The following is a 111,322-nucleotide window of genomic DNA, read 5'->3' as shown; positions in this document are numbered from 1 at the left end:
AGACGCCTGGATCGCTTCCATCGCCGCGATCGTCTCGCGCATGATCTGGCTGGAGCCGATCGTCTCCTTCTTGGCATCGCGGGCGATGCGCGCGGCCTGCTCGGCGCGTTCGATCTGTACGCGCACCGACTGGGTGATGGCGCTGATCGCGTTGGCCGTCTCCGTGATCGAGCTTGCCTGGCGCTCGGTGCGGCCGGCCAGTTCATCGGCACCCGTCCGCATCTCCTCGGAACCGGCCCGGACGGCCATGGAGTTGCCGCCGATCGCCGTCATCGTTTCGTTGAGCGTCGCCAGGGCCTCGTTGAAGTTCACACGCAGGCTTTCGAGCTCGCTCGGGAAGCGGGTTTCGATCTGGTAGGCCAGATCACCACTCGCCAGATGGTGAAGCCCCTCGTCGAGTGCCGCGACGACATCCTGCAGGCTGCGGGCCTCCGCCTCGCGCTGAGCCAGATTCTGCTGGCGCTCGCTTTCAGTCCGCATGCGCGTTTGCTCGCTCGCAGCTTCGAGCTCGCGGCCTTCGATCAGCGACTGCTTGAAGCGAGCAAGCGCTTTCGCCATCGTGCCGATCTCATCCTTGCGGTTCTGGCTGCCGATCTCAACGTCGAGCTTGCCGTCTGCGACTTCGCGGGTCACGCCGGCAAGACGGGCAAGCGGCGAGAACAGGAAGTTGGTGATAAGGCCTGTGGCAATCGCCATGACAACGAGAACGCCAATGCCGATCGAGGTCAGCAATGTGGCGACCTCGATAGAGCCGGCATTCAATTCGCTGAGCAGCACGCTTTCAACGACGAGGAAACGGTCACCGCGATAATCGATACCGCGGACGTAGGCGCGTGCCGCACCGTCGGCGCGATCGAAATCTGAAACCGTCATCGCAGAACTCGCAAGCGCGTCCTTGATGAAGGTGAACGGTGCAGCATCGAGCGTCGCAAGCTGGCCGGATGCATTGAGACCAACGGCCGAACCATCAGCCGAAATGATGGCCGTCTTTGCCGTGCTGCCGGACACGATACCCTTTGCCAGAATGCTGGTGACGACATCGTCGCGCACCTTGAACAGCATCAGCCCCTTCGCCTGGCCGAGCTTGACGATCGGCACGGCATAAAAGATCGCCGACTTGCCGCTGCCGGCATCGACACGCAAGCCGGAGAAGGCCGTCGGCGCGGAATCGTCCGTCGCCTTGGTGGTGTTTTCGATTGCCTTGGCATAGGCGATGCCCGCGCCGGTCGATTTCCAGGCGTCCGACTTCAGGTTTTCGGCGAAGTCGTCATTCTTCTTGTAGGAATAGAGCACGGTGCCGTCGAGATCGACGATCAAGAGGTCGTTGAAGGCGGTATCGGCGAGGTCACGCGCCACTTCGCCCTGCGTCTTCTCATGGCTCGAATAATAGAAACCGCTCGGACCCTCCGGCTTTGCGAGCTTCTCGCGCTGGTCGGCCGTGTTCGGATTGTTCGTGATGAAGACCTTCTTCAGCTCACCGCGAGCATCACCGGAGCTCTTCTCCATCGTCTTCCAACCGCTCTTCAGGTTGGTGATCGACATCTGCAGCGCTTCGATGCGCGCAATCGAGGTTGCCTGGTTCTCAAGCTGCTCGAGTTGGTCCTGCAGCATGTCGCCGCGGAAGATCAGCACGCTCTCCTTGGCCTTCAGCGCCTGTTCGTCGGAAACGCGGCTGCTGGCGAAATAGGCGAGGATATTGATCACCGCGACCGAAAGCGTGGTCAGCAGGATGAAGGTGGCTATCACCTTGAAGGACAGGGACTGAAATCTCTGAGCCATGAAAACGAACCCTTCCGGAACGGCGACGCCGGCGAGTGGCATCCTGGAGACATCACCCACCGGTTGAACTGCAAACAGAGCATCGGAAGCCTTAAGCTTTGCGAAAGCCGGCTCCTCTCACATTTGATGGATTAGAATTCAGGCATTCGGTTTAATTCGCGGTAAATGCGGTCCCGCAAAAACAAGGCATGTTTTTGTTTTGTTCACATATCGATGGCACTTATTTCACCATCGCTATAGGGTGAACCATGCAAAACACGATTCGCATCATCGGTATCGATCCCGGCCTTCGCCGCACGGGATGGGGCATCATCGATACGCTCGGCAATTCGCTGCGCTTTGTTGCCTCGGGGACAGTCACTTCGGATGGGGACATGGACCTGGCCTCGCGCCTATGCCAGCTGCATGATGGGCTTGCCGATGTGGTCCATTCCTACAAGCCGGAAGAGGCGGCCGTCGAACAGACCTTCGTCAACAAGGACGCCGTCGCAACCCTGAAGCTCGGCCAGGCGCGCGGTATCGCCATGCTGGTGCCGGCCCGTGCCGGTTTGCCCGTATCGGAATATGCGCCGAACGCCGTGAAGAAGACCGTCATCGGTGTCGGTCACGGCGAAAAGCAGCAGATCCACATGATGCTGAAGATCCTGATGCCGAAGGCCGAGTTCAAGGGCAACGACGCCGCCGACGCACTGGCGATTGCCATCTGTCACGCCCATCACCGCGGCGCAAACCGCATGCGCCAGGCGATTGCCGGCGCTTCCGCAACCCATCCCTGACGGAACAAGATCATGATCGGCAAGCTGAAAGGCACCATAGACGAGATCGGCGATGACTATGTGCTCGTCGATGTGCATGGCGTCTGCTACGTCGCCTATTGCTCGGGGCGCACGCTCTCGAAGCTCGGCTCTGTCGGAGAAGCCTGCATCCTCTTTATCGAGACCTATGTGCGCGAGGACCAGCTCAAGCTGTTCGGTTTTCAGACGCAGCTCGAGCGCGAATGGTTCAACCTGCTGCAGAGCGTGCAGGGTGTCGGCGCGAAAGTGGCGCTTGCCGTGCTCTCGACGCTGACGCCGTCGGAACTTGCCAACGCGATCGCCTTGCAGGACAAAACCGCCGTTTCGCGCGCTCAGGGCGTCGGCCCCAAGGTTGCTGTCCGCATCGTCACCGAACTGAAGAACAAGGCGCCCGCCTTTGCCGGCGAGGCGATCAATATCGGCCTCAAGCAGGAGATCGGCGAAGGCGTGGCCGCAGCCCCCGTTGCCGACGCCGTTTCGGCCTTGACCAATCTCGGCTATTCGCGTGATCAGGCGGCCAATGCGGTTGCCGCCGCCATGAAGACGGCCGGCGAAGATGCGGATAGCGCCAAGCTGATCCGCCTCGGCCTGCGGGAACTCTCACGCTGATGGCCCCACAGGGTGTCAATGCAGGCCGCTTGGTGTATGGACTTGAGCAAGCTTCTAACGGAAATACCCAATGACTGATGCCCGCCTGATAACGCCGGAAAAGCGTGGCGAAGACTTCGACACCACGCTGCGCCCGCAGTCTCTGGACGAGTTCACCGGCCAGGCGGAGGCGCGCGCCAATCTCAAGATCTTCATCGAAGCGGCCAAAAACCGCGGTGAGGCGCTGGACCACGTTCTCTTCGTCGGCCCGCCCGGCCTTGGCAAAACGACATTGGCGCAGATCATGGCAAAAGAGCTCGGCGTCAATTTCCGCTCGACCTCCGGCCCCGTCATCGCAAAGGCCGGCGATCTGGCCGCTCTGCTGACCAATCTCGAAGAGCGCGACGTTCTCTTCATCGACGAAATCCATCGCCTCAACCCGGCGGTCGAGGAAATCCTCTATCCAGCCATGGAGGATTTCCAGCTTGACCTCATCATCGGCGAAGGCCCTGCCGCCCGCTCGGTGAAGATCGACCTGTCGAAATTCACGCTCGTTGCCGCCACCACCCGCCTCGGCCTGCTGACGACACCGCTGCGCGACCGTTTCGGTATACCGGTGCGTCTCTCCTTTTATACGGTGGAGGAACTGGAGCTGATTGTCCGCCGCGGCGCCCGCCTGATGGGCCTTGGCATGACCGATGACGGCGCCCGCGAAATCGCGCGGCGCGCCCGCGGCACCCCGCGCATTGCCGGCCGCCTGCTGCGCCGCGTGCGCGACTTCGCCGAAGTCGCAAGGGCCGAAGCTGTCACCCGCGAGATCGCCGACGAGGCTCTCACTCGCCTGCTGGTCGACAATATGGGCCTCGACCAGCTCGACAAGCGCTACCTCAACATGATCGCCGTCAATTTCGGCGGCGGCCCGGTCGGCATCGAAACCATCGCCGCCGGCCTCTCCGAGCCGCGCGACGCGATCGAAGACATTATCGAGCCCTATATGATCCAGCAGGGTTTTATCCAGCGCACGCCGCGCGGCCGCGTTCTGACCGCAATCGCATGGAAACATCTCGGCATGCAGCCGCCGAAGGATATGGAGGCTGCTCAGTTCGGGTTGTTCCGGGAGGACGATTGATTGATCAGCCGGCGCAGCTTTTTCAAACTCATGGGCGGCAGCTTTGCCGGCCTCACGGCACTCGGCGGATATGCCTTCGCCTATGAACCACTCGCCCGGCCTGCGATTTCCCGTTACGCGCTGACTCCGCCAGGGTGGACGCCCGGCCTCAAGCTGCGGCTTGTCGCACTTGCTGATCTTCACGCCTGCGAACCCTGGATGTCCACAGCCCGCATCGCTTCGATCTGCGCCCACGCCAACGAACTGGGAGGTGATATCACGCTCCTGCTTGGCGATTACGCGGCCGGCATGAACATGGTGACGCGCTATGTCCATTCCAGTGAATGGTCGAAGGCGCTGGCAACGCTCAAGGCCCCGCTCGGCGTCCATGCTATCATGGGCAACCATGATTGGTGGGAGGACAGGACCGCACAGAAGATTGGCGGAGGCGATACTTTCGGGCACAGAGCCTTGGCCGAAGCGGGCATCTCCGTTTACAGCAACCGTGCCACCCGGTTGGAAAAGGACGGGAATGGCTTTTGGCTGGCGGGTCTGGAGGACCAGCTGGCGCTCCTGCCGGGCAGGAAATGGGGCCGCAGCCGGATGCAAGGCCTCGACGATCTCGGCGGAACGCTTGCGCAGGTTTCCGACGACGCGCCCGTTATCCTCCTTGCCCACGAGCCCGATATATTTCCACGCGTGCCCGAACGAGTATCGCTGACACTGTCCGGCCATACGCATGGAGGACAGATCCGCCTTTTCGGCTATTCGCCAGTCGTGCCCTCGCGCTATGGCGACCGTTATGCCTATGGCCATATCGTCGAAAACGGCCGTAATATTATCGTCTCCGGCGGGCTCGGCTGCTCCATGGCGCCTATCCGCTTCGGCGTTCCGCCGGAAATTGTTGTCATCGATCTCGGATAACGTCATGCCCAAGCGAACCGTCGTTCGTCTCAATGCAGGCAGTCAGCGCTTCAATTACCGCATCGCGGGGCTTGGCTTTCGTGACGGGCACCTGCTTGTCCATCGCGCGGTTCACGAACCTTTCTGGACCATCCCCGGCGGTCGGGCCGAGATTGGCGAGACCTCGGAGGAAACATTGAAGCGCGAGATGATGGAGGAGCTCGGTGTCGACGTGACCGTCGGCCGCCTGCTCTGGATTGTCGAGAACTTCTTCCACTATGAAGGCCGCGAGTGGCACGAACTCGGCTTCTACTATCTCATGGAAATACCCGAGAATTTCCCGTTCCGCACGCACGAGATCATTCATCGGGTGGAGGATGGCGACAACCATCTGGAATTCAAATGGGTACCCGCAACATTCCAGGCCCTGACCGCGCTCAACATTCCGCCCTATTTCCTTGCCGGCGAGATTGAAAACCTGCCTGCCTCGCCCCGTCATCTCGTGTGGCGCGACGGCGATCTCGACGACAAGGACTAATTCCATCAAGAGTGTGAAATCGGTTTTGCGCTCAGAGTTGCATGAAAACAAAGAGATAAAGTATTTCCGTGGTTCGGAGATAACCGGAAATGCTCCAAGGAGGAGGAGACGCGATGCCGAGTTTCGACCCCTGTCGCATGTTCCGAAAGCTCGCCTACAACAATGCCCTGGCGAACAACCGGCTTCTTGCCGCCTGCGCAACCCTCAAGCCCGGTGAATTCGAGGCCACGCGCACAAGCTTTTTCCCGTCGATCAAATCGACGCTGAACCACATCCTCACAGTCGACTGGTTCTATGTCGATGGGCTGGAAGGCGGTACGCTCGGCCTTAGCGCTTTCGACATCGAAGAACCCTTTGACGATATCCGATCGCTCTCCGCAGAACAGGCGAAGGTCGACCAGCGCCTTGTTGCAATCTGCGAAGGGCTGACACCCGAGAGACTTGCTTCGACCGTGGAGCTTCAGCGCGATGGCCGCACCCAGCGAGAGCGTATGGAGGATGTACTAAGCCACCTTTTCCAACATCAGACGCATCACCGCGGACAGGTGCATGCCATGCTGGCCGGCAGCAGCGTCGCTCCGCCGCAACTCGACGAATTCATCGTCGACGACGATGCGAGGTTTCGGGGCGGCGAGATCGCCGCCCTTGGCTGGAGTGAACAGATGCTGATGCGTTAAAGCAATTCCAGCAAAAGTGCGCAGCGGTTTTGCGTTCGGAATTGCTGAGCCAGAAATACTCAGCCTTTGAGGCGCGCCTTCAGGCCATTAATGATCGTCTTGGTCAGAAGATCGTAATTTTCGTCAAAGTGATGATCGCCCGGCAGCTCGATGACCTCGCCGCCAACATCCTTGACGGCGGGGCAAGCCACGTCGTCATCATCATCCTTGCCGTAAACGCATTGGACGAGCTTCGAATCGGCGCCCTTGAGATCCTTGATGGGATCGCCGCCTGCCCCATCCGTCTTCTGGCCGAGCCAGCCCATGACGGAAATGACGTAATCGACCTGGTGCGATAGCGACAAAAGCGAAATCTGCGCTACTGCCGCCTTTTCGGCAGGTTTCAGAAGCTGATAGGTAGCGGGCAGGATATCCGCGCCGAAGGAATAGCCGATCAGCAAGACGTGCTTAACCTTCCACTGTTTGCGGTAGAATTCGATGATACGGGAGAGATCGTCGGCCGTTTCCTGCGGCTTCCGCTCCGTCCAGAAATAGCGCAGCGAGTCGATGCCGACGACGGGAATGCCTTCCTTCTGCAGCATGCCGCCTACTTCCTTGTCGATATCGCGCCAGCCGCCGTCGCCGGAATAAATCACGGCCATCGTATCGAGGTTCGGCTTGGCGTCGAGAATGGCAAGCGGCAGCCCGAGCGGATTGTCGAAGGCGCCCGAAGCCGTCACCAGATCGTCGAGCGTATCGGCAAACACAGTCTGTGCATCATCGGACGAGTCGCGGATATCGATCGCCTCATGCGCCTTTTTCAGATCCTCCACGTGAGCGCGACCGTCCTTATCGGCAGCAGGCGTGAAGGTGGCGATAACAGGATCCGGCAGGGCGCCATCGGTGAGCCCATAAACACTGCGGTCGCCGACCACCTTCCTCGTGGCCGGGGTGCAGAGCTCCTTGCTCAACGGAATGCCGGCATGCGGATCGACGGCAAATGTCTGGCCGATCGTCGCATCGGGTGTCTGTGCGGCAATGGCAAGCGCCAGCGCACCGCCTTCGCCGATGCCGGCAACGATCGGCAGGTGATAGGGGCTGTTGCCGGCGGCGCGCTGCACCTGCTGGCTGAGCGACTCAATATCGGAAACCGTGTAGATGCAGCCGTCGTTGAGACTGACGTCATAGCGGTTCAGCGCTTCCATATAGGACGGAAAATCGACGCCGATGACGACGGAACCCTGCGAAACCAGACGGTCTGCTTCGGTCTTTTCATTGTCTCCCCAGCCGGCTGCATCCGAAATCAGAAAGACGGCGCCCTTCACCTCGCCCTGCGGCAGGAAGATATGCGGCGAAGGAATAAGGCCAGTCTCGAAGGTCTGGGTGGTTTCATCCGCAGCATAAGACGGCGCAGCCGCGAGCATGCTGACGCACGCAGCAGCAAACAGTAACTTTTTCATCATTTTCTCACTACCCCTTTCAATCCGCCGCCGATCAGTAATGTCGCATCCATCAATGCGATCATCGGATTGCCCCCTCCTGAAACCGCAAGATAGCGCGGTTGCCAGTGCGGATGAAACTTGGATTTGAAGGCGCGAAGCCCCTTGAAGTTGTAGAAGCGCTCGCCGTGTTCGAAGACGGTACCGCCGATACGGTCCCAAACGGGCGCCACCTCGCGTTTCGACATGCCGGAGAGGGGCGCCATGCCGAGGTTGAAATGCGTAAAACCCTGGGTGCGCAGATATTCCATGATCTGCACGAACAGGAAGTCCATAGACCCCTTCGGCGCATCAGGCGAGAAGCGCATCAGGTCGATCGTCCCCTCCTCTTTCGCCGCGGTGACAAGGATATTGGCAAAGGCAACGATCCGGCCGTCCTTCTTGAGAACACCGACCGGCTGCGACGCCACATAGTCCGGATCGAAGGCGCCGAGCGAGAAGCCCTTCTCCTTGGCATTGTGATGTTCGAGCCACGCGTTGGAAACGGCCGAGAGATCGTCGATGATTCCGGGGATATCGACGGGTTCGACAACACTGAATTCCAGACCGTCGCGCTGGGCGCGGCTTGCGGTCTGGCGCAAGTTCGCCCATTTGCCGCCCTTCATCTCGAAGGTACGCAGATCAGCCACTGCAAGTTCGCCGAGTTTGAAGGCGCGCAGGCCCGCGTCCGCACAATGCGAGAGCAGCGCCGGCGAGATCTGGTAAAAGACGGCACGGCAGCCGGCGGCGCGCGCCGCTTCCACGAAGCGCCAGACCAGTTCCTGCACGGCATGATCGTCGCCGATCGGATCGAACAGTGCGATCCACGAGCGGCCCTGCCGGCCATACATGATGAAGGCATCGCCTTTTTCCGAGAACATGATGGACTTGTCGCCCATGCGCACCAGATTGGCGTCCGCACTGTCCTGTTTCTCGACGATCTCCACAGCGCGGCGGACCGCCTCCTCATCCGCCGGTTCCGGCTTGAAGGTCGCCGGCCGCAACAGGCTGAAAATGGCGATCGCCGAGGAAATGATGGTGATGCCGAGTACGGCACGCAGTCCGCGCGGCGCTTCCGCCGCGAATTCAAACTGCCACCAGAGTTGGTTGCTGTATTCCACGTCGCGATAGACGAACAGCAGGATGACAACCGCGCCGACGATGATCACGGCAATCGCCATCAGCCACGATGCCGTCATCGCCTGGTTGAGAAGCGAAGCATGGCGGGTAAAGAGCCGGCGGCTGACGAATAGGCCGAAGACCAGAAAGGCGAGGAAGGCCGCCTCGACAAGGGCAATCGCCTTCAGCAGCGAGAGCGTCAGAGCGGCAACGGCAGAAAACACCGCCACCCACCAGGCACCGTCAAGCCGCTGGCCGAGGCCACGGGCGGCAACGACAAGTGCAAGGCCGAGCAGACTGGAGAGGAAATGCGCGCCTTCCACCATCGGCAGCGGCAGATAATTGGAGAGGAATTCGAGATTCTGATCGGGCGTCGGCGTCACGCTCGAAAAGATCAGCATGACGCCCAGGAGCAGCGCCAGCGCCGAAAGAAGCTGCGGCATCAGCCGCCCGCCGATGCGCCGAACGCTGGAAGCAGCCGGATGATCCACGAAGCGGCGTAGCTCCGTGGCGGAGACCGCAAGGATGGCGATCAAGAGCGGCAGCACATGATAGATCAGACGGTAGAGCACCAATGAGCCGAGAACGGCATCGATATTTACCGCGCTGCCGAGCGAAGCAATGATGACTGTTTCAAAAACGCCGAGGCCCGCCGGCACATGGCTCAGCACGCCAAGCCCGACGGCAATCGCATAAACCGCCAGGAACACCGGCCAGCCGATCGCCGTCTGCGGCAGGAGCACGTAAAGCACCGTGGCGGAAGCTGCGATATCGAAGGCAGTCACCAGGAACTGACGCGACCAGGTGCGCGAATCCGGCAGGCGAAGTGCGATCGACCCGATTTCGATCACCCGGCCCTCGCGGCCGAGCACCATGAGGGAGCCGAGAATCGCCAAGATGACAGCCGCGATGATACGAAGCCACAGGCTGCTGACACTGATCAGCGGCGCGATCTCATCGGCGATGATGAGAAGCGCGATCGCCGACACGGCAGCAAGGCCAAGGCCGAAGGACAGCGTCACGAAGGCGATGACGCGGCCGATATCTTCAGGCGAAAGCCCAAGCCGCGTATAGGCGCGGTAACGGATCGCTCCACCCGAAAGCGCGCCGAAACCAGCGGTGTTACCGACCGCATAGGCACTGAAGGCCGTGAGCGCGACATGCGGGAAAGGCAGCCGCTTGCCGATATACTCGATTGCGTTGAGATCGTAGAAGACGAGTGCCATAAAGCTCAGCGCGGTAAAGAACAAGGCGAGCAGGATCGAACTCAGCCGGGTTTCCGCCAGGGCCTCGACGACGTCGTCATAGCGCACTTCATCTGTCAGCTGCATGATCGCGTAGCCGACAAGGCAAAAAATGAGGAGCGTGGCAAGAGCCGTCAGCGGAGTGCGATAGCGCCGGAAAACTGCGCCAAAGGAAAAGCCCTCATCAGTCTCTGAATTCTCTTCCAACTTGCCGTGACCCGACATCTCGTACCTGCTGCAATTGCCAATCTGGCGGGAATCTCTTTCGAGAGACGTAACATAAGCAACATGCAAGCTCTATGAACCATGTTGCGGCTACCCACACCCGCGCACTTGCCGCCTCCTTCATCCTCAATTGGGGCAAATTTGCGCAGTGCACAGGCTTGATCGCATTGCAGTTTCGTAAGCTTTGTCTTGCGTTTGAAGATCAGGCCGCCGGTTCACCCCCGGCACGGGCCTGAGCCGCATAACGCGCTGCGGCAACGTTCGCCTCAACCTCGCGCTCGCCCGAAACCTGCACGGTCGGAACAGCGAATTCGATGCCGTTCTCCTTGAAGGCATTGCGGATCATCGCCAGCGCATTGCGGCGGATGACGAACTGCTCGCCCGGTTTGGTCATCATAGAAAGTCTGAGCTCGATTGCGAATTCGCCGAACTGCTCCACACCCTTCATCTTCAGCGTTTCGATAATATTCGGACCCCACTCGGGGTTTTCGAGAAGCTGCTGGCCGATCTGCTTGATGATCTTCTTCGTTTTCACGAGGTCGGTGTCGTAGGTCACGTTCAGGCTTATCTTGTCGATCGTCCAATCGCGGTTGAGGTTCTTGACGGCCCCAAGCTCCCCGAAAGGCACCGTCGTCAGCGGCCCGCGGTGATGGCGGAGTTTAACGGAACGCAGGCTGAAGGCTTCGACGACGCCCTTGTGGCTGCCGCTTTCGATATATTCGCCGACGCGGAAGGCATCGTCCCACAAATAGAACATGCCGCTGATAACATCCTTGACGATGGTCTGCGCGCCGAAGCCAACCGCAACGCCGACGACACCGGCGCCGGCAATCAGCGGTCCGATTTCGATACCGACGCCCGAGAGCACCATAAGGGCCGCGATCAGGGCGATAACGACCGCGATGATGTTGCGGAAGATCGGCAGTAACGTCTGCAGACGAGCGCGCTTGACTTTCTCCTCGTCGCCGATTGGGCCATCGACGGGAGAATCCAGTAGCTTGCCGTCGATATAGGCCTTGACGAGATGCCAGAGCAGGTCCGCCGCAAGCAGGATGACAATGCCGCCGATGATGCCGCGCACCACCCGGTCGATCATCGTTTCGTTCGACGTCATCATCATAGCAGTTTCGACGCCGAGCATGCGCCCAAGCCAGATCGCCGCAAAGGCGATGATCAGAGCCCGCACACCGCGATCAAGCAACACGGTCGCAATACGCCGCTGGGCAAGGAAGCCCGCTTCGGCATGGTGGAAGGATTTGACGGCGAGCGTCGATACGGCAAGCACTCGCGGCAGCAGCAGGAGATAGATCAAGACCCAGAGGAGCCAATCGAAGCTCAAGACCCAGATGCCCCAGAGCAGTACGAAATAAAGGGTCAGCAGCCAGGTGACGGCATGGCTGCGCCGCGTTTCATTTCCCGGTCGTGACCAGACTGCTTCGGTCGCGATCAGGAAAAGACCGATGCCCAGCACATAGCCGACCAGATATCGCGTGGCCATCGAATAGCCCAGCGGCTCCATCGCTTGGAGAACGACCCAGCCGAAAACGAAATAGATGACGAATAGCGTGCAGCGCCGAAACCAGAATTGCGCGACGGCCGGGTCAACCGCAACGGTCTCGCCCTCGCCACGCGGCAGGGTGACGAGATCGACGATGACACCACCGATGGAAACGGCGAAACGCTGCACGACGACAGCGATGGCGATGGCGATCGCGATATTCTGGCTGACCGGCGGCCAGTTGAAGCTGACCAACGCAAGCCCCGTTGCGAGGCCGAAGACGATGGCGGGAATAACGCGCGCGGCCAGCCGCGTGCCGGTCATCTGCGCTGCTCGCTCCCGCCTTTCACGCACGGCCCTCCGCACCAAGATTTCGACGATGAATCCGGTGACGAGGATGGCGAGGAATTGCGCCGCCATGCGAAGTGGACCGGCCGCTCTCAATTCGCCAAGAAAAAGCGATGAAGCCCGCGCGATTTCGGATGGCAGCGTCATGGCCGCACCAGACACCATGGCGATGTGTCGGCGGGCGTGCTGAAGGCGGTCGGACAATATCGACATTTCCTGATCATTGCCGTCAGAAGCTGCCGGCGCCGCCATCTGCGTCGCCATCCATTGCTTGACCTCCGGCGTCTGCATCAGCTCCATCATCTGCCGCACCTGGGCAGGCGGTGGCGCAACGTCGGTGGAAGCTGCCGGCGTCGTCTGTGCGGAAACAGCGCTGAAAAGAGAAAGCCACAGCATGATGCCGCAGATGCCGATCGCAGAAATTCGCCCCATGCCCGCCTCCGGTTTTACACGTCAGGCATTTATGCAAGTGCTGCAGCCGAAAAGCCAGACGAACAAACGGTCTAGGCCGCAGTGACGACCAAAAGAAAGCCGCCGAACCTCGCGGACCGGCGGCTGACATAAAACAATGCGCTTAGATTACTTGTGCGGCTTCTCGGCATGGCCGCCGAAGCCGGCACGCATGGCAGAAAGCACCTTGTTGGCGAACTCGTCCTGGTCGCGCGAGGAGAAACGACCGTGCAATGCGGCGCTGAGCACCGGGGTCGGCACGCTTTCGTCGATGGCAGCCATGATCGTCCAGCGGCCTTCGCCGGAGTCCGAAACACGACCTGCATATTGGTTAAGGGCCGGGTCCTTGTGCAGAGCATCGGCCGTCAGGTCGAGCAGCCAGGAGGTGATGACGCTTCCTCGGCGCCAGACTTCGGAAATTTCCGGCAGGTTGAAATCGTACTGGTAGTATTCCGGATGGGAGAGCGGCGCCGTCTCGGCATCGGCCTCATGCGTCAGGGCGCCGACATTGGCGTGCTTCAGGATATTGAGGCCTTCGGCATAGGCGGCCATCAGACCATATTCGATGCCGTTATGAACCATCTTCACGAAGTGGCCGGCACCATGCGGGCCGCAATGCAGGAAACCTTGCTCGGCGGTGCTGAGAGCTGCAGCTTCCGGCGTGCGGTTCGGCGAGGCTTCCGCGGTGCCGTTGCCCGGCGCCAGCGTTGCGAAGATCGGCGACAGATGCTGCACGATACCCTTCTCGCCGCCGATCATTAGGCAATAGCCGCGTTCAAGGCCGAAGACGCCGCCGCTGGTGCCGACGTCGACATAGTGGATGCCCTTGGTGATGAGTTCCGCGCCACGGCGGATGTCATCATGATAATAGGAGTTGCCGCCGTCGATGAGGATATCGCCGTCATGCAGCAGTGGAACGATCGAGGCGATGACCTTGTCGGTGATCGCAGCCGGCAGCATCAGCCAGACGGCGCGCGGACGCGCGAGCTTCGAGACGAATTCTTCGAGCGAGCTACTACCGTCGGCGCCGAGACCAACGAGCTCGGCGACGCTTTCCGGCTTGGCGTCATAGACCACGCATTCGTGGCCGCCCCGCATCAAGCGCTGGACCATGTAATTGCCCATACGGCCCAAACCTACCATGCCAAGCTGCATCTGAAATCTCCTGGGATTTAATCGATATGATTCCGGAAACTAACACCCGCATCGTGACAGGCAAGCGAAGTCTCTGTCACGAAAGCGAGTGCGTCTATTGCACCTTGCGCAGGGCTATGCCTTCCGCACTCAGCAATCTGCCGTCTTTAGAGCGTAATTCCAACCCTCCAACAGACATATAGCCGCCTCATCGGCGGCTATATGATCTTCTGGCTGCTCCGCACCGGTTCAGCTCGCCGCTAATTGCGGCTTGTCTCCCGTACCAGATGTACGATGCCAGTTGGGTTGAGTATCCAGCCCCCGCGAAGATTGGGTGGCAGTGGCTCGATGGGATCGCAGCGCGAAACACCGGCCTTCTCCAGGTACTCCGCGGCACGGTCGAAATCCGGCCTCATGAATTCCAGCCAGAGCTCAGCCTGGCTCATGGTCTCGACACGGTCGATCCAAAGCCGGATCGGCCCAAGCTCGAAGGAGATATCGTCCCCTTCGATTTCTTTCAGCTTCACAATGTCGCGATAGAAGGAAACGGTGGCTTCATACTGATGCGGCGGAACCTTCATCGCGACATCAACGCCGCCATAGATCAGGTCGTTCATGACGCTTCCCCTCAACCTTCCTGCGCTTTGGCCTGCTCACCCCGCATCTCGCTGAGGAACATGCCTTCGCGCAGATTGATGCCGTATTCGACGAAGGCTTTCATGCAGCAGAACATCTGCGTCCAGCCTTCGAGATTCTGGTAGGTTCCGCGGCGCCCCGGCTCATCCTCATGCCAGCCATCCTCGGCGATGGTCACCATGGTGCCACCGTCATCAAGCGGTTTGAAATTCATCTCTACGAGGGTTTTGTAAGGCTTCTTCTCCTCGTCCGTTGCGCCATCCCAGCGCAGTACGATCTTGCTGTCAGGCACGAGCTCGACCACCTCGACCGGCACATCTTTCCACCAGGTCACCGTCGTACCCTGCCCCAGCGGCGCGCTGGCACCGCCCACTGTGGTGAAATAGCCCGACAGTTTCTTCGGATTGACGACCGCATCGAAGACATCAGCCACCGGGCGGCCGATGCGGCCCGAGACGCGAATATTGAGGGACATGCGACTTCCTCCTCTTCTCCGTTGTATCCATCTCAATTATGTTATAAAAACATAACATGTCAAGCGAATCGGATCACGACCCCATTTTCAAGGCGCTGGCGCATCGCCGCCGCCGCGATATTCTCGATCTTCTGAAGGATGGGCCGCGCACGACCGGCGCGCTCTGCGAAGCATTCCCGGAGATGGATCGCTGCACTGTCATGCAGCATTTGAAGGTGCTGGAGGAAGCCGATCTGGTGATCGCCAGGAAAGAAGGCCGGGAGCGCTGGAACCATCTGAACAGCCTGCCGATCAAGCAGATTCACGACCGCTGGATCAGCGCCTACGCCGGCCACGCATTGTCCATTCTCGACCGGCTGAAGAGCGACCTCGACAGTCCTTCCTACTAGCTTGCGGAAGCAATCGTCGCGGTTCTATGATGAAAGGCGAGGGAGGAACCATGCCAATATCGGGAGCTGCCATCCGTCGCATGCGCCAGCTGCGCAATATGAAGCAGGAGCATCTGGCGGAATTGCTCGCCGTCAACCAGGCGACCGTCTCCCGCTGGGAGCGCGGCATCCTGCCAGTCACCGTCGCTCAGGCAATGCGGCTGGAAAGCATCTTTGCTTCCCCGTTATCCTCCGCCGATGCCGCATTGAAACGGCTGGTCGAACATTCCCTAAGCAAGGTTCATCTCATCTGCGACCGCACCCACAGGCTTCTTGCCGCTTCCAGTGCACGGCAGAGCGAATGGCGCCTGCCGCTCTCCGATTTTCTGGACAGGCCTCTGTTCTCCTATGCGTCGCAGGAGATCGTAAAGACGGAGGGCGAACTCGTCGGCCTCGGCTGGCATGAGGGCCAAATAAATTCGCTGACACTGGAGACAGGCGCTAACGGAAATCCGCACCTGCCTATTGCCGCCGGGCGTGTGCTCTGGGAGCGCATCTTCCTGGCCGATGGCAGCGCCGCAAGGCTGGTTACGACAGTCGGCTGAGCCTGCAGAATTCCTGTATCCTGCTGCATAAATTATGCGTTGCCCCGCCGAAGCGGCCTTTGTTAGCGTCCGTCGCCAACTGTCTGGAGACGCAGAATGACGATACTGGTGACGGGAAGCGCCGGCCATCTGGGCGAAGCGCTGATGCGGACGTTGAGGGATCAAGGCCGTCGGGTGCGCGGCATCGATATCAAACCCTCGCCTTTTACCGATATGACCGGATCGATCACCGATCCCGATTTCATCCGCCGCGCGATGACAGGCATCACCGCCGTTATCCACGCCGCCACGCTGCACAAGCCGCATGTCGGAACGCACACCAACAAGGATTTCATCCATACCAACGTCACGGGCACGATGGACCTGCTCGAACAGGCAGTCGTCGTTGGCGTAACAAGCTTCGTCTTCACCAGCACCACCAGCGCTTTCGGAGCAGCCCTGCGCCCAGCCGCAGGCGAACCGGCCGCCTGGGTCACCGAGGATGTTCTGCCCGTTGCCCGCAACATCTACGGCGTGACGAAGATCGCCGCCGAAGGCATCTGCGAACTCTTCGCGCGCAACATGTCGCTGCCTGTCGTCATTCTAAGGACTTCGCGTTTCTTCCCGGAAAATGACGACGACCTTGATAGCCGCAACCACTATTCCGCCGAAAATGCCCAGGCCAACGAGTTGCTTTATCGGCGCGTCGATATCGAGGATGTGGTCGACGCCCATCTGCTGGCACTGGAAAGAGCGCCGTCTATTGGCTACGGCCGGTACATCATCTCGGCAACGGCACCCTTCACCGAAGCCGATCTCGCCGACCTGCGCCGTGATGCGCTCGCGACCGTGGAGCGCCTTTTCCCCGGCATGGCCGCGCTTTACGCGGAGCGCGGCTGGACGATGTTTCCGCACTTCGACCGTGTCTATGTCAATGCGCTGGCCCGGCAGGAACTCGGCTGGCACCCGAAGTATGATTTTCGGCACGTGCTCGATTGCCTGCGCGACGGCAGGGAATGGAGAAGTCCGCTCGCTCTGGTCGTCGGCGCAAAGGGCTATCACGACCAGATTTTCGAGGATGGGCCTTACCCGCTCCAGCGCCGCTGATACGGACCGCGAGGCCGGCCGTCTGCGGCGGGGCGACCCGGTGATCGTCGCAGATATCGCCGAACTTGCCTGAGCTATTGCAAATAGGGAAACGGGCGCCGAAGCGCCCGTTCTCAAGCTGCCTTGTCCCAGGCCGGCGCCAACCCTTCCGGGCTGACGATACGGCCATCGGGTTTCGCCAACCCATGGATCGCCGCCACATCCTCGGAAGAGAGTTCGAAATCGAAGATCGCTGCATTCTCCTCAGCGCGTTGTTCCGAGACGGTCTTTGAAAGTGCGATCAGATCCTGCTGAATGATCCAGCGGAGCACGATCTGGGCAATCGACTTGCCATGTTTCGCGGCAATCGCCTTCAACACCGCATCCTCAAGCACCTTGCCGTCAGCCATGGCGTAGTAGGCCGTCACGGATATATCGAGCTGCTTTGCAGCGCGCAGCACCGGCGTTTGATCGATATAGGGATGATACTCCACCTGGTTCGTCACGATCGGCAGGCTGCTAAGCGCTACGGCCTGGCGCATCAGATCCGTGTTGAAGTTCGACACGCCGATATGGCGCACCTTGCCTGCCTTCGCGACTTCATTCAGCGCGCCGATCTGCTCGGCAAGCGGCACGGCCTCGTTTGGCCAGTGAAGCAGCAGCAGGTCCACATAATCTGTCTTCAGCTTCTTCAGGCTTTCGTCGACCGAAGCGATGAAGGCAGCACGCTTGTAGTTCTCGACCCAGACCTTGGTGGTCAGGAAGATATCGCCACGGGCGACGCCGGAGCGGCGGATACCCTCGCCAACCTCGGCCTCGTTGCCGTAGATCTGCGCGGTATCGATATGGCGATAACCGTTGGCGAGCACGTGCGAGACCATGCGTTCGGCATCCGGGCCCGGCACGCGGAACGTGCCAAAGCCGAGGGCGGGAATGGAGGCGCCGTTGGCGCTGACGAATTTCATGCTGTTTCCTTTCGAGTGAGGAGAGATCAGGCCGCGCTGCAGGCAACGGCTGCAGCCGGGCCGGAGCGGCGGTCGAGGGCGCCGCTGCGGATGGTAAGGCCAAGGGCAACGACGACGAGGCCTGCCGCAACGAAGGGCGTGGCGCCCAGTCCGAAACGAGACTCGACCACCAGGCCGCCGATCCAGGCGCCCATGGCAATGCCGAGATTAAAGGCGGCGATATTGAGCGCTGAGGCGACATCGACGGCATTCGGCTGCAGCTGGCGTGCAAGCTGCACGACATAGAGCTGCAGGCCGGGCACATTGGCGAAGGACAGGAAGCCAAGGATCGCAAGCGTCGGAATGGTCAACCAGGGCGAGACGGCCGTAAAGCCGAAGAGAACCAGCACAAGCGCTTGGGCGATGAACAGGAAGGTCAGTGCTTTGACGGGATCGCGGTTGGAGATTCGCCCGCCAACGACGTTGCCGACGGCAATCGCCACGCCATAGAGCATCAGGATCAGGCCGACGGCCGAGGAGGCAAAGCCGGTGATCTGCTCGAGGATCGGCGCAAGGAAGGTAAAGGCGACGAAGGTTCCGCCGTAGCCCAGCGCCGTCATCGCATAGACGAGCAACAGCCGGCCCGTGGCAAGCACGCGGATCTGTTCGCCGATACTGGCCGGCGCCGCCTTCTTGAGGTTCGAGGGCAGCAGGAAGGCGATGCCTGCGAAAGCGATCACACCGAGGCCGGCAACGGCAGCGAAGGTGGTGCGCCAGCCGAAAGTCTGGCCGATAAAGGTGCCGAGCGGAACGCCTGTGACGATTGCAACCGTCAGGCCCATGAACATCATAGCGATGGCCGATGCGCGGCGGTTTTCCGGCACCAGATCGGCAGCGATCGTGGAACCGACGGAGAAGAACACCCCGTGCGCGAAGGCCGAGACGACGCGGGCAATCAGCAGCACTTCATAACCGGGGCTGAGCGCCGCGATGATGTGGCCGATAATAAAGAGCGCCATCAACCCAAGCATGAGCGGCTTGCGCTCGATCCGTCCGGTGAGCGCGGTCAGGATGGGTGCGCCGAAGGTGACACCCAGCGCATAGACGCTGACGATGAGGCCGGCAAGCGGCAGAGTGATGTGAAGGTCGCTGGCAACCGTCGGCAGCAGGCCGACGATGACGAATTCCGTGGTCCCGATCGCATAGGCCGCGATCGTCAACGCAAAGAGAGCAAGTGGCATGAGAGTGACCCGATGGTTTGGTTCTTGTTCGGGTCGGAATATGGGCGTGGCGCACCTGTTCGATAATCGCCTATAATAGCTCAACAGTTGTGAATTCAATTCAAGATCGGAAGCAGATGGATAACCGCGTCGGCGAGATGGATGTCTTTGTACAGGTGGCCGGACTGCAGAGCTTCTCCGCGGCCGGCCGCAAGCTCAGGCTTTCGCCCTCTGCCGTCAGCAAGCTCGTCACGCGGCTGGAAGATCGCCTCGGCACACGTCTTCTCGTGCGCACCACCCGCGCCCTGCAGCTGACGCCGGAGGGTGAAATCTATCTTGAACGCTCCCGCCGCATCCTCTCCGACATCGAGGAGACGGAACGCGCCGTCTCAGCCGGCGGCACGACGGTCGCGCGCGGCCGCCTGCGCGTCAGCACTTCCGTCGCCTTTGGCGTTCGCTACATCGTCCCGCTGGTGCCCGATTTCCTCAAACTCTATCCCGAGGTCGATCTCGACCTCGCACTCAGCGATGGCATCATCGATATCGTCGGCGAACGCGCCGACATCGCCATTCGCTCGGGCGCCTTACGCGATTCCTCGCTGAAGGCGCGCAAGCTGCTCGAAAGCCGCCGCGTCATCGTCGCCTCACCTGCCTATCTGAAACGGGAAGGCATGCCGGAAAACCCCGACGATCTCGACCGCCACAATTGCCTGACCTTCAGCTTCCGCTCGACCTCAGAGGAATGGCAATTCCGCGATCCCAGCAACGGCGACCGCTTTTCAAGACCAGTCTTCGGCAACCTCGAAACCAATAACGGGCCAACTGCACGCAGCCTTTGCCTCGCCGGTCTCGGCCTCGCCCGCGTCGGTCAGTTCCATGTGCAGCCGGATATCGATGCTGGAGCTTTGGTGCCTGTGCTGGAAGCCTATAACGCCGAGGATATCGAACTCATCCACGCCGTCTATCCCGGTCACGAGCATCTCGCGGCACGCATCCGCGCCTTCATTGATTTTCTAGTTAAGAACATCCGATAGGCCGACTATAGCTGAAGACCACCGTCATCGCACTGTCACAGGGCAACGATAGCGAGCGCTCCATGCCGATAGAAATTCTTCCGCCACGACAAAGCTGGATCGACGACTTCGTAAGCCTGAAGCAGGCTCTCCTGCGCGCGGCACCATCAGGTGCAGCGATCCATCATATCGGTTCTACCGCTGTGCCGGGCCTTCCGGCGAAGGGCATCATCGATATTCAGGTGAGCGTCGATGCTCTTGATCTGGTCGACGATGCCGCATTCGAGAGGGAAGGTTTCAAGCGTCGCGCGTTCGCGACCGACCACTGCCCGCCGGGTCTCGATTTGGCGGAAGGCGAGTTGCGAAAGCTGTTCTTCAAAAGTACGGGCCGGCTTGCGAATATCCATATCCGTGAAAAAGGCCGCTTCAACCAGCGTTATCCGCTTCTCTGCCGGGATTTCCTGCGCGCCCATCCGACGGCCGCTGCCGCCTATGGGCTGATCAAGCAACGCCTCGCAGGCTATTTCCCCGACAATGTCGATGCCTATTACGACATCAAGGATCCGGTCTTCGATATCATCGTGGAAGGCGCCTACGACTGGGCGAAGCTCATCGGCTGGAGCGAGCCACCAGGCGATTAAAACTGGACTTGTCGGAAGATATCGGCGCGGCTCACGAAGAAGCCGCCGAAAAGAGAAGAGCGCGATCCACACAACCGGTGGAAACTATCGATCCTGGGCGCCTACGAAAGTAGGTGGGCGCCGTATGTCCAGACCCACGAGCCCGGACAGGGACAGCTCCCTAAGGATCGGGTATGGCCCCGAGGATTCATTGTTCCTGTCGAGAAGCACAGACCGCGTGAACGAATATAGGGACATTTGCAGCACCGCACCAGTGGGTCAGCACTGCTCTCCCAAATTAATTAAGCTCGGCTGGCGTACGGCCGTTCAGCTTGTCGGTAATGCCTTGAATACGGCTCGTGACTTCCGAAAGCGCCACTGCAATACCTTCTTCGGTGCGGGCGGTGGCGGCAATTACCGTGTCCCGATTGCTGCGAAGCGTCTCCAGCTCGGATTCCAGCCCGGCAACACGTCGCGTCAGCTCCGAGATCTCGTCCATGACCATGATTCCGGCCATGACGGTGATCCTGAGATCGCCGATTTCGCCGAACTGCCCCTTGAGATGGCCGACATAACGGTCGAAACGAACCGCGAGGTCAGTCAGATGATCTTCCTGCCCCTCTTCGCAGGCCATGCGATAGGCCTTGCCGTCGATCGTTACCGTTACCTGCGCCATGTTCTCAAGTCCTCTTAGCGGTCAAGAACCGCGCGGATCGTTTCCATCGCCGTCACCAGACGGCGCGAAACCTCGCGATTGACCTCTTCCAGCCGGTTCGCACGGAATTCGGCCTGGTCCAGCTCCTGGGCAAGACGCGAGCGATCGGCATGCACGCGGCGAACCTCGCCCTCGATCTCGCCTTGCTCGCGCTGGCGCTCGATACGCATGTCGACGGCGTTCTCGAGGCCCGAGATTGCCTGTTTCAGCTCCGTAAGCGCAGCTTCGATGGTTTTGCCGTTAGGCGTCATGTCTTTTCCGGTTCCCCGCACAAGACCCGCGAATCGGCCTCTGCCGCCGACCCTGTATTTTCAAGAGGATATGCAGCTAGGTTGGAGCGCGTCAATAAAGCCCCTCGGCTACCCCCTGCCCTATTCTGTGGATGAGCGATTTACACAAGCCTGCCACACAAGATTTGTCTTTTGTAAAACATAACGGTCAAATGTCAAAAATCGTCGCACCCGGCCGCCAAACGGCTTCCATTTTGTTGACTTGGCCGTTCCAACTGCTATGTCTCGACCGCTCTCATTGATGGTCTTGGCAGGCTCGAGGCCATCCTCAAACCCGGAACTAGCGGAAAAGCCATGACCTCACGCGAACAAAACGACCGGATGGCGAATGCGATCCGTTTCCTCTCCATGGACGCCGTCGAAAAGGCGAATTCCGGCCACCCGGGCATGCCGATGGGTATGGCGGATGTGGCAACGGTCCTCTTCACCAAATATCTCCGCTTCGATCCCCAGAAGCCGCACTGGCCGAACCGCGACCGCTTTGTTCTCTCTGCCGGCCACGGCTCGATGCTGCTCTACTCGCTGCTCTATTTGACCGGCTATCCGGACATGTCGGTCGAGGACCTGAAGCAGTTCCGCCAACTCGGCTCCAAGACCGCCGGCCATCCGGAATATGGCCACGCCACCGGCATCGAAACGACCACCGGCCCGCTTGGCCAGGGCATTGCCAATGCCGTCGGCATGGCGATCGCCGAGCGCAAGCTGCGCGACGAATTCGGTCCGGACCTGCAGGATCACTATACCTACGTCATCAATGGCGACGGTTGCCTGATGGAAGGTATCAGCCATGAGGCGATCGCGCTTGCCGGCCACCTGAAGCTCAACAAGCTGATCCTCTTCTGGGACAACAACTCGATCACCATCGACGGCGCCGTATCGCTGTCGGACTCGACCGACCAGGTTGCCCGCTTCAAGGCCGTTCACTGGAACACGATCGAGATCGACGGTCACGACCAGGCCGCCATCGCCGATGCGATCGAAGCCGCTCACAAGTCCGACCGCCCGACCTTCATCGCCTGCAAGACGGTCATCGGCTTTGGCGCTCCGAACAAGCAGGGCACTCACAAGGTGCACGGCAACCCGCTCGGCGCCGACGAAATCGCTGCCACCCGCAAGGCGCTGAATTGGGACTACGAGCCCTTCGTCGTTCCCTCCGACATCCTCGACGCATGGCGCGCTGCCGGCACCCGCTCCGACAATATCGTTAAGGCATGGGAAGAGACGCTTTCCAAGTCGCCGTCTAAGGCCGAGTTCACCCGTCGTTTTGCCGGCGACCTTCCAGAAGGCTTCGACAAGGCCATCGACGACTACAAGAAGAAGCTCGCCGAGACCAAGCCGACGATCGCCTCCCGCAAGGCATCCGAAGATGCGCTTGAAGTCATCAACGGCTTCGTGCCGGAAACGCTTGGCGGCTCTGCCGACCTCACTCCGTCGAACAATACCAAGACCAGCCAGATGCATTCGATCACGCCGACGGATTTTGCCGGACGCTACATGCACTGGGGCATCCGCGAGCACGGCATGGCGTCTGCCATGAACGGCATCTCGTTGCACGGTGGTCTTATCCCGTACGGCGGCGGCTTCATGATCTTCTCGGATTATTGCCGCCCGCCGATCCGCCTCGCCGCTCTCATGGGCATTCGTGTCATCCACGTGCTGACGCATGACTCGATCGGCGTCGGCGAAGACGGCCCGACCCATCAGCCGGTCGAACAGATTGCCAGCCTGCGCGCCGTTCCGAACCTGATGGTCTTCCGTCCGGCCGATGCCGTCGAAACGGCTGAATGCTGGCAGATTGCCATGAAGACGAAGAATCGTCCGTCCGGTCTGGCCCTTACCCGCCAGAACCTGACGACGGTCCGCACCGAGTATAATGAGAAGAACCTCTGCGAACTCGGCGCTTATACGCTCGCCGGCAATGCCGACGCCAAGGTCACGATCTTCGCTTCGGGGTCCGAAGTGGAACTCGCCGTTGCCGCCCGCGCAACGCTGGAAGCCAAGGGTATCAGCACCCGCGTCGTATCCGTTCCCTGCACCGAACTCTTCTTCGAGCAGCCGGATGCCTACCGCAAGGAAGTCATCGGCAACTCGCCGGTCAAGATCGCCGTCGAAGCTGCCGTTCGCGAGGGCTGGGATGCCTTTATCGGTCCGGAAGGCTCGTTCATCGGCATGAAGGGCTTCGGTGCATCCGGTCCGGCCAAGAAGGTTTTCGAGCACTTCGGCATCACGGCTGACGCCGTCGTCGCCGCTGCGGAAGCCAAGCTTTAACGGCCCAAGCATTAACGGGGGGTGCCTTCGGGCACTTCCTCATCTAGTATCAGCAAGCCCCACCTCTAGGGAGTGAATGCACATGACAGTCAAGGTTGCCATCAACGGTTTCGGACGTATCGGCCGCAACGTTCTTCGCGCCATCGTCGAATCTGGCCGCACCGATATCGAAGTCGTCGCCATCAACGACCTCGGCCCGGTCGAGACCAACGCCCACCTGCTCCGTTACAACTCCATCCATGGCCGCTTCCCGGCGACCGTGACGGTCGAAGGCGACACGATCACCGTCGGCAACGGCAAGCCGATCAAGGTTACCGCCATTAAGGACCCGGCTACCCTTCCCCATGGGGAATTGGGCGTCGATATCGCGATGGAATGCACGGGCATCTTCACCGCCCGCGACAAGGCTGCCGCTCACCTGACGGCTGGCGCCAAGCGCGTCATCGTTTCGGCTCCTGCCGATGGTGCTGACCTTACTGTCGTCTTCGGCGTCAACCATGACCAGCTCACCAAGGAGCATCTGGTCATCTCCAACGCTTCCTGCACCACGAACTGCCTCGTGCCGGTCGTGAAGGTTCTGGATGACGCCGTCGGCATCGACCACGGCTTCATGACGACCATCCACTCCTACACCGGCGACCAGCCGACGCTCGACACGATGCACAAGGATCTGTATCGCGCCCGCGCTGCTGCCCTCTCCATGATCCCGACCTCGACGGGCGCCGCAAAGGCCGTTGGCCTCGTGCTGCCGCACCTCAAGGGCAAGCTCGACGGCACTTCGATCCGCGTTCCGACGCCGAACGTTTCCGTCGTCGACTTCAAGTTCGTTGCCAAAAAGGCCACCTCCGTCGGCGAAATCAACGAAGCGATCAAGGCTGCTGCAAACGGCAAGCTGAAGGGCATCCTCGGCTACACCGATGAGCCGCTCGTTTCCCGCGACTTCAACCACGACAGCCACTCCTCGATCTTCGCAACCGATCAGACGAAGGTCATGGAAGGCAACTTCGTGCGCGTCCTGTCCTGGTACGACAACGAGTGGGGCTTCTCCAGCCGCATGTCCGACACGGCTGTCGCCTTCGCCAAGCTCATCTAAGCTTGACGGCAGAGAAATCAGGAAACGGCTCGGGAAACCGGGCCGTTTTCATTTCGGGTGATCGATCGGAGGCTGGAGGAGCATGGCGCAACTGATTATTCGCAAGGCGACTGTTGATGACGCGGAGGAGCTAAGCGAACTTATCAATGAAATCATCGAAGCCGGCGGCACGACCGCCCTCGAGGATCCCTTTTCGCCCGAACTGCTGGCCGACTGGTTCATAGCAGGAGAATTCCCCCTCGCATGCCATGTGGCGCAAGCGGAAGCCAGGCTTGCCGGCTTCCAGTTCCTCAGCAGTTACGGCGACTTGCCCAAGGGTTGGGCCGATATCGGAACCTTCGCGCGCCTGAACCCGAAGATACCGGGCGTTGGCACCGCATTGTTTGCGACAACGCTTTCTGCCGCCGAAGAGCGCAACATCAAAGTCATTCGTGCGACCATCCGCGCCGATAATACTGGCGGGCTGGCCTATTACGAGAAGATGGGTTTTCGCACCTATAATATGTTGGAGAAAGTGCCGCTGAACGACGGTACGCCGGTGGATCGAATTCAGAAGCAATATCAGGTGAGCAAAGATAAAAGCGGTCTCTGGCGGTCAGCTCAATAAAAAGTCCCTCACTCGGCCTATCCGCCCTCCTCTCGCCTGAATTGCTTCTACATTCTTTATACAGACTTTTTCCCGTAGCATTCTTCACTGGTCCTCACCCCAAGGGCTGTCCAGCAGCATGATGCAGCGATGCAGTAGAGGTTAAGCCGCAAGGCCTACCCTTCTGCTGTATTTTGCCGTTTACTAAAAGATCGCACTGGGCGCGGAGGGGCAAGGGACAGGCCGGGGGCGGCTTCGGGATGGCGTGATGAGGCGAAAGGGGTAGGGCATGGAAGCGTTTTACATAGTGGTGCTCGTTGCGACAGCGCTTGTGCTTCTTGCTGCCTTTTCGAGCCTTCTCGCCTTCCGCTTCGGCGCCCCCCTCCTTCTGCTGTTCCTGATGATCGGGCTTGCCGCCGGTGTCGATGGTCTCGGCATCGAATTCAGCAATAACTATCTGGCCTATGTTCTGGGCTCGATCGCCCTTGCGATCATCCTCTTCGATTCCGGTTTCGGCACGCCGATGCAGGCCTTCCGCATCGCCGCGGTGCCGTCGCTGACGCTGGCCTCGATCGGCGTGCTTCTGACCGCAGCACTCTTCGCCTTCGCCGCCCGCTGGCTGCTCAACTTCACTTGGCTGGAGGGCATGCTGCTCGGCTCGATCGTTGCCTCCACCGATGCCGCCGCCGTCTTCTTCCTGTTGCGCATCGGCGGCATCAATATCAGAGACAAGGTGCGTTCCACGCTAGAAGTTGAATCCGGCACCAACGACCCGATGGCGATTTTCCTGACTATCGCACTGGTCGAGGTTCTCGCGAGCGGCGAACGTTACGCCGGCATCAATATCGGCATGCTCGCCATGTTCATCCAGCAGATGGGCCTTGGCGTCATCCTCGGCCTGCTCGGCGGCATGATGATCGTGCTGATCGCCGGCCGGCTGGAAACGGATCGTGGCCTGACACCGATCTTCGTGCTGGCGCTCGCCTTGCTCGTCTTCTCCTTCACCGGTGCTGTCGGCGGCAGCGGTTTCCTTGCCGTCTATGTCGCCGGCATCTATGCAGGAAACCGCAAGATGCAGGCGATCGGTACCATCAGACGCTTTCAGGACGGCATGACCTGGCTTGCCCAGATCATCATGTTCCTCGTGCTCGGCCTGCTGGCGACGCCCTCACAGTTTCCTGTCATCATCGTGCCGGCGATCCTGCTGGCATTGTTTCTGATCTTCGTCGCCCGGCCGCTCGCCGTCTGGCTGTCTCTGCTGCCTTTCGATTATACGCAGCAGGAAATCGGTTTTGTCGCCTGGGTCGGCCTGCGCGGCGCCGTATCCATCCTGCTTGCCATCATGCCGATCCTCGGCGGGCTGCAGCATAGCCAGATCTATTTCAACACCGCCTTCATCATCGTGCTCGTCTCGCTGCTCGTACAGGGCTGGACGATCAAACCGGTTGCCAAGCGCCTCGGCCTAATCATCCCGCCGCGTATCGGCGCGGTCGACAAGGTTGAGGTCGACCTGCCGGGCGCCGCCAATCACGAGCTGCTTTCCTATCGCGTCGTCAAGGACAGCCCGGTTCTGCGCGGCGAGCGCATCCCACGCTGGGCAGCACCCTCGCTCGTGATCCGCGACGGCAAGTCGATGCGTTATCAATATGCCGGCCGCCTCCGGGAAAACGATCTCGTCTACCTTTTCATCGCACCCAGCTATTCGCGCCTGCTCGACCGGCTCTTCGCCAGCCGCGCACCCGTCGATGAGGACGATGCGGAATTCTTCGGCGCCTTTGCGCTGTCGCCGGCCCGTCCCGCAGCCGATCTCGATGCCGCCTATGGTCCAGGCCTGCTCAACGAATCCGAAAAGGGTCTGACGATCGCCGAACTGATGAAACAGCGTCTCGGCGGCAAGGCGGATTATGCCGATCGCGTCCGTCTCGGCTCGCTCATCCTCATCGTCCGCGACCTCGACGACCAGGATCACATCACCTCCGTCGGCATGTCGCTCGAGGCCGTGGAGCCAGCCATTACGCTGCCGATCTTCATCAATCTGCGCGAGATTATCCAGCGCACCCGCGAGCGTATGAAGGGCCGCAAAAAGCATGAGGCAACGGCTGCGGAAAGCGCCGCCGGACGTGACGAAAGCCCGCGCTAAAACGGCCCCCGACTGCCTTGCGTCTCCCCCGATCCTTGCTATGGTCGGCGCAATTTACGCCAACCACGAACGGATCCTCCCATGGCAGCTTTCAAGACCCTCGACGACCTCAACGATATCGCCGGCAAGCGCGTTCTCGTCCGCGTCGACCTCAACGTCCCGGTCAAGGATGGCACGGTTACGGACACGACCCGCATCGAACGCGTCGCACCGACGATCCTTGAACTGTCGAAAAAGGGCGCCAAGGTCATCCTGCTCGCCCATTTCGGCCGCCCGAAGGATGGCCCCTCGGCTGAATTCTCGCTTTCGTTGGTTGCCCCCTCCGTCGAGCAGGTGCTTGACCATGCCGTGTTGACAGCATCCGACTGCATCGGCGAGGCAGCCGCTTCCGCCGTCGCGAAGATGAACAATGGTGATATCCTGCTCCTGGAAAACACCCGCTTCCACAAGGGCGAGGAAAAGAACGATCCAGATTTCACCAAGGCGCTCGCCGCAAACGGCGATATCTATGTGAACGACGCCTTCTCGGCCGCGCACCGCGCCCACTCCTCCACCGAAGGTCTTGCCCATCATTTGCCGGCTTATGCGGGGCGCACCATGCAGGCTGAGCTCGAGGCACTGGAAAAGGGCCTCGGCAACCCGGTCCGTCCGGTCGTCGCAATCGTCGGCGGCGCCAAGGTCTCCTCCAAGATCGACCTCCTGATGAATCTCGTGAAGAAGGTCGACGCGCTCGTCATCGGCGGCGGCATGGCCAACACCTTCATCGCCGCCCGCGGCACCGATGTCGGCAAGTCGCTTTGCGAGCATGATCTCGCCGATACCGCCAAGCAGATTATGATCGAAGCCGCCACCGCCGGCTGCGCGATCGTCCTGCCGGAAGACGGCGTCGTTGCCCGTGAGTTCAAGGCAGGTGCTGCCAATGAGATCGTCTCCATCGAGGCGATTCCGGCCGATGCCATGGTCCTCGATGTCGGTCCGAAGTCGGTCGATGCCGTCAAGGCTTGGATCGAACGCGCCACTACGCTCGTCTGGAACGGTCCGCTCGGCGCCTTTGAAATCGAGCCCTTCGACGCAGCGACCGTCGCGGCCGCGAAATACGCCGCCGAACGCACCAAGGCCGGCAAGCTCACGTCAGTTGCAGGCGGTGGTGATACGGTCTCGGCGCTGAACCATGCCGGCGTTGCCGAAGAGTTTAGCTATGTTTCGACCGCGGGCGGCGCCTTCCTTGAATGGATGGAAGGCAAGGAGTTGCCGGGTGTGGCCGTTCTCTCCGCTAACCGATAAGCCGATTCGGCAGATATTCCAGCAGGATAGACCGCGGAGCAAACGCTTCCGCGGTCTTTTGCCCACAAAGAGAAAAAATTCCCGAACTTTCAAACGATTGAAATCATTTCAATCGTTTCAATGACTTAGCACTCCCTTTTTTCTCCCTATAAACTTCTGTTATCCGGGTTCTATATTATCAATTCTACCGGGTTTCATTGTGGAGAGAACGAGATGAGCGAACGATTGGAAGACATTGCAGTTAAGATGGTTGCTGGTGGTCGGGGCCTGCTTGCAGCCGATGAATCGACCGCTACCATCAAGAAGCGTTTCGACGCGATCAATCTTGAATCGACCGAAACCAGCCGGCGCGATTATCGCGAGATGCTCTTCCGCTCCGACGAAGCGATGAAGAAGTACATTTCCGGCGTCATCCTCTATGAGGAAACCCTGTATCAGAAGGCCGCCGACGGCACGCCCTTCGTCGACATCATCAAGGCTGCCGACAGCATCCCGGGCATTAAGGTCGACATCGGCGCCAAGCCGATGGCAAAATACCCGGGTGAAACCGTTACCGAAGGCCTCGACGGCCTCGCAGATCGCCTTGCCAAATATTATGAGGCAGGCGCCCGCTTCGCCAAGTGGCGCGGCGTCATCGCCATCTCCCAGACCCTGCCGAGCCGCGGTTCCGTCCGCGCCAATGCCCAGGCGCTGGCTCGCTATGCCGCGCTTTGCCAGGAAGCCAAGATCGTGCCGATCGTCGAGCCGGAATGCCTAATGGACGGCAAGCCGGGCGACCACAATATCGACCGCTGCGCCGAAGTGACTGAGGCCACGCTGCGCATCGTGTTGGAGGAACTGGCCGATGCCCGTGTCAGCCTCGAGGGCATGATCCTGAAGCCGAACATGGTCATCGACGGCAAGAATGCCCGCAAGGCCTCCGTCGCCGAAGTTGCAGAGCGCACTGTCCAGGTCCTGAAGCGCACGGTCCCTTCGTCCGTTCCAGGCATTGCCTTCCTCTCCGGCGGCCAAACCACGGAAGAGGCCACCGCCCATCTCTCCGCAATCAACTCCGGTTATGAGCTGCCCTGGTTTGTCACCTTCTCCTATGGCCGCGCCCTGCAAGACAGCGCGCTCAAGGCCTGGAACGGCAAGCAGGAAAACGTCGCCGCCGGCCAGCGCGAATTCTCTCATCGCGCCGAAATGAACAGCCTCGCCGCCAAGGGCAACTGGAAGGCCGAACTCGAAAAGGCTGCATGAGCTTTTGAAGCTTGAGAGAATGAGACAGGCGGCGAACATCTTCGCCGCCTGTTTTATTGTGCCTGCCTGTCGCGAAGGCGATTTGTCATGGCGACAAGATAATCCTTCGCCGCAATCGCTGGCCTCGCTAATCATGGCGCCTTAACCATTGGAGCCGCCATGAACAGCCTGCCCTACATCACCGTCGACGTCTTCACCTCCACCCGCTTCGAGGGAAATCCGCTCGCGGTCATGAGCGACGCCAGGGGCATCAGCGACGCGGCAATGCAGAAGATCGCCGCCGAATTCGGCTATTCAGAAGTCACCTTCGTGCTTCCTCCGGAAAACCTTCAAAACACGGCAAGGGTGCGCATCTTCACGCCGACGATGGAGATACCCTTTGCCGGTCATCCCAATGTCGGCACCGCCTATGTACTCGGTCAGCAGAGTGAAATCTTCGGCCGCCCCATCGGCGATACGTTGCGGTTCGAGGAGAAGGCCGGCCTCGTTGAGGTCGCCCTGCAGCGCAGCGAAGGTCGTGTCACCGCAGCGACGATCCGCGCTCCACGACCGCTTGAAGTAGAAGACACGATACCCGATGCGGTCATTGCCAGCTGCATCTCCATCGACCCGGCGTCGATCCGCAAGAACACGCATGCCCCGGTCGTCGTCTCCGTCGGCCTGAAATTTGCCGTTGCCGAACTCGAAAGCCTCGAGGCTCTGGCCGCGGCAAGCCCTAATATCAACGGCTTCCAGGCTGCGGCCAAGTCTATGACCGGCAGCCATGATTTCTCTCTGTTTCTCTACGTTCGCCCCTCCGCTACGCCATGGAAGATCCGCGCCCGCATGTTCGCGCCGCTGGACAACGTCATCGAAGATCCGGCGACCGGCAGCGCTTCGGCAGCCCTTTCCGCCTATCTCGTCTCACTCCTGCCGGAGGCGGACATCAGCCGGCACGTGACGATCGAACAGGGTGTGGAAATGGGCCGGCGCAGCATCATCGAACTTGATGTGGTCAAGAAGGCCGGCACAGTCACCGACGTGACGATCTCGGGAACCTGCGTGCCGGTCATGAAAGGCGAGATCATCCTGCAGGGCTGAACCTGCCTATTGCACCAGGAAATCGCGCGCCAGCAGCGCCACCGCCCAGATGGCAAAGGCAATCAGCGCGATCTTCCAGAAATCCATCCGGCGGCGCAGCCCCGGATAGCCGAGCGGCTTGATGATCTGGATTGCCATGGCAAGGATGAGCAGCAAAGCTATCAGCTTTGTCATGGCTTTATTTTTTCCATCTATCAGAATGTCACAGGACGGACATTTTTTCACGCGAACAGAGAATATCTACTCGCCGTAAAGGCATTCCGGGACACAATCAACATTCTTATGGACTGGGCAGATACAGGTCTCGCCTTATGTCCTTTTTCAAAGCGAACACGCCGAGTCTGGGGATATGACAAGAAATCTGCTGTCCGTCGCTGCGCTGCTCTTTGGCACGCTCTTCCTTTTCATGGGCAACGGACTGCAGGGCATTCTGCTTCCCGTACGCGGAAACCTGGAAGGTTATGCAACGACCACACTGGGCCTGCTCGGCACGTCCTGGGCGGCGGGCTTCGTCATCGGCTGCCTTGTCGCCCCGAAGATGGTGCGCCGCGTCGGCCATGTACGCGCCTTCTCCGGCTTCATCGCCATTATCGCCATCATCGCGCTGGTCAGCGGCATCATTATCGACCCGGTCTGGTGGGTCATCCTGCGCGCTGTCACCGGCTTCTCAACCGCTGGCACCTCGATGATCATCGAAAGCTGGCTGAACGAGCGGGCGAACAATGAAAGCCGCGGCGCGATCTTCTCGCTCTATATCGGCATCACCCTTCTGGGCGTCGTGGGCGGCCAGCTGATGATTCCGCTGGAAGACGTGCGCACACCGGTGCTCTTCATGATCTGCGGCATCTTCTACTGCATCGCCATGCTACCGACGACGCTCTCGACCGCCGCTTCGCCGCAGCCACTGAAAGCGGTGAAACTCGATCTGCCTGCGCTCTATCGCAATTCGCCCGTCTCCTGCCTTGGCATCCTGCTCGTCGGCATCGCCAACGGTGCCTACGGTACACTCGGCGCCGTCTTCGGCGCGGGTGCCGGCCTCTCCGACACCTCGATTGCGGTGATGATGAGTGCCACCATCTTTGCCGGTGCCATCATGCAGCTTCCGGCTGGGCGCCTCTCCGATCGCATCGACCGCCGTTATGTGCTGGCGGCCATGTCAGCCATCGCAGCGCTCGCCGGCCTCCTGATCTTCGTGCTGCACCCCTCATCCCCTGTCTTCCTGATCGGCCTTGTCATCCTCTACGGCGCCGTCGCCAATACGCTCTATCCGATCGCCGTCGCCCATGCGAACGACTTTGCCGCGTCGGAGGATTTCGTAAAGGTCTCGGGCGGCCTGCTGCTTCTTTACGGCATCGGCACCGTCATCGGTCCGACGATCGGCGGTCCGGTCATGTCGATCATCAGCCCGCATGCGCTCTTCCTGGTGACGGCGCTCGCCCATCTTCTGATTACCGGCTATGCCATCGTCAGGAGCCGCATTCGCGCAGCCATTCCGGCAAGCGACCGCGATGCCTATACGACGATCCCGACAGCAACATCTCCTACTCTCACGCCGCAAAGCATGTCGCTTGCCGATCGCGGCTCCAACAAGTCTCCCGAAACCGGCGATCCTGCTGTAAAGTTCGGCTGACGAACTGACGCATGTTGCGCAAAACTGTGCAGCGGTTTTGCTATAACGACATGCCGGAAACGGAGACTTAAAGCGTGGAGGCGAACCTGGAAGATCGCGACACGGTTAAAGGAGGAGCGACAATGAGCTTGATGGATGACGACAGGCCGCAGAAGAAGACCGCACACGAGATCGGCTCCGATCTCTCCCTGCTTTCGGTGGACGAGCTGAAGGCGCGCGTGGAACTCTTGAAAACCGAGATCGCGCGGCTCGAAGCCGAGGCAGCCAAGAAGGCTTCCGGCCGGCTTGCCGCCGAAAGCCTTTTCCGATCATAAGACTGTGAACGAGCAACTATTGCTTCGAAATTACTTTCACTAAGTCTTAAATTGGAACGACATTAATAAAAAATTAAGCTTTATAAGATATTACTCAAACTGTTCAGATCCTTCTGAACCTCAGACAGTTTTCCAAGCGGTGAATTGGTCTGATTTTTCTCCCTGTTTTACCTTGAGAGCCGCTTTTGCGGCTCTTCTTTTTCGCGCTGCCTTAGATCTTTCCACGAAACTGTGGAGATTAACCTTTTCTTAAGAAACGGCTTGCGCAATTAGGTTAAAGATACCATCTTGAAATCATAAAGACCGGCCTGGGAAACTTTTCCGCGGAAACCGGCGTTACCTGATAGTAGATGCGTGCAACAGGGATTCTTTAGATGTCGGAACTTGGATTGAATACAATCAGTTTTGCGGGCCGCGCTGCCGCATCCTCGCAGTTCAAGACGCTGTATGCAGAGGGCATGTCGCTGGTCGAAGAAACCGCATCCTACCTCGACGGCCAGGGCCGCGCAGCCTCCAAGGTGCTGCCGCGTATGGCCTCGGTCCTTTACGCGGCTGAATCGATGCGCCTGACCACCCGCCTCATGCAGATGGCTTCCTGGCTGCTCCTTCAACGCGCCGTCAACAATGGCGAGATGTCTCGCGATCAGGTTCTGGCCGAGAAGAACAAGGTTCGGCTCGACGGCTTTAATGTCGACCGCAACGCTCCGGGCTGGGGCGACCTGCCGGAATCCTTCCGCGATCTCGTAGAGCGCTCGCTTCGCCTGCAGAACCGCATCGCCTTGCTCGACCGCGAAATCTATCGCCCGTCAGAAGCTGCGATCGTCCCGGACAACCAGAACAGCGTCCAGGCTCAGCTTTCCCTGCTGCAGACGGCCTTCGGCAACAACTGATCTGGCATCCATCATAGAATTTCATGGAACCGGCTGCGGCAGCGCGGCCGGTTTTTTGTTTGCTCACCGGTACAGACCCGAAAAACAAAAAGCCCGGCACAAGACCGGGCTTTTGAATATTCCGCCAAGCGGATGCGAATTAGAGGCCGAGGCCGCCGAAACGCTTGTTGAACTTCGAAACACGGCCGCCGCGGTCCATCAGCTGCTGGTTACCGCCGGTCCAGGCCGGGTGCGACTTGGAGTCGATTTCGAGGTTCATGACAGCGCCTTCCGAACCCCAGGTCGAGCGGGTTTCGTACTCGGTGCCATCGGTCATGACTACCTTGATGACGTGGTAGTCGGGATGGATGCCTTCCTTCATGACAATCTTCCTGCGATGCCGGGGTTCAATTTGCCGCAGACAGTTGCGGGGAAAGAACCGATTGAATAAATGAAGCCGCAGTCGTGAAGGCTACGGCTTCCCATTAGGATGCGGTGCCTATACATGAAGGGCGCCGGGATAACAAGGGCCAAGGAGCCGCAATACGCGGTCTTTGAGGGCGATCGGAGACGATTTGGCAGAGCAGGCAGAGCTTGGGGAAAAGAAGTCGCGTTCGCTAAGGCCGCTCGGCAGGTTGACACCTTATGTGGCGCGTTATCGCGGCCTAGTCGCGGGCGCTCTGGTTTCGCTGGCGCTCGCCGCCGTCACATCGCTTGCTATACCGCTTGCCGTGCGCCGCATGATCGACCACGGCTTCACCCAGGCCGATGGTACCTTCATCAACAGCTACTTTGCCATGCTGATGATCATGGCCATCGTGCTCGCCGTCGCCAGCGCTCTTCGCTATTATTTCGTCATTACCATCGGCGAACGCATCGTTGCGGATCTGCGCCGTGACGTCTTTACTCATGTCACACGGCTCTCACCCTCGTTCTTCGACGTCAACCAGTCGGGCGAGATCGTCTCGCGGCTGACGGCCGACACCACGCAAATCAAATCGGCCGTCGGCGCCACGGCTTCCGTGGCGCTCCGCAACCTGATCCTCTGTATCGGTGCGCTCGGTATGATGATCGTGACCTCGCCGAAGCTCTCGAGCCTCGTCATCGTCGCGATCCCGGTCATCGTCTTTCCGCTGGTCGCCGGCGGGCGATCGGTGCGCAAGCGCTCCCGCGCGGCACAGGATACACTGGCAGAGGCTTCCGCCTTCGCCAATGAGACGATCGCTGCAACCCGCACCGTGCAGGCCTTCAACGCCGAAACCGCCGCAGCGGACCGTTACGGCTCGGCTGTCGAATCCGCCTATCAGGCCGCACGTTCCGCCGTCTCCTCCCGCGCCCTGCTGACGGGCATCGCCATCACCCTGATCTTCGGCAGCGTGGTCGCCGTTCTCTGGTTTGGCGCCCATAGTGTCCTCGCCGGCACGCTTTCGGCCGGCACGCTCGGGCAGTTTTTGCTCTATGCGGTCATCGCAGCCGGATCGCTCGGCGCACTCTCGGAAGTCTGGGGCGAGCTTTCGCAGGCAGCAGGTGCAGCTGACCGCCTGACTGAGCTTCTCGACGAAGTCTCGCCGATCACGGCCCCCGCAAATCCGCAGCCACTGCCCTCGCCTGCCCAGGGCCGCGTGGAATTCGACGGCGTGCACTTCGCCTATCCGTCTCGTCCAGGCAAGTCGGCCCTGCACGGACTGGATTTCACGGTGCTGCCCGGAGAAACGGTGGCAATCGTCGGTGCATCCGGCGCCGGCAAGAGCACGGTCTTCTCGCTGCTGCTGCGCTTCTACGATCCGCAACAGGGTAGCGTGAAGATCGACGGTATCGACGCCCGCCAGGCAGATCCGGACGCCTTGCGCCAGCGCATTGCTATCGTGCCGCAAGATGTGACCATCTTCGTCGCCTCGATCCACGACAACATTGCTTTCGGTGTTCAAGGCGCCACGCGCGAGCAGGTACGCACCGCCGCGATCGCGGCCCAGGCCGATGAGTTCATTAATCGGCTGGACAAAGGCTACGATACACAGGTCGGCGAACGCGGCATCACGCTGTCCGGTGGCCAGCGCCAGCGCATCGCCATCGCCCGCGCGATCCTGAAGAACACACCTATCCTGCTTCTGGACGAAGCGACCTCGGCCCTTGACGCCGAGAGCGAAACGCTTGTGCAGAGGGCGCTTGACGGGCTTATGCATGGCCGCACTACGATTGTCATCGCCCACCGTCTCGCCACTGTTCTCAAGGCCGACCGCATTCTCGTCATGGATCAGGGCCGTGTCGTCGAGGAAGGCACACATCAGAGCCTGATCCGGCACGGCGGCATCTATGCAAAGCTCGCCAGCCTGCAATTCGATGCAGCCAACGAGGATGTGCTGGCAGCCGCCAAATAGCTGCCTCATACGTCATCGCGACTAAAGTCTGATCGCATAGCTCCCCGGACGCGGTTGCCTTTGCGGCAACCTGCCCTAACCTCCCTATGCCCGAGGTAGGGGCCCTTGCTGTTGAAATCTGTGGGAGGAGATTCGAATGGCGCTTTCTGATATTACCCGTCGCATGAGCCTGGCGCTCGGCTTTGGCCTGCTCGCAGCGGCCACAGGAACGGCCGCATCGGCCCAGAGCTTTCCTGACCGATCCATAACCATGATCGTGCCTTTCGCGGCCGGAGGCTCGACCGATGTCGTCGCGCGTATCGTCGCGCAGAAAATGTCCGAAGATCTCGGCCAGCAGGTCATCGTGCAGAATGTTGCGGGAGCCGGCGGCAATCTCGGCGCTGACAACGTCGCGCGTGCTGCGCCGGACGGCTATACGATCCTGATGGGCACTGTCGCCACCCACGCGCTCAATCCGCTGATCCTGAAATCGACGCCTTATGATGCCGAGAAGGATTTCGCGCCGATCTCGTTGCTCGTGGTCGTTCCGAATGTGCTGGTCGTCAATCCGGAACTGCCCGCAAAGAACGTGCAGGAATTGATCGCGCTCCTGAAAGCCGATCCGGACAAATACAGTTACGCCTCATCCGGCAACGGCACACCGCTGCATCTTTCCGGCGAACTTTTTAAAAGTATGGCCGGCGTCGACATGCAGCATATTCCCTATAAGGGCGCTGGACCGGCACTGAACGACGTCATTGGCAACCAGGTGCCGATCATGTTCGACAACCTGCCCTCGTCGTCTAGCCACATCAAGGCCGGCACGTTGCGGGCACTCGCCGTAACGACCGCCGAACGCGCGTCATCCTTCCCCGATATTCCGACCATCGCCGAATCCGGTATTCCCGGATACGAGACCTATACGTGGAATGCGCTCTTTGCACCGGCCAATACGCCGGCCGATGTGATAACCCGCCTCAACGCCTCCGCCAAGAAGGCGTTGACCGATCCGGCCGTTGCCGAGCGGATGAAGGAATTCAGTGCAACGATCGTCGGTTCCACGCCGGAAGAACTCGGCGCTCACGTGAAGGCCGAGCTTGCGAAATGGAAACCGGTCGTGGACGGCGCCCATATCCAGATGGAATGAGCACAACGGAAGGGGACAGCGTGCCGTTAGCCCCTTTTCTCACGCCCGATCCAACCGGCGGCAATTGGACGCCATGCAATTGAATTCTAATTAAGGTAGTGGAAAAGCTCACAATTCTGAGCTAGCTTTCGGGAGGCTGATGCATGATTTCAGCTTACCAGGAGGGATCCATGTACAGATTTGAAGTTTACAAGGATAAGGCCGGTGAATTCCGCTTCCGCTTCAAGGCGTCGAACGGCGAGACCATGTTCTCGTCCGAAGGCTACAAGGCGAAGGCATCTGCAATGAACGCCATCGAATCCATCAAGAAGAATTCGCCTGGCGCTGACGTAGTGGATCAGACAAAGGCGGAAGCCTGACTGAAGCGGAGGCGGCATCAGTCGCCTCCAGCACTTTCCGCTCAGCGTATTTTTCGCGCACTTTTCCATGTGATCAATTTTTTCGACCGCAATGTCGAAATGAGGACGACTGAGACCTCATTGTTTCGGAACGGCTTGAGGCCGCGCCACCGAAGCATTGCAGCATGGGCGAATTCGGCTTTAGATGCTGCCTGCCCGGTCAAACGCCCCTAGAGGATCAGGAGTTTCCGATGCAATACGCACTTATCATCCGTGAATCCGCAGAAGACTTCATCCGCCGCAGCGACCCTGCCTACCGCGATGGTTGGACGGCCTACACCAAGGCACTGGTGCAAGCCGGAATCTTGACCGCCGGTGCCGGCTTGACCCCGCCTGAGACAGGCACGATCGTGCGTCGCAAGGGCGACGACCATGATGTACAGGATGGCCCGTACCCGGAAGGCAAGGAATCGCTTGGCGGCTTCTACGTGATCGACGTGCCCGATCTCGATACGGCGCTCGAATGGGCCACGCGCGTTCCCGTCTCCGAACAGGGCTCGGTGGAAATACGGCCCCGGCTGCAGGTCGCGTGAGGCCGTTGTGACATCAGATGCGGGCCGTGCTGCCGAGAAGGTGGCACGGCAATCCTACGGCAAGCTCATCGCCTTCCTTGCCGCTCGCTCCCGCGATGTTCCGGCGGCGGAGGACGCATTGTCTGATGCGCTGGCGGCCGCGTTGCGGGTCTGGCCCGAGCGGGGCATTCCCGACAATCCGGAGGGCTGGCTGCTCACCGCAGCCCGCCGCAACCTCATACAGGCTGCCCGCCATCGAACTGTCCGCGACAATGCCAGCGAAACGATTGCGCTGGCCGTCGAGGAGGCCGAGGAGCGTATGAACGATGCACGAAACGCCGACTTTTCCGATGAACGGCTGAAGCTTCTTTTTGCCTGCACGCACCCGGCAATTGACCGGTCCGTTCACACATCGCTGATGCTTCAGACCGTGCTCGGCATTGATGCGAAGACAATCGCACAGGCCTTCGTCGTCTTGCCGGATACCATGAGCCAGCGCCTGGTGCGGGCCAAGGTCAAGATCCGCGACGCCGGCATTCCCTTCGCCATCCCCGAGCGGCAGATCCTGACGGAACGGCTGGCGGGCGTACTCTCGGCAATCTATGCCGCCTATGGGCTCGGCTGGGATGGGCTCGATGGCGAAGGAGACAGTCGCACGGGCCTGACCGATGAGGCGATCTGGCTTGGCCGCGCACTCATGACCATGCTGCCCGAGCAGCCGGAGGTCATCGGGCTGCTCTCACTAATGCTTTATTGCGAGGCGAGAAGGCACGCACGGCGTGATGCCGATAGCGCTTACATACCGCTTGAGGAGCAGGATACCGGTCTCTGGAACGAAATCATGCTCGCAGAAGCCGACACGTTGCTGCGCAAGGCGGGCACCTTCGACCGCTTCGGTCCGTTCCAGTGCCAGGCGGCGATCCAGGCCGTCCACGCCACGCGCCGCCGGACGGGCACGACGGATTGGAAGGCGCTTATTACCCTCTACCGGGCACTCATCGCGATGAAACCGACACTCGGCTCAAAGGTCAGCCATGCCGCCGTCGTCGGCAGGGTCGATGGCGCAGCCCCGGCGATCGCCCTGCTGGACGGACTGGAGCGACGGGGCATCGCCAGCTACCAGCCTTACTGGGCGGTGCGGGCGCATCTGCTGGCAGACCTTGGCGAAAGCGATGCCGCAGTAGAAGCCTACAGGATAGCGATCGGCCTCAGCGACAGTCCCGCCGTCCGCACCTTCCTCACTGGCAAACTTCAGGCCGTTATTTCTCGGTCAGCTTGAGCTCGATACGGCGGTTGGTGGCGCGCGCTTCCGGCGTATCGCCGGGTGCGATCGGCTGGAATTCGCCAAAACCTGCCGCAACGAGCCGGTCTGCGGGCACACCCTGCGCGATTAGGAACTTCACGACCGAAATCGCGCGGGCGGATGAAAGCTCCCAGTTGTCGCGGTAGCGGCCTGAGCCCGACAGCGCGACATTGTCCGTATGCCCGTCAACACGCAGCACCCAGTTGATCTCAGGCGGAATTTCCTTGGCAAGGTCGAGCAAGGCGGCGGCAAGCTTTGCCATTTCCGTTTGGCCATCCGGATTGAGGTCGGCTCCGCCAGACGGGAACAGCACTTCCGACTGAAAGACGAAACGGTCGCCGACGACGCGAATGTTCTCGCGATCGGACAGGATTTCGCGCAAGCGGCCGAAGAAGTCCGAGCGGTAGCGATTGAGTTCCTGCACACGCGCAGCCAGCGCCACGTTCAGGCGGCGGCCGAGGTCGGCGATTTTCGTCTGCGAAGTCTGATCCTTCTCCTCGGAAGCCTGAAGTGCTGCCTCGACAGCAGCGATCTGGCTGCGCAGCGCCGCGATCTGCTGGTTGAGGAGCTCGACCTGGCTGAGGGCACGGTCGCTGACCTGCTTCTGCTCATCGAGCTGCTGCGTCAGCGTTCCGATCTGCTGCTTTGCCGCATTCTGGCCGCCCGTACCGGCGCTGAGAAGCGCCTGCAACCGCGTACGCTCGCCCTCGGCACTCGCAAGCGACGCCTGCAGATTGGCGACCGAATCCTGAAGATCCTGATTGCTGCCCTTCTCGAGCGCCAACAACTGCGTGAGCTCGTTGATCTGACCGTTCAGACGCGTCAGCACCTCGTCACGGCCGCTGATTTCGCGGCTGAGAATGAACTGGCCGACAACGAAAACCGTGAGGATGAACATGATGGCGATGAGCAGCGTCGATAGAGCATCGACGAAGCCCGGCCAGTAGTCCACCGCGCGTTGGCGGCGGTTGCGGCCAAGAGGCATGGCTTACTTGCCCTCGCTCTTTTCGACCTGGCCGGACCGTTCGCGCACTCTGTCGCTGCCGCGGTCTTGCACACCGATGCGTTCAGCCAGCCGATCGAGCGTGCGGCGCATCGCCTTTGCCTCGTCCTGCTGGACCTCGATCCAGTCGCGCAGCATCTGCTGCTCGTTGCGCATGTTCTTGACGAGACCCTGAATGCCTTCGGCAAGGCTTGCCATCGCGGCAACCGACCGCTGGCTGGACGCGCCGTCCCCTTCGGCGACCTTTCGCAGATATTCCGACAGGGCCTTCATATCTTCCGATGAGCCACCGGAAACGCCATCCAGCGCCGGCACCGGAATGTCGGAGCCGACATCGGTAACCGAGGAGAGCCAGTTTTCCAGCTCCGTATAGAAACGGTTCTGCGCACGTCCGGCCTGCAGATCGAGGAACCCGAGGATCAGCGAACCCGAAAGACCGAGCAGCGAAGACGAGAAAGCCTGGCCCATGCCGGAAAGCGGCATCGCAAGCCCTTCCTTCAGCGTCGAAAGCACATCGCCCGTGCCATTCGAGCCGGCATCGAGCGACTGGATGACAGAGCTGATCGAGCCGATCGTGCCGATAAGGCCCCAGAAGGTACCGAGCAGGCCGAGGAAGACGAGCAGGCCAATGAGATAGCGGGAAACGTCACGCGATTCGTCGAGGCGGTTGGCAATCGAATCCAGAATGGAGCGCAGCGCGGTGGTCGATAATGCAACCCCCGACCTGCTACGATTTCCGATCAGCGCCCGCATTGGCGCGAGCAGCCGCGGATTGCGGTTCACCTTGTCGGCACTGCCAGCAGCGCGGAAAGAATTGAACCAGCGTACTTCCGGGCGAAGCGACAGCACATGATTGAAAACGAGAATGATTCCAACGGCAAGAACGCCGACGATGAGACCATTCAGGCCCGGGTTATGCATGAAGGCAGTCTGTGTCTGCCGGAACAGGATCGCCGCTATGAAGCCCACGATGATGAGGAACAACACCATCGTCCAGAAGAACGACATGGGGCTGGAGAGTTTGTAAGCGTAGCCACCGGCCGTCTTCTCGGTCGAGCCGAACTCGGCCACATTCACATTTTCCATAGGTTCCTCGGCCTCCGGACTCATTACAGCCGAAGACTAGATCAACATTGTGCCAAATTGAAGTATGCGCGGGCGAAAAGCCGGACTTTACAACAGGCTGTTGCCCAGATCGTCACTTGGTCGGAACCGGTCGCTTGACCACTTCCGTGAGCGCTTTGTGGATGTGCTCGTTGCCGGCAATGATCGCACCGGTCTCCAGAATTGACGCCCCGCCGTCCCAGTCAGTCGCATAACCACCCGCTTCACGGATGAGCAGAATACCGGCCGCCATGTCCCAGGGCGACAGCGCCACTTCCCAGAAACCGTCGAAACGACCGGCGGCCACATAGGCAAGATCAAGCGAGACTGCGCCCATGCGGCGGATGCCGGCGACTTCGCCCATGACATGGCGCAGTTCGATCAGGAACTTGCCGTGATTGCCGCGGCCAAGATGCGGCACGCCGCAGCCGATGACGCTGTCGGAGAGCACCCGGCGCGAGGCGACGCGCAGGCGGCGATCGTTGAGGAACGCGCCGCCGCCACGCTCGGCAGTGTAGAGCTCGTCCGTCGCCGGATTGAAGACCACGCCTGCGACAATCTCATTGTTGCGCTCAAGCGCGATGGAAACGGCAAAGGCCGGGATACCGTGCAGGAAGTTGGTCGTGCCATCCAGCGGATCGACGATCCAGCGGTGCGCACCGTCGGTACCCTTGATCTCTTCGCTCTCTTCGCCAAGGAAGCCATAGGTCGGACGAGCCTTGAGAAGCTCTTCCTTGACGATCTTTTCGGCCTTGCGGTCGGCATTCGAAACGAAGTCGCCCGGTCCCTTCACGGATACCTGCAGGTTCTGCACTTCCCCGAAATCACGCCCCAGCGACTTGCCTGCCTTGATGGCAGCCTGAACCATGACATTGAGAAGAGCTGAACGGGCCATGTGGGCATTTTCCTTGGATAATACGGGACGCGCTGTCAGGGGCGGGATATGTCCCTGAACGCCGGAAGCGACAGCGCTGCATAGATTGGCGGCCTCAAGACCACAAAATCGGGGAAATTTCAAGGGGAATGCCGCATGGCAGGGTTGCAGCACGAAAGGATAGTTCCTAAATTATTCTGGACAGATCAGTCTAGAAACCTTATTGAGGCATCATGGCAAGGCATAAGGAATTCGATCGCGACACCGCACTCAAGGCGGCCATCACCGTGTTCACCGAACACGGCTACGAGGGCACGTCCACGGATGCGCTGCTGTCGGCCATGAAGATCAGCCGGCAAAGCATGTACGATACTTTCGGCGACAAGCGCAGCCTCTATCTGGCAGCGCTCGACCGCTACAATCTCGACAGCGTCTCTCAACTCGTGGCCGATCTGCACCGCGATACGACACCGTTGAAAGCTTTGGAAGAGACGCTCATCGCCTTTGCCTCCCGTCCGGAAACCGAAGCCGGCCGTGGCTGCCTTGGTGTCAGCGCCGTATGCGAGTTCGGTCGCACGGACAGTGCGGTCTCTGATCTGACAGACAAGGCATCCCGCCTGCTTTCATCCGCCGTGCAGACAATCCTTGAGGAAGGCAAGAAGCGGGGCGAGGTTGCAGATGATGTCGATACCACCGATGCCGTGTACTTCCTCGGCTCGACCCTGTCAGGCATGAAGGTCAGCGCCCGCAATGGCGCCTCCCCCGAAGCGCTTCGCGGGATAGCCCGCCTCGCCATTCGAAGCCTCCGGTAAAACCTGGAAGTCCAAACCCGATTTCGCATGCCCAATTCAAGACTAAACAGTCCAAAAAAGGAAGGAAACCACAATGTTCCAACCACTCTCCGGCAAGATCGCCCTCGTAACCGGTGGCTCGCGCGGTATCGGTGCCGCAATCGTCCGCCGCCTCAGCACCGACGGCGCGGACGTTGCGTTCACCTATTCCGCCTCCGGCGACAAGGCGAAGGCCATCGTTGCCGAAATAGAGGCGAAGGGTGCGAACGCGCTGGCCATCAAGGCAGACAGCGCTGATCCGAAGGCCGTTCAAGATGCGGTCGATGAGACTGTCTCGACGTTCGGTGGCATCGACATTCTCGTCAACAGCGCCGGAATTCTCATGTTGAATCCAGTAGAGAATTTCCCCCTCGAAGACTTCGACCGCATGTTTGCGGTCAACGTCCGCGCAGTCTTCGCCGGCACGCAGGCGGCCGCGCGCCACATGAAAGCAGGCGGGCGCATCATCACCATCGGCAGCATCGTCGCCGAGCGGAGCGGCTTTCCAACCTCTTCGGTCTATTCCATGACCAAGGGTGCGGTCGCTGCCATGACACGCGGCCTTGCCCGCGATCTTGGCCCGCGCGGCATCACCGTCAACACTATTCAGCCAGGCCCGACGGCGACGGACATGAACTCGAACGAAGCCAGCCATGAGATGCTGAAACAGTTGATGGCGCTCGGCCGCATCGGCGAGGACAAGGAAATCGCCAGCTTCACCGCCTATCTCGCCAGTCGCGAGGCCTCCTTCATCACCGGCGCCAGCCTGACGATCGACGGCGGCTATCTGGCCTGATTCAGACAAGCGAACGGCGGCGCAGATACGCCGCCGTTCCATTGTTCAATGCTCGGAAATTCAGGATTTCTGCTGTGTGATCAGCACTTCGCGGGCGATCTGGTCGAGCGGCAGAATTCGGTCGACACCGCCCTTGGCGATCGCTTCCTTGGGCATGCCGAAAACAACCGAGGTCGCTTCATCCTGCGCGACGGTATAGGCGCCGGCCTGATGCATTTCCAGCATGCCACGCGCACCATCGTCTCCCATTCCGGTCATGATGATGCCCATCGCGTTCGAACCGGCCGAACGGGCAGCGGAACGGAAGAGCACATCGACGGACGGGCGGTGGCGGGAAACCAGCGGCCCCGGCTTGACGGACACGTAATAACGCGCGCCCTGGCGCTCCAGCAGCATATGCTTGTCGCCCGGCGCAATCAGCACATGGCCGCGCAATACCGGATCGCCATCGGCCGCTTCCTTGACCTCGACTTCGCAGAGACCGTTGAGGCGCTTGGCGAAAGCCGCTGTGAATTTTTCCGGCATGTGCTGGACGATGACCATGCCCGGCGCATTGGCCGGCAGCGCTTCCAGAAACTCGCGCAGGGCTTCCGTTCCGCCCGTTGAAGCGCCGACGCAGACAACCATTTCCGTCGTTTTCGCCATCGCCCGACCGGTCGGCGGCGGCAACATCGCATCGGCCGTCAGCTTCTTGGCCGGCCCCTCTGCCGAAGCCGAGCGGATGCTGCCTGCAGCGCGGCGCACATTGGTAAGCCGCGCATGCGAGGCACTCTTGACCACTTCGCGGATGCGCATTGCATCATCGGCCAGACTATCTGCCGCACCGATCTTGGATTTCAAGATGACGTCGACAGCACCCGCCTCAAGCGCCTGAAGCAGAGTTTCCGAACCCGCTTCCGTCAGCGAGGAGCACATGACGACCGGGATCGGCCGCTGCGACATGAGCTTGCGCAGGAAGGTGATACCATCCATGCGCGGCATCTCGACATCAAGGGTGATGACATCAGGGATCTCTTCCTGGATCTTGCGCGCCGCCATGAACGGGTCGGAAGCCACGGCCATGACTTCGATCTCCGGGTCTTCTTCCAGAACCCGTGCCAGCGTCTGCCTGACACTGGCGGAATCGTCAATGATGAGGACGCGGACTTTTTTGGCCATAGTATCCCCTCAGATGCGCTGGAACACCGTATTCGAAACCTGCTTCAAGGGAAGGTCGAAGCCGGTGATCGATTCCGAGTGACCGATAAACATGTAACCGCCCTTCGCGAGGCAATTGCAGAGACGGGTGAGCACCCCAGCCTGCGTCTGCTTGTCGAAGTAGATCAGCACGTTGCGGCAAAAGATAAGGTGCATCATGTCGCCAATAGGATATTTCTCATCCATCAGGTTCATGCGGGCAAAGCCGACACGGCTGCGCAGCTTCGGCGAGATGCGAACCTCGCGGCGACCCTGCTGCTTGGCAACCATAACATATTTCTTCTGCAGGTCGCGCGGCACCGGAGCGATCAGATCTTCCGCATAAATACCCTTGCGCGCTGTCTGCAGCACATCGGTGGAGAGATCGGTCGCCAGCACATTGTAGGAGACATCGCTTCGGTTCTCGACGAACTCGGCCAGCACCATAGCCATCGTATAGGGCTCTGCACCCGTCGAGCAGGCAGAACTCCATGTGCGGATCGTCCGCAGGCCGCTGTCGGCGAGCGTCGGCAGGGCGACCATCTGCATATATTCGAAATGTTTGGCTTCCCGGAAGAAGTCGGTCTTATTGGTCGTCACGACGTCGATCAGGTAGACAGTCTCCTGCTCGAGACCATCCTCGTTGAACAGGAAATCACAATAGTCGTCGAAGCTCGCATGGCGCGTGGCGCGCAAACGCCGGCGCAGCCGGCCCTCCAGCATCGTCAGCTTCGTCGGCGGCATCTTGATGCCGCTATAGTCATAGATGAACCGTGCCAGCTTGTCGAAATTACGCTTGCTGATCCTGTCACCCGGCAATTGGGTTTCTACCGCTGCCATACTCATAAAACGCGACGCTCCGAACAGGTCTTGAGGGCCTCAGGCGGCCGATTGCAGGACAGTGGCATCCTCGCGCGACAGAAGCCGGGCAAGGTCGACGATGACGACGAAGCCGTTCTCGCGGCGCACGACACCAGCAATATAATCCGACCGCCAGCGTACGCCGATATCCGGTGCGGACTTCGATCTGCTCGCGACGGAAGGGCGTCACTTCGAAAACGCGATCGGCAACGAGGCCGAGCGTCAGAAGGCGATTTTCCATCGGAACGTCTAGAACCAGCACGCGCGTGTGCGGCGTCGGCACTGTCTTCGACATGCCGAGCTTCAGGCGCAGATCGATCGTCGGAACACCCTGGCCGCGCACGTCGCGCAGGCCGAGCAGATAGTCGGGACCATTCGGAATCTTGAATGCTTCCGCATAGTCGAGGATTTCGCGCACCACCTCCACTGGAACGGCGAAGATCTCCTCGCCGAGGCTGAAGGTCACGAATTGGGCTTCCAGAGATGTTGTTGCCATGATCAACCGCTTTCCTTGGATTCGGGCGCCCCCATTATCGGAGACGCCTGTTAACATATTGAAAGGACCTGGATGCTCAGGCGCTTTCCTTGAACTCGGCATCCCCGTCGTCCGGCCCACCCATGGAGAGGTCGAGGGCAAAGCCCTTGGCGCGCGCCTGCTGGGCGGCAACCGTATTGGTGGCCGTGGTCTTTTTGCCGACCGGCTTGCGACCTCCGGTCGGAACCGGCGTGCGCACCGTGACCTTGGCAGCCGGAGCGCGGGACAGGCGGTTGCCGGCCGTGTCCACCTTGAAGAAGGCGATCGAGGCCTGCAATTCCTCAGCCTGGGTCGCCAGCTCTTCGGAGGTCGCCGACATCTCTTCGGAGGCGCCGGCATTCTGCTGGGTCACCTTGTCGAGCTGCTGGATCGCCTCGTTGATCTGGGCTGCACCAATATCCTGCTCGCGGCATGCGGCGCTGATCTCGGAGACCAGTTCCGCAGTCTTGCGGATATCCGGAACCAGCCGGCCGAGCATGTCGCCGGCTTCCTGCGCAGCTTTCACCGTATCGCCGGACATCGCACTGATTTCAGCGGCTGCCGATTGGCTGCGTTCTGCAAGCTTGCGGACTTCGGATGCGACGACCGCAAAACCCTTGCCGTGTTCACCGGCACGCGCAGCTTCGACGGCGGCGTTCAGGGCCAGCAGATCGGTCTGGCGGGCGATTTCCTGAACGATGCCGATCTTCTCGGCAATCGTGCGCATCGCAGCCACAGCCCGGTTAACGGCATCGCCGGAATTCTCCGCATCCTTGGCGGACTGGCGGGCGATCTTTTCGGTCTGGGCGGCGTTGTCGGCATTCTGCTTGATGTTGGAGGCCATCTCTTCCATCGAAGCGGAAGCCTCTTCAGCCGAAGCCGCCTGTTCGGTCGCACCCTGCGAGACCTGCTCGGAGCTGGCCGAGAGTTCCTGACTGCCGGACGAGACGTTTTCCGCAGCGGCAATCGCATCGGCGACAACACCACGCAGGCGCTCCACCATCTGCTCCAGAGCAATACCCAGCGTATCCTTCTCGGACAGAGGCTTCGGAGACACCGTCAGGTCGCCGTTCGAGATCTGGTTGGCGATCTGCGCCGTGTTACGCAGGTTGCCGGTCATCCTCGTCATGGAATTGACCAGGTCGCGGATTTCGTCATTGCTCTTATGCTCGATGTCCTGTTCGAGATCGCCGATGCTGACGGCATCCGCGAGCTGGACTGCACGCTTGAGGCCACGGGAGATATTGAGCAGGATCCAGATGGCGGCAGCAGAGGATATGATGATCAGACCTATCGTCATCATCACCAGCATGTTGCGCGACTGGGCATACTGGTCGTTGGTAGCGGCGTCGGTTTCGGCGACATTGCCGGTCACGGTGTCGTTCAGCTTGGTGAGAATGCCGAGAAGCTGGGTCGTCACCGCCTGGCCTTCGCCCATCGAAATGACGCCGGCCTGGGTGTTGGATTCGGTGGTGTTCTGCTTGGCGAGGTCGGCAACACGATCCTGCAGCGCCGTCCACTTGCCGTAGAGATCGCCGAACTGAGCCATGCCATTCCTGATGTCAGGGTCTTCCGAAGTGGCAAGGCGAGCCTGCAGTGTCTTGATCTGCTCGCGCTGCTGCGAGATCTCATCGACATAGCCGGCGATCTTGGTCGCATCGGTATTGATGATCGCATCCTTTTCGGCGCGGATGGAACGCATCACGGCATCGGAGAGATCACCGGAATCGCGCAGATTGGCGACCGGACCGGCAACCATGACCGAGATGTCGCTATTCAGCGACGAGAGATTGTAGATCGAAAGACCGGCCATGGCGCAGGTCAGGAGAACGATGAAACCGAACACCAGGCCCAGTTTGAGTTTGATCGTGAAGCGCATTCCAAGACCCCTTTAGGACTGCAGCGGATATCCCGCGAAATGACACATTGTGCCGCCGTAAAAACGCTTCATGCGTTGCCGGCCGAGCCGGTGTGCCCCGGCGCTTCCATGCGCCGGCCGTAACGGGGCCGCTGTTGCCGCGGCCCCAATGCCTGTCCGCCGGGAAGCGCTTACGCGCTTTCCCGGAAATCATCGTCCGCCGTGTCCGGTCCGCCCATGGACATGTCCAGGGCAAAACCCTTGGCGCGGGCTTGCTGAGCGACAATGCCGTTGGCGGCAGCCGCCTTGCCGACCGGCTTGCGAGGTGCAGATGGAGCCGGGCTGCGCGTGGTCACCTTGGCAGCCGGTGCGCGACCCTGGCGGCCACCCGTCGCCATTGTCTTGCCACCCGCCGTATCCACTTTGAAGAAGGCGATCGACGTCTGCAGTTCCTCGGCCTGGGCAGCGAGCTCTTCGGAGGTTGCAGACATCTGCTCGGAAGCACCCGCATTCTGCTGGGTTACCTTGTCGAGCTGCTGGATCGCCTCGTTGATCTGCGACGCACCGACATCCTGCTCGCGGCATGCAGAGCTGATCTCCGCCACGAGTTCCGCCGTCTTTCTGATGTCAGGCACCAGGCGGCCGAGCATGTCCCCGGCTTCCTGGGCGGCAGTGACGGTATCGCTCGACATGGCGCTGATTTCCGCTGCCGCCGACTGGCTGCGCTCTGCAAGCTTGCGCACTTCCGAAGCGACGACTGCAAAACCCTTGCCGTGTTCGCCGGCACGAGCCGCTTCCACCGCAGCGTTGAGTGCGAGAAGGTCGGTCTGGCGGGCAATTTCCTGAACGATGCCGATCTTCTGGGCGATCGTACGCATGGCCTCGACGGCGCGGGAAACGGCGCTCCCGCTCATCTCCGCATCCTTGGCGGATTGACGCGCGATCTTTTCCGTCTGGGCGGCATTGTCGGCGTTCTGTTTGATGTTGGCGGCCATCTCTTCCATCGAGGAGGAGGCTTCCTCGGCCGCCGAAGCCTGCTCGGTGGCGCCCTGCGATACCTGTTCGGAGCTCGCCGAAAGTTCCTGGCTGCCGGCCGAAACATTCTCGGCGGCCGCAATTGCGTCCGCGACGACATCGCGCAAACGCTCCACCATCTGTTCCAGCGCGGTGCCGAGTGTATCCTTGGCTGAAAGCGGCTTCGGAGAAACCGTCAGGTCGCCGGCAGCAATCTGCGTGGCAATATCGGCAGTGATGCGAAGGTTGGCAACCATGCTTTGCATCGCGATGCCGAGCGTATCCTTGGCCGAAAGCGGCTTGACCTCGACCGAGAGGTCGCCTTCTGCGATCTGGTTGGCAACATCGGCGGTAGCGCGCAGGTTGTTCACCATGCCGAGCATGGCAATACCGAGCGTATCCTTGTCGGAGAGCGGCTTCGGTGTAACGCTGAGGTCACCATTCGAAATCTCGTTTGCGATGCCAGCGGTATTGCGCAGATTATCCGTCATGACGTTGATCGTGTTCACCAGATCCTTGATCTCGTCGTTGCTCTTGATCTCGACCTTCTGGTTCAGATCGCCGATGGCGACGGCGCTAGCGACGTTCATAATCTTGCGCAGGCCACTGTTGATGCCGAGCGCGATCCACAGTGCGGCGGCAAAAGCGATAACGGAAGCGCCGATGGCGATGCCGATCAGCAAGTTTCTGGTGTTGCTGTAGAGGACTTCAGTATCGTTGTCGGCTTGCGTCATCGACTTCTGCTGAAGCGCGACAAGCGTCGTAAAGACGTCTTCCAATTCTGTGACGATGGCCCGAACCTCTCCACCGGAATAGGCCGTGGCCCCTGCCCTGTCGCCATTTTCCTGGATCAAGGCGACTTTGTTGGAACCTTCCACGAAACGTTTGCTCAGCTCGACCAGCCTGTCCCACGTAGGCTTGCCGTCAGCCGTTGCAAGCTGCTGACCGCCTGTCGAGAATGTGAGCAATTCATCCATGCTCTTTGCCGAATTTTCGTAGTGTTTCCTGGCTGCTTCAGGATCCATTTCCAAAAGGGCGTTCTTCTGCCATCGGATAGCATCGAGCTCGGCAGCTTTCGCTTCCAGAGCCAGCTCCAGTCTTTTTGAAGGACCTGCGATCAGGTTGCCGACGGCATCGTTCAGGGAGCTGAGGCTGATAATTCCAAAGACTGCACTACCCACTAGCAACAATATGACAAAGCCGAACGCGGCTGCGAGCTTGAGCTTGATCGTGATACGCATCGCAATACCCCTATTTGAAAGCGACGGAATAAATGTGGACCGGTGGTTTCCTGGGCGCGGCGTCACGCAGCAAAAACATTCCGGAGGCGAAGACAGTTATCGAAGAAATTGCGATCTTGCGTCCGGCGTTCCTGGGCACCGAATGCTTGTGTCAGGGGCCATAAGCCTGGTCCCTGACGGTATTGGAGCGAGAAAGCGCTCAGGCGCTTTCGCGGAAATCATCGTCGCCGGCGTCCGGGCCGCCCATCGACATATCCAGGGCAAAGCCCTTGGCGCGTGCCTGCTGGGCGGCAACCGTATTGGCGGCAGTGGTCTTCTTGCCGGCAGGCTTACGGATTGCTGCCGGAGCCGGGCTGCGGACCGTAACCTGGGCGGCCGGCGCGCGGGACTGGCGGTTACCGGCCATGTCCACCTTGAAGAAGGCGATCGACGTCTGCAGTTCCTCGGCCTGGGAGGCGAGCTCTTCCGAGGTTGCGGACATCTGCTCGGAGGCACCGGCATTCTGCTGCGTCACCTTGTCGAGCTGCTGGATCGCCTCGTTGATCTGGGCAGCCCCGATATCCTGCTCGCGGCACGCCGAACTGATCTCGGAAACCAGCTCTGCCGTCTTGCGGATGTCGGGCACCAGGCGGCCGAGCATATCGCCCGCTTCCTGGGCGGCTTTCACCGTATCACCGGACATGGCGCTAATTTCGGCGGCGGCCGACTGGCTGCGTTCGGCAAGCTTGCGCACTTCCGAGGCGACGACCGCAAAACCCTTGCCATGCTCGCCGGCACGCGCCGCTTCCACGGCAGCGTTCAGCGCGAGAAGGTCGGTTTGGCGCGCGATCTCCTGGACGATGCCGATCTTCTGCGCGATCGTGCGCATGGCATCGACGGCGCGGGAGACGGCTTCGCCGCTGGCTTCCGCATCCTTGGCCGACTGGCGGGCGATCTTCTCGGTCTGGGCGGCATTGTCGGCGTTCTGCTTGATGTTGGAGGCCATCTCTTCCATCGAGGCCGAAGCCTCTTCGGCGGAGGCGGCCTGCTCCGTCGCACCTTGAGAAACCTGCTCGGAACTGGCCGAGAGTTCCTGGCTGCCCGCAGAGACGTTCTCGGCAGCCGAAATCGCATCGGCAACGACGCCGCGCAGGCGCTCGACCATCTGCTCGAGCGCAGTGCCGAGCACATCCTTTTCCGAAAGCGGCTTCGGTGAAACGGTCAGGTCGCCGTTCGAGATCTGGTTGGCCACTTCGGCAGTTGTGCGCAGGTTGGTCACCATGCTCTGCATGGCGATGCCGAGAGCATCCTTATCCGACAGCGGCTTTGCGTCGATCGAGAGGTCCCCCATGGCGATCTTGTCGGCAAGGGCCGCAGTGCTGCGCAGGTTGGCGGTCATGATATTGACCGTGTCGATCAGATCCTTGATCTCATCATTGGTCTTGATCTCGACCTTCTGCTCGAGATCGCCTTTCGAGACGGCTTCCGCGATGAAGGCAACCTTCTTCAGGCCACGGTTGATACCGAAAGCGATCCAGACCGCGATGGCCGTCGAGAAAACGAACAGCACCGCCGCCATGCCGATCAGGGCGCTGCTGGAATTGTCGTATTGGACATTCGTCGCTACATCGGTGGCGTGAAGATCTTCAACGATATGATTGTTGAGCTCGCCCAGGATCTTCAGGAGATTATCGGTGATCTTGGCACCTTCGCCCATAGAGATCTGAGCGGCATGCGCGTTGCTTTCAGCAGTGTTCTGGGTCGCCAGATCAAGGATCTGGTCCTGCATCCGTGTCCAGTTCGGATAGACCGAACGGAATTCTGCGAGCTTGCTGACGATTGCCGGATTGGTCTCCTTGTCGAGCTCGGACAGCCGGTCGTCGATAGTCTTCCGTTCCTGCGCGACCGTGTCCCGATATCCGGTGATGGCAGCCGGATCCGTGTTCATAATGGCATTTTTCTCGGCGCGGATCGATGCGGCGACCGCATCAGAAAGCCCGCCCGAATTCAAAAGGTTCTTGGCAGGACCAGCAACGATATCGCTGATGGCGGCATTGAGTGAATAAAGATTGGAAATGGCAAGACCTGCCATCCCAAGCGCCAGTAATATTACGAGACCAAAAGCAATACCTAGCTTCATTTTAATGGTGAAACGCATCTCTATCCCCTGAAAGCGGAAAATACTGTCTCGCAAGGCGGCCCGTGAGCAGATCGCCAGTAAGTAAAACCAATGAAGAGCCAAAAAAGGGGGACAGCGAGTGATTCACTTCCCAGCAGTCGGACATCTAGTGATCACGACGCTAACGCATACACACGTTGCGGGATATTTCGGTCCGAGGCCGCCGAAGCGGCCGCGGAGAGTTTCGGTTGACTGCGAAGCCGCTTAAGCGCTTTCGCGGAAATCGTCGTCACCGGCGTCGGGGCCGCCCATCGACATGTCCAGAGCAAAGCCCTTGGCACGTGCCTGTTGGGAAGCGACGGTGTGGCCGTGATTGTGGTTCTGCGTAGCCGGAGCTGGCTTGCGTGGGGCAGCGGCCGGAGCCTTGACCACCTTGGCAGCCGTCTTTGCAGCGGTCTTCCGTACGCCAGCACGGGTCGCGCCTGCCGTATCGACCTTGAAGAAGGCGATTGAAGCCTGCAGTTCCTCGGCCTGAGCAGCAAGCTCTTCAGAAGTAGCCGACATTTCTTCCGAAGCACCGGCATTCTGCTGGGTCACCTTGTCGAGCTGCTGGATCGCCTCATTGATCTGCGAGGCGCCGATATCCTGTTCGCGGCAGGCGGCACTGATCTCGGAGACGAGTTCGGCAGTCTTGCGGATATCCGGAACCAGGCGGCCAAGCATTTCGCCGGCATCGCGGGCGGCCTTGACCGTGTCGCTCGACATGGAGGAGATCTCCGCGGCTGCCGACTGGCTGCGTTCTGCAAGCTTGCGCACTTCCGAGGCGACGACCGCAAAACCCTTGCCGTGTTCACCGGCACGCGCAGCTTCGACGGCGGCGTTCAGGGCCAGCAGATCGGTCTGGCGGGCGATTTCCTGAACGATGCCGATCTTCTCGGCAATCGTGCGCATCGCATCGACGGCGCGGTTGACAGCATCGCCGGAAGCTTCCGCGTCCTTGGCGGATTGGCGGGCGATCTTCTCGGTCTGGGCGGCATTGTCGGCATTCTGCTTGATGTTGGCAGCCATCTGCTCCATCGAAGCGGAAGCCTCTTCAGCCGAAGCCGCCTGTTCGGTCGCACCCTGCGAGACCTGCTCGGAGCTGGCCGACAGTTCCTGGCTGCCCGAAGAAACGTTGTCGGCGGCAGACAGGGCATCGGCAACGACACCGCGAAGGCGTTCGATCATGATATTGACGTTGCCGAGCAGTTCGCCGATTTCGTCATGCGTGGTGATTTCGGCCATCTTCGTCAGGTCGCCTTCGGCAACTTCGCGGACAACGGTGTTGGCGCGGCTGAGACCCTTGCTGATGGTATTCGCGATCCAGAAGGCAGTGAGGACTGCAATCAGCAACGCTGTTCCGGCAACCGCGATCATCATCGTGCGCGTCGTGGCATACTGCTGGTCAGCGTTGTCATCCGCATCCTGCATGCGCTTTTTTTCGAGCGCCAGAATTTCATCGAGCGTGGAGTCAATATCGTTGGCTGCCTGGCGAGCCGTCGTAACCGAGACAGTGTTGGCGCCGTCCATATTGCCGCCTTTGATGAAATCTCGGATCTGGTCGTCTGCCTGATTGAATGCCTTGGAGAGTTCGGCAACGCGTTCCCAACGCGCTTTGCCTTCCTCGGTCGCAAGCTTCGTCACGGCAGCGAATGCGTCGGCGAAGTTTTTGCGGGCCTGGTTGCCCTTTTCGATTGCACCGGAAGCGTCGTCGGCATTGCGTGCGGTCAGAAGGTTCTTCTGCTGGCGGATGGCTTCGAGCTGGGCGATATTGATCTGTTGCGCCAGGTCGAGACGCGCGGCAGGACCGGCAAGAAGGTTGCCGATCGTATCGTTCAGCGAGCCGAGGCTGAAGATACCATAGGCAGCAGTGCCCATGAGCATGAGAATGATAAAGGTGAACGCGGTCACCAGCTTAGTCTTGATCGTCAATCGCATCGTTTTAACCCCTCAATGATTGGCCCCCGGCTAGTTGACGGCCCCCGCCGTCTCATGCCTCGATGAGAAAATCGCCTGCAAATTCGGAAGGATGATGAACTCGCCCCCCCTCTTGACCAGGCAGTTGATGTAATCCGCGCGCCAACGCATACCCACGCTTGGCGGTGGTTCGCTGGCGCTTTTCGTCAGCGTCGTCACCTCGTTCACCTTGTCGGTACGCATTCCCACGAGAGTCTGCTCCCCCTGCAGATCGACCTCGATGACGATGATGCGGCTGTCGATCGTCGCTTCCGAAGCTTCCATCCCAAAGGCGAGACGAAGATCGGCAAGCGGAATGACCTTGCCGCGGAAATTGATGACGCTGGCGACGAAGGGCTGGCTGCCCGGCACCGCCGTCTCGGGAAGCAGATCCAGGATTTCCTGGACGATTACCGCTTCCAGCGCGAAGGTTTCGCCATTGAGATCGAAGGTCAGAACTTCGATTTCCTCGGCGTAATTCCAGTGCTTGTCGAATTTTTCGGCTGTTGCTGCTGTGCTCATCCTGCCACGCGCAATTGCGCCTCCTGTTGCTGACCCGCGGCAACGAGGTGCCCGACGTCAAGAATGAGGGCGACGCTGCCGTCGCCGAGAATGGTAGCGCCAGAGAAGGTCGCCACGTCGTTGTGCAATTTCGACATCGACTTGATGACTGTCTGGTGGTCGCCGATGATCTGGTCGACCACGAGGCCGACACGTTCGGTGCCTGTCGAGATGACGACCACCTTCTGATGGACATCAGGCTTGGTGCCGGTGCGGAAGAGATCGCGCAGGCGCAGGAACGGCACCAGGCTGTCGCGCAGCGAGATGAAGCTGCGCCCACGCGAGCGGAGATCTTCTTCCAGCGACAGTTCAAGGCATTCCTCGACCGCCGAGAGCGGGATGACGTAGCGGCCGGAGCCGACACGCACCAGCAGGCCGTCGATGATGGCGAGCGTCAGTGGGATGCGAAGGGAGACTTCCGAGCCTTGCCCCGGCAGGCTGACGATCTCGATCGCACCACGCAGCGCCTCGACCGTCTTCTTGACGACATCCATGCCGACGCCGCGGCCGGAGAGATTGGTGATCTGCGCGGCCGTGGAGAAGCCGGGCGCGAAAATGAGCTGCAGCAATTCCTGATCGGAAAGCGGCTGGCCGGGCGCAATCAGGCCCGAGGATTCCGCCTTGGCGCGAACCCGCTCGCGGTTGATGCCGCGGCCGTCATCCTTGATCGAGATGATGACTTCGCCGCCGGACTGGTGGGCGGACAGCGTCACGGTACCGGCTTCCGTCTTGCCTGCGCCGAGGCGTTCGGCTGGCGGCTCGAGGCCATGGTCGATCGAGTTGCGGACCAGATGGACAAGCGGATCGGCAAGACGCTCGATGACGGTCTTGTCGACTTCGGTCGTTTCGCCCTCGGTGACGAGTTCGATGACCTTGCCGGTTTCGCGGGCGAGATCGTGTACGAGGCGGCGGAAGCGCGAGAAGAGCGTTCCGACCGGCACCATGCGCAGCACCATCATCGTGTCGCGCAGCTCACCGGAGAGACGTTCGATTTCTTCCGAAACCGAGCGTAGGGCAATATCCGAACTGGAGCTTGCCAGCTGACTGAGGCGCGACTGGGCAATGACGAGTTCGCCGACACGGTCCATCAGCTCGTCGAGCCGCTCTGCCGGAACGCGGACGTTTTCCTGTGCCTTTGCCTGGGCTGCCGCCTGAACAGGCGCTGGCGTTTCACGCTTCACCGGAACCGCCTCGACCGGGCGGAATTCTGGAGCAGCGGCGGGCACCGGTGCGACAGGTGCTGCGGCAACCGGAACGTCCGGAGCAGGAGCGACGTCCGTCTTTGTCTCGGCCGGTGCGGCTTGCGGGCCGGCGATTTCCTGAACGTCGAGCTCCATGTCATCCATGACGAAGATGAACACGTCGTCGATGGCCGAACGGTCCTGTTCGCTTGTCAGAATGACGTCCCAGGAAACGTAGAGCTCAGTCGGGACCAGATTATCGAGCGGCGGAATGCCTGATGTGTTTGCGCGGACTGTGCATTCGCCGAGATCGCGCAGTTCATCCAGAAGGCCGAGCGGGTTGGTGCCGTTGGCCATGGAATTTGCCGGCAGGCTGAAACGGATGCGCCAGGTCGTTTTCTTCTTGGTGGGAGCGGCGACGGCAGGGGCTGCAGCGGCAAGCGCGACAGCCTCCTTGACTTCGGCCTTGCCGCCGACGGCGGCCTGGAGCTGGGCAAGCAGCTTGTGGCCGGTATCGCCGTGATCGGCATCGGGCTGTTCGACGAGGGCGCGCATATGATCCTGCGCGGCAAGAACGGCGGCGACGAGCTCGGCGGTTGCCGGAACCTCACCCTTGCGGACACGGTCGAAGGCCGTTTCGCAATGATGGGTGAAAGCGGCAAGCGCCTCGAAGCCGAACATCGCACCCGAGCCCTTCAACGTATGAAGGCCGCGGAACACGGCGTCGACGAGGTCCTTGTTTTCGAGGTCGTGGTTGAGGTCGAGAAGGCCGGCTTCGATCGCCTCGAGGCATTCGGCCGCTTCGGTACGGAATACTGCGACTGGATCAAGCGAGCTCATCTGCCAAGAACCTTCTTCACGATCTTAACGAGATTTTCCGGATCGAACGGCTTTGTAAGCCAGCCGGTGGCACCGGCGGCTTTGGCACGGGCTTTGAGGTCCGCGTCGGATTCGGTCGTCAGGAAGATGATTGGCACGCCGGCCTGGGCGGGCAGCTTCCGCAATTCTTCGATCATCGTCAGCCCGTCCATGACAGGCATATTGAGGTCGGTGACGATCAGGTCGAAATTGCCGCTCTTGGCTGTTGCCAGACCCTCGGCGCCATTGACGGCTTCGGTGACCGTGTAGCCGGCATTGGTCAGCGTGACCTTTGTAGTCAGGCGGATGCTGGCGGAATTGTCGACGGTCAGGATGTTTGCGCTCATAACGTCACCTCTTTATGCAACCAGAACTTCTTGTCTTCTTCATCGAAGGCCTCGGTAAATCCGGCCCGCTCAAGGACCTTGAGAAGCGGACCGCTGGCCGGAGCCGAAAGGGTAAAAGTCTTGCCTTCGGCCTTTGCCTGACGGCGGGCGGCTTCGATGAGCTGAAGAAAACTCAGATCCGCTTCCGCGTTTTCGGGAAGACTTAGAGTAATGTTATTATTGCCGCGAAATCGATCAATAATATTCAAATATACTTCCGAAGCATTACGAATGCTCAGAACTTTCGGAAGGGATATAGATTCGCAATATTGTGCCTGAGTATCCAATGCAGCCTCCATGGTCGGAGAAATACTTAACGACCATAAAAGGACTCTCATGACAGGCTTAACAGTGCGTAAACGTCGGTTGTAGGAAAGTGCAATTACCGCGAGTTTGGACTCCCTGAATTATCATCCAGGATAACTTATACTGAAGCTTTCTCATATGGTAAAATACCACGAAAAAACAGATAGATAAGCTGGAACCGCCGCAGAACCTATCAATTCTTGCCGAATGCCTTCATAGGTTGTTAATCACAACGTTTACGAGTCTGTGGCGTTTACCTGCCGTTTCCATCCTGCCCGTAAAAATAGAGTCAAATTGCCTGTGTTTATAAGTAAAGGTACAAAAGTGGCAAACGCGACGGCATCGGCACAGACTGCGCACTACGCATCAGGTTCGGATATCAGCCGTACCCTGGAATCGGCCCGCACCCAGGTCGAGGAACGCTTCCTCGAAGGTGGCACCGTCCTGCTGTCCGTGATGGATGTCCTCAATCGTCTGTTGACGTCACTGGACCAGATCACCAAGGCGCTGGACAACAATGAGGCGAGTGACACCAGCGCCGATCTCAATGCAACGGTCCAGAATCTGATCGAGCTTCCTGGCGCTGAGGAAAACCGCCAGCAGGCTCTGGCGGCACTTGCCCAGACCGGCTCGGAACTGCACCGGCATGTCGCGGATATGCAGGAAACGATGCGCTACCTGCGCACCTTCGCGGTCACGGTAAAGATAACGGGTGCCGGTCTCGCCGAATTCGCGGGCTTCGCCCAGGAAATCCTCGAGCGCATCTATTCGGGGACGGACGAAGTCAATCGCTTCGCCACCCATCTCGACAGCCTGCAGAAGGAGGTTAAGCTCGCCCTCTCCTTTGGCAACAGTCTCTCCAAAAGCTATGCCGACACGGTTCCTGCCGTCGCCAGGGCGCTTAAGGACGACGCAAAGAAGATTGCCGATCACCGCCAGAACCTCGGCGCCATCGCCCGAGACGTAGGCGCCATCGCTCGCGGCGTACAGGGCAAGGTCGCATCTACGCTTTCGGCGCTGCAGATCGGTGATATCACCCGTCAGCGCATCGAGCATGTGCAGAACACCTTTTCGCTGCTGGAGGATTTCTTCGCGAGCGAAGACGGCGCCAAGCTTGATGGCGATGCGCACAAGCGGCTGCAGAACGTCATTCACCACCTGACGGCCGCGCAGATGGCAGACATGTGCACCGACTTCCAACGGGATTCCCGCAATGTCGTAAAGACCATCGCGAGCTTCAGCCAGGATACGCAGCAAATTCTGAGGTTGCGCGACCAGATGAGCGGTCAGAGCGACGGCAGCGGCGGCAATTTCATGCGTGCGCTGGAATCAAGCGTCTCTGCTGCCCACGAGATCGTCAAGCAGGTCGATACGGCGAGCCGTCAAGCCGACCAGGTCAGTCAGTCGACGCTCGGCACGGCCGCAACCCTTCTGCAGTCCATCGAGGCGATCCGCGCGGTCAAGACTGATATCCACTATATGGCGCTGAATACCAACCTGCGCTGCAGCCGTCTCGGTGAAGAAGGCAAGTCGATCAACGTCGTCACCGCCGAGTTGCGCATCTTTGCCGGCAAGCTCGATGATTCAGCCGATGCCATCGTCAATGGCCTGCCGGCGCTCGAGGCTTCGGCCGGACGTGTCGCTCCTGCCGCCGGCACCAAGAATGGAGGCCTTGCCGAAAGCCTCACCTCGGCCGTCGGCACGATCCGCGCTGCTGCCAACCTGATGGAAGACGAGCTCAAGGTACTTGCCGAACATGGCCGCGAGGTCGCAACCAGGATCAACCTGCTGATCGGCAAGCTCGATTTCCAGCATGATCTCGGCGACGTGCTCGCCCGTTGCGCCGACGTGCTGGAAACGGTGGCCGGCGACCAGATCGCCGATATTTCCGACATTGCCGAGGCAATCGCCCCGCTCGACCACAGGATCTTCAAGCTCTACACAATGGTGCAGGAACGCAATGTCCATCGCGACATCATTCCCGCCACCGAGGAAACAACGGCAGCGGCTCCTGCTGAGCCCGCCAAGGCCCAGAGCGACGAGGATCTGTTTGAGGACGCCCTTTTCTAGAAAGACCGCGGGTTAGTTGATGCGGCGGAACTTGTTCGCCGCTTCGATCGCCGCCTTCTGCTGGTCGTCCTCGATGCCGAGATAGAAATCCTCGAGCGAGGGGTCGCTCAACCCTGCGCGCCGCGACAGGACATACCATTTGGCAGCCTCGACCGGATCTGGCGCCGTACCGATCGCGTTGATGTAGAGATGCGCGAGCTTGTTTTGTGCAGCGACATTGCCCCTATTGGCGGCAATCTTCAGCCATTCGAAGCCGCGCACGTAATCCTTCGGCCCGCCGACGCCGTTGACCAGCCAGATACCCATGTCAAGTTGGGCCGTATCGAAGCCCGCCCGCGCCGCGCGCGCCATCCACTCGCGGGCCAGCTGCTTCTTGTCTTCGGGCAGGTCTGGCACCTGCTGATAGATCTGCGCTACCGCATATTGCGCGTCTGCGACGCCCTGCTCCCCCGCCTTTTCATAATAAGGCAGGGCAAGTTTCAATCCCTTGTCGCCGGGATTGTCGGCAACGAGCGTCTGCGCCCAATTGAATTCTGCGGATGAATTTCCGGCATTGGCCGCCTTGCGCATATATTCGTCGGCCTTCGCCTTGTCGCGCGTGACGTTATTGCCCTCCATGAGGAGCAACGCATATTTGAACATGGCAGTCGGATCGCCGCCCTCCGCCGCCTTGCCGTACCAGAAGGCAGCGTTCTTCATGTCCCGCTTAACGCCGAGGCCCTGCGACAGAATTTCGGCGATCAGGGTCTGGGCTGCTGGATCGCCGAGTTGCGCCCGTGGCAGCGCTTTGTCCATAGCGGTCAGATAATAGCCGCGCTGATAGGCGCCGAACGCCTCATCGATCTGACCCTTATATTCCTTTTCAGGTGGCAGGTCGGGCAGCTTCGCACCCATACGATCGAAAACCCCGACACCATCGGACGGCACAATACCCTGCGGCTGCGGTCGATCGGTACGGAATGTCTGGCTGGGCGTCGCCGAGGGCTCGGCAATCGCCCCATTTGCCTGCGCCGCCGCAAATTCCGGCCGGGCCGCCAGCAAGACGGTCATACAAAGGAGAGCGCATCTCGAAAAGCGGGCGGGGATCGGCATAAGCGCGATATCAATCCTCAAACCGTGGCGCTTTTTCGTCAAGCAAGGCATTGATCTGAGCCACGATCGAGGGCGCCTGAGCCGGCTCGGCAAATACGCCCATGCGCATCGCCACAAACTCGGCCCCAGTCTCCGCAACGGCAAGCGCGGAAGCCGGATCAGTGCCGCCCATGACGATGCACGGGATTTCGATCATCGACGCCCACCACTCGGCAAGCGCCAGGTTCTTCGGATGCGCCTCCGGCTTGATGTCGCCGTCGAGCTTGCCGAAGAAGATATAGTCGGGCCGCTCCTCGCCGACTGCGAGCGCTGTATGCCGGTCGGCGGCATTGCCGCCACCGACAATCAGCTTGTCGGCATAACGATCGATCGCATCGGCAATCTCGCTTGCCGGTCCGGCGATGTGCAGGCCATCGGCCTTCGAACGACCGACGACGCGGCTGTCGCCGGCAATCAGCGCCGCGGCACCGGCGTCCTGAATGATGGGCACGAGCTTTTCAGCGTGTTTCTGGAAGCTGCCGTCATCGAGACCGTATTGCGGCAGGATAACGGACGCGACATCACCGCCCTTCAACGCATCGGCAACGATCGCCGCCCTTTCATCGGCATCGGCGATATCGGGCACAACGAGAACAAGGCGGCAGCGGTTTTCCGGTTCGGTCATGAAGTCTTTCCATCTGCGGCGGTTTTTCCTGCTCTATGGCGGATCCGCACTCGTTTTGAGTGAGTAATTCCGATAGAGGGGGCTTGCAAGGGGAGGAACTTCAAAAGCATGCCGCAAGATCTGTCATTCTACTACGCCGCAATCCCGGCTGTCATTCTTGTCGGGCTTGCCAAAGGCGGGATGGGCGACGCTTTGTCGCTGATCGGCCTTCCCTTTCTCGCCCTCGTCGTAGCACCCGTCGAAGCCGCCGCGATCCTGCTTCCCATCCTCGTCTTCATGGACATGATATCGCTGGTCATCTGGCGCCAGCACGGCGACTGGACGACGCTGAAGATCATGCTGCCTGGCGGCCTTCTCGGCATTGCCTTCGGCTGGGCCACCTCCGCTCTCGTGCCGGGCAGCATGTTGCGCATTCTCATCGGCGCCGTCACCGTTGCCTTCTGTCTGCGTTATTTCTGGAACAATTTCGGCCCCGGCAAGGGTATAGCCATCCCGCCGCGACCCCAGCGCCCGGTACTGGCAAGCCTTTGGGGCACGTTTTCCGGTTACGGCAGCTTCGTTGCCCACGCCGGCGGCGCGCCCTTCCAGATTTACGCCCTGCCGCTCAAGCTGCCGCCACGCGAATTCACCGGCACCAGCGTGCGCTTCTTCGCCATTCTGAACGCTGTAAAGCTCGTTCCGTATTTTGCGCTCGGCCAGCTCGACACCCGCAACCTTCTGGCCTCTGCCACGCTCCTGCCCTTCGCCCCGCTGGCAACGATTGCCGGTGCATGGTGTGTGCGGCGCATGAAGCCGCAGATATTCTACCCCTTCATCTATGCCATGGCGCTGATCGCTGCTTTCCTCATCCTGCGCGAAGGCTTGCTCGAATAGGGTTGTGTTCCGTTGCGATGCACAATTTCCTTGCTGCAAGAGCCTGTTTGACGTAGCTTTTTGTGATGTCGAACACGGACCCCTTCGCTGCGATTGCCGATCCGAACCGGCGGTTCTTGCTGGAGGAATTGCGGCGCGCGCCGAAGACGGTCAATGAGCTTGCCGAGGGCCTGCCGATCAGTCGTCCTGCCGTGTCGCAACACCTGAAAGCGCTGCTCGAAAGCAACCTCGTTTCCGTGACCTCGGAAGGGACGAAGCGCATTTACACGGTCAATAACCGTGGCTTCGACAAGCTCAATCTCTGGCTGGATCAGTTCTGGGCCTAAGGCGCCCCTCATCGTAAAAACGCCAGCCCGATGCCGCATGCAAGGGACTGGCGCTTGATTTCGGTTATTCACCGGGTCTTGCTTGATGGTCTAGAAAATTGGGGAATTTACCTTTTCTTTCACAAGACAGATGTCCGGCGATAGCCTGGAAAGATCAATGGACGGATGACTTGAGACGCTCGATCTCGTCCTTGATGCGCAACTTACGGCGCTTGCATTCGGCAAGTTCAGTATCGGAAATAGAGGGAGATGTTCTCAGGGCATGCAACTCCTCCTCGAGAGCGACATGCTTTTTCTGGAGCGATTCAAGATGAGCTTGAACAGTCATTTGACCCTTCCTTCCTCTTACCCTTCCCCAGCCATCCATTGCTGGAGATCCAAGGTGTCAACCAGCGGACTGTGACACATTTTTAAAGGCTTGTCGAAGGCCAAAAGATGGAGACTAAGCGGCAAATTCATGATCAACACTAACTTCCCGTTACCTCTATTTGGTGATAGGAGCTTGCGGAAATTATCGGCAGACCGGACAAGGTCCGAAGACGATTATGGGGAATATAAATGGCCGATCAGGAACAGGCGGAAATCAGGCTCATGGTGGCGCGTCTGCGCCAGGAGCACGAGGATTACGACGCCGCGATCAACGCCATGATTGAGACGGGCTGCGATGCCCTGCGCATCCAGCGCATGAAGAAGAAGAAGCTGGTCATCAAGGACAAGCTCTCCAAATTAGAAGACCAGATCATCCCTGATATCATCGCCTGAAGGAACGATTGTGACGATGACAGACAGACCACCAGTCGCCATTATCATGGGCAGCCAGTCCGACTGGGAAACCATGAAGAATGCTGCCGATACGCTGGAGGCGCTGGAAATCGAGTATGATGCGCGCATTATCTCGGCTCATCGCACACCCGACCGGCTCGTAACCTTCGCCAAGGGCGCACGTGCCGAAGGCTTCAAGGTCATCATCGCAGGTGCAGGCGGCGCGGCGCACCTTCCGGGCATGACGGCGGCAATGACGCCGCTGCCGGTCTTCGGCGTGCCCGTGCAGTCAAAGACAATGTCCGGCCAGGACAGCCTGCTGTCCATCGTTCAGATGCCGGGCGGCATCCCCGTCGGCACGCTTGCCATCGGCAAGGCCGGCGCGATCAATGCGGCACTTCTTGCTGCGGCAGTCCTTGCCCTCTCGGACGAGGAAATCGCAGAGCGCCTCGACGAATGGCGCGAGCGCCAGAGCGCCTCCGTCGCCGAATATCCGATGGACGATCTCTGATGGTCAGGACAATAGGCATCATCGGCGGCGGCCAGCTCGGCCGCATGCTTGGCATGGCCGCAGCCCGGCTGAACTTCCGCACAATCATATTGGAGCCGCAGGCCGACAGCCCTGCCGCTCAGCTCGCCAACCAGCAGATCGTCGCTGCCTATGATGACCCATCAGCGCTCGCCGAACTGGCTGGGCTCTGCGATGTCGTAACCTACGAATTCGAGAACGTGCCTGTCGCCGCTGCCGAAATGCTGGCAAAGAGCGTGCCCGTCTATCCGCCGCCGAGGGCATTGGAAGCTGCGCAGGACCGGCTGGTCGAAAAGCGCTTCATTAATGGTTGCGGCATCCCGACGGCTCGTTTCCATGCCATCGACAGTCAGGCCGATCTCGATTCGGCGCTAGCGGATTTCGGCAGCCAGGGCGTGCTCAAGACCCGCCGCCTCGGCTATGACGGCAAGGGCCAGATGGTCTTCCGGTCAGCAGCCGATAATGCTGAGGGCGCCTATGCGGAACTTGGCTCGGTGCCGCTCATCCTCGAAAGCTTCGTCGCCTTCGAACGCGAGGTCTCGATCATCGCCGCCCGCGCCACCGACGGTACTGTGCTCTGTTTCGACCCGGCCGAAAACGTGCACCGCAACGGCATCCTGCATACGTCGACAATTCCGGCGACAATCTCCGCCGCCACCGCCGATGCGGCGCGCAAGGCTGCCGAACAGATTCTCACCGCGCTCGATTATGTCGGCGTCATCGGCATCGAGTTCTTCGTGCTGGCCGATGGCAGCCTGATCGCCAACGAGATGGCGCCTCGCGTACACAATTCCGGCCACTGGACGGAAGCCGCCTGCGTCGTCTCGCAATTCGAGCAACATATCCGTGCCGTCGCCGGCCTGCCGCTCGGCAATCCGCGCCGCCATTCCGATTGTGTGATGCAGAACCTGATCGGCGACGATATCCTTGCCGTTCCGGACTGGCTGAAGCGTGACGACACGCTGGTGCACCTCTACGGCAAGACCGAGGCGCGCGTCGGCCGGAAGATGGGCCACGTGACGACGCTGACGGGCAAAGCCTGCTGAGCCGTTTGCCCGGCCGGCACCTGAAACCCACGGAAAAAAGCCTTCACGTGGTTGACACAAGGCGGAGGTCGGGTTATCTGCTCCCCCACCTAAAGAGCGCGCCCAGCCGGCGCGCTTTTGATTGTTAAAAGACACGGGCGAATGTGAATTCCCCCAGAAACATCGCGGATCAGAAAAATGAAGATCAAGAATTCGCTCAAGTCGCTCAAGGCGCGTCATCGTGACAACCGTCTCGTTCGCCGCAAGGGCCGCATCTACATCATCAACAAGCAGAACCCGCGCTACAAGGCTCGTCAGGGCTGATTGCGCGTATCCGGTTTGCCTGCCCTCAGGTGGGCATATCGGTTGGTCGCTTCGGTGATCACGCCAAATTTGTTTGATCTTCAGCGATGGCGGGCTAATATGTCCGCCATGCGCTTTTTTGCCTTGACCTCAGCGGCGCTGCCGCTTGCCCTCACCCTGTTCGCTCCTGCTCTCCCCGCTATGGCTCAGCAGAAAGACGTTATCGTCGAACAGCCGGCCGATTCCGATTCGTCTCCAAAGCAACGTCTCGACCAGCTCTATGGGCAGCTGAAGCGTGAGCGCGACCCCGACAAGGCAAGCAGCATCGCCAATCAGATCCGCATGGAATGGAACGATTCCAACAGCGCGACGATCAATCTCCTGATGCAATGGGCCGACAAGGCGATCGAGGAAAAGCGCAATCCGGCAGCGCTCGATTTTCTCGATGAAGCCATCGCCCTGAAACCCACCTATGCCGAAAGCTGGAACCGTCGTGCAACACTGAACTTCGTGCTCGGCAACTATCGCAAGTCGATGGCCGACATCGAACAGGTGCTGAAGATCGAGCCCCGCCATTTCGGCGCCCTGTCAGGCATGGCGGCTATCCTCGCCACCACGGGCAATGACCAGATCACCCTCAAGGCCTGGGAGCGCGTTCTGGATGTCTACCCCGCCGATCGCACCGCGCAGGAGCAGGTCAGCACGCTCTCGGAAAAGCTTGCCGGCAGCCGCACCTGACAGATCCGGCGCGCACTTGACGACGTAGGAAGGCGCACAATCTTAGCTCAATGATATCGTCACTGTGCGGTTAGTGCCATGCTTGCCGAAATCTCTGCCCTCCTCGCCCCCATCGCCGCCGCCATCGGCTATTCCTCCTACAAGGCCCGCCAGTTCGAACACGCCTATCCCAATATCGGCGAACTGACCGATATCGGCGGCTATAGCCTGAATGCCGTGCATGTTCCGCGCCCCGACACCGCCGATCTTCCGCCCCTGGTCTTCATTCATGGAGCAAGCGGCAATTTGCTCGACCAGACCGGCGCCTTCCGCGAAGCACTGGAGGGCCGCGCCGAGATGCTCTTCGTCGATCGACCCGGTCACGGCTACTCGGAACGTGGCGGGCCGGAAAACGCGCTGCCCTCAGGCCAGGCCGATGCCATTGCCAAGCTGATGGAAAAGCGCGGCATCGAAAAGGCTGTTATCATCGGCCATTCCTTCGGCGGCGCAATCGCAGCGGCCTTCGGTGTCCACCATCCCGAGAAGACAGCCGGCCTGCTATTCCTCGCGCCGGCCTCTCATCCATGGCCGGGCGGCATCGATTGGTATTATCATGTCGCAACAACACCGCTTGTCGGCTGGCTCTTCAATCATGCGGTCGTCGTGCCCCTCGGCCTGCGGCGGTTGGAACGCGGCACGCTGAACGTCTTTCATCCCAATCCCCGGCCTCTCGATTACGTCGCCAAGACTGGTCCGTCGCTGGTGCTGCGGCCGCGCGCCTTTTACAACAACGCCACCGACTTCAAACGGCTCCATGAATATCTGACGGCCAACGCGCCACGCTATTCCGAAATATCAGCGCCAACCGTCATCATCACCGGTGACAAGGACGAGATCGTCTGGGAGCATCTGCATTCGCGTGGATTGGCGCGGGATATCAAGGGGTCGGAACTTATCATGGTTAGGGGCGTCGGCCACAAGCCTGACTATCTTGCGACCGACGTCGCCATTGCCGCCATGGAGAAGATTGCCGGCAAGGTGCGTGACCTTGCGGCGATTGCCCGCAAGGCGGAAGAGCGGCTTGCCGGCTCTTCCATCAATCAGACGGTTGGAACGGTACCGCCGTCGATCGTATATTCCGCGCCATGAATGGAGGCGGCGCGGGGCGAGGCCAGGAACGCCACGAGCTCCGCCACCTCTTCCGGGCGGCCCGGCCGGCCGATCGGTATGCCGCCCAGCGATTCCATCAGCAGCCTGCGGCCACCATCTTCATCGGTGCCGGCCTCATCAGCGATGCGCCGGATCAGGGCGGTGGCAGCCGTGGTCTCGATGAAACCCGGCGCGATCGTATTCACCCGAACGCCCTTCGGCCCGACCTCTTTCGACAATCCCTTGCTGTAATTCGACAATCCTGCCTTGGCCGCCGCATAGGCGAGTGTCGCTTCATATAGCGGCAGCCGCCTCTGGATCGAGGAAATATGGATGATGACGCCGTGGCCGCGCTCGATCATGCTGGGGAGGAATGCCCTATCGAGCCGCACCGGCGCGAGCAGATTGGCATTGATATCCGCCTGCCAATGTGCATCCGTCAGCGCAGCAAAACCGCCGCTTGGTGCCGATGAACCGCCGACATTGTTGACGAGAACATCGAGACCGCCGAAGACCTCCAGCACCCTCGACGCGACGCTATTCACGCCTTCCGCCGTGCTGATGTCCGCCTGAACAAAGAGCGCGGAAGTCTGCCCCTCGGGCAGCGGCGAACGTGCGGTCGTCGCAACGCGTGCGCCGGCTGCGGAAAGTCGCCGCACGATCGCTTCGCCCATGCCCTTCGTGCCGCCTGTGACAAGAACGCGCTTGCCGGTGAACTCGTTCGGATCGAACGAAAATGCCGGTACGACAGTCACGCACTGATCTCCAGATGCGTGATTACACCGCCGGCAAGCGTGAAGTGATAGTATAGTGTGACAGGGCTGCCCGGAAAATTCCCGGAGACCAGCGCAGCCACAACCGGCTTGTCTGCGTCGCCGGAAATCTTCCTGGCATCGACCGTCACACCATATTTGCGCGTCGTCTCCTCCATCCATTCGCGGATGTCGACATGACCGCGCCTGTCCTCGCCCTCATCGTGCACGCTGGCATCTGCCGCAAAGCAGGCAAGCATGCCGTCGATATCCTTCTGATTCTTGGCGACGTAATAGGCGGCCAGCGGTTTCGGAAGCTCGATACTCATTCGGAAACTCCTCTTCGGTTGCTTCGCAAAAAGAATGGGCATAGGCTTACCAGATGACAAGAACCTACAAAAAAGTCAGGTACTTACCTGAAAGTAAGGTACTGCAATGACACCCTATTCCGCAGCGACCGGCGTCGAAAACGTGCTGAAGATTCTGGAAGGGCGCTGGAAGCTCATCATTCTTTTCCACCTCTTCGGCGGCAAGGTGCTGCGTTTTTCCGATCTCGAACGCGCCATTCCTGCCATCTCGCAAAAGATGCTGATCCAGCAGCTCCGCCAGATGGAAAACGACGGTATCGTGCTGCGCATCGTCCATCATCAGGTTCCGCCCAAGGTGGAATATCGCCTGACGGATTGGGGTCAGGCCCTTTGCCCCGCCTTGGACGCCCTGCTGAAATGGGCGGCCCTGAAGGACAAGGACCTGACCGGAATGGTTTTCGCACCCGAGGAAGCCGTTGACGGGACTGTCTGAGCGTTCAAGCCCCGAGGTGAATGCCGCCATCGCAGGTCAGCACGTGACCGCTCATGAAGCCGTTCGAGACCAGGAAAGCGACGGCCTTGGCGACATCATCCGGCTGGCCGATGCGACCGACCGGGGTGCGCCCGGCAAAATCCTGGAACACGGCCTGACGCTGTTCGGCGGGCAGGAAATCCCACCACGGCGTATCGATCACGCCAGGCGAAACGCCATTCACGCGCAGTGGCTTCAACTCGGCAGCAAGCACCCGCACCATCGCCTCGATCCCTGCGTTGACAGCGGCAAGGCCTGCGGTTCCCGGCATCGCGGCCTGCGCACTAACGGCGGACACGAAAGTAATGCTGCCGTCTGGCCGCAGGGACGGCAGAGCCGCCTGCGCCGTCGCCGCATGCGGGATGAGCTTCGTCTGGAAGCCGGCGAGCAGGTCGGCCATGTCGAGCGTCGCGAAAGGACCGGCGCCATGGCCGCTGCCCAGCGCCAGCACGAGATGATCGAAGGATCCGAGTCTCTCGAAGGCCTGCTTCACGGTGGCGGGATCTCGGGCATCGATGGCAATCATTCCGATCTCGCCGGAAAGATGATCAGCCGATGCCTTGAGCTTCGCCTCGTCTCGCGCAGCGATGGTGACCCTAAATCCTTGTTCCAGAAGCAGTCTCGCTGAGGCAAGGCCGATACCCGAAGAGCCGCCGATAACGACTGCGTGCTGCAATGACATGAGAATACTCTTTTGGATGATCGAACTTCCGGCTTTCATTGCCGGGAGTGCTCTCATCTTGCGGAGTCCCAAAATCGCAAACAGGCCTGATTTTATCCTGGTATCGATACTGATATGATCGTCGCCATGGATCAGAAGCTGGACACGTTCGAAGCCCGCCGTCGCGAATTCGCGGCCTTCCTGCGCTCGCGCCGTGAGCGCCTCCGCCCGGCCGATGTCGGCCTGCCCGACGGTTTTCGCCGCCGCACGCCGGGGCTCAGGCGCGAAGAGCTCGCCATGATCGCCGGTGTCGGCACCACCTGGTACACCTGGCTGGAACAGGGGCGCGACATCCGCCCCTCCCCGCAGGTGCTGAATGCGCTCTCGGATGCGCTTCGTCTTGATGAGGCCGAACGCCTGCATCTCTTCACCCTAAACAGCCGCCAGTCGCCGCAGCCGCTTTCGTCAGCGGCGGAAGTGGTCGATGAGCCGCTGCGCCGGATGCTGGATAATCTGACTCAGCAGCCGGCCTATGTGCTGGGTCGCCGCTGGGACGTGCTGGCCTGGAACCGTGCCGCCGATCTGCTCTTCGGCGGGTATGACCGGCTGGGGCCGGACGAGCGCAACACCATGCACCGGCTGTTTGCCGATGATCTCCATCGCAGCCTGCTGGTCGACTGGGAGGCCGTCGCCCGCGTCTCGCTCGCCATGTTCCGCGCCGACAGCGCCCGCTATGCCGGCGACCCGGATTTCGAGCGCCTCATCGCCCTGCTCAAGCAGACAAGCCCGGAATTCCGCGCCTGGTGGACGCGCCATGAGGTTGTGGCTCCGCTCACCGGCGTGAAGCGCCTGAACCATCCGGTCAAGGGCCTGATGTCTTTCGAACATACCGGCCTTACGCTGATGAGCCAGCCGGATATGAAGCTGATCGTCTACACGCCTCTCGACGAACACGACACGAACAGGAAACTCGCCGAGCTTCTTGCCTGATCATTGTCTGCCGCAGAAGCGACGCCATATCTTTCCCATCGCCGTCCTTTGAGGGGAAATTCATGGATCGCCTTCCCAGACACTCCGCCGCCATTCTCGCCGCCATTTCGCTTTGCCTTGCGCCGTTGCCGGCTTTTGCCGCCTCGCCGGCACCTGTCGAAGCTGAGCATGGCATGGTCGTCACCGCCCAGCATCTGGCAACCGATGTCGGCGTCGATGTCTTGAAGAGTGGCGGTAATGCCGTCGATGCCGCGGTCGCGGTGGGCTACGCGCTGGCCGTTGTCTATCCGACAGCCGGTAATCTTGGCGGCGGTGGGTTCATGACGATCCGGATGAAGGATGGAAAAACAACCTTCCTTGATTTCCGCGAACGCGCACCGCTTGCGGCAACCAAGACCATGTATCTCGATGCTAAAGGCGACATTGTCCCACGCGCCAGTCTCGACGGTTATCTCGCCGTCGGCACACCGGGTTCGGTCATGGGCTTTGAGACAGCCCGCGAGAAATACGGTACCAGGAAGCGTGAAGAACTGATCGCCCCAGCTTTAAAATATGCGAAGGAAGGCTTTACGCTCGAGCAGGGCGATGCAGCCACTTTCGCGACCAGCGCCAAACGGCTCGCCAAGGATGAAGAGGCCGCCAAAATCTTCCTGAAGGCCGGTGGCAGCCCCTATGCGTCGGGCGAAAAGCTGGTGCAGCCGGATCTTGCGGCTGTCCTGCAATCCATCTCCGAAAAAGGCCCCGATGCCTTCTACAAAGGTGCGCCTGCCGAGGCAATCGTCAATGCCAGCCAGGCCAAGGGCGGCATTCTCGCCAAGGAGGATTTCGAGCAGTACAAGGTGCGGGAACTGAAGCCGATCGAGTGCAATTACCGCGGCTATGACATCATTTCCTCGCCGCCGCCCTCCTCCGGCGGCGTCATCATCTGCGAGATCTTGAACGTCCTCGAAGGCTATCCGCTTTCTTATCTCGGCTACGGATCGGCAGAAACCGTTCACATCATGGTCGAGGCCATGCGTTATGCCTATGTGGACCGCAACGCCGCACTCGGCGACCCTGACTTCATCGACAATCCCGTCTCCAAACTGCTGGACAGAAGTTATGCGGCGTCAATTCGTGCCAAGATCGATCCGTACAGGGCCGGCACTTCGGCCAATCTGAAGCCGCTGGGCGGCAAGGAAAGCACCGAGACGACCCATTATTCGATCATCGACGACGAGGGCAATGCAGTCGCCGTGACCTATACGCTGAACGGCTCCTTCGGCGCTGGCGTCGTTGCACCCGGCACCGGCGTGCTGCTCAACAACGAGATGGACGACTTCACCTCCAAGCCCGGCGTGCCGAACCTCTATGGCCTCGTACAGGGCGAGGCCAATGCCATCGCGCCGAAGAAGACGCCGCTTTCTTCCATGAGTCCGACGATCGTCACCAAGGATGGCAAGCCCTTCATGGTGATCGGCAGCCCCGGCGGTTCGCGCATCATTACGATCACCCTGGAAGCAATCCTCAACGTCGTCGATTTCGGCATGAACATCAGCCAGGCGGTCAACGCACCGCGCGTCCATCATCAGTGGCAGCCGGACACCGTCTACCTGGAGCCTTTTGCGCTCTCGCCGGATACCGAAAAGGCGCTCGCCGCAATGGGCTACAAGCTTGATGGCGGAAATGATGCACCGGTCTGGGGGCAGGCCGCCGGTATTCTCGTCGGTGGCAAGAGCCTTGCAGCCATCCAGAAGGGCGGCGGCGCCCGCTACAACGGCGCAATGGACAACCGCGCGACCGAAGGCTCAGCCAACGGTTATTGAACAGCCGCTTAGCGGATCCTGACCCGAACGAAATCGCCATCGATCTCGACGCGTGGCATCGCGCCCGACACGCTTGGCTTCAGGGCATCGACCCAGGAAGCCTTTGCCGTCACCTTGTAATCGACCGACGCGTTGTCTCCGAAACCAAGATAGGCATCGAGAGCACGAGCGCGGATCGATACTCTCTCGTCCGCTTCGACCCTGTCGAAATCGAGGGAAGCCCGCACGGCGTCTGCGCGAATATCGATGCCCCCAGCATGGCCGTCCAATGTGATGTCGGCCGCCTTTCCGGCAATCGCAAGCTCGGAAAAATGCCCAGTGAGCCTCGCCGTGAAAGCGCTCTGATCGATCCGGAGAGCAGCACCAGCAGGCACATTGGCATTGACCTCGATCATGCAATCTGACGGGTCCAGCCACGACGATGCGGCGATATCGATATGCAAAACTGTGCCTTCCACCCGCATGGCGCTATTGTCGCGGCAATCGGCAAAATACCAACTTGAATACCAGGACGAGAACCAGCCCTTCCGTCGCCCGCTGAGCGATGCGCCATAGGACTGGTCGCTTCGCGTGGTGATGTTGATCGAGCTTGCGTCACCACTGATGGCAATCGCACGCACGCCGGAAAGATCGGGAATTGCAGTTGTCGATACCTTGTCCGGAGCGGCCGCAGAAACTACCAGAAGCACCGGCATCACAAGAAGAATGATCATCGGAATCCGTCCATGAATGAAGCCCTCCCGTCGAGGACACTTTCAGGAATGGATTTTCAGCCCCTATTTCGAGACCTCGATCACGATCCGGGTCGACCGCGAACGCAATCGGGTTCATTCTGAGGATCATTATTGCTACCGGATATCGCCGATGATCTTCGTTCCCTTGCCCTTCGTCGTGGCTTTGCTGCTTGCCATCCTGCTGATCCGCATGCTGCGGCAGGGAGATGGGGCGCTTGCCGAAAAGCGGCCTTTCCTATTGCTGATCGGGTTCTACATCCTCCAGTCCATAGTGATCGGCGTCCGCTGGGGTTACGATGTCATCGCGATCATGCCGATTCAATCGTTGATCGCGACAACAATCGCGGCCCTCGCCTGGGTCTGCTTCAAGGGGCTCGCCATGGAAGAGCAACCCTCCCTTTCCCGTTTCTGGCCACATCTTCTGCCGACAGCCGCAATCGCAGTCTTGATCGCGCTCTATCCAGAGCCGATCAGTCTCGCCATCATTCTGATCTTCCTCTTCTATGGCGGCGCGCTGCTCTGGCTTGCCCGGCATGGACCTGATGTTCTCGTATCCTCCCGCCTCGACGGTGCAGTGCTGTCCTATCGTTCGCTGCAGATAACCGGCTTTGCCCTCATCGCCTCCGCCGTCACCGACGTCATCATCAGCTTCGATTTCACCAAGACCGGCGGCATTCATGCGGGTGCGATCGTCGCACTCGGCAACGTCATCGCGCTGCTGATCCTCGGCACCGCCGCTTCGGTGGCGAGTAGCGGCAGCAGCATGGAAGCAACATCTGAGGAGCCACCGCCGCCACCGGCAACGGAAGAAGACGGTGCCGTCGCCGCTGCCCTCGATACGCTGATGCGCGCCCGTCAGCTCTATCGCGATCCCGATCTCAATCTCACCCGCATTGCCCGCAAGATGAATCTCCCGGCCCGGCGCGTCTCCACGGCCGTCAACCGCATCCACGGCATGAGCGTCTCGCAATATGTGAACGACTTCCGTATCCGCGCCGCCTGCGAGCAGCTGGTCGGCACCGATCATCCGATAACGCAGGTGATGTTCGACTCCGGCTTCATCAGCAAGTCCAATTTCAATCGCGAATTCGCGCGCATGAATGGCGAAAACCCCACACAATACAGAAAGCGGCGTGTCCCGCGGGAATCGAGTGGCGCGGCGTCCAATGTCATATTCATGTCACCGTGACAAAGTCGCCGTTCACAAGCAAAGATGCGCGCTCTATGCATGAGCGGCATTAAAGCAGAAGAGATTCCCATGGCCTCCATTGAAATGATCGTTGCCGCCAGGGCCCGCCTGCGCGGACATGCGCGGCGCACGCCGCTTCTCTCCTCACCCTTCCTCGATGAAATCGCCGGCCGGCGGCTGTTCGTGAAGGCCGAATGCCTGCAGCATTCCGGCTCCTTCAAGTTCCGCGGCGGCTGGTCTGCCGTCTCGGGCATCGATCCGGAACTGCGCAAGAAGGGCGTCATCGCCTTCTCCTCCGGCAACCATGCCCAGGGTGTCGCGCTGGCCGCACGCATGCACGGCGTTCCCTCCGTCATCATCATGCCAAGCGATGCGCCGAAGCTGAAGATTGCCAATACGCGCGCCTTCGGCGCCGAAGTGGTGCTCTATGACCGCGCCAATGAAGACCGCGACGAGATCGGCGCGAGACTCTCGGCCCAACGCGGACTGACGCTCATCAAGCCTTTCGACGAACCGCTGGTCATTGCCGGCCAGGGCACGACCGGGCTGGAAATCGCCGAACAGGCAGAGGAGGAAGGCGTCAGGAATGCCGAAGTCCTCGTTCCCTGCGGTGGCGGCGGCCTGAGTTCGGGCATCGCCCTGGCATTGGAAGCGAGTGCGCCGGGCTTCCGTGTCCGTCCCTGCGAACCGGAAAATTTCGACGACACCACGCGATCGCTTGCATCGGGCAAGATCGAGCGCAATGCCACCATGAGCGGGTCGATCTGCGATGCGATCGTCACGCCGCAACCGGGCAACATCACTTTCCCGATCCTCAAGCGTCTGGCCGGACAGGGTATTGTCGTGACAGATGATGAGGCGTTGCGCGCCGTAGCCCTCGCCTTCACCCGCCTCAAGATCGTCGTCGAGCCGGGCGGAGCCGTCGCTCTTGCCGCCGCACTTTTCCATGGCGACCAGATGGAGAGCGACACGGCCGTCGTCGTCACCTCCGGCGGCAATATCGACGCCGACGTGTTCACCACTGCACTCGAACGCTTCGGCTAACGCTCGACAACGCTCTCGAAGACCCTGATCGCGATCGGCGACGACCTCGATCATGATCGGGGTCTCGCTCACCTGAAAAACAGCGAAAACCTCGTCTCGCCGCCATATGGCGGTCTTCGTTCCGAGGTTTCCATGAGACATCTTCTCACCCTGCTGCTGTCGGCCTGCCTTCTTGCTGCCAACACTCCGGCACATGCGGCCGACCCTGTCGGTCTGTCCTTTCTTTCGGTTCCGGTGTCCGAACGCCACGGCACCATGGAGATCTCACTCTGGTATCCGGCCTTAGCCGGCGGAACGCCCATCCTGATCGGAGACAGTCCGCTTTTCAAAGGCGAGACCGCGCAACGGGACGCACCGGCCGCTGCCGGCGATTTTCCGCTGATCCTGCTTTCGCATGGCGGTCTGAAATCCGGCCCTTTCATCGGCGCCTGGATGGCGTCGCGCCTCGCTTCGAAAGGCTTCGTGGTGGCAATGATGCGCCAGCCGGATCCGCAGACAATGACGAGCGAGGAGAGCATTCATGAAATTTGGCTCCGGCCCGCCGATCTCTTAGCCGCCCTGACCGCGATCGAGAAGGACAGCGCACTACCTGCAAAGATAGACCGAAACCGTATCGGCGTGCTGGGCTTCCTCATCGGCGGAACATCCGCACTTTCGCTTGCGGGCGGCAGCCTGGATCCGGAAAGCTTTGCGCGTTCCTGCGGTCCCAATGGCACCGGCGTAGACTGCGCCGAGTTCGCCAGAGCCGGTATCGATCTCCACTCCGTCGACAGGCAGCAACTCAGCCGCTCTCATCTAGACACGCGGGTGAAGGCGGTCGTCGTCATCGATCCTGAATTCGGCGCCAGTTTCACACCCGAAAGCCTCAAGCGCATATCGATCCCGGTCCGCCTCATCAATCTCGGCACGCCGGCGACCATCTGGCCTGGGCTGCGGATATCAGGCCTAAAGGACACTATACCCAACGCGCGCTACGATCTCCTGGGCGATACTTCGCAATATGGTGCCTTCAGCGAATGCAAGCCGGGAGGCGCTGCGATCCTTCAGGAAGAAGATGAAGAACCTCTCTGTGACGATCCCGAGGGAACGAGCAGGGCCACGATCCACGATCGCCTCGCTGAGAATATCGCAGCGGCCTTCCGCACGGATCTCCCCCAATAGAAAACATCGTCCGCAGCGACCTGCCACGGACGATGTCTTCGCTATCGATCGTCTTCAGGCGATCTTGTAGCGCGGAGCCGGAGCCGAACGTGACAGGTTCGGCATCAGTGCCTGGCGGGCCTGTTCATAGGCAGCAAGCAAGCCGGCATCTTCGAGCGCCGGGATCGTCGCAAATTCACCCTCGGCAAGACCTGCCAGCGAGGCATCGACCATGTTTTCCGCCGACATGACGATCTCGCCCGGCAGGTGCTCGACCGGAGTGCCGGCAATGCCCCAGAATTCGGTCGCCGTGGCACCCGGCAGCACGACCTGAATGCGGATATTCTTGTCGGCAAGCTCGTGCTTCAGCGACTGGCTGAAGGCGAGCACGAAGGCTTTGCTGCCGCCATAGACACCGTTCAGGACCTCGGGCGCGATCGCCACGATCGAGGCGATGTTGATGATCGTCCCGCCACCGCGGGCAACGAGGCCTGGCACTGCCGCATAGGTCAGCCGCGTCAATGCTGTCACGTTGAGCTCGATCATTTCCTGCATCTTGTCGACGTCGGACGCGAGCAGCGGCGCCGTGCCGCCGAAGCCGGCATTGTTGACGAGCATGGTGATGCTCTGATCTTCCTTCAGCACCTTCTCGACCTTGGCAAGATCGTCCTTCTTGCCGAGATCAGCGGAAAGCGTCTCGACGGTCCGGCCCGTCTCATCGGTCAGCCGGCTTGCCAGCGCCTTGAGCCGCTCGCCATTGCGGGCGACGAGGATGAGATTGTAGCCCTGTTTCGCCAGCCGGTGTGCATAGATCGCGCCGATGCCCGAAGAGGCGCCTGTGACCAGCGCCGTACCCTTATGTTCTTGTGCCATGATCGTTTCTCCATTTCGTGCGCCAGCCCGATTGCCTTGCGCTTGAGGAGAGTTTTACGCCCGATTGCCGATGTCCCAAATGTCATATATGCCACCTTTTAAGACATCCACTTTTCAGGACATGATGACCATGCAGCAAATCGGCTTCCTGCTTTTTCCCGGTTTCCAAATCATGAGCCTCGCTGCCGTCTCGGCCTTCGAATTCGCCAATCTCGAGATCGGCGAGAAAGTCTACGACATCCATTATCTCTCTGAGACCGGCGGTCCCATCGCCAACTCGCTGGGCATGATCGTCGAAACCGAAGCCTTCGGCGATCCCGGTTTCGACACGCTGATCGTCGCCGGCGCGCCTGACATTAAGCTGCCCAGCGAAGCCGAGGTGGATTTCATTCGCGCCGCCCTCCCCGCCGCCCGCCGCCTCGCCTCGATCTGTACCGGCGCCTTCCTGCTTGCCGATGCCGGCGTTCTTGATGGCCGCCGCGCCACGACCCACTGGTATCTCGCCCGCGAACTGCAGAGCCGTTACCCTGAAATCAGGATGGAAGAGGACCGCATCTACATCATCGACGGTTCCGTCTGGACCTCGGCAGGTATGACGGCGGGTGTCGATCTGGCTCTGGCCATGGTCGAGAAAGATCATGGCCTGGAGATCGCCCGCGCTGTTGCCCGCAAGCTGGTCGTCTATCATCGTCGCGCCGGCGGCCAGTCGCAGTTTTCCGCCCTTCTGGAACTGGAGCCGAAATCCGACCGCATCCAGAAGGCGCTTGCGCATGCCCGCAGCAATCTGAAATCCACCCTCTCGGTCGAGGAACTGGCCGAGGCTGCACATCTGAGCCCCCGCCAGTTCAGTCGTGCCTTCCGCGCCGAAACAGGCCAGTCGCCGGCCAAGGCTGTCGAGAACCTGCGGCTGGAGGCGGCCCGCCTGATGATGGAGCAGGGCCGCCATCCAATCGAGGTCGTCGCCCGCGAGACCGGCTTTGCCGATCGCGAGCGCATGCGCCGCGCCTTCCTGCGGGCTTTTGGCCAGCCGCCGCAGGCGATCCGCCGGGCGGCACAGCAGGAACTGCTGGCGTGATGCACCCGGCAAAATTGGATGCATCCTCTCCGGCTGCGGCGGGGGTGGCGGAGGTAGAAAGCGTATTTCCAAGAGTAGCCGTAAGCGTTGCGATGCCGCCTCTATAAGTGCCGGCATAAATGACTTCCGGCATGTTTGACCAAATAACCTCCTCCACCTCCTCCACTCGATTTAAATCTATATCTATCAATGACTTGAACGGGCGGAGGTAACCTCCTCCACCCCCCCTCCACTTGAGATGAACCTCCTCCACCGAGAGCACCGAGCGTCCGTTCGGACGCAAAAATAGCGCCCTTTTCGCGAACATGGGCATCTTGTGGAGGAGGTTCCTCGAAGTGGAGGAGGTTCCGATACGAAGCAACCTCCTCCACATCTGTGATCCCGCGCAAAACTGTGCAGCGGTTTTGCGATACCCCTCAACCTTGCTGAAGCGCCCTGCGGATGGCGATTTCGACAGGCGAATAGGCGCCGTCCTCACGCGTAAGCTTCAACGGTTCTGAAGGTGCGAGGCCGGGCTGCGCCATGAAGCGCGGTTCCTTGCCGCGATGCATCTGCGCGGCATGGATCAGGAAAGGGTGGCACAGATAGACCGTGCCCGCCTGCCCCGTTGCCAGCGCAAGCGGCCTGTCCTCACCGACATGTTCCAGCCACAGATGCGCCATGCCGGCCTCGCCAGCCGGCTCCAGTAGCTTCGCGATATCCTTGTGCGACCCAACCCGGATACGCGTCGGCGCGTCATTCTCGCCGACATCGGAGAACAGGAAGAGCATCAGGAGTGCCCGTCCGCGCGAGGTGATGTTCACCCGCCAGGCGGAAAAATCCCGCTGTTCATTCGGATCGCCTTCGTCCCCCGGAAAGCTCAGATCCACATGCCAGCCGGCATCGCCGGGATCGTCCGGATGCGGAAAGCGGACCGGGAAGCTGCCAAGACCGCTGCGTGGTTCCCAGCGTCCTTTGCCGACGAGCTGATCGAAAGCCGAATGCAGCAGGGGCGTGTTGACCGCCGTCTCGAACGGCCCGCCGCCATAGCCGGCAAGCCGGACGACCGGCCGCACCCAGCTTTTCGGATCATCGGGATCGAAGGGAATGTCCCGCCACATGATGGCGCGGGCTTCTTGGGCCACGTCGCGGGGAAAAGCATCATCGATCCGTACGAAGCCGTCTTCGATGAATTGCTCAATCTGCGCGGCGCTAAGCGCCGGCGGGTAACCAGTGGATGTCATGAAATATCTCTCTATCGCCAAACCCTGCCGGCATTGTCCATCGGCCGAATGCAGGGTGGTTACAGTCCACGGCAACGGACCCAGCCAGCAGGCTGGTGGAGCGGCCGCACCTTCCTTTGCCCGAGGGCAGAGCCTTAAAGGCTCAAGAAGAAGACCGTAGCGATGTTGAGAGCGATCATTTTCATAGCGATGAGAGGCTACCGGCTTCCAAGGGGAGGGTCAACACTTCACCCGAACCTTCGCAGCGCCTTCTCCTGATCGGAGGGAATAGAAATATCTCGCACTGCCTCGTGCACCGACTGCAGCACCAGTTCCGCCAGCCGGCTCGTTGCAGAATCCGGCTCCGCTTCCGCTCGATGCAAGACCAGCCCCAGCTTCGGCAGTTCCGGCAGGCCGGCTTCGCCTGACGCCAGCATCCGCACCTTGGCCGGCAGCCCTATAGGCGTGCGCACCGTAATACCCAGTCCTGCAGCGGTTGCCGCCCAGAGGCCGCCGAGGCTTGGACTGACGAAAGACAGCCGCCAGGAGATACCCGCCTCGTCCAGCACTTTCGTCGCGGCATTCCTGAGCAGGCAGGGCGCCTCGAGCGAGGCAAGCGGCATCGGTTCGCCGCCTCCAGCCGCCCATGCCGGCAAGCCATTCGCCGGGCCAATCCAGCGCATCGGCACATCGGCAATATGCTCGCAATGGGCGGTCAAAGTGCCGGTGCTCCAGGCGAGCGCAAGATCGAGCTTCCCCGTCGTCACCCGTTCCAGAAGCTCGGCATTGCGCACCACACGCGCTTCGATCCGCACCTTCGGATGCGCCCGAGCAAAGCGTCCGAGCACCTCGGGTAGCAAATTCTCACCGAAGTCCTCCTGCAGGCCGAGCCGCACCCAGCCTTCCAGCTCGACACTCTGCACCGCAGCGACTGCCTCGTCGTTCAGATCGAGCAATCGCCGGGCGTATGCAAGCATCGTCTCTCCGGCTTCCGTCAGCGCCAGTCCGCGCCCGGATTTGCGGAAAATCGGCGTGCCAGCCTGCTCCTCCAGCTTCTTAAGCTGTGCGCTGACCGCCGAGGTCGAGCGCCCCAGGCGATCCGCTGCCCTGGCGAAATTGCCGAGATCCATGCCGGTCGCGAATGTCCTGAGCACATCCAGGTCGAATGTAATCCGTCGCATTTCACGATCCCGATTTTCAGGATAATTCATCCATAAAATTCTGATTTTCCGCACCATGGTGTCGTGGCATGCTTCTCCTGTCAAGACAAAGAACAAGGAGGCATCCAATGCCATTCGCTCGCATTTCCCTTCTGAAGGGCAAATCGCCGGACTATCTGCGTGCGCTCTCGGACAGCATCCACAAGGCCATGGTCGAGACCTTCAATGTGCCGCCGGCCGACCGCTTCCAGATCATCCACCAGCATGAGCCGGGCGAACTGATCTTCGATCGCAATTACCTTGCCGGTCCGCGCTCGGATGATTTCGTGCTGATTTCGATCACGACCGGCAAGCCGCGCACAACGGAAATGCGCAAGGCTCTCTTCCGCCGAACCGTCGAATTGCTCCAACAATCGCCCGGCTTGCGCCCCGAAGACGTGATGATCGTCATCTCGACCAGCGAACCGGACGAATGGTCCTTCGGCGACGGCTTGGCGCAGATGGCCGAACCCGGATGGGAAGCGCGCGCCAGGGGAGTTCCGGCATGAGCACCGCCAATCCGAGGACGATGACGATCCGCCGTCCCGGCAGTGCGGTCCGTTCTCCCGAAGGCATTTCGAATGCACCCTTCTGGGTCGAAATGCTGCTCGACAGCGAGATCGATGGCGAGAACACCGCCATGCGCGCAACCCTCGATCCGGGCACGGTCACACACTGGCATACGCATCCGCGCGGCCAGCTTCTTTATGTCCTCTCCGGTGTCGGTGTCGTGCAGCGGGAGGGTGAACCCGTCGAGGAAGTCAGAACCGGCGATGCAATATGGTTCGCCCCGGACGAGCTTCACTGGCACGGGGCAACGGCTGACAGCCCTTTCGGATATCTTAGCATCCAGGGTTTTGAGAAGGGACGCTTCGTCGACTGGTCTGAGGAGACACAGCCATGATGGCCATGCAATATTCCTTCACCTTGCCGGCAGATTACGACATGGAAATCATCGATCGCCGCATCTGCGACAAGGGGCCGGCGATGGACGGCTTCCCGCACCTCGGTTTCAAGGCTTTTCTGAGCGTTCGCCGCGGTGAATTCGGCAGCCGGGAAAATCTGTACTCGCCCTTTTATCTCTGGGATCAGCCGGAAGGCGCCAGCAACTTCATCTGCGGTCCCGGCTTTGCCGCGCTGACGGACGCCTTCGGTCGGCCGCTCATTCGCCATTGGATCGTCTGGCATACGCATGTCTCACCGGACCCCGCCAACGCCCGCTTTGCTTACAGCGAACACCTCCCTATCGAACCGCATGTCTCTCTGCCCAACTTACAGCAGCAAGAGGTTGATCTGGCAAAGCAGGAAGCCAGCGGCAGACATCTGCTCGCCCGCATTACCGCCTTTGACCCGCATGACTGGACGATGGTCCGTTTTGGACTTTGTGCGGAAGCCCCGCCCGCGTCAGGCACCAACCAGATCTATCGCGTCGGTCACCTCTCCCGCGGCTAAGAGCACCAAAGGCAGAATCGGAAAGCAAAAAAAGCGCCCCTTTTTCGAGGAGCGCTTTGTTTTTCAGGCCTGAAAGCGATCAGATGCCACTCTGGCCGTCGGAGCCGATATAGGCGATACGCAGCATGTTGGTCGCGCCAGGTGTGCCGAGCGGCACGCCGGCGGAGATGATGATGCGGTCACCCGGCTTGCCGAAACCTTCCGCAGCAACGATGCGGCAGGCGCGGTTGACCATGTCGTCGAGGTCGGTAGCGTCATGCGTGACGACGCAATGCATGCCCCAGACGACGGACAGACGGCGCGCCGTCTTGATGATCGGCGACAGAGCGATGATCGGCACCTGAGGACGCTCGCGCGAGGCGCGCAGGCCGGTCGTGCCGGAAGACGTGTAACAGACGATAGCCGACAGCTTCAGCGTCTCGGCGATCTGGCGGGCGGCAAGCGAGATGGCGTCGGCGCCGGTTGCTTCCGGCTGGGCGCGCTGCGCGTAGATGATGCCCGGATAGTGCGGATCCTTCTCCACGGTGCTCGCAATCGAGGCCATCATCGAGACGGCTTCGACCGGATAAGCGCCGGAAGCCGACTCGGCCGACAGCATGATTGCATCCGCGCCTTCGAAGACGGCGATCGAAACGTCCGAAACTTCGGCACGTGTCGGAACCGGCGAGGAGATCATCGATTCCAGCATCTGCGTGGCGACGATGACAGGCTTGCCCGAACGGCGGCAGGAGCGAATGAGCTGCTTCTGGATACCCGGAACGGCTTCGAGCGGCATTTCAACGCCGAGATCACCGCGGGCAACCATCAGCGCATCGGAAAGCTCGATGATTTCTTCGATGCGTTCCAAAGCCTGCGGCTTCTCGATCTTCGACATAATGCCGACGCGGCCACGGGCGATCTTGCGCACTTCGGCAAGGTCGTCGGGACGCTGGACGAAGGAGAGCGCCACCCAGTCGACATCGTCGGTCGCGAGAACTGCGTCGAGGTCGGTACGGTCCTTGTCGGTCAGCGCGCCCACGCCAAGCAGCGTGTCGGGCAGGCTGACGCCCTTACGGTCGGAAATGCTGGTGCCGGCAATGACGGTCGTGACGATGCTCTTGCCGTCGCACTTTTCTGCGCGGAGAGCCAGTTTACCGTCGTCGATCAGCAGGCGATGGCCGGGCTGAACGGCTTCGAGAATTTCAGGATGCGGTAGGAACACGCGGGTGTTGTCGCCGGGGGTATCGTTGTTGTCGAGCGTAAATGTCTGGCCGGGCTTCAGCTCGACCTTAACATCGGCAAACTTCCCGACGCGAAGCTTCGGACCCTGCAGGTCGGCCAGAATACCGATCGGCCGGCCCGAGCGGGCTTCGACGGCGCGAATACGCTGCACGAGTGTGCGCATCACGTCATGGCTCGCATGGCTCATATTGATGCGGAAGATATCCGCACCCGCCTGGTGCAGCTTCTCGATCATCGACTCCTCGGAGGAGGCGGGGCCGAGGGTGGCGAGGATTTTAACTTTGCGGTTACGCTTCATCAATTCTGGCTTTCTTGCGTCCCTGGGGTGTCGGAGAGTTGAACCATCCAGCTTCCCTGGCGGCCCGTATCATATTCCTTGAATCCCATTTTCTGATAACCCCGGGCGTAGCAGTCCTGCACACCCGTGATCTTGAATTCGTTTTCCGCCACGCACATCTGCACGTCACCCGTCCATCGGCCTCCCCGGGCGGCGTCTTCTGCGTAGAGGTAATAATAACGCGACTGTAGCTCTCCCTCGATCAGCGTGGCGCAGGTCGTTGCCGGCACCTGCCACCAACCCTCCGTGACCCAGCCATCCTTCGCTCTATATCCGATCGCAACGCCAACCAGATTTTGCGTACCGTTGCATACACGGAAATCCGCACGCGCGGCATCGGCAATGAAGAACGGCGAGACGGCTGCAAGAGCGAACAATGCGAGACGGACCAACGGCCCGGACCGCGTGAGGAAACTTGGCGCGGCTTGGATCAACACGGCTCCCAAATAGCTCCACGGTTATTCGTTATCCGTGTCTTCTTGCGCCGCCATCAGGCGAAAGTCAACGCAATGCTAATCGATTATATTTCCTTTCATAACCGCCGATCGGGCGCATCTTGTCGCGTTGGTCCGCCCATCACGCTTGAACCGGCCGAACGCGCATGCAATCACTGGGCGAAGACGCGAAATGACAATTGGCAATTTCCTGATGGATCACTTCCAATCCTTCGAAATCCTATCCGGCCAACATGACAAAGGCATGGTGATCCTTGGCGATCATGCCATGAACCGTCTGCCCGAACGATATGGCCGGCTCGGCCTGCCGGAAAGTGCCTTCTCCAGGCACATCGCTTATGACATCGGCATTCAGGGCCTTGCCCGCAAGCTGTGTGCATGGTTGGGCGTGCCGGGCGTGCTCGGCGGTTTTTCGCGCTTGCTGATCGACCCCAACCGCGGCGAGGACGACCCGACGCTGATCATGAAAATCTCCGACGGCGCCGTCATCCCCGGCAACCATCCGATTACTGAGGAGGAGTGGAACTACCGGATCGAAACCTTCCACAGACCCTATCACAATGCCGTGTCGGAGACGATCGATAGGGTGGCGAACGCGACCGGCAAAGCGCCGCTGGTCCTGTCCCTCCACTCCTTCACGCCTGCCTGGAAGGGTGTTCCCCGCCCCTGGCATGCAGCAGTGCTCTGGGATAGTGACCACCGCGCCGTTGCCCCATTGCTTGAAAAACTGCGGGCCGATCCCGATCTCGTCGTCGGTGACAACGAACCCTATGACGGTGCCCTGAAGGGTGACACCATGTACCGTCATTGCATGATGACGGGCATCCCGCACGCGCTTCTGGAAGTACGCCAGGACCTCATCGGCAACGAGGCCGGAATCGAGGAATGGGCGGCGCGCCTGGCACCCGTCTTTGCGGAGATGAACGCCGATCCGGCGCTGCATGCATACAGCGTGCACGCTTCACGCACCGGCCCCTATTGAGTGAAAGGACTTGGCCCATGACCACGCTCAGCAAGGAACAACAGACGGAATTCGAGGCAGCCGCCTTCCGCCGGCTCATCACGCATCTTCGCGAACGCGCCGACGTGCAGAACATCGATCTGATGAATCTCGCCGGCTTCTGCCGCAACTGCCTTTCCAACTGGTACCGCGAAGCCGCGGAGGCCGGAGGCGTCACTATGACGAAGGACGAATCGCGCGAGATCGTCTACGGCATGCCCTACGAAGACTGGAAGAACATCCACCAGACAGAAGCATCGCCTGTGCAAAAGGCGACTTTTGAGGTGAACAACCCGCACAAATAGTCCACCCGCTCTCAAATCGTCTTGACGCTGGCGGCACTTCGCGGCAGTCACTGGCAACCCGAATGCATATCCCGAAATCAGGAGAACACGATGTCTGATGCACATGGCGTCGCTCGCGATCAGCTTCGCGCTTTTGTCGAGCGCATTGAACGCCTGGAAGAAGAAAAGAAGACCATCGCCGACGACATCAAGGACGTCTATGGCGAAGCCAAGGGCATGGGCTTCGACACCAAGATCCTCAAGAAGGTCGTTGCGCTCCGCAAGAAGGACGAGCAGGAACGCATGGAAGAAGATGCGATCCTCGATACCTACCTGCACGCTCTCGGCATGATCGAATCCCCGCCGGAAGGCTGAGGATCATCCAACCGCATTTTCAGAGAGCCGCCGCTTCGGCGGCTTTTCTTTTGATCTCATCAAAGTACCAGCGCCGATTTTCGCCGTGCCTCCGGCCCAAAAACGAAAGCCGCCGGAGACGATCCAGCGGCTTTTGCTTATTCGAAATATGGCCGGATCAGCGCGTGTTGAACTTACGCACTTCCATGAAATTGACGGCCGTGCCGCTGAAACGACCTGGGTCGATCGAAGCAGTCTTCTGGAAGCCTTCGGCATAAACCGAGGTTGGCTGGGCGCGCAGCTCCTGGCTGACGAAGCGCGGTGCCTGCACCTTCTTGGACGCCATTTCCAGGCGGGCATTGGTAAGAGCCCACTGCGAGATCATCTTCTGGGTCAGCTTCGGCTCCGTACGCACCGTCTGGCGGCTTTCGTCGGCGGCTACAGCTTCCTGCTTCGTCGGACGACCACCCTTGGTGGGAAGGCCCTGCGCGACCGGGCTGTCGACGATGACAGGCTTCGGCGCCGCGGGAGCAGCAGCAAAGCTTGCAGACTTCGTCATCGGAGCAAGTGCCGCAAGCTGCAGTGGCGGCTTGTCGAGTGCCGGCGGATTCTTCGGCGCGGCGGCGTTGATTGCCTGCTCCACGGTCTGCGGCTCAGAAGGTGCGTTCATAGCGACCTCAGTGCCACCGCTCTGATCCTGCTGCTTTGCAAGTGCTGCCGCCATAGCCGGCGAAAGCGTATCCTGATCAGCCTCGTCTTCACCCGCTTCAGGATCGGCATTCTGTGCAGCAAGCAGGTTTTCGGCAACGGCCGGACGTTCGGCGGGGGTCGGAACGCTCGTCGACATCGGGCTCGGGTCGACAGAGGCAAGTTCGGCATCACCCGGCGCACGACGCTGCCCAAGGAGTGACGGAACCGGAATGCTGTAACCGCTGAGATCGACGAAATGCTCCGGTTCCTGCGGCTGGCCTGCGGGCATGGCGGCAAGCGCCTGCTGGGCAGCATTGCCTGCAGATGGCGGCACCAGGGCATTGGCAACCTCGTTGCCGGCAAGCTGGTTGCTGAAGGCCGGGCGAACCTGCGGCACTGGTGCATTCACGCTCGCAACTTCGGTCTGCGGCTGCGGTTCATCAGCTGCTGGGACAGCCTCAGCCTTCGGCGGCGTCGCCTTGGCGACAGCCACCGGTGTGCTATCCTCCGAATTATCCTCTTCCTCGTCAGCGCCGCCACCAAAGAGGTAGGCAAACAGCGTCTTCTGCTTGCGAGGTTCGTCATCGGAAACGGAAGCGCCGGCGCTGGCCATCATGATCTGGCTGCCGTTCGCCATGCGGCGCTTGTAATCGGCCATTGCCTGCTGGTAGCCTGGCAGCGGCTTGCCATCGGCGGGAATATGAATGGTATTGCCGTCAGGGAAGAGCCTGACCAGTTCGTCGCGGCTCATGCGCGGCCAGGCGCGAACGCCGCCGACATCCATATGCACGAAAGGCGAACCGGACTTTGGATAGAAGCCGACGCCGCCGACCTGCATCTTCATGCCGATACCGCGCAGCGTGGCGAGCTTTACGTCTGGAATGAAGAAGTCCATCGCCTTGCCAAGCATATGCTGGCTCTTTTCGGCGACACCGGATTTACGCGAACGACCGCGCAGCATCTCGTTGGTAGCAGGCGAGCGGAAACCGCAGACGACGTTGATGTAATCCCTGGAGCCGGACTGGCGGTAAACTTCCCAGATGAGGTCGAAGAGGCGCGGGTCCATCTTCGTCGGCTGATTCTTGCGCCAGTCGCGCAGGAAACGGTTGAGCTGCTCGAGACCTTTGGGGTCGAATTTGCCGTTTCGCTTGTAGGTGATGACGGCCTTTTCGCCGGTATGAATGAAATAGAGCTTCAGGCTGCGGGTATCCCCGGCAGCCTGAGACGGTGTGCTTACGAATACCGGTGAGGAAACCGCGAGTGCAAGAAGGGCGGCCGCTGCCGTCCTAATTGCCTTTCCGCCAATCTTGGCGCACAAACGCCAACTCAAGCGCGAAAGCTTGGTATTCCCATTCAGATTCTGCAACTCGATCCCCGTCAGACAGTCAATGTCCAATGCTGTCTCAAATGGCTGTCAAATGCGGTCACACGATGGCAAAAATGCCACACATGATCAACCTTTTCTTTATAGAGTGAACGAGCTGCTAACAAGTGATTTATGGACGGTAACCAAATGTGGTTGCCTTATTCTTAATAAAAATGCGCTTATGCCGCATCTTTCTGAGGATTATCGGGGTCGATACCGTAGTCCTTGAGCTTTCTATAAAGTGTGGATCGCCCGATACCTAGCTTTCTTGCCACTTGACTCATTTGTCCTCGGTAGAATTTCAAGGCAAAACGAATCAGTTCTTCCTCGACATCGGCAAGACGCCGAACATCACCAGACTGATTGACGCTTGATATCGCATTATCGGAAGCCTCGGTCCCGCGGCGCATCGTCTCGGCGACTGATTCCGCCTGATAATCCTCGGGGAATTCCGCGTCAGGATCGAGGTGGGAATTGTCGGCAACGAGCGCCAGATGGTCCACGACATCGTAGTTCGGAAGCTGGGCGGCGATCTGCGGGAAGTCCGCCTCAGTCAGCTCCGGACCTTCGGCAAGCACGACGGCGCGGAAGATCGCGTTTTCGAGCTGGCGGATATTGCCCGGCCAGTCATAGGCGGTCAGCAATGCCAGCGCGCCGGCATTGACCGTCATGCGGCGGCCGTTCTTCTGTTCGCTGGAGAAGCGGTCGGCAAAGACGCGCACCAGATGCGGAATGTCCTCCTTGCGCTTGCGCAGCGCCGGAATGGTGATCGGGAAGACGTTCAGGCGATAGTAGAGGTCCTCGCGGAAGTGGCCATTCTTGACCTCTTCGATCAGATCCTTGTTCGTCGCCGAAATGAGGCGAACATTGACCTTGTGCGCAGTGCGCGCACCGACGGTCTCGATCTCGCCTTGCTGAACGGCGCGCAGCAGCTTCACCTGCACCTCGAGCGGCAGATCGCCGATCTCGTCGAGGAAGATGGTGCCGCCATCGGCTTCCATGAACTTGCCGATATGCTTTTCGGTCGCGCCGGTAAACGCACCCTTTTCGTGACCGAAGAGGATGCTTTCCACGAGATTGTGCGGAATGGCGCCGCAATTGACCGTCACGAACGGTTTGGTGGCGCGATCGCCCCCCGACTGGATGGCGCGTGCCACCAACTCCTTGCCGACACCCGATTCGCCTTCGAGCACGACTGGGATGTTGGACTGCGAGGCGCGCTGCGCCAGATCGATGACGCGAATCATCGCCGGGCTTGCCGAAACGATGTCGTCGAAGCCGACGGAGCCCGAACGTGAACGACGGCCGGTACGGGCCTTCACCTCACGCTGGTCGAGCTTCATGGCATTGGAAATCGACGTGTTGATACGCTCCGGAGAAACCGGCTTGACGACAAAATCGAAAGCCCCGGCGCGCATGGCCTGCACCACCGTTTCGATGCCGCCCTGCCCCGTCTGGACGATGACCGGAATCTGGGTGCCGAAATCATGCAGTGCTTCGAGGAATTCGAGGCCGGTCATTTCCGGCATCATCAAATCGAGCACGATGACGTTGAAAAGGCCGGGATCGCGCTTCACCATCTCCAGCCCGATGCGGCCGTTTTCGGCCTGATGCACCACATGGCCGCTACGCTCGATCGCGTTCTTGAGCAGACGGCGCTGGACGGGATCGTCCTCGACCACAAGGATCTGCCCTGCCCCTTTGAGCTCATTGTAACCGGTCATTGTCGCCTCACTTCATGCGAAACCATAGAGCGCACTCTGACAGAAAGGCTTGAACATCCTGTTTTGAGAAACAATTGCATTTTAACTGTTCTGACAGGCCGTTTTCGTGCCGTTACGGGCCCTTTCACACGCCGAAAACCCCTTGATGCTGGACCTTTCGGCGCCCAGAGCGCCGCGCGTCCATTCGGACGCGCAAAGGACGTCTCTCTTTTTGAAACTGCGCAATCAGGCTTTCCGAAAATCGATTCCGATTTTCGGGCCGATGCTGTAGACAGTCAGACCTGTTATAAAAGAGGAAGAGGAACCGCCCCATGAGATATATGCTTGCGCACGCCGATCTTCACCTTTCGGCAACGGCTCCCGCTGCAGCATCGGACCCGGCTCTGGGCGAGCTTCCCTCCTGGCGGCTGCAGGATCTCTACCCCTCGGCCACCTCCACCGCCTTCGTCGCCGACATGGAAAAAGCCGGCAAGGCCGCTTCCGCTTTCGAAGAGAAATGGAAGGGCAAACTTGCCGAAGCAGCCGCCAAGAAGGGCGAGGAAGGCATCGGCCAGGCACTGAAGGAATATGAGGCGCTCGACGATATTATGGGCCGCCTCGGCTCTTTCGCTGGCCTTACCTATTTCTCGGATACGTCCAACCCGGCAAACGGCAAGCTCTATGGCGACGTCCAGGCCAAGCTTACCGACTATTCCGGCCGCTTGCTGTTCTTCGCTCTCGAACTCAACCGCATCGACGATGCAGTGATCGATGCCTGCATGGCGAACGATCCGCTTGCCGGCCATTACCGCCCCTGGCTGGTCGACCTGCGCATGGACAAGCCCTACCAGCTCGAAGATAAGCTCGAGCAGCTGTTCCTCGAAAAGTCGATGACATCAGCTGCCGCCTTCAACCGTCTCTTCGATGAGACGATGGCGGAGCTGCGCTTCGAGATCGACGGCGAGAAGCTGCCGCTCGAAGTGGCATTGAACATGCTGCAGGAAAAGGATCCGGAGGTGCGTCGCAAGGCGGCAATGGCGCTCGCGGAAACCTTCAAGACCAACATCCGCATCTTTACGCTCATCACCAATACGCTCGCCAAGGACAAGGATATCTCCGATCGCTGGCGCAGCTTCGAAGACATTGCCGACAGCCGCCATCTGGCGAACCGCGTCGAGCGCGAAGTGGTCGATGCGCTCGCTGCGGCGGTGAAGGAAGCCTATCCGCGCCTTTCGCATCGCTATTACAAGATGAAGGCGAAATGGCTCGGCATGGAGCAGATGAACTTCTGGGATCGCAATGCGCCGCTTCCGGAAACCTCTGGTGCCATCATTTCCTGGTCCGAAGCCAGGGACACGGTACTGTCCGCCTATGGCAATTTCGCGCCGGAAATGGCTGAAATCGCCAAGCGCTTCTTTGACGAACAGTGGATCGACGCCCCCGTGCGCCCCGGCAAGGCGCCCGGCGCTTTTGCACATCCGACCGTTCCATCGGCCCATCCCTATGTGCTCGTCAATTACATGGGCAAGCCGCGCGATGTGATGACGCTCGCCCATGAGCTCGGTCACGGCGTGCATCAGGTTCTTGCCGGCGCGCAAGGCGCCCTCATGTGCCAGACGCCGCTGACGCTTGCCGAAACCGCCTCCGTCTTCGGCGAGATGCTGACCTTCCGGGCATTGCTGAACCGGACGACTGACAACCGCGAACGCAAGGCCATGCTTGCCCAGAAGGTCGAAGACATGATCAATACGGTCGTGCGTCAGATCGCCTTCTACGAGTTCGAGCGCAAGGTTCATACCGCCCGCAAAGCCGGCGAACTGACCGCCGACGACATCGGCGAACTCTGGCTTTCCGTCCAGTCGGAAAGCCTTGGCCCGGCGATCAAGATTTCCGAGGGTTATGAGACCTACTGGGCCTATATTCCCCACTTCATCCATTCGCCCTTCTATGTTTACGCCTATGCTTTCGGCGACTGCCTGGTGAACTCGCTCTATGCCGTCTATCAGAAGGCCGAGAAGGGCTTTCAGGACAAGTATTTCGAGATGCTGAAGGCCGGCGGCACCAAACATCATTCCGAACTGCTGAAGCCCTTTGGCCTGGATGCAACCGATCCTTCCTTCTGGAGCAAGGGCCTGTCGATGATCGAAGGCCTGATCGACGAGCTCGAGGCACTGGACAAGGCATAAGACCGCCCGAACCCGCAGCTTCGCTGGAAAGGCAATGGCAGCGTCCGAACCCTTCATCCTGTTCCGGGACGACACGACCGGCGAAGTCATGCTCTTCGCCGGCCCGGTAAACATGATCACCGCCCGCACGAAGGCGGAATTCCTGCCGGCGCTCAAGCGGATGGAAGAGGCGCGACAGGCCGGCAAATGGCTTGCCGGTTACATCGCTTATGAGGCCGGCCATCTCTTCGAAGAAAAGCTTGCTCCCTTCGCGGAAGAGAACCGCGAGACACCGCTGCTGCTGTTCGGTGTCTTCGATGCGCCGCAGCCAGACGATCATCCTCTCGCAAGGCCACGGCAGCGCCACGACAACGAGGAATTCCTGACCGCACCGAAGGCAGCCTGGAACTTCGCTATATATAAAGAGCGTTTCGAACGCCTCCACCGGCATCTGCGCCTCGGCGATATCTATCAGGCCAATCTGACGATGCCGATCGAAGCCCGCTGGAGCGGCGATCCGCTGGCCGCCTTCTGGTCGCTGATCGACCGCCAGCCCGTGAAATACGGCGCGTTTGCCGATCTCGGCGGTCCCATCATTCTTTCCCGCTCACCGGAACTGTTTTTCCGCACCGACGAAGATGGCTGGATCGAGACGCACCCGATGAAAGGTACGGCCAAACGCGGTGCGACACCGGCCGAAGATGCCGAAATCGTCGAAGCCATGAAGGCCGACATCAAGACGCAAGCGGAAAACCGCATGATCGTCGATCTGCTGCGCAACGATATCTCGCGCATCACCGAGGTCGGCACGCTCGATGTTCCAAAACTCTTCGAAATCGAGACCTATCCCACCGTCCACCAGATGGTCAGCCACGTTCAGGCGAAGCTCCTGCCCTATCTTTCCATCCGCGACATCTTCGCCGCCCTTTTTCCCTGCGGCTCGATCACCGGCGCGCCGAAGATCCGCGCCATGGAAATCCTCCACGACCTCGAGGATGGTCCGCGCGATGCCTATTGCGGCGCAATCGGCATGATCTCGCCCGACGGAGCGATGCGCTTTTCCGTCGCCATCCGCACCATGACGCTGTTTGACCGCGGTAAAGCAGTCTTCAATGTCGGAGGCGGCATCGTCTTCGATTCCACGGCTGAAGCAGAATATGAGGAATGCCTGCTCAAGGCCCGCTTCGCCATCGGCGACCAATGGATTGCCCGATGACGGACTTTTCGCTGATCGAAACCCTGCGCTGGCAACCGGACGAAGGGTTCATTCGCCTACGTCTTCATCTCGCCCGCCTCTCCCGCTCCGCCCGCCGCATCGGTTTTCCCGAGCCGATGGATGTGGTCGCGAAGCTGGAAGATGCGGTAAAGGATGATAAGGAGCCGCGCCGTATCAGGCTGACTTTCGACGGCCAGGGCCGGATCGATATTGCCACCGCGCCCTTCACGCCACTGCCACAAGACGCGGTCTGGAGACTCCGTATGGCCAGCACGCGTCTCGATTCCACCGACAAGCTACTGCGTATCAAGACCACATGCCGGGCTGTGTACGAAACGGCGCGCGCCGAGTTTACGCCGCAGCAAGCGGATGAAGTCATCCTGCTCAACGAACGGCAGGACGTCTGCGAGGGAACCATTACGTCTGTCTTCCTTGATGACGGCTCCGGCATTCTCAGGACACCGCCGATCTCCTGCGGCCTGCTCGCCGGCGTGCTCCGCACCGAGCTCATCTGCCAGCGAAAGGCCCGCGTCGGTCGCATCACGCTCGATGATCTGGACAAGGGTATGCTTTACGTTGGAAATTCGCTACGCGGCCTGATCCGCGCCACGCTGCAAAAGGACTGACCATGCTGATCCTCTCCCTGACCTATGTGAAGCCCAATGAAGAGGCCGACAAGCACATGGAGCCGCATATGGTCTGGGTGAAGGAAGGATATGCGAAGGGCTGGTTCCTCGCTTCCGGCCGGAAGGTACCACGCACCGGCGGAGTCGTTCTCGCCATCGGCGACCGCGCCCAAATTGAAGCCTATGTCGCAGCCGACCCTTTCACCATCCATGGTGTTGCCGAATATGACATCACAGAAGTCGCGCTGACGACGGTGACGGAAGGGTTGGAGGCTCTGAAGCGCTGAGTTACAAACCGCACCCGGCAAATCGTCAGGCTCGAAAAGGAGCGGCGATGAAACGTCCGACCTACACGCCCTATGACGGCTCGGTCCGGCCCTTCACGATCGGCCTGATGCCGTTCGATCCCGCCCGCTGGATCGAACCTGACGACGATCTCAACCGCTACCTCGAGGAAAAGGCGCGGCTGGCGGGCGAGCGCCTCGACGACATCTTCGTCGCAGAGGATGGGACAGAAGCAGCCCAGCAGGAGGCGCTGGATATTCTTCTCGCTCACCTTGCCGATCGGCATCCGGCGATGCTCCGGCAGGATACGTCCGATCTGCCGCCTCTCTTCAAGGCCGGTCCACTCATCCAGGATGATCTCGTTCTGATGCGCCGCAAGGCCGATGGCTGGCATCTCGTTGCGGCCCATGTCGCCTTTCCCTCCTCGTGGTCACTGCATGAGAAATTCGGCCGGCCGATGCACGAGATCCATGCGGATGTGCCGGGCTTCGGCGAAGGCACGCGCAATGCCACACTGGTTGCCCGCATCTTCGACGGCCTGCAGAGTGCCCAGCCGGTCGAGCGGCTGAACTGGTCGGTCAACACCACGACCGATCTCTTCCTTCCCGTCTCGAAACATAGCCGGCCGCCTTACGCCGAGGCCTTCACGCTTGAAGAGCGTTTCGTCCGCGTCGAGCGACAGACCCTTCGCAAGCTGCCTGTCTCGGGCGACATTCTCTTCACCATCCGCATCTATATTGATCCGATCGCCGTCATTGCCGGGCATCCGCAGGCGCGGAAACTCGCAGCCAGCTTTGCCGATCAACTGGAAGCGCTCGACGACCAGCAGACCGCCTACAAAGGGCTGACCTTGCAGCGGACGGAACTCGTGCGGAAATTGCGGGCACTTTGCAGCCCCGATATTTGACCTTTACAGGGGAACGCTCTTTATTGTGACGCCATTTTGTGATTAGAGCCGGTCACTTCGCGAGCTTCGCGGCATTTTCACATGAATTCTTTAGGCTGAAAGCCTTCGTTCCCTTCCAATAGGAGAAAAGAATGACGGAACAGAACTATCCGGTATATGGCGAAATTACCGGTCCGATCGTCATGATCGGCTTTGGCTCCATCGGCCGCGGCACGCTGCCCCTGATCGAGCGCCACTTCAAATTCGACAAGAGCCGGATGGTTGTCATCGACCCGCGCACGGACGATGCCCACATTCTGGAAAAGCACGGCGTCAAGCACATCCAGGCGCATGTGACGAAGGACAACTACAAGGAGCTGCTGAAGCCGCTCCTGACTGAAGGCGAAGGCCAGGGCTTCTGCGTCAATCTCTCGGTCGACACCTCGTCGCTCGACATCATCAAGCTCTGCCGCAAGCTTGACGTGCTCTATATCGATACCGTCGTCGAGCCCTGGCTCGGCTTCTATTTCGATAAGGACATGAAGAACGAGGAACGCACCAACTACGCGCTGCGTGAAACCGTTCGCAAGGAAAAGGCCAAGAACCCCGGCGGCACCACCGCCGTTTCCACCTGCGGCGCAAATCCGGGCATGGTGTCCTGGTTCGTCAAACAGGGTCTGCTGAACCTTGCCCGTGATATGGGCCTGAAGTTCGACGAACCGGGCCAGGACGACCGCGAAGAATGGGCAAAGCTCATGAAGAAGGTCGGCGTCAAGGGCATCCACATCGCCGAACGCGACACGCAGCGCACCATCCACCCGAAGCCGCTCAACGTCTTCTGGAACACCTGGTCGGTCGAAGGCTTCATCTCCGAAGGCCTGCAGCCGGCGGAACTCGGCTGGGGCACCCACGAAAACTGGATGCCGAAGAACGCCAAGAAGCATAAGAAGGGCTCCAAGGCCGCCATCTTCCTGGAGCAGCCCGGCGCCAACACCCGCGTGCGCACCTGGTGCCCGACACCCGGCCCGCAATATGGCTTCCTCGTCACCCATAACGAGTCGATCTCGATCGCCGACTTCTTCACGGTTAAGGACAAGGACGGCGACGTCTCCTATCGTCCGACCTGCCACTATGCCTATCATCCGGCCAACGACGCCGTTCTGTCGCTGCATGAGATGTTCGGCAACGGCGGCAAGGCGCAGCCGGTTCTCCACGTTCTCGACGAGAACGAGCTGGTTGATGGTGTCGACGAGCTCGGCGTGCTGCTCTACGGCCACGACAAGAACGCCTACTGGTATGGTTCGCGCCTGTCGCTGGAAGAAACCCGCCGTATCGCCCCCTACCAGAACGCGACTGGTCTGCAGGTAACCTCTGCCGTTCTCGCCGGCATGGTCTGGGCTCTTGAGAACCCCAAGGCCGGCATCGTCGAAGCCGACGAGATGGATTACAAGCGCTGCCTCGAAGTGCAGTTGCCATATCTCGGCCCGGTCGAAGGCCACTACACCGACTGGACCCCGCTCGATGGCCGCCCGGGACTGTTCCCGGAAGACATCGACACCAAGGATCCGTGGCAGTTCAAGAACATCCTCGTTCGCTGAACCCTGACCTATCGCTTTCGAAGATGCCCGCTGTTAGGCGGGCATTTTTGTAACGCCTGCTGTCTAAATGCCGGCCGATCTCCGTCGAAGGCTTGCCTTCGCGAAAGGCCCGCGCCATGTTTTTGGCGGACTGTCGCGGAAAGCTACCGCTTAGATTCGCCGGGAGAAGCCTTATGAAAGTCAGAACTGGTCTCGTTCTTGCGGTTGCATCGGCAGCTCTTGCCGCCTGTGTTTCCTCCGGCCCGCGCCCCCTCCCCGTTACATCAGCACCCGCTCCTACCGGTGTCGAAGGAACCTGGGCCGATCCGAACGGCATCGTCTCCACCTTCCAGTCCGGCACTTTCACGACGCGCACGACCGACAGCAACCAGCTTCTGGCCTCCGGCACCTATACCAATACCTCGCCGACGCTGGTGGAAATCAACATGACCTCGCTGGTTCGCAACACCCAGTCGAAGGTCAATTGCGCCCTCGTTTCGACGAGCCAGCTGAACTGCACCTCGGATGCCGGCGCACAGTTTGTCCTGACCCGCCGCAGCTGAAAAAAGCAGATGGGGTGAAGGCTAAGCACCATGCGGGCTTTCGCTGGTTACCTCGTCCTGTTGCTCGCAACGCCGCTTGCCGCACTTGCGGTCATTTTGCCGGCTAATGTCTATCGTGCCCAAGGTATCGCTGCCCTCGATTGCGACGGGCCGCTGCAGGTGCTGATCTTCGCCGTGCCAGCAGTTCTGATCTACGGCGCAGGCGCAGTCCTTGCCTATCGGGCCGGCCGGCGCTTTCACCGCATCGTTTCCCTTCTTTGCTTGATCATCGCGCTCGCCACATTTCCGAATATTGCAGAGGCCATGCGCGAACTCTGCCGAAGCGCTGCCGCCGGAGAATGCGTTGGATAACCAGTCGGCTTTTTTGCCCGGTTCCCCCTTGGAAAGCGGCTCCCCTGGCCCAGCTTTCCCTTGCGGCGGTGCATCGTCTGATGGAACATCCGCATGCCGGGAAACCGCCCGGGCTGACTACGGAAGGGACTGGCGAGGATCAGGGGGATCTTCGCCCTTTTAATCAGGAGAACAGGGATGACGAAGTCTTTCAGCTTCGGTTTTTTGACCGCGTCCATGCTGGCGCTGAGCACAGGCGCCGCTTTCGCGGATTACGAACTCAATATTCTTCACATCAACGATTTCCATTCACGCATTGAATCGATCAACAAGTTCGACTCCACCTGCTCGGCCGAGGAAGAAGGCAAGAATGAATGCTTCGGCGGCGCCGCCCGCCTGAAGACCGCCATCGACCAGCGCCGTCAGGCTCTGACGGGCAAGAACGTGCTGCTGCTCAACGCCGGCGACAATTTCCAGGGCTCGCTGTTCTACACGACCTACAAGGGCGCGGCTGAAGCCGAAATGCTGAACCTGATGAAGTTCGACGTCATGACGGTCGGCAATCATGAATTCGACGACAGCGAGGATGGGCTCGCAACCTTCCTCGACAAGGTGCAATTCCCCGTCGTTACCGCCAACGTCAAGGCAAGTGCTGCCTCCAAGCTTGGCGACCGCGTCAAGCCTTCTCTCGTGCTTGATGTCAGCGGCCAGAAGATCGGTATCGTCGGCGCCGTCACCAATGACACGCCGGAGCTTTCCTCGCCCGGCCCGAACGTGACGATTGCCGATGACGTCCAGAGCATCACGGCAGAGGTTCAGAAACTGAAGGGCGAAGGCGTCAACAAGATCATTGCGCTCACCCATGTCGGCTACCCGCGCGACCTCGCGATGATCGCCAAGATCCCTGATGTCGATGTGGTCGTCGGCGGCCATTCACACAGCCTGCTGTCGAACACCGATCCGAAGGCCGAAGGCCCCTATCCCACGATGGTCGACAATCCCGGCGGCTACAAGGTACCGGTGGTGCAGGCAGCCTCCTACAGCAAATATCTCGGCGATCTCGTCGTTAATTTCGATGATAATGGCGTCGTCAAGGAAGCCAAGGGTGATCCCATCCTGATCGATTCTTCCTTCACGCCCGATCCGGCTGTCACGGCACGCATTGTCGAACTGGCAAAGCCGATTGAAGACCTGCGCAAGAAGGTGATCGGCTCCTCCGAAGGCCCCATCGAGGGCGACCGCAAGGTCTGCCGCGTCAAGGAATGCTCGATGGGCAATCTGGTGGCCGATGCTATCCTCGACCGTAGCAAGAACCAGGGCGTGACCATTGCCATCCAGAACGGCGGCGGCCTGCGCGCCTCCATCGACGGCGGCGACGTCACCCAGGGCGAAGTCATCACCGTGCTGCCCTTCCAGAACACGCTCGCAACCTTCCAGCTGACCGGCGCCGATATCATCAAGGCGCTCGAAAACGGCGTCAGCCAGATCGACCAGGGCGCCGGCCGTTTCCCGCAGGTCGCCGGTCTGAAATTCACTTTCGACCAGTCGAAGCCGGTCGGCAGCCGCGTCAGCGACGTCCAGGTCAAGGACGGCGACAATTTCGTACCGATCGACAATGCCAAGACCTATAGCGTCGCCACCAACAACTTCATGCGCGCCGGCGGCGATGGCTATGTCGCCTTCAAAGACGGCCAGAATGCCTATGACTACGGTCCGGACCTGGCCGACGTGACAGCCGAATATATTGCCGCGCACTCGCCCTATAAGCCTTATACGGACGGCCGCATCACTGAAATTGCGCAGGCGGCACCTGCTCCCTCCGCAGAGCAGGCCCCTGCAGCCCCTGCACCCGCGGCCCCGGCTCCATCTACCGAACCGACCCCAGCTCCTGCAGCACCGGCCCCTTCGGCTGAACCGACCCCGGCGCCTGTCCCGGCAGCCTCCGCACCGGCCACGCCCTCGACCCACGTCATCGTTGCCGGCGATACCTTCTGGGATCTCGCCAAGACCTTTTACGGCGATGGCGCCGAATGGCGCAAATTGTCGGAAGCCAATGGTAGCCCGAACCCGCGCCATCTGCGGGTCGGCGAGGAAATCCAGGTTCCTGCCAAGTAAGACGATTTGTCCCGACCATCAGAGCCGGTCCGGGGTTCCCCGGGCCGGCTTTTCTTCTTATAGGGTGAACCGTGATCGGCCGGCTGCGTATGAGCCGGCGAGACACGAAAGCGCGTTGGGGCCAGAATGACAGATACTACACTCCGCCCGGCGGACCATCCCGCCGTCAAATTCGGCAAGGTCGGCGTCCTGCTGGTCAATCTCGGTACGCCGGATGGTACTGATTACACCTCCATGCGCCGCTACCTGCGCGAATTCCTGACCGACAAGCGCGTCATCGAATGGTCGCCCTGGAAATGGTATCCGATCCTGTTCGGCATCGTCCTCAACACGCGCCCGCAGAAGGTGGGCAAGGCCTATGAGACGATCTGGAACAAGGATCTGAATGAAAGCTGGCTACGCACCTATACCCGCAACCAATCGGACTTCATGGCCGAACGGCTGCGCGACGTGCCAAACGTCAAGGTCGATTGGGCAATGCGGTATGGCACGCCATCGATCCCCTCGCGTATCGAAGCGCTGAAGGACGAGGGTTGTGACCGCATCCTGCTCTTCCCGCTCTATCCACAATATGCGGCAGCTACCACGGCAACCGTCAACGACAAGGCCTTCCAGAAGCTTCTGACCATGCGCTGGCAGCCGGCGTTGCGCACGGTGCCTGACTATCACGACGACGAGACCTATATCGAAGCGCTCGCCAAATCCGTCGAACAGCACCTTGCCACCCTCGACTGGAAGCCCGAGATGCTGCTCGCCTCCTTCCACGGCATTCCCCTCTCCTATTTCCAGCAGGGCGATCCCTATTACTGCCAGTGCCAGAAGACCGGCCGCCTGCTGCGCGAGCGCCTCGGGCTGACAAAGGAAAATTTCATGGTCACCTTCCAGTCCCGCTTCGGACCAGAGGAATGGCTGCAGCCCTATACCGACAAGACTGTCGAGAAGCTGGCGCAGGATGGCGTCAAGCGCATCGCCGTCATGAACCCCGGCTTCGTTTCCGACTGTCTGGAGACGCTGGAAGAGATCGCCGAACAGGCCGCCCATTCTTTCAAGCACAATGGCGGCGAGCAGTTCACGCATATTCCCTGCCTGAATGACAGCGAGGACGGCATGCAGGTGCTGGAAAAAGTCGTGCGCCGTGAGTTGTTGGGCTGGGCATGACAGACGCGGCCCCAGATTTTCTGGCGCCCTGCAATAGATAAAAATATCCCGCGCGCCAGATCTAAAGAATGGCCGATAGGCGATCGCAATCGCGCCAGAGGCGCGGCTGCGGCCCGCAAATTCGTGGCCTGCTGCTTTATCGATCTGGACGTACTTTATGATTTCGGGTTTCAGAAAATTGATTGTCCTCGCCTGCTTGCTCGTCATTGCAGGTGGCGGTTATCTTGCGTGGGAGCACTATCAGCGGGTCTATGCCAACGCCCCTCCCAAAGGCATCGTCGGTCAGGTCGCATGTCAGCTTCGCCTCCGCGATGTCAAAACCAGCAATCTGAAGCCGGACGATCAGCCGTTTCTCACCAATTGCCTGATGGGCGGCTACATCACAAAGAGCGACCTCGATGATGCCGGCCTATCACCCTGATTTGACAGGCGAGGCCGTCATTCCTTCCTTGCAAAGAACGTGATAACTCACCACGTCAGATAGGTGGGCTTAGGGAGGAATACATGCTGCTGAGCGGCTTCGATATCGTCGTGATCGTATTGGTGGTTTTTGTCATCCTGGTGCTCTTTGCGGGCATCAAGACGGTTCCGCAGGGCTACCGTTATACGATCGAGCGTTTCGGCCGCTATACGCGCACGCTGGAACCCGGCCTGAACCTGATCACCCCTTTCATCGAACGCGTCGGCGCCAGGATGAACGTGATGGAGCAGGTGCTGAACGTGCCCACCCAAGAGGTGATTACCAAGGACAATGCCTCGGTCTCAGCCGATGCCGTATCCTTCTACCAGGTGCTGAATGCCGCTCAGGCCGCCTATCAGGTTTCCAATTTGGAAAATGCTATCCTGAACCTCACCATGACCAATATTCGCTCCGTCATGGGCTCTATGGATCTTGATGAGCTGCTCTCCAATCGCGATGCGATCAACGACCGGCTGCTGCGCGTCGTGGATGAAGCCGTACAGCCTTGGGGCATCAAGGTCACCCGCGTCGAGATCAAGGATATCCAGCCGCCGCGCGACCTCGTCGACGCGATGGCCCGCCAGATGAAGGCCGAGCGCGAGAAGCGTGCCCAGGTGCTGGAAGCTGAAGGTTCGCGCAACGCGCAGATCCTGAGAGCCGAAGGCGCCAAGCAGTCCGCCATCCTTCAGGCCGAAGGCCAGCGCGAAGCCGCATTCCGCAATGCCGAAGCGCGCGAACGCCTGGCAGAAGCCGAAGCCAAGGCGACGAAGATGGTCTCGGAAGCGATCGCCGCCGGCGACGTCCAGGCAATCAACTATTTCGTTGCCCAGAAATACACCGAGGCGCTCGCTTCGATCGGCTCGGCGCCAAATTCCAAGATTGTCATGATGCCGATGGAAGCGTCTTCCATTCTCGGCTCACTTGGCGGCATTGGCGCGATTGCCCGGGAGGTCTTTGGGGAAGGCAACAATCCGCCGCCGCCTCCCCGGGCAGTTCCGGCGCGCTCCACGCCGTCGGTCGGCCCGGCTCCGGCCAATCCCTTTAATCCCAATCCGGAGCGGTAAGCCATGCTGGCGAAGATCGTCGGCGAACTTGGGCCGTGGAGCTGGTGGGTGGCAGGCCTCGTGCTGCTTGCAGCCGAGATGGTCGTGCCAGGCTTCTTCCTGGTCTGGATCGGGCTTGCCGCACTTGCCGTCGGTGTTTTGTCGCTGCTCTTCTGGGATGCCGCTTTCTGGATCTGGGAGCTTCAGGCAATCCTCTTCGCCATCCTCGCGGTCGCAGCCACGCTCATCGGCCGGCGGCTGACACTGCGCAATGCCACGACGGATGAGCCGTTCCTCAATCAGCGCGGCGCGAGCCTCGTTGGCCGTACCGCGACGCTGCGCGAGCCGATCCGCGAAGGCCGCGGCCGCATTCGTCTCGATGACACGACGTGGCAGGTCATGGGGCCGGATCTTCCGGCCGGAACGCAGGTCAAAGTGGTTTCGAGCAACGGCCGCGACCTGACGGTCGAGCCAACCTGATCAGGCCACACCGATCCGCAAGAGATCATGGAAGTGAACGAGCCCGATTGGGCGCTGCTCGTCATCGATGACCATAAGCGCACCGATCTTGTATTGTTCGAGCAGTGCCAAGGCCGCAGTCGCCAGTATCGTCGGCCTGACCGTCTTCGGCGCGCGCGTCATGATGTCATCGACTGTCAACTCCGCGAGATTGCGGCTGAGGTTGCGGGACATGTCACCATCAGTGACGATGCCGCAAAGCCGGCCCTCCGCATCAAGCACGCCGACGCACCCGAAATGCTTGTGAGACAGAACCTTGATCGCCGCCGGCACCGACGTGCCTTGCGCAACCAGCGGCAGGCGGTCACCGGTGTGCATGATGTCGGCAACATGCATCAGGCTCGCGCCCAGCTTGCCGCCAGGATGGAAAACATGGAAATCTGTCGCCGTGAAACCCCGCGCGTCCAGAAGCGCAATCGCCAGTGCATCACCGAGCGCAAGCTGCATCATGGTCGATGTGGTCGGCGCCAGCCCGTTGGGGCAGGCCTCTTCCTCATTGGGGATCAGCAGCGCGATATCTGCGGCGGTCGCCAGTGAGGACTGTGGGCTGCAGCTTATGGCAATCAGCGGAATGGAAAAACGCCGTGTGTAGGAAATGATGCTCTTCAGTTCCGCGCTCTCGCCGCCTTTGGAAATCGCCAGCACGACGTCGTCGCCGGCGATCATGCCGAGATCGCCGTGATTGGCTTCCGCTGCATGCACGAAAAAAGCGGGCGTTCCCGTTGAAGCGAAGGTAGCCGCGATCTTCGTGCCGATATGGCCGCTCTTGCCGACGCCGGTCACGATCACACGGCCGGTATTCTCGCCAATCATCTCGACCGCACGAGTGAAGGGGCCGGCCAGCCCATCATCGAAGGCACGTTCCAACGCCTCAAGGGCACGTCTTTCGATGCTGACGGTGCGCTTGCCCGACTCCAGCACGCTGTTTTCGACGAGTTTTACCGCTCTCCTGATCATGGCAATGCGTTAGACCTTTTCACTTTACCTGTCCACCCGACAATGTTTCCCATGTATGAACGCGCAGCCCGCACGGCAACGAATGGTTAACCACAAGGCTTTACGCTTGGGTAAGACTTCGAAGCATTTCAGGCGCGGATTGAATGGGCCAGGGAAAACAGACGAGCAGTGTGACGCCGCTCCGCGCCATGAGCCGTGCCGTCTCCATCACGGCTATCGGCCTGCTGTTCGTGCCCGCCGCTTTCGCACAGCAGACGACGTCTCAACAAGCACCGGCAAGCACGGCAAATTCCCGCACGACAGCCACACAGGGCGCAACCACGTACAATGCGGCGCCGGATTTCGGCGATACGGGCGATGCCGCGACCACTCCTGCCAACAATGTCCGGGATCAGGATTCGGATGCAGCGGCTGGCCGCACTCCGACAACACAGCCCGACGATGAGGTTACCGGCGCGATCCTCGACGAGGATATGCGCAGGCTGAACACCCGCGAACCGCGCCTGGACGAAACGCCGGCGCGCAAGGTGCCGGAAAGTATCTCGACCGAGCAGACGCCCGGCATCCCTCTCGGCAGCTTTGTCCTGCGCCCGAGCGTCACCCAAACGATCAATACCGAGACCACGAAGGACGGTGGAACGAAAAAGAGCCGCGGCTTCCTCGAGACCGATATGGGCGCGACGCTGACCTCCGACTGGAGCCGGCATCAGCTGACCGTCACCTCCGAGGGCGCCTGGCAAAAGAACATCAGCGGCGAAGGTGAAGAACAGCCATCCTTCAAGATCAACGGCGATCTGCGCCTGGACCTGACGCGCGACACCGTCGGCCACATCACTGGTGGCTATAATTTCTACCGCGAAGACACTGATGATCCGGATGCGATCACCAACGCCGATCAGCAATCCGATGTGCAGGAATTTACCGGCGGCGCCTCCATCGAGCACGACTTCGGCATCCTGCGTGGAACCGCCGCCGTTGCGCTTTCGCGCTCGATCTATTCCGATGCCGAACTCTCCAACGGCACGACAGTCTCCATGAGTGACCGGAACCAGACCACGGGCACGGTGCGCGGCCGAATCGGCTATGAACTCTCGCCGGCACTCATTCCCTTCATCGAGGCGTCGATCGGCAAGACCAACTATGATGAACGCACCGATTCCTCCGGTTATCGGCGTTCGGGGGACAGCTACGGCGCCAAGGGCGGCGTTCAGGTCGATATGGGCGAAAAACTCAAGGGCGAGGTCGCGGTCGGTTATGCGACGGCGGATTTCGATGATGACAGGCTGAAATCGATCGATACGGCGACACTCGATGCTAGCCTGCTCTGGTCGCCGATCCGCGGAACGAATGTCAATCTGGACCTCCAGACCAGCATCCAGCCTTCCACCGCAGCGGGCGAAAGCGGCTATGTTTCGCATCAGCTGACATCCACGGTCGATCATCAGCTGCGCGACAATCTGGTGGCCACTGTCATCGGTGGCGTGACGCTGCGCGATTATCCGAGCGGCAGCACGATAAGCGACGAGACGGTTTACACCGCCTCGACAGGTCTTGTCTGGAACATCAACCGCTACCTCGACTTCACCAGCACGCTTGGCTACGAGCTGACGACACGCAAGGAAGGCGACAACTCGCAGCAATGGCGAGCCGGCGTCGGTCTCAAGGTGAAGCGCTGAAGGGCCTTAGTTCAGGCCGGCGAGAAGGTCCCTGAAGCCGCCCTCAACCGTCGGACGGATATCCGCACGCTCAAGAGCGAAGGCGACGTTGGCGAGGATGAAGCCATCCTTGGCGCCGCAGTCGTAAGTTTCACCCTTGAAGTGATAGCCAGCGAAGTCCTGTTCCTTGAGCAGCTTCAGCATGCCGTCGGTGAGCTGGATTTCGTTACCTGCGCCGCGTTCCTGGGTTTCCAGGATTTTGAAGATCTCCGGCTGCAGGATATAGCGACCGTTGATGAAGAAGTTTGAAGGAGCCGTACCCTTGGCAGGCTTTTCAACCATGCCGGTGATCCGGAAGCCTTCGCCGATAGCTTCGCCAACGCCGACGATGCCATATTTGTGAGCCTGGTCGGGAGCGCATTCCTCGACAGCGATGATATTGCCGCCGCTGTGTTCGTAGAGCTCGATCATGCCCTTCATGCAGCCCTTTTGATCCTTCATGATCATGTCGGGAAGAAGCAGTGCGAAAGGTTCGTCGCCGACGATCTCGCGGGCGCACCAGACGGCGTGGCCGAGGCCGAGCGGCTCCTGCTGACGGGTAAAGCTCACCGTGCCTGCCTTGGGAAGCTGCTGCTGCAGCAGGGTGATCTCCGCCTTCTTGGCGCGCTCCTTGAGCGTCTGCTCAAGTTCGAAATGAATATCGAAGTAATCTTCGATGACATGCTTGTTACGACCAGTAACAAAAACCAGATGTTCAATGCCTGCTTCAAGTGCTTCGTCGACAACATACTGAATGATTGGTTTATCGACGACCGTCAGCATTTCCTTTGGAACCGCTTTAGTGGCTGGAAGGAACCGCGTTCCCAGACCTGCGACTGGAAATACTGCCTTGCGAACTTTCTTATTCAGAGCCACACCGACCTCCTGTTTTGACTATACCGCTTTTAACGAAACGCTACATCGATTTGAACTAGTATAGAATTGCTACCGTTTTGCAAATGGTGACTGGACCGGCCGGGCATGGTAAAGAATTTGTTGACTCCGTTCCTGTAATTTCGGCGTAGGACGGACATGACGTACCGCCCAGGCTAAAACTGAAGATGACGGATACGACTGCCGATGACCCAGAAATATATAAACTCCCTTCGTGGTCTTGCTCTCGCCCTCGTTGTCGCCACAGCGACCGGACTGGCCCCCAATAACGCAAAAGCTGATGCCCGGTTCCAGAAGTGGATCGCGGACTTCTACCAAACTGCCGCGCAGAGTGGCATCAGTAAGGCAACCTATCAGAAAGCCTTTTCCGGGGTAAGCGAACCTGACCCCACAGTGCTGGAAAAGGCAACTTATCAGCCTGAATTCACATCGAAGATTTGGGATTACATCGATTCCCGCGTCAATCCCTACACTGTGGAAATCGGCCGCAAGATGGCCGCCAAGCATGCCAAGACGCTGGATGTGATCCAGCGCCACTTCGGCGTCGACAAATCGATTCTGCTCGCCATCTGGTCGATGGAATCAAATTACGGGGCAGTTCTCGCTAAGGATGAGCGCCTTCACTATGTGCCGCGCGCATTGGCAACGCTTGCCTTTGCCGATCCCAAGCGTGCCAAGTTTGCCAAGAAGCAGTTGATCGCAGCCCTGAAGATCCTGCAGAATGGCGATGTGCCCGCCAAGGAAATGACCGGCTCATGGGCTGGCGCCATGGGCCACACCCAGTTCATCCCGACAAGCTATCTTCTCTATGCGGTGGACGCTGACGGCAACGGCCATCGCGACATCTGGAATTCCGTGCCCGACGCGCTGGCGACCTCGGCCAATCTCCTCATGAAGAACGGCTGGGACGCTGGCAGAACCTGGGGCTACGAAGTCGCAGTACCGGCATCTGCCGCACAGCAGGTCGGCAAGACGCGCACGCTCGCCCAGTGGGCAGCCCTTGGCCTGAAGCGTCCGAATGGCAAGCCTTTCAAGGATGGCGACACCCGCGCCATGCTGAAGATGCCGGCAGGTAGCGATGGTCCGGGCTTCCTGATGACGGCGAACTTCTTCACCATCAAGAACTACAATGCCTCCGACAGCTATGCGCTCGCCGTCGGCCTGCTTGCAGACCAGATTGCCGGCTTTGGCGGAATGCAGCAGCGCTGGCCGCGTCCGGAAGGTGCGCTCGACATCACCGAGAAGTTCGAATTGCAGACACGCCTGAAGACGCTCGGCTATTACAGTGGTGATGTCGACGGCAATTTCGGCTCCGGCTCCAAGGCAGCCATCGCCGCTGTTCAGGAGCGCATCGGCATGCAGCCGGATGGTGAGCCTTCACTTTCGCTTCTCGACGCGCTGCGCCGTTAGCGCGTCGTGCGTCCATTTGGACGCACAAAGGACATTCTAACTCCTTGAATCTACGTATCGTGCTTTCCGAAAATCATTCCGATTTTCGGGCCGATGCTGTAGAAGCGGGGAAAGCCTGACCTAAATAATATTGGTGGTGTGGACGGAAAGCAGCTGCCTATGCAAGATGCCCGGCAGATGCGGAACTGCCCGATGACAAGACAAATTGACCGGACCCGATGGATTCGTGGGCTTGCGCTTGCCGCAGCCACGCTTTCCCTTTGCCTTGGTTCGATGCTGCCGGCCGACTATGCTGAGGCGCAGGAGCTTCGCTATCAACGCCGCTCCATCCTCGATTTCTTTCTCGGCCGCCGTTACATCGATGAGAACCCGCAGCCCGAAATGCGCGGCCAACCGCGGCGGCAACAGCAGCAACGTAGGCGCGCACCCGCGCAGAAGGCCGTGACGCCAATGCGCACGGCGCCGGTCGCGCCCGCTGAACCCGTGGTCCAAAAGCTGGACAATGCCCAGAAAATCCTGATCGTCGGTGATTTTCTCGCCGGCGGCCTGGGCGACGGCCTCACCGCCGCCTTTGAAACCTCGCCCGGCGTCGTAGTCGAGGCCCGCAGCAATGTCTCTTCCGGCCTCGTGCGCGACGACTATTACAACTGGCCCGGCGAATTGCCGAAGATGATCGACGAGCTGAAGCCGGCAATGGTCGTTGTCATGATCGGCGCCAATGATCGCCAGCAGATGGTGACCGATGCCGGCAAGGAAAAATTTCGGACCGACGGCTGGTTTACCGAGTATCAGCGCCGCGTGCTGGCCTTCGGCAAAGAGATCACAAGCCGCAAGATCCCGCTGCTCTGGGTCGGACTTCCTGCCTTTGAATCCGATTCGATGACGGCCGATGCCGTTCAGATGAACCAGCTCTACCGCAACCAGATGGAAAGCATCGGTGGCGAATTCGTCGACATCTGGGACGGTTTCGTGGACGAGAACGGCAAGTTCATCGTCACCGGCTCCGATGTCAACGGCCAGCAGGTGCGCCTGCGCACCACTGACGGCATCAACCTGACCCAGGCCGGCCGCCGCAAGCTCGCATTCTACGTGGAAAAACCGGCGCGCCGCCTCCTCGGCACCCAGGCAAGTCCCGATCTCGTGCGCCTCGACCCCGGCAACCTGCCGGCACTGACGCTGCCCACCAATCCGGTGGAACACACGCAGCCGATCAGCCTGTCCGACCCGAACCTCGATGGTGGAGCGGAATTGCTTGGCGCCAGCAAGACGCCGCCGGTAACACTGACCAAATCGCCACGTGATCTGCTGGTCGAACAGGGAGAGATGGCACCGGCGCCGGCAGGCCGTATCGACGACTATCGCATGCCGACGCTGAAGACGACGGCGGAAGTTTCCGTGAAATGAGAAACGGCCGTTAGAGCGCCGTGCGCCCATTCGGACGCATTAGGGACGCTCTAACTCTTTAAATCTACGCATCGACCCGAAAATCGACGGTCCGGATTACTTGGCTGCCGCCTGCGGCCAAGTCAGATAGTAGAAGTTAGAGCCGATCTGGCCGAAATAGGCATTGCTGTTGTCGACCTTATCCACATAGTGACCGGCCTGCTTGACGAACGAGGCATCATCGCCGCGCTTCAGATGCGCGTTGAGAAAGTCGTTCCAGCCGCTGGTGTCGATATCGGTGCCGGGCTTGCTGTCCGTATTCGCTTCATCCGGATTTTCGACATCCCAGGCGGCGATGGAAACGCCCTGCGTCGGATCGGAGACCGTCAGCGTACCATTTTCAAGAGCTGTCAGCACGTCATGTGCCGTACCATCGGTGCCTTCCTGCTGGGCAGCCTCTTCAAGCTGCTTTTTTAGCATGGCCATGAAGGACGAACTCGTCACATCGGGATTTTCGCTGGATATGTCCGTCGTCTCGTCTGTCTGATCGTTCTGCGTCGAAAGCGTATCGAGCAGGCTTGCAAGCGCATTGTTGGAAAGCAGCGAAGACGTGTCCGGGTCCAGACCGTAGCTGCTGAGAATGCTGGCAGCACCGGAGGATTCGGTGGCACTCTGACTGCTGTCGTCATCGGAACCGCGCAGGTTCTTCAGGGCGTATTGGGCTGAGACCAGCCGCGTACTGTCGATTGCGGAAACCATGGTTTGTCCTTTGTGATGGTCCGCAGCAACCATGTCCCTTGCGCCGCGGCCAACAGTGAAACGCCTCACGGCTGAACGGGCGGGGGCATGTCCAGCCAGTCGCCGCAGGCCGGTTCGGGCCTGCATACGCAGGAAAACTGCAGCTCGGGAATTGCATGAAGCTTGCCGGAAGCCGGGGCGCGTCAACCGGTCGCACCACGAAAAACTCCGCCGGAATGCGGCGGAGTTTTATTGCTCGACGAATTGTTTGTGGCCGATCAGCGCGGCAGGACGGTGGAGCCCATCAGCGCCTCGTCAATCGCGCGCGCAGCCTGGCGGCCTTCGCGGATTGCCCAGACCACCAGCGACTGGCCGCGGCGCACGTCGCCCGCCGTCCAGAGCTTGTCGATCGAGGTCTTGTAGTCAAGGTCGTTAGCAACGACGTTGGTCGATCCGCGCTTGTCGATATTGAGTATCAGCTTGCCGTCGAGCTCCTTCAGCACGCTGTCGTTGAACGGACCGCTGAAGCCGATGGCGATAAAGGCAAGATCTGCCTTGATGACAAAATCCGTACCCGGAACCGGGCGGCGGCGCTCATCGACTTCACAGCACTTCACGCCTGTCAGGACACCATCTTCGCCGACAAATTCGAGCGTGGCGACCTGGAATTCGCGGATCGCGCCTTCGGCCTGCGAAGAGGAGGTACGCATCTTCGTGGCCCAGAACGGCCAGACGGCG

General features: G+C 60.2%; 110 protein-coding genes, 1 other RNA gene and 1 pseudogene (2 of these 112 cut by a window edge). 66 read left to right on the top strand and 46 right to left on the bottom strand.

Annotation, left to right across the window (positions count from 1 at the left end):
• Positions 1-1,779, bottom strand: the 5' portion of a protein-coding gene (locus ACR9ZQ_RS29585; RefSeq protein WP_481429236.1) for a methyl-accepting chemotaxis protein. It extends 537 nt beyond the left edge of the window; 1,779 of the gene's 2,316 nt are visible here — the first part of the coding sequence; the start codon lies at positions 1,777-1,779; its stop codon lies beyond the left edge, outside the window.
• A gap of 248 nt (positions 1,780-2,027) precedes the next feature.
• Here ACR9ZQ_RS29585 and ruvC point away from each other — a divergent pair, with 248 nt between their 5' ends.
• The 6 genes from ruvC (at position 2,028) to ACR9ZQ_RS29555 (ending at position 6,387) form a co-directional block, all read left to right on the top strand.
• On the top strand, positions 2,028-2,555 hold the full coding sequence (ruvC, locus tag ACR9ZQ_RS29580) for a crossover junction endodeoxyribonuclease RuvC (RefSeq protein WP_310383455.1): 528 nt from the start codon (positions 2,028-2,030) through the stop codon (positions 2,553-2,555).
• Positions 2,556-2,567: 12 nt separating this feature from the next.
• The gene (gene ruvA, locus ACR9ZQ_RS29575) at positions 2,568-3,182 is read left to right on the top strand and encodes a Holliday junction branch migration protein RuvA (protein ID WP_310383457.1); all 615 of its coding nucleotides are present in this window, start codon (positions 2,568-2,570) and stop codon (positions 3,180-3,182) included.
• 70 nt (positions 3,183-3,252) lie between these two features.
• Positions 3,253-4,290 carry a Holliday junction branch migration DNA helicase RuvB gene (gene ruvB, locus ACR9ZQ_RS29570; RefSeq protein ID WP_183735182.1) on the top strand — a complete coding sequence of 346 codons (1,038 nt, stop codon included), beginning with the start codon at positions 3,253-3,255 and terminating at the stop codon, positions 4,288-4,290.
• Positions 4,291-5,193, top strand: coding sequence for a metallophosphoesterase (locus ACR9ZQ_RS29565; protein WP_310383464.1), 903 nt, complete (start codon positions 4,291-4,293; stop codon positions 5,191-5,193).
• Between the two features lie 4 nt (positions 5,194-5,197).
• Positions 5,198-5,710, top strand: a complete 513-nt coding sequence (locus tag ACR9ZQ_RS29560; protein ID WP_481429235.1) for an NUDIX hydrolase — start codon at positions 5,198-5,200, stop codon at positions 5,708-5,710.
• A gap of 113 nt (positions 5,711-5,823) precedes the next feature.
• The gene (locus tag ACR9ZQ_RS29555) at positions 5,824-6,387 is read left to right on the top strand and encodes a DinB family protein (RefSeq protein WP_481429234.1); all 564 of its coding nucleotides are present in this window, start codon (positions 5,824-5,826) and stop codon (positions 6,385-6,387) included.
• Between the two features lie 59 nt (positions 6,388-6,446).
• On the opposite strand, the gene ACR9ZQ_RS29550 is transcribed toward ACR9ZQ_RS29555, so the two are convergent.
• The 6 genes from ACR9ZQ_RS29550 to ACR9ZQ_RS29525 form a co-directional block, all read right to left on the bottom strand.
• Positions 6,447-7,829 carry a virulence factor family protein gene (locus ACR9ZQ_RS29550; RefSeq protein WP_481429233.1) on the bottom strand — a complete coding sequence of 461 codons (1,383 nt, stop codon included), beginning with the start codon at positions 7,827-7,829 and terminating at the stop codon, positions 6,447-6,449.
• On the bottom strand, positions 7,826-10,432 hold the full coding sequence (mprF, locus tag ACR9ZQ_RS29545; RefSeq protein WP_481429232.1) for a bifunctional lysylphosphatidylglycerol flippase/synthetase MprF: 2,607 nt from the start codon (positions 10,430-10,432) through the stop codon (positions 7,826-7,828). Before mprF ends, ACR9ZQ_RS29550 begins: the two co-directional genes overlap by 4 nt.
• Before the next feature lie 202 nt (positions 10,433-10,634).
• Positions 10,635-12,710, bottom strand: coding sequence for a mechanosensitive ion channel family protein (locus tag ACR9ZQ_RS29540; RefSeq protein ID WP_310383473.1), 2,076 nt, complete (start codon positions 12,708-12,710; stop codon positions 10,635-10,637).
• A gap of 147 nt (positions 12,711-12,857) precedes the next feature.
• Positions 12,858-13,883, bottom strand: coding sequence for a phosphogluconate dehydrogenase (NAD(+)-dependent, decarboxylating) (gene gnd, locus ACR9ZQ_RS29535; RefSeq protein WP_310383475.1), 1,026 nt, complete (start codon positions 13,881-13,883; stop codon positions 12,858-12,860).
• A gap of 239 nt (positions 13,884-14,122) precedes the next feature.
• Positions 14,123-14,479, bottom strand: coding sequence for a VOC family protein (locus ACR9ZQ_RS29530; protein ID WP_481429231.1), 357 nt, complete (start codon positions 14,477-14,479; stop codon positions 14,123-14,125).
• Between the two features lie 11 nt (positions 14,480-14,490).
• Positions 14,491-14,973, bottom strand: a complete 483-nt coding sequence (locus tag ACR9ZQ_RS29525; protein WP_481429230.1) for an SRPBCC domain-containing protein — start codon at positions 14,971-14,973, stop codon at positions 14,491-14,493.
• Between the two features lie 56 nt (positions 14,974-15,029).
• On the opposite strand from ACR9ZQ_RS29525, the gene ACR9ZQ_RS29520 reads away from it, so the two are divergent.
• From ACR9ZQ_RS29520 to ACR9ZQ_RS29510, 3 genes are all read left to right on the top strand, one after another.
• On the top strand, positions 15,030-15,362 hold the full coding sequence (locus tag ACR9ZQ_RS29520) for an ArsR/SmtB family transcription factor (RefSeq protein ID WP_310383481.1): 333 nt from the start codon (positions 15,030-15,032) through the stop codon (positions 15,360-15,362).
• 50 nt (positions 15,363-15,412) lie between these two features.
• Positions 15,413-15,946: a helix-turn-helix domain-containing protein gene (locus tag ACR9ZQ_RS29515; RefSeq protein ID WP_310383483.1), complete on the top strand. Its 534-nt coding sequence runs from the start codon at positions 15,413-15,415 to the stop codon at positions 15,944-15,946.
• 96 nt (positions 15,947-16,042) lie between these two features.
• Positions 16,043-17,032, top strand: coding sequence for an NAD-dependent epimerase/dehydratase family protein (locus ACR9ZQ_RS29510; RefSeq protein ID WP_481429229.1), 990 nt, complete (start codon positions 16,043-16,045; stop codon positions 17,030-17,032).
• A 113-nt stretch (positions 17,033-17,145) separates the two neighbouring features.
• On the opposite strand, the gene ACR9ZQ_RS29505 is transcribed toward ACR9ZQ_RS29510, so the two are convergent.
• Positions 17,146-17,976, bottom strand: coding sequence for an aldo/keto reductase (locus tag ACR9ZQ_RS29505; protein WP_439016494.1), 831 nt, complete (start codon positions 17,974-17,976; stop codon positions 17,146-17,148).
• 26 nt (positions 17,977-18,002) lie between these two features.
• Entirely contained in the window at positions 18,003-19,196 is a 1,194-nt protein-coding gene (locus ACR9ZQ_RS29500; protein WP_481429228.1) for an MFS transporter, read from the bottom strand.
• Between the two features lie 116 nt (positions 19,197-19,312).
• Between ACR9ZQ_RS29500 and ACR9ZQ_RS29495 the strand changes: the two genes are divergently transcribed.
• Together ACR9ZQ_RS29495 and ACR9ZQ_RS29490 are read left to right on the top strand one after the other, a co-directional pair.
• Complete coding sequence (locus ACR9ZQ_RS29495) at positions 19,313-20,209, top strand: LysR family transcriptional regulator (protein WP_481429227.1); 897 nt, start codon at positions 19,313-19,315, stop codon at positions 20,207-20,209.
• 62 nt (positions 20,210-20,271) lie between these two features.
• The gene (locus ACR9ZQ_RS29490; RefSeq protein WP_481429226.1) at positions 20,272-20,829 is read left to right on the top strand and encodes a GrpB family protein; all 558 of its coding nucleotides are present in this window, start codon (positions 20,272-20,274) and stop codon (positions 20,827-20,829) included.
• Between the two features lie 59 nt (positions 20,830-20,888).
• Here ACR9ZQ_RS29490 and ssrS read toward each other — a convergent pair.
• From ssrS to ACR9ZQ_RS29475, 3 genes are all read right to left on the bottom strand, one after another.
• A non-coding RNA gene (ssrS, locus tag ACR9ZQ_RS29485) (6S RNA) lies at positions 20,889-21,047 on the bottom strand.
• 59 nt (positions 21,048-21,106) lie between these two features.
• On the bottom strand, positions 21,107-21,484 hold the full coding sequence (locus ACR9ZQ_RS29480) for a cell division protein ZapA (RefSeq protein WP_112968838.1): 378 nt from the start codon (positions 21,482-21,484) through the stop codon (positions 21,107-21,109).
• A 14-nt stretch (positions 21,485-21,498) separates the two neighbouring features.
• Positions 21,499-21,774: a DUF4164 domain-containing protein gene (locus ACR9ZQ_RS29475; protein WP_007826550.1), complete on the bottom strand. Its 276-nt coding sequence runs from the start codon at positions 21,772-21,774 to the stop codon at positions 21,499-21,501.
• Positions 21,775-22,107: 333 nt separating this feature from the next.
• Between ACR9ZQ_RS29475 and tkt the strand changes: the two genes are divergently transcribed.
• The 7 genes from tkt to ACR9ZQ_RS29440 all read left to right on the top strand — a co-directional run bounded on the left by tkt (position 22,108) and on the right by ACR9ZQ_RS29440 (position 31,503).
• On the top strand, positions 22,108-24,081 hold the full coding sequence (tkt, locus tag ACR9ZQ_RS29470; protein WP_481429225.1) for a transketolase: 1,974 nt from the start codon (positions 22,108-22,110) through the stop codon (positions 24,079-24,081).
• An 82-nt stretch (positions 24,082-24,163) separates the two neighbouring features.
• Complete coding sequence (gap, locus tag ACR9ZQ_RS29465) at positions 24,164-25,174, top strand: type I glyceraldehyde-3-phosphate dehydrogenase (RefSeq protein WP_481429224.1); 1,011 nt, start codon at positions 24,164-24,166, stop codon at positions 25,172-25,174.
• 91 nt (positions 25,175-25,265) lie between these two features.
• Positions 25,266-25,781, top strand: coding sequence for an N-acetyltransferase family protein (locus ACR9ZQ_RS29460; protein WP_481429366.1), 516 nt, complete (start codon positions 25,266-25,268; stop codon positions 25,779-25,781).
• Between the two features lie 268 nt (positions 25,782-26,049).
• Positions 26,050-27,900 (top strand): potassium/proton antiporter, encoded by a 1,851-nt coding sequence (locus tag ACR9ZQ_RS29455; RefSeq protein WP_481429223.1) that lies wholly within the window; start codon positions 26,050-26,052, stop codon positions 27,898-27,900.
• An 81-nt stretch (positions 27,901-27,981) separates the two neighbouring features.
• Positions 27,982-29,184: a phosphoglycerate kinase gene (locus ACR9ZQ_RS29450; protein WP_481429222.1), complete on the top strand. Its 1,203-nt coding sequence runs from the start codon at positions 27,982-27,984 to the stop codon at positions 29,182-29,184.
• A 213-nt stretch (positions 29,185-29,397) separates the two neighbouring features.
• Positions 29,398-30,423: a class I fructose-bisphosphate aldolase gene (locus tag ACR9ZQ_RS29445; protein ID WP_481429221.1), complete on the top strand. Its 1,026-nt coding sequence runs from the start codon at positions 29,398-29,400 to the stop codon at positions 30,421-30,423.
• Positions 30,424-30,582: 159 nt separating this feature from the next.
• Positions 30,583-31,503 (top strand): PhzF family phenazine biosynthesis protein, encoded by a 921-nt coding sequence (locus ACR9ZQ_RS29440; protein ID WP_310383502.1) that lies wholly within the window; start codon positions 30,583-30,585, stop codon positions 31,501-31,503.
• 6 nt (positions 31,504-31,509) lie between these two features.
• Here the strand turns inward: ACR9ZQ_RS29440 and ACR9ZQ_RS29435 are convergent, their stop codons facing one another.
• Positions 31,510-31,677 (bottom strand): hypothetical protein, encoded by a 168-nt coding sequence (locus ACR9ZQ_RS29435; RefSeq protein ID WP_183850680.1) that lies wholly within the window; start codon positions 31,675-31,677, stop codon positions 31,510-31,512.
• A gap of 175 nt (positions 31,678-31,852) precedes the next feature.
• Between ACR9ZQ_RS29435 and ACR9ZQ_RS29430 the strand changes: the two genes are divergently transcribed.
• The 3 genes from ACR9ZQ_RS29430 (at position 31,853) to rcdA (ending at position 34,337) form a co-directional block, all read left to right on the top strand.
• Complete coding sequence (locus ACR9ZQ_RS29430) at positions 31,853-33,133, top strand: MFS transporter (RefSeq protein ID WP_113320874.1); 1,281 nt, start codon at positions 31,853-31,855, stop codon at positions 33,131-33,133.
• Positions 33,134-33,255: 122 nt separating this feature from the next.
• Positions 33,256-33,447, top strand: coding sequence for a DUF1192 domain-containing protein (locus tag ACR9ZQ_RS29425; protein ID WP_310383507.1), 192 nt, complete (start codon positions 33,256-33,258; stop codon positions 33,445-33,447).
• Between the two features lie 374 nt (positions 33,448-33,821).
• On the top strand, positions 33,822-34,337 hold the full coding sequence (gene rcdA, locus ACR9ZQ_RS29420; RefSeq protein WP_310383509.1) for a protease adaptor protein RcdA: 516 nt from the start codon (positions 33,822-33,824) through the stop codon (positions 34,335-34,337).
• A 139-nt stretch (positions 34,338-34,476) separates the two neighbouring features.
• Here the strand turns inward: rcdA and rpmE are convergent, their stop codons facing one another.
• Complete coding sequence (rpmE, locus tag ACR9ZQ_RS29415; protein WP_007826526.1) at positions 34,477-34,698, bottom strand: 50S ribosomal protein L31; 222 nt, start codon at positions 34,696-34,698, stop codon at positions 34,477-34,479.
• Positions 34,699-34,891: 193 nt separating this feature from the next.
• On the opposite strand from rpmE, the gene ACR9ZQ_RS29410 reads away from it, so the two are divergent.
• The 5 genes from ACR9ZQ_RS29410 (at position 34,892) to ACR9ZQ_RS29390 (ending at position 40,009) form a co-directional block, all read left to right on the top strand.
• Positions 34,892-36,694, top strand: coding sequence for an ABC transporter transmembrane domain-containing protein (locus ACR9ZQ_RS29410; protein ID WP_481429220.1), 1,803 nt, complete (start codon positions 34,892-34,894; stop codon positions 36,692-36,694).
• A gap of 136 nt (positions 36,695-36,830) precedes the next feature.
• On the top strand, positions 36,831-37,820 hold the full coding sequence (locus ACR9ZQ_RS29405) for a Bug family tripartite tricarboxylate transporter substrate binding protein (protein WP_310383515.1): 990 nt from the start codon (positions 36,831-36,833) through the stop codon (positions 37,818-37,820).
• A 170-nt stretch (positions 37,821-37,990) separates the two neighbouring features.
• Complete coding sequence (locus ACR9ZQ_RS29400; protein ID WP_192729246.1) at positions 37,991-38,179, top strand: YegP family protein; 189 nt, start codon at positions 37,991-37,993, stop codon at positions 38,177-38,179.
• Between the two features lie 230 nt (positions 38,180-38,409).
• A complete protein-coding gene (locus ACR9ZQ_RS29395; RefSeq protein ID WP_310383518.1) occupies positions 38,410-38,751 on the top strand; it encodes a YciI family protein in 342 nt (113 codons plus the stop codon).
• Positions 38,752-38,758: 7 nt separating this feature from the next.
• Positions 38,759-40,009 carry an RNA polymerase sigma factor gene (locus ACR9ZQ_RS29390; RefSeq protein WP_481429219.1) on the top strand — a complete coding sequence of 417 codons (1,251 nt, stop codon included), beginning with the start codon at positions 38,759-38,761 and terminating at the stop codon, positions 40,007-40,009.
• On the opposite strand, the gene ACR9ZQ_RS29385 is transcribed toward ACR9ZQ_RS29390, so the two are convergent.
• The 3 genes from ACR9ZQ_RS29385 to ACR9ZQ_RS29375 all read right to left on the bottom strand — a co-directional run bounded on the left by ACR9ZQ_RS29385 (position 39,990) and on the right by ACR9ZQ_RS29375 (position 43,035).
• On the bottom strand, positions 39,990-41,018 hold the full coding sequence (locus tag ACR9ZQ_RS29385) for a peptidoglycan -binding protein (RefSeq protein ID WP_113320880.1): 1,029 nt from the start codon (positions 41,016-41,018) through the stop codon (positions 39,990-39,992). The genes ACR9ZQ_RS29390 and ACR9ZQ_RS29385 overlap by 20 nt on opposite strands.
• 3 nt (positions 41,019-41,021) lie before the next feature.
• Complete coding sequence (locus tag ACR9ZQ_RS29380) at positions 41,022-42,122, bottom strand: flagellar motor protein MotA (RefSeq protein WP_481429218.1); 1,101 nt, start codon at positions 42,120-42,122, stop codon at positions 41,022-41,024.
• Positions 42,123-42,234: 112 nt separating this feature from the next.
• On the bottom strand, positions 42,235-43,035 hold the full coding sequence (locus ACR9ZQ_RS29375; RefSeq protein ID WP_113320882.1) for an inositol monophosphatase family protein: 801 nt from the start codon (positions 43,033-43,035) through the stop codon (positions 42,235-42,237).
• Between the two features lie 212 nt (positions 43,036-43,247).
• Between ACR9ZQ_RS29375 and ACR9ZQ_RS29370 the strand changes: the two genes are divergently transcribed.
• Together ACR9ZQ_RS29370 and ACR9ZQ_RS29365 are read left to right on the top strand one after the other, a co-directional pair.
• Positions 43,248-43,826 carry a TetR/AcrR family transcriptional regulator gene (locus ACR9ZQ_RS29370; protein WP_310383525.1) on the top strand — a complete coding sequence of 193 codons (579 nt, stop codon included), beginning with the start codon at positions 43,248-43,250 and terminating at the stop codon, positions 43,824-43,826.
• Positions 43,827-43,899: 73 nt separating this feature from the next.
• Positions 43,900-44,640 (top strand): 3-oxoacyl-ACP reductase family protein, encoded by a 741-nt coding sequence (locus ACR9ZQ_RS29365; RefSeq protein ID WP_481429217.1) that lies wholly within the window; start codon positions 43,900-43,902, stop codon positions 44,638-44,640.
• Between the two features lie 60 nt (positions 44,641-44,700).
• Here ACR9ZQ_RS29365 and ACR9ZQ_RS29360 read toward each other — a convergent pair whose 3' ends face one another.
• The 11 genes and pseudogenes from ACR9ZQ_RS29360 to ACR9ZQ_RS29310 form a co-directional block, all read right to left on the bottom strand.
• On the bottom strand, positions 44,701-45,798 hold the full coding sequence (locus ACR9ZQ_RS29360) for a protein-glutamate methylesterase/protein-glutamine glutaminase (protein ID WP_310383529.1): 1,098 nt from the start codon (positions 45,796-45,798) through the stop codon (positions 44,701-44,703).
• A gap of 9 nt (positions 45,799-45,807) precedes the next feature.
• Positions 45,808-46,662, bottom strand: a complete 855-nt coding sequence (locus tag ACR9ZQ_RS29355) for a CheR family methyltransferase (protein ID WP_007826507.1) — start codon at positions 46,660-46,662, stop codon at positions 45,808-45,810.
• Between the two features lie 33 nt (positions 46,663-46,695).
• Positions 46,696-47,173, bottom strand: a pseudogene (locus ACR9ZQ_RS29350) (chemotaxis protein CheW).
• A 76-nt stretch (positions 47,174-47,249) separates the two neighbouring features.
• Complete coding sequence (locus tag ACR9ZQ_RS29345) at positions 47,250-49,070, bottom strand: methyl-accepting chemotaxis protein (RefSeq protein ID WP_310383534.1); 1,821 nt, start codon at positions 49,068-49,070, stop codon at positions 47,250-47,252.
• Between the two features lie 170 nt (positions 49,071-49,240).
• A complete protein-coding gene (locus ACR9ZQ_RS29340) occupies positions 49,241-51,304 on the bottom strand; it encodes a HAMP domain-containing methyl-accepting chemotaxis protein (RefSeq protein WP_481429216.1) in 2,064 nt (687 codons plus the stop codon).
• A 199-nt stretch (positions 51,305-51,503) separates the two neighbouring features.
• Complete coding sequence (locus tag ACR9ZQ_RS29335; RefSeq protein ID WP_481429215.1) at positions 51,504-53,441, bottom strand: HAMP domain-containing methyl-accepting chemotaxis protein; 1,938 nt, start codon at positions 53,439-53,441, stop codon at positions 51,504-51,506.
• A 225-nt stretch (positions 53,442-53,666) separates the two neighbouring features.
• Positions 53,667-55,379, bottom strand: a complete 1,713-nt coding sequence (locus ACR9ZQ_RS29330; RefSeq protein WP_310383539.1) for a methyl-accepting chemotaxis protein — start codon at positions 55,377-55,379, stop codon at positions 53,667-53,669.
• A gap of 30 nt (positions 55,380-55,409) precedes the next feature.
• Positions 55,410-55,919 (bottom strand): chemotaxis protein CheW, encoded by a 510-nt coding sequence (locus ACR9ZQ_RS29325; RefSeq protein WP_310383541.1) that lies wholly within the window; start codon positions 55,917-55,919, stop codon positions 55,410-55,412.
• Positions 55,916-57,979, bottom strand: a complete 2,064-nt coding sequence (locus ACR9ZQ_RS29320; RefSeq protein WP_310383543.1) for a chemotaxis protein CheA — start codon at positions 57,977-57,979, stop codon at positions 55,916-55,918. Before ACR9ZQ_RS29320 ends, ACR9ZQ_RS29325 begins: the two co-directional genes overlap by 4 nt.
• Positions 57,976-58,344 (bottom strand): response regulator, encoded by a 369-nt coding sequence (locus ACR9ZQ_RS29315; RefSeq protein WP_481429214.1) that lies wholly within the window; start codon positions 58,342-58,344, stop codon positions 57,976-57,978. Before ACR9ZQ_RS29315 ends, ACR9ZQ_RS29320 begins: the two co-directional genes overlap by 4 nt.
• Positions 58,341-58,670 (bottom strand): STAS domain-containing protein, encoded by a 330-nt coding sequence (locus tag ACR9ZQ_RS29310; RefSeq protein ID WP_481429213.1) that lies wholly within the window; start codon positions 58,668-58,670, stop codon positions 58,341-58,343. The genes ACR9ZQ_RS29315 and ACR9ZQ_RS29310 overlap by 4 nt, the downstream gene beginning before the upstream one ends.
• 343 nt (positions 58,671-59,013) lie before the next feature.
• Between ACR9ZQ_RS29310 and ACR9ZQ_RS29305 the strand changes: the two genes are divergently transcribed.
• Positions 59,014-60,759: a chemotaxis protein gene (locus ACR9ZQ_RS29305; protein ID WP_481429212.1), complete on the top strand. Its 1,746-nt coding sequence runs from the start codon at positions 59,014-59,016 to the stop codon at positions 60,757-60,759.
• A 12-nt stretch (positions 60,760-60,771) separates the two neighbouring features.
• Here ACR9ZQ_RS29305 and ACR9ZQ_RS29300 read toward each other — a convergent pair whose 3' ends face one another.
• Both ACR9ZQ_RS29300 and ACR9ZQ_RS29295 read right to left on the bottom strand, forming a co-directional pair.
• The gene (locus tag ACR9ZQ_RS29300) at positions 60,772-61,851 is read right to left on the bottom strand and encodes a tetratricopeptide repeat protein (RefSeq protein ID WP_310383550.1); all 1,080 of its coding nucleotides are present in this window, start codon (positions 61,849-61,851) and stop codon (positions 60,772-60,774) included.
• A 10-nt stretch (positions 61,852-61,861) separates the two neighbouring features.
• Entirely contained in the window at positions 61,862-62,515 is a 654-nt protein-coding gene (locus tag ACR9ZQ_RS29295) for a thiamine phosphate synthase (RefSeq protein WP_310383552.1), read from the bottom strand.
• 108 nt (positions 62,516-62,623) lie between these two features.
• Between ACR9ZQ_RS29295 and ACR9ZQ_RS29290 the strand changes: the two genes are divergently transcribed.
• Positions 62,624-63,388, top strand: a complete 765-nt coding sequence (locus ACR9ZQ_RS29290; RefSeq protein WP_310383554.1) for a sulfite exporter TauE/SafE family protein — start codon at positions 62,624-62,626, stop codon at positions 63,386-63,388.
• Positions 63,389-63,453: 65 nt separating this feature from the next.
• On the top strand, positions 63,454-63,714 hold the full coding sequence (locus tag ACR9ZQ_RS29285; protein WP_025669780.1) for an ArsR/SmtB family transcription factor: 261 nt from the start codon (positions 63,454-63,456) through the stop codon (positions 63,712-63,714).
• A 154-nt stretch (positions 63,715-63,868) separates the two neighbouring features.
• Here ACR9ZQ_RS29285 and ACR9ZQ_RS29280 read toward each other — a convergent pair whose 3' ends face one another.
• The gene (locus ACR9ZQ_RS29280; protein ID WP_007826474.1) at positions 63,869-64,042 is read right to left on the bottom strand and encodes a YdcH family protein; all 174 of its coding nucleotides are present in this window, start codon (positions 64,040-64,042) and stop codon (positions 63,869-63,871) included.
• Between the two features lie 230 nt (positions 64,043-64,272).
• Between ACR9ZQ_RS29280 and ACR9ZQ_RS29275 the strand changes: the two genes are divergently transcribed.
• The 6 genes from ACR9ZQ_RS29275 (at position 64,273) to ACR9ZQ_RS29250 (ending at position 68,199) form a co-directional block, all read left to right on the top strand.
• Positions 64,273-64,476 carry a YdcH family protein gene (locus ACR9ZQ_RS29275; protein WP_007826473.1) on the top strand — a complete coding sequence of 68 codons (204 nt, stop codon included), beginning with the start codon at positions 64,273-64,275 and terminating at the stop codon, positions 64,474-64,476.
• A 16-nt stretch (positions 64,477-64,492) separates the two neighbouring features.
• On the top strand, positions 64,493-64,987 hold the full coding sequence (purE, locus tag ACR9ZQ_RS29270; RefSeq protein WP_007826471.1) for a 5-(carboxyamino)imidazole ribonucleotide mutase: 495 nt from the start codon (positions 64,493-64,495) through the stop codon (positions 64,985-64,987).
• Positions 64,984-66,051: a 5-(carboxyamino)imidazole ribonucleotide synthase gene (locus ACR9ZQ_RS29265; RefSeq protein ID WP_310383984.1), complete on the top strand. Its 1,068-nt coding sequence runs from the start codon at positions 64,984-64,986 to the stop codon at positions 66,049-66,051. The genes purE and ACR9ZQ_RS29265 overlap by 4 nt, the downstream gene beginning before the upstream one ends.
• 177 nt (positions 66,052-66,228) lie before the next feature.
• Positions 66,229-66,354 carry a type B 50S ribosomal protein L36 gene (ykgO, locus tag ACR9ZQ_RS29260; protein WP_007826467.1) on the top strand — a complete coding sequence of 42 codons (126 nt, stop codon included), beginning with the start codon at positions 66,229-66,231 and terminating at the stop codon, positions 66,352-66,354.
• Positions 66,355-66,453: 99 nt separating this feature from the next.
• Complete coding sequence (locus ACR9ZQ_RS29255) at positions 66,454-67,071, top strand: tetratricopeptide repeat protein (RefSeq protein ID WP_113181450.1); 618 nt, start codon at positions 66,454-66,456, stop codon at positions 67,069-67,071.
• Positions 67,072-67,149: 78 nt separating this feature from the next.
• Positions 67,150-68,199: an alpha/beta fold hydrolase gene (locus ACR9ZQ_RS29250; protein WP_481429211.1), complete on the top strand. Its 1,050-nt coding sequence runs from the start codon at positions 67,150-67,152 to the stop codon at positions 68,197-68,199.
• Here the strand turns inward: ACR9ZQ_RS29250 and ACR9ZQ_RS29245 are convergent.
• Both ACR9ZQ_RS29245 and ACR9ZQ_RS29240 read right to left on the bottom strand, forming a co-directional pair.
• The gene (locus tag ACR9ZQ_RS29245) at positions 68,151-68,954 is read right to left on the bottom strand and encodes an SDR family oxidoreductase (RefSeq protein WP_310383565.1); all 804 of its coding nucleotides are present in this window, start codon (positions 68,952-68,954) and stop codon (positions 68,151-68,153) included. The genes ACR9ZQ_RS29250 and ACR9ZQ_RS29245 overlap by 49 nt on opposite strands.
• The gene (locus ACR9ZQ_RS29240; RefSeq protein WP_481429210.1) at positions 68,951-69,280 is read right to left on the bottom strand and encodes a nuclear transport factor 2 family protein; all 330 of its coding nucleotides are present in this window, start codon (positions 69,278-69,280) and stop codon (positions 68,951-68,953) included. Before ACR9ZQ_RS29240 ends, ACR9ZQ_RS29245 begins: the two co-directional genes overlap by 4 nt.
• 106 nt (positions 69,281-69,386) lie before the next feature.
• Between ACR9ZQ_RS29240 and ACR9ZQ_RS29235 the strand changes: the two genes are divergently transcribed.
• A complete protein-coding gene (locus ACR9ZQ_RS29235) occupies positions 69,387-69,752 on the top strand; it encodes a winged helix-turn-helix transcriptional regulator (protein WP_310383568.1) in 366 nt (121 codons plus the stop codon).
• Positions 69,753-69,756: 4 nt separating this feature from the next.
• Here ACR9ZQ_RS29235 and ACR9ZQ_RS29230 read toward each other — a convergent pair whose 3' ends face one another.
• Positions 69,757-70,473 carry an SDR family oxidoreductase gene (locus tag ACR9ZQ_RS29230; protein ID WP_481429209.1) on the bottom strand — a complete coding sequence of 239 codons (717 nt, stop codon included), beginning with the start codon at positions 70,471-70,473 and terminating at the stop codon, positions 69,757-69,759.
• 114 nt (positions 70,474-70,587) lie between these two features.
• On the opposite strand from ACR9ZQ_RS29230, the gene ACR9ZQ_RS29225 reads away from it, so the two are divergent.
• Positions 70,588-71,442 (top strand): helix-turn-helix transcriptional regulator, encoded by an 855-nt coding sequence (locus ACR9ZQ_RS29225; RefSeq protein WP_442206393.1) that lies wholly within the window; start codon positions 70,588-70,590, stop codon positions 71,440-71,442.
• 62 nt (positions 71,443-71,504) lie between these two features.
• Positions 71,505-73,247 (top strand): gamma-glutamyltransferase, encoded by a 1,743-nt coding sequence (gene ggt / locus ACR9ZQ_RS29220; protein ID WP_113320904.1) that lies wholly within the window; start codon positions 71,505-71,507, stop codon positions 73,245-73,247.
• 8 nt (positions 73,248-73,255) lie between these two features.
• Here the strand turns inward: ggt and ACR9ZQ_RS29215 are convergent, their stop codons facing one another.
• Positions 73,256-73,960, bottom strand: a complete 705-nt coding sequence (locus ACR9ZQ_RS29215; protein WP_481429208.1) for a hypothetical protein — start codon at positions 73,958-73,960, stop codon at positions 73,256-73,258.
• Between the two features lie 16 nt (positions 73,961-73,976).
• Here ACR9ZQ_RS29215 and ACR9ZQ_RS29210 point away from each other — a divergent pair, with 16 nt between their 5' ends.
• The 3 genes from ACR9ZQ_RS29210 (at position 73,977) to ACR9ZQ_RS29200 (ending at position 77,375) form a co-directional block, all read left to right on the top strand.
• The gene (locus ACR9ZQ_RS29210) at positions 73,977-75,170 is read left to right on the top strand and encodes an AraC family transcriptional regulator (protein ID WP_481429207.1); all 1,194 of its coding nucleotides are present in this window, start codon (positions 73,977-73,979) and stop codon (positions 75,168-75,170) included.
• Between the two features lie 69 nt (positions 75,171-75,239).
• Positions 75,240-76,214: a threonine ammonia-lyase gene (locus ACR9ZQ_RS29205; RefSeq protein ID WP_481429206.1), complete on the top strand. Its 975-nt coding sequence runs from the start codon at positions 75,240-75,242 to the stop codon at positions 76,212-76,214.
• Between the two features lie 132 nt (positions 76,215-76,346).
• On the top strand, positions 76,347-77,375 hold the full coding sequence (locus tag ACR9ZQ_RS29200) for an alpha/beta hydrolase family protein (RefSeq protein WP_481429205.1): 1,029 nt from the start codon (positions 76,347-76,349) through the stop codon (positions 77,373-77,375).
• Between the two features lie 54 nt (positions 77,376-77,429).
• Here ACR9ZQ_RS29200 and ACR9ZQ_RS29195 read toward each other — a convergent pair whose 3' ends face one another.
• Complete coding sequence (locus tag ACR9ZQ_RS29195) at positions 77,430-78,227, bottom strand: SDR family NAD(P)-dependent oxidoreductase (protein WP_481429204.1); 798 nt, start codon at positions 78,225-78,227, stop codon at positions 77,430-77,432.
• 130 nt (positions 78,228-78,357) lie between these two features.
• On the opposite strand from ACR9ZQ_RS29195, the gene ACR9ZQ_RS29190 reads away from it, so the two are divergent.
• Positions 78,358-79,302: a GlxA family transcriptional regulator gene (locus ACR9ZQ_RS29190; protein ID WP_481429203.1), complete on the top strand. Its 945-nt coding sequence runs from the start codon at positions 78,358-78,360 to the stop codon at positions 79,300-79,302.
• Positions 79,303-79,718: 416 nt separating this feature from the next.
• On the opposite strand, the gene ACR9ZQ_RS29185 is transcribed toward ACR9ZQ_RS29190, so the two are convergent.
• Entirely contained in the window at positions 79,719-80,525 is an 807-nt protein-coding gene (locus ACR9ZQ_RS29185; protein ID WP_310383590.1) for a phytanoyl-CoA dioxygenase family protein, read from the bottom strand.
• 227 nt (positions 80,526-80,752) lie between these two features.
• Positions 80,753-81,685 carry a LysR substrate-binding domain-containing protein gene (locus tag ACR9ZQ_RS29180; RefSeq protein WP_310383591.1) on the bottom strand — a complete coding sequence of 311 codons (933 nt, stop codon included), beginning with the start codon at positions 81,683-81,685 and terminating at the stop codon, positions 80,753-80,755.
• A 107-nt stretch (positions 81,686-81,792) separates the two neighbouring features.
• Here ACR9ZQ_RS29180 and ACR9ZQ_RS29175 point away from each other — a divergent pair, with 107 nt between their 5' ends.
• The 3 genes from ACR9ZQ_RS29175 to ACR9ZQ_RS29165 are packed head-to-tail and all read left to right on the top strand — an operon-like array spanning position 81,793 to position 83,155.
• Entirely contained in the window at positions 81,793-82,212 is a 420-nt protein-coding gene (locus tag ACR9ZQ_RS29175) for a tautomerase family protein (RefSeq protein ID WP_481429202.1), read from the top strand.
• The gene (locus ACR9ZQ_RS29170; RefSeq protein WP_481429201.1) at positions 82,209-82,607 is read left to right on the top strand and encodes a cupin domain-containing protein; all 399 of its coding nucleotides are present in this window, start codon (positions 82,209-82,211) and stop codon (positions 82,605-82,607) included. Before ACR9ZQ_RS29175 ends, ACR9ZQ_RS29170 begins: the two co-directional genes overlap by 4 nt.
• The gene (locus tag ACR9ZQ_RS29165) at positions 82,604-83,155 is read left to right on the top strand and encodes a DUF4865 family protein (protein WP_481429200.1); all 552 of its coding nucleotides are present in this window, start codon (positions 82,604-82,606) and stop codon (positions 83,153-83,155) included. Before ACR9ZQ_RS29170 ends, ACR9ZQ_RS29165 begins: the two co-directional genes overlap by 4 nt.
• Before the next feature lie 79 nt (positions 83,156-83,234).
• Here the strand turns inward: ACR9ZQ_RS29165 and pyk are convergent, their stop codons facing one another.
• Positions 83,235-84,674 (bottom strand): pyruvate kinase, encoded by a 1,440-nt coding sequence (gene pyk / locus ACR9ZQ_RS29160; RefSeq protein ID WP_037103632.1) that lies wholly within the window; start codon positions 84,672-84,674, stop codon positions 83,235-83,237.
• Positions 84,674-85,147, bottom strand: coding sequence for a DUF1036 domain-containing protein (locus ACR9ZQ_RS29155; RefSeq protein WP_037103631.1), 474 nt, complete (start codon positions 85,145-85,147; stop codon positions 84,674-84,676). The genes pyk and ACR9ZQ_RS29155 overlap by 1 nt, the downstream gene beginning before the upstream one ends.
• Positions 85,148-85,361: 214 nt before the next feature.
• Here ACR9ZQ_RS29155 and ACR9ZQ_RS29150 point away from each other — a divergent pair, with 214 nt between their 5' ends.
• The 3 genes from ACR9ZQ_RS29150 to ACR9ZQ_RS29140 all read left to right on the top strand — a co-directional run bounded on the left by ACR9ZQ_RS29150 (position 85,362) and on the right by ACR9ZQ_RS29140 (position 86,827).
• Positions 85,362-86,150, top strand: coding sequence for an N-formylglutamate amidohydrolase (locus tag ACR9ZQ_RS29150; protein WP_029868618.1), 789 nt, complete (start codon positions 85,362-85,364; stop codon positions 86,148-86,150).
• Positions 86,151-86,167: 17 nt separating this feature from the next.
• Complete coding sequence (locus ACR9ZQ_RS29145; protein WP_029868617.1) at positions 86,168-86,473, top strand: DUF1244 domain-containing protein; 306 nt, start codon at positions 86,168-86,170, stop codon at positions 86,471-86,473.
• Between the two features lie 90 nt (positions 86,474-86,563).
• The gene (locus tag ACR9ZQ_RS29140; RefSeq protein ID WP_007822869.1) at positions 86,564-86,827 is read left to right on the top strand and encodes a DUF2312 domain-containing protein; all 264 of its coding nucleotides are present in this window, start codon (positions 86,564-86,566) and stop codon (positions 86,825-86,827) included.
• Between the two features lie 157 nt (positions 86,828-86,984).
• Here the strand turns inward: ACR9ZQ_RS29140 and ACR9ZQ_RS29135 are convergent, their stop codons facing one another.
• Positions 86,985-88,862, bottom strand: a complete 1,878-nt coding sequence (locus ACR9ZQ_RS29135; RefSeq protein ID WP_029868616.1) for a peptidoglycan L,D-endopeptidase MepK — start codon at positions 88,860-88,862, stop codon at positions 86,985-86,987.
• A 179-nt stretch (positions 88,863-89,041) separates the two neighbouring features.
• Positions 89,042-90,586, bottom strand: a complete 1,545-nt coding sequence (locus ACR9ZQ_RS29130) for a sigma-54-dependent transcriptional regulator (protein ID WP_029868539.1) — start codon at positions 90,584-90,586, stop codon at positions 89,042-89,044.
• A 311-nt stretch (positions 90,587-90,897) separates the two neighbouring features.
• On the opposite strand from ACR9ZQ_RS29130, the gene ACR9ZQ_RS29125 reads away from it, so the two are divergent.
• From ACR9ZQ_RS29125 to ACR9ZQ_RS29065, 13 genes are all read left to right on the top strand, one after another.
• Complete coding sequence (locus ACR9ZQ_RS29125) at positions 90,898-92,751, top strand: M3 family oligoendopeptidase (protein WP_029868538.1); 1,854 nt, start codon at positions 90,898-90,900, stop codon at positions 92,749-92,751.
• A gap of 34 nt (positions 92,752-92,785) precedes the next feature.
• A complete protein-coding gene (locus tag ACR9ZQ_RS29120) occupies positions 92,786-93,946 on the top strand; it encodes an aminodeoxychorismate synthase component I (RefSeq protein ID WP_029868537.1) in 1,161 nt (386 codons plus the stop codon).
• The gene (locus ACR9ZQ_RS29115) at positions 93,943-94,572 is read left to right on the top strand and encodes an aminotransferase class IV (protein WP_029868536.1); all 630 of its coding nucleotides are present in this window, start codon (positions 93,943-93,945) and stop codon (positions 94,570-94,572) included. Before ACR9ZQ_RS29120 ends, ACR9ZQ_RS29115 begins: the two co-directional genes overlap by 4 nt.
• A 2-nt stretch (positions 94,573-94,574) precedes the next feature.
• Positions 94,575-94,859, top strand: a complete 285-nt coding sequence (locus ACR9ZQ_RS29110; RefSeq protein WP_310383605.1) for a YciI family protein — start codon at positions 94,575-94,577, stop codon at positions 94,857-94,859.
• A gap of 47 nt (positions 94,860-94,906) precedes the next feature.
• Positions 94,907-95,764 carry a heme-dependent oxidative N-demethylase family protein gene (locus ACR9ZQ_RS29105; RefSeq protein WP_481429199.1) on the top strand — a complete coding sequence of 286 codons (858 nt, stop codon included), beginning with the start codon at positions 94,907-94,909 and terminating at the stop codon, positions 95,762-95,764.
• Positions 95,765-95,895: 131 nt separating this feature from the next.
• Positions 95,896-97,341: a homospermidine synthase gene (locus ACR9ZQ_RS29100; protein ID WP_029868533.1), complete on the top strand. Its 1,446-nt coding sequence runs from the start codon at positions 95,896-95,898 to the stop codon at positions 97,339-97,341.
• A gap of 173 nt (positions 97,342-97,514) precedes the next feature.
• The gene (gene omp10, locus ACR9ZQ_RS29095) at positions 97,515-97,883 is read left to right on the top strand and encodes an outer membrane lipoprotein Omp10 (RefSeq protein ID WP_029868534.1); all 369 of its coding nucleotides are present in this window, start codon (positions 97,515-97,517) and stop codon (positions 97,881-97,883) included.
• A 30-nt stretch (positions 97,884-97,913) separates the two neighbouring features.
• Entirely contained in the window at positions 97,914-98,234 is a 321-nt protein-coding gene (locus tag ACR9ZQ_RS29090) for a hypothetical protein (RefSeq protein ID WP_310383609.1), read from the top strand.
• Between the two features lie 177 nt (positions 98,235-98,411).
• Positions 98,412-100,328 (top strand): 5'-nucleotidase C-terminal domain-containing protein, encoded by a 1,917-nt coding sequence (locus tag ACR9ZQ_RS29085; RefSeq protein WP_310383611.1) that lies wholly within the window; start codon positions 98,412-98,414, stop codon positions 100,326-100,328.
• 126 nt (positions 100,329-100,454) lie between these two features.
• Positions 100,455-101,486 (top strand): ferrochelatase, encoded by a 1,032-nt coding sequence (gene hemH, locus ACR9ZQ_RS29080; protein ID WP_310383614.1) that lies wholly within the window; start codon positions 100,455-100,457, stop codon positions 101,484-101,486.
• A gap of 157 nt (positions 101,487-101,643) precedes the next feature.
• Positions 101,644-101,907 (top strand): hypothetical protein, encoded by a 264-nt coding sequence (locus tag ACR9ZQ_RS29075; RefSeq protein ID WP_310383616.1) that lies wholly within the window; start codon positions 101,644-101,646, stop codon positions 101,905-101,907.
• Positions 101,908-101,990: 83 nt separating this feature from the next.
• Positions 101,991-103,010 (top strand): SPFH domain-containing protein, encoded by a 1,020-nt coding sequence (locus ACR9ZQ_RS29070; RefSeq protein ID WP_113320926.1) that lies wholly within the window; start codon positions 101,991-101,993, stop codon positions 103,008-103,010.
• A 3-nt stretch (positions 103,011-103,013) separates the two neighbouring features.
• Positions 103,014-103,469 carry an NfeD family protein gene (locus ACR9ZQ_RS29065; protein WP_113320927.1) on the top strand — a complete coding sequence of 152 codons (456 nt, stop codon included), beginning with the start codon at positions 103,014-103,016 and terminating at the stop codon, positions 103,467-103,469.
• Here the strand turns inward: ACR9ZQ_RS29065 and ACR9ZQ_RS29060 are convergent, their stop codons facing one another.
• A complete protein-coding gene (locus ACR9ZQ_RS29060) occupies positions 103,470-104,465 on the bottom strand; it encodes a KpsF/GutQ family sugar-phosphate isomerase (protein ID WP_310383618.1) in 996 nt (331 codons plus the stop codon).
• 143 nt (positions 104,466-104,608) lie between these two features.
• Here ACR9ZQ_RS29060 and ACR9ZQ_RS29055 point away from each other — a divergent pair, with 143 nt between their 5' ends.
• Positions 104,609-106,141, top strand: a complete 1,533-nt coding sequence (locus tag ACR9ZQ_RS29055) for an outer membrane beta-barrel protein (RefSeq protein ID WP_481429198.1) — start codon at positions 104,609-104,611, stop codon at positions 106,139-106,141.
• 6 nt (positions 106,142-106,147) lie between these two features.
• Here ACR9ZQ_RS29055 and galU read toward each other — a convergent pair whose 3' ends face one another.
• The gene (gene galU, locus ACR9ZQ_RS29050) at positions 106,148-107,035 is read right to left on the bottom strand and encodes a UTP--glucose-1-phosphate uridylyltransferase GalU (protein ID WP_310383622.1); all 888 of its coding nucleotides are present in this window, start codon (positions 107,033-107,035) and stop codon (positions 106,148-106,150) included.
• A gap of 204 nt (positions 107,036-107,239) precedes the next feature.
• Here galU and ACR9ZQ_RS29045 point away from each other — a divergent pair, with 204 nt between their 5' ends.
• Positions 107,240-108,463, top strand: coding sequence for a lytic murein transglycosylase (locus ACR9ZQ_RS29045; protein ID WP_310383624.1), 1,224 nt, complete (start codon positions 107,240-107,242; stop codon positions 108,461-108,463).
• A gap of 192 nt (positions 108,464-108,655) precedes the next feature.
• Complete coding sequence (locus tag ACR9ZQ_RS29040) at positions 108,656-109,867, top strand: SGNH/GDSL hydrolase family protein (RefSeq protein ID WP_113320979.1); 1,212 nt, start codon at positions 108,656-108,658, stop codon at positions 109,865-109,867.
• A 96-nt stretch (positions 109,868-109,963) separates the two neighbouring features.
• On the opposite strand, the gene ACR9ZQ_RS29035 is transcribed toward ACR9ZQ_RS29040, so the two are convergent.
• Together ACR9ZQ_RS29035 and ACR9ZQ_RS29030 are read right to left on the bottom strand one after the other, a co-directional pair.
• A complete protein-coding gene (locus ACR9ZQ_RS29035) occupies positions 109,964-110,605 on the bottom strand; it encodes a hypothetical protein (protein ID WP_310383627.1) in 642 nt (213 codons plus the stop codon).
• 257 nt (positions 110,606-110,862) lie between these two features.
• On the bottom strand, positions 110,863-111,322 hold the 3' end of the coding sequence (locus ACR9ZQ_RS29030) for a glutamate synthase subunit beta (protein WP_310383629.1). 995 nt of this gene lie beyond the right edge of the window; 460 of the gene's 1,455 nt are visible here — the last part of the coding sequence; its start codon lies off the right edge, out of view; the stop codon is at positions 110,863-110,865.

Source organism: Rhizobium sp. KNZ14-9A (assembly GCF_056755015.1).
Note: the sequence above shows the minus strand (reverse complement) of the source record. Positions and strands in the feature narration are given on the sequence as shown.

What these genes read in the sequence shown, in the direction of transcription:
- ruvC (WP_310383455.1), top strand. Translation starts at nt 2,028, where the DNA reads ATGCAAAACACGATTCGCATCATCGGTATCGATCCCGGCCTTCGCCGC.
- ruvA (WP_310383457.1), top strand. Translation starts at nt 2,568, where the DNA reads ATGATCGGCAAGCTGAAAGGCACCATAGACGAGATCGGCGATGACTAT.
- ruvB (WP_183735182.1), top strand. Translation starts at nt 3,253, where the DNA reads ATGACTGATGCCCGCCTGATAACGCCGGAAAAGCGTGGCGAAGACTTC.
- ACR9ZQ_RS29560 (WP_481429235.1), top strand. Translation starts at nt 5,198, where the DNA reads ATGCCCAAGCGAACCGTCGTTCGTCTCAATGCAGGCAGTCAGCGCTTC.
- ACR9ZQ_RS29555 (WP_481429234.1), top strand. Translation starts at nt 5,824, where the DNA reads ATGCCGAGTTTCGACCCCTGTCGCATGTTCCGAAAGCTCGCCTACAAC.
- ACR9ZQ_RS29550 (WP_481429233.1), bottom strand. Translation starts at nt 7,829, where the DNA reads ATGATGAAAAAGTTACTGTTTGCTGCTGCGTGCGTCAGCATGCTCGCG.
- mprF (WP_481429232.1), bottom strand. Translation starts at nt 10,432, where the DNA reads ATGTCGGGTCACGGCAAGTTGGAAGAGAATTCAGAGACTGATGAGGGC.
- ACR9ZQ_RS29540 (WP_310383473.1), bottom strand. Translation starts at nt 12,710, where the DNA reads ATGGGGCGAATTTCTGCGATCGGCATCTGCGGCATCATGCTGTGGCTT.
- gnd (WP_310383475.1), bottom strand. Translation starts at nt 13,883, where the DNA reads ATGCAGCTTGGCATGGTAGGTTTGGGCCGTATGGGCAATTACATGGTC.
- ACR9ZQ_RS29530 (WP_481429231.1), bottom strand. Translation starts at nt 14,479, where the DNA reads ATGAACGACCTGATCTATGGCGGCGTTGATGTCGCGATGAAGGTTCCG.
- ACR9ZQ_RS29525 (WP_481429230.1), bottom strand. Translation starts at nt 14,973, where the DNA reads ATGTCCCTCAATATTCGCGTCTCGGGCCGCATCGGCCGCCCGGTGGCT.
- ACR9ZQ_RS29520 (WP_310383481.1), top strand. Translation starts at nt 15,030, where the DNA reads ATGTCAAGCGAATCGGATCACGACCCCATTTTCAAGGCGCTGGCGCAT.
- ACR9ZQ_RS29515 (WP_310383483.1), top strand. Translation starts at nt 15,413, where the DNA reads ATGCCAATATCGGGAGCTGCCATCCGTCGCATGCGCCAGCTGCGCAAT.
- ACR9ZQ_RS29510 (WP_481429229.1), top strand. Translation starts at nt 16,043, where the DNA reads ATGACGATACTGGTGACGGGAAGCGCCGGCCATCTGGGCGAAGCGCTG.
- ACR9ZQ_RS29505 (WP_439016494.1), bottom strand. Translation starts at nt 17,976, where the DNA reads ATGAAATTCGTCAGCGCCAACGGCGCCTCCATTCCCGCCCTCGGCTTT.
- ACR9ZQ_RS29500 (WP_481429228.1), bottom strand. Translation starts at nt 19,196, where the DNA reads ATGCCACTTGCTCTCTTTGCGTTGACGATCGCGGCCTATGCGATCGGG.
- ACR9ZQ_RS29495 (WP_481429227.1), top strand. Translation starts at nt 19,313, where the DNA reads ATGGATAACCGCGTCGGCGAGATGGATGTCTTTGTACAGGTGGCCGGA.
- ACR9ZQ_RS29490 (WP_481429226.1), top strand. Translation starts at nt 20,272, where the DNA reads ATGCCGATAGAAATTCTTCCGCCACGACAAAGCTGGATCGACGACTTC.
- ACR9ZQ_RS29480 (WP_112968838.1), bottom strand. Translation starts at nt 21,484, where the DNA reads ATGGCGCAGGTAACGGTAACGATCGACGGCAAGGCCTATCGCATGGCC.
- ACR9ZQ_RS29475 (WP_007826550.1), bottom strand. Translation starts at nt 21,774, where the DNA reads ATGACGCCTAACGGCAAAACCATCGAAGCTGCGCTTACGGAGCTGAAA.
- tkt (WP_481429225.1), top strand. Translation starts at nt 22,108, where the DNA reads ATGACCTCACGCGAACAAAACGACCGGATGGCGAATGCGATCCGTTTC.
- gap (WP_481429224.1), top strand. Translation starts at nt 24,164, where the DNA reads ATGACAGTCAAGGTTGCCATCAACGGTTTCGGACGTATCGGCCGCAAC.
- ACR9ZQ_RS29455 (WP_481429223.1), top strand. Translation starts at nt 26,050, where the DNA reads ATGGAAGCGTTTTACATAGTGGTGCTCGTTGCGACAGCGCTTGTGCTT.
- ACR9ZQ_RS29450 (WP_481429222.1), top strand. Translation starts at nt 27,982, where the DNA reads ATGGCAGCTTTCAAGACCCTCGACGACCTCAACGATATCGCCGGCAAG.
- ACR9ZQ_RS29445 (WP_481429221.1), top strand. Translation starts at nt 29,398, where the DNA reads ATGAGCGAACGATTGGAAGACATTGCAGTTAAGATGGTTGCTGGTGGT.
- ACR9ZQ_RS29440 (WP_310383502.1), top strand. Translation starts at nt 30,583, where the DNA reads ATGAACAGCCTGCCCTACATCACCGTCGACGTCTTCACCTCCACCCGC.
- ACR9ZQ_RS29435 (WP_183850680.1), bottom strand. Translation starts at nt 31,677, where the DNA reads ATGACAAAGCTGATAGCTTTGCTGCTCATCCTTGCCATGGCAATCCAG.
- ACR9ZQ_RS29430 (WP_113320874.1), top strand. Translation starts at nt 31,853, where the DNA reads ATGACAAGAAATCTGCTGTCCGTCGCTGCGCTGCTCTTTGGCACGCTC.
- ACR9ZQ_RS29425 (WP_310383507.1), top strand. Translation starts at nt 33,256, where the DNA reads ATGAGCTTGATGGATGACGACAGGCCGCAGAAGAAGACCGCACACGAG.
- rcdA (WP_310383509.1), top strand. Translation starts at nt 33,822, where the DNA reads ATGTCGGAACTTGGATTGAATACAATCAGTTTTGCGGGCCGCGCTGCC.
- rpmE (WP_007826526.1), bottom strand. Translation starts at nt 34,698, where the DNA reads ATGAAGGAAGGCATCCATCCCGACTACCACGTCATCAAGGTAGTCATG.
- ACR9ZQ_RS29405 (WP_310383515.1), top strand. Translation starts at nt 36,831, where the DNA reads ATGGCGCTTTCTGATATTACCCGTCGCATGAGCCTGGCGCTCGGCTTT.
- ACR9ZQ_RS29400 (WP_192729246.1), top strand. Translation starts at nt 37,991, where the DNA reads ATGTACAGATTTGAAGTTTACAAGGATAAGGCCGGTGAATTCCGCTTC.
- ACR9ZQ_RS29395 (WP_310383518.1), top strand. Translation starts at nt 38,410, where the DNA reads ATGCAATACGCACTTATCATCCGTGAATCCGCAGAAGACTTCATCCGC.
- ACR9ZQ_RS29385 (WP_113320880.1), bottom strand. Translation starts at nt 41,018, where the DNA reads ATGCCTCTTGGCCGCAACCGCCGCCAACGCGCGGTGGACTACTGGCCG.
- ACR9ZQ_RS29380 (WP_481429218.1), bottom strand. Translation starts at nt 42,122, where the DNA reads ATGGAAAATGTGAATGTGGCCGAGTTCGGCTCGACCGAGAAGACGGCC.
- ACR9ZQ_RS29375 (WP_113320882.1), bottom strand. Translation starts at nt 43,035, where the DNA reads ATGGCCCGTTCAGCTCTTCTCAATGTCATGGTTCAGGCTGCCATCAAG.
- ACR9ZQ_RS29370 (WP_310383525.1), top strand. Translation starts at nt 43,248, where the DNA reads ATGGCAAGGCATAAGGAATTCGATCGCGACACCGCACTCAAGGCGGCC.
- ACR9ZQ_RS29365 (WP_481429217.1), top strand. Translation starts at nt 43,900, where the DNA reads ATGTTCCAACCACTCTCCGGCAAGATCGCCCTCGTAACCGGTGGCTCG.
- ACR9ZQ_RS29360 (WP_310383529.1), bottom strand. Translation starts at nt 45,798, where the DNA reads ATGGCCAAAAAAGTCCGCGTCCTCATCATTGACGATTCCGCCAGTGTC.
- ACR9ZQ_RS29355 (WP_007826507.1), bottom strand. Translation starts at nt 46,662, where the DNA reads ATGAGTATGGCAGCGGTAGAAACCCAATTGCCGGGTGACAGGATCAGC.
- ACR9ZQ_RS29345 (WP_310383534.1), bottom strand. Translation starts at nt 49,070, where the DNA reads ATGCGCTTCACGATCAAACTCAAACTGGGCCTGGTGTTCGGTTTCATC.
- ACR9ZQ_RS29340 (WP_481429216.1), bottom strand. Translation starts at nt 51,304, where the DNA reads ATGCGTATCACGATCAAGCTCAAGCTCGCAGCCGCGTTCGGCTTTGTC.
- ACR9ZQ_RS29335 (WP_481429215.1), bottom strand. Translation starts at nt 53,441, where the DNA reads ATGCGTTTCACCATTAAAATGAAGCTAGGTATTGCTTTTGGTCTCGTA.
- ACR9ZQ_RS29330 (WP_310383539.1), bottom strand. Translation starts at nt 55,379, where the DNA reads ATGCGATTGACGATCAAGACTAAGCTGGTGACCGCGTTCACCTTTATC.
- ACR9ZQ_RS29325 (WP_310383541.1), bottom strand. Translation starts at nt 55,919, where the DNA reads ATGAGCACAGCAGCAACAGCCGAAAAATTCGACAAGCACTGGAATTAC.
- ACR9ZQ_RS29320 (WP_310383543.1), bottom strand. Translation starts at nt 57,979, where the DNA reads ATGAGCTCGCTTGATCCAGTCGCAGTATTCCGTACCGAAGCGGCCGAA.
- ACR9ZQ_RS29315 (WP_481429214.1), bottom strand. Translation starts at nt 58,344, where the DNA reads ATGAGCGCAAACATCCTGACCGTCGACAATTCCGCCAGCATCCGCCTG.
- ACR9ZQ_RS29300 (WP_310383550.1), bottom strand. Translation starts at nt 61,851, where the DNA reads ATGCCGATCCCCGCCCGCTTTTCGAGATGCGCTCTCCTTTGTATGACC.
- ACR9ZQ_RS29295 (WP_310383552.1), bottom strand. Translation starts at nt 62,515, where the DNA reads ATGACCGAACCGGAAAACCGCTGCCGCCTTGTTCTCGTTGTGCCCGAT.
- ACR9ZQ_RS29290 (WP_310383554.1), top strand. Translation starts at nt 62,624, where the DNA reads ATGCCGCAAGATCTGTCATTCTACTACGCCGCAATCCCGGCTGTCATT.
- ACR9ZQ_RS29285 (WP_025669780.1), top strand. Translation starts at nt 63,454, where the DNA reads ATGTCGAACACGGACCCCTTCGCTGCGATTGCCGATCCGAACCGGCGG.
- ACR9ZQ_RS29280 (WP_007826474.1), bottom strand. Translation starts at nt 64,042, where the DNA reads ATGACTGTTCAAGCTCATCTTGAATCGCTCCAGAAAAAGCATGTCGCT.
- ACR9ZQ_RS29275 (WP_007826473.1), top strand. Translation starts at nt 64,273, where the DNA reads ATGGCCGATCAGGAACAGGCGGAAATCAGGCTCATGGTGGCGCGTCTG.
- purE (WP_007826471.1), top strand. Translation starts at nt 64,493, where the DNA reads ATGACAGACAGACCACCAGTCGCCATTATCATGGGCAGCCAGTCCGAC.
- ykgO (WP_007826467.1), top strand. Translation starts at nt 66,229, where the DNA reads ATGAAGATCAAGAATTCGCTCAAGTCGCTCAAGGCGCGTCATCGTGAC.
- ACR9ZQ_RS29255 (WP_113181450.1), top strand. Translation starts at nt 66,454, where the DNA reads ATGTCCGCCATGCGCTTTTTTGCCTTGACCTCAGCGGCGCTGCCGCTT.
- ACR9ZQ_RS29250 (WP_481429211.1), top strand. Translation starts at nt 67,150, where the DNA reads ATGCTTGCCGAAATCTCTGCCCTCCTCGCCCCCATCGCCGCCGCCATC.
- ACR9ZQ_RS29240 (WP_481429210.1), bottom strand. Translation starts at nt 69,280, where the DNA reads ATGAGTATCGAGCTTCCGAAACCGCTGGCCGCCTATTACGTCGCCAAG.
- ACR9ZQ_RS29235 (WP_310383568.1), top strand. Translation starts at nt 69,387, where the DNA reads ATGACACCCTATTCCGCAGCGACCGGCGTCGAAAACGTGCTGAAGATT.
- ACR9ZQ_RS29230 (WP_481429209.1), bottom strand. Translation starts at nt 70,473, where the DNA reads ATGTCATTGCAGCACGCAGTCGTTATCGGCGGCTCTTCGGGTATCGGC.
- ACR9ZQ_RS29225 (WP_442206393.1), top strand. Translation starts at nt 70,588, where the DNA reads ATGATCGTCGCCATGGATCAGAAGCTGGACACGTTCGAAGCCCGCCGT.
- ggt (WP_113320904.1), top strand. Translation starts at nt 71,505, where the DNA reads ATGGATCGCCTTCCCAGACACTCCGCCGCCATTCTCGCCGCCATTTCG.
- ACR9ZQ_RS29215 (WP_481429208.1), bottom strand. Translation starts at nt 73,960, where the DNA reads ATGATCATTCTTCTTGTGATGCCGGTGCTTCTGGTAGTTTCTGCGGCC.
- ACR9ZQ_RS29210 (WP_481429207.1), top strand. Translation starts at nt 73,977, where the DNA reads ATGAAGCCCTCCCGTCGAGGACACTTTCAGGAATGGATTTTCAGCCCC.
- ACR9ZQ_RS29205 (WP_481429206.1), top strand. Translation starts at nt 75,240, where the DNA reads ATGGCCTCCATTGAAATGATCGTTGCCGCCAGGGCCCGCCTGCGCGGA.
- ACR9ZQ_RS29200 (WP_481429205.1), top strand. Translation starts at nt 76,347, where the DNA reads ATGAGACATCTTCTCACCCTGCTGCTGTCGGCCTGCCTTCTTGCTGCC.
- ACR9ZQ_RS29195 (WP_481429204.1), bottom strand. Translation starts at nt 78,227, where the DNA reads ATGGCACAAGAACATAAGGGTACGGCGCTGGTCACAGGCGCCTCTTCG.
- ACR9ZQ_RS29190 (WP_481429203.1), top strand. Translation starts at nt 78,358, where the DNA reads ATGCAGCAAATCGGCTTCCTGCTTTTTCCCGGTTTCCAAATCATGAGC.
- ACR9ZQ_RS29185 (WP_310383590.1), bottom strand. Translation starts at nt 80,525, where the DNA reads ATGACATCCACTGGTTACCCGCCGGCGCTTAGCGCCGCGCAGATTGAG.
- ACR9ZQ_RS29180 (WP_310383591.1), bottom strand. Translation starts at nt 81,685, where the DNA reads ATGCGACGGATTACATTCGACCTGGATGTGCTCAGGACATTCGCGACC.
- ACR9ZQ_RS29175 (WP_481429202.1), top strand. Translation starts at nt 81,793, where the DNA reads ATGCCATTCGCTCGCATTTCCCTTCTGAAGGGCAAATCGCCGGACTAT.
- ACR9ZQ_RS29170 (WP_481429201.1), top strand. Translation starts at nt 82,209, where the DNA reads ATGAGCACCGCCAATCCGAGGACGATGACGATCCGCCGTCCCGGCAGT.
- ACR9ZQ_RS29165 (WP_481429200.1), top strand. Translation starts at nt 82,604, where the DNA reads ATGATGGCCATGCAATATTCCTTCACCTTGCCGGCAGATTACGACATG.
- pyk (WP_037103632.1), bottom strand. Translation starts at nt 84,674, where the DNA reads ATGAAGCGTAACCGCAAAGTTAAAATCCTCGCCACCCTCGGCCCCGCC.
- ACR9ZQ_RS29150 (WP_029868618.1), top strand. Translation starts at nt 85,362, where the DNA reads ATGGATCACTTCCAATCCTTCGAAATCCTATCCGGCCAACATGACAAA.
- ACR9ZQ_RS29145 (WP_029868617.1), top strand. Translation starts at nt 86,168, where the DNA reads ATGACCACGCTCAGCAAGGAACAACAGACGGAATTCGAGGCAGCCGCC.
- ACR9ZQ_RS29140 (WP_007822869.1), top strand. Translation starts at nt 86,564, where the DNA reads ATGTCTGATGCACATGGCGTCGCTCGCGATCAGCTTCGCGCTTTTGTC.
- ACR9ZQ_RS29130 (WP_029868539.1), bottom strand. Translation starts at nt 90,586, where the DNA reads ATGACCGGTTACAATGAGCTCAAAGGGGCAGGGCAGATCCTTGTGGTC.
- ACR9ZQ_RS29125 (WP_029868538.1), top strand. Translation starts at nt 90,898, where the DNA reads ATGAGATATATGCTTGCGCACGCCGATCTTCACCTTTCGGCAACGGCT.
- ACR9ZQ_RS29120 (WP_029868537.1), top strand. Translation starts at nt 92,786, where the DNA reads ATGGCAGCGTCCGAACCCTTCATCCTGTTCCGGGACGACACGACCGGC.
- ACR9ZQ_RS29115 (WP_029868536.1), top strand. Translation starts at nt 93,943, where the DNA reads ATGACGGACTTTTCGCTGATCGAAACCCTGCGCTGGCAACCGGACGAA.
- ACR9ZQ_RS29110 (WP_310383605.1), top strand. Translation starts at nt 94,575, where the DNA reads ATGCTGATCCTCTCCCTGACCTATGTGAAGCCCAATGAAGAGGCCGAC.
- ACR9ZQ_RS29105 (WP_481429199.1), top strand. Translation starts at nt 94,907, where the DNA reads ATGAAACGTCCGACCTACACGCCCTATGACGGCTCGGTCCGGCCCTTC.
- ACR9ZQ_RS29100 (WP_029868533.1), top strand. Translation starts at nt 95,896, where the DNA reads ATGACGGAACAGAACTATCCGGTATATGGCGAAATTACCGGTCCGATC.
- omp10 (WP_029868534.1), top strand. Translation starts at nt 97,515, where the DNA reads ATGAAAGTCAGAACTGGTCTCGTTCTTGCGGTTGCATCGGCAGCTCTT.
- ACR9ZQ_RS29090 (WP_310383609.1), top strand. Translation starts at nt 97,914, where the DNA reads ATGCGGGCTTTCGCTGGTTACCTCGTCCTGTTGCTCGCAACGCCGCTT.
- ACR9ZQ_RS29085 (WP_310383611.1), top strand. Translation starts at nt 98,412, where the DNA reads ATGACGAAGTCTTTCAGCTTCGGTTTTTTGACCGCGTCCATGCTGGCG.
- hemH (WP_310383614.1), top strand. Translation starts at nt 100,455, where the DNA reads ATGACAGATACTACACTCCGCCCGGCGGACCATCCCGCCGTCAAATTC.
- ACR9ZQ_RS29075 (WP_310383616.1), top strand. Translation starts at nt 101,644, where the DNA reads ATGATTTCGGGTTTCAGAAAATTGATTGTCCTCGCCTGCTTGCTCGTC.
- ACR9ZQ_RS29070 (WP_113320926.1), top strand. Translation starts at nt 101,991, where the DNA reads ATGCTGCTGAGCGGCTTCGATATCGTCGTGATCGTATTGGTGGTTTTT.
- ACR9ZQ_RS29065 (WP_113320927.1), top strand. Translation starts at nt 103,014, where the DNA reads ATGCTGGCGAAGATCGTCGGCGAACTTGGGCCGTGGAGCTGGTGGGTG.
- ACR9ZQ_RS29060 (WP_310383618.1), bottom strand. Translation starts at nt 104,465, where the DNA reads ATGATCAGGAGAGCGGTAAAACTCGTCGAAAACAGCGTGCTGGAGTCG.
- ACR9ZQ_RS29055 (WP_481429198.1), top strand. Translation starts at nt 104,609, where the DNA reads ATGGGCCAGGGAAAACAGACGAGCAGTGTGACGCCGCTCCGCGCCATG.
- ACR9ZQ_RS29045 (WP_310383624.1), top strand. Translation starts at nt 107,240, where the DNA reads ATGACCCAGAAATATATAAACTCCCTTCGTGGTCTTGCTCTCGCCCTC.
- ACR9ZQ_RS29040 (WP_113320979.1), top strand. Translation starts at nt 108,656, where the DNA reads ATGACAAGACAAATTGACCGGACCCGATGGATTCGTGGGCTTGCGCTT.
- ACR9ZQ_RS29035 (WP_310383627.1), bottom strand. Translation starts at nt 110,605, where the DNA reads ATGGTTTCCGCAATCGACAGTACGCGGCTGGTCTCAGCCCAATACGCC.